At 47.9% G+C, this 83,789-nt stretch carries 83 protein-coding genes; 52 read left to right on the top strand and 31 right to left on the bottom strand.

The genetic code is table 11. The annotated features are described in order from the left end of the window. Window positions 1-116 precede the first annotated feature (116 nt). From PG418_RS12135 to PG418_RS12125, 3 genes are all read right to left on the bottom strand, one after another. The gene (locus tag PG418_RS12135; RefSeq protein WP_118324635.1) at window positions 117-500 is read right to left on the bottom strand and encodes a YdcP family protein; all 384 of its coding nucleotides are present in this window, start codon (window positions 498-500) and stop codon (window positions 117-119) included. A 15-nt stretch (window positions 501-515) separates the two neighbouring features. Beyond that, window positions 516-839, bottom strand: a complete 324-nt coding sequence (locus PG418_RS12130; RefSeq protein ID WP_006857831.1) for a YdcP family protein — start codon at window positions 837-839, stop codon at window positions 516-518. Between the two features lie 178 nt (window positions 840-1,017). After that, on the bottom strand, window positions 1,018-4,071 hold the full coding sequence (locus tag PG418_RS12125) for a VaFE repeat-containing surface-anchored protein (RefSeq protein ID WP_498837454.1): 3,054 nt from the start codon (window positions 4,069-4,071) through the stop codon (window positions 1,018-1,020). 929 nt (window positions 4,072-5,000) lie between these two features. Between PG418_RS12125 and PG418_RS12120 the strand changes: the two genes are divergently transcribed. The 38 genes from PG418_RS12120 (at window position 5,001) to PG418_RS11935 (ending at window position 45,336) form a co-directional block, all read left to right on the top strand. Next, entirely contained in the window at window positions 5,001-5,204 is a 204-nt protein-coding gene (locus PG418_RS12120) for a hypothetical protein (protein ID WP_223385014.1), read from the top strand. Beyond that, entirely contained in the window at window positions 5,201-6,130 is a 930-nt protein-coding gene (locus PG418_RS12115) for a DUF6017 domain-containing protein (protein ID WP_002304312.1), read from the top strand. The genes PG418_RS12120 and PG418_RS12115 overlap by 4 nt, the downstream gene beginning before the upstream one ends. A gap of 6 nt (window positions 6,131-6,136) precedes the next feature. Continuing rightward, window positions 6,137-6,964, top strand: a complete 828-nt coding sequence (locus PG418_RS12110) for a ParA family protein (protein ID WP_002304313.1) — start codon at window positions 6,137-6,139, stop codon at window positions 6,962-6,964. Beyond that, entirely contained in the window at window positions 6,921-7,847 is a 927-nt protein-coding gene (locus tag PG418_RS12105) for a ParB/RepB/Spo0J family partition protein (RefSeq protein ID WP_002304314.1), read from the top strand. Before PG418_RS12110 ends, PG418_RS12105 begins: the two co-directional genes overlap by 44 nt. Window positions 7,848-7,855: 8 nt before the next feature. Continuing rightward, window positions 7,856-8,383 carry a hypothetical protein gene (locus tag PG418_RS12100; RefSeq protein WP_002304315.1) on the top strand — a complete coding sequence of 176 codons (528 nt, stop codon included), beginning with the start codon at window positions 7,856-7,858 and terminating at the stop codon, window positions 8,381-8,383. Between the two features lie 54 nt (window positions 8,384-8,437). Beyond that, window positions 8,438-9,079, top strand: a complete 642-nt coding sequence (locus tag PG418_RS12095; protein WP_002588969.1) for a DUF3846 domain-containing protein — start codon at window positions 8,438-8,440, stop codon at window positions 9,077-9,079. Between the two features lie 10 nt (window positions 9,080-9,089). Beyond that, window positions 9,090-9,401, top strand: coding sequence for a DUF5720 family protein (locus PG418_RS12090; protein ID WP_002304317.1), 312 nt, complete (start codon window positions 9,090-9,092; stop codon window positions 9,399-9,401). A gap of 36 nt (window positions 9,402-9,437) precedes the next feature. After that, complete coding sequence (locus tag PG418_RS12085) at window positions 9,438-9,920, top strand: PcfB family protein (protein ID WP_002304320.1); 483 nt, start codon at window positions 9,438-9,440, stop codon at window positions 9,918-9,920. Beyond that, window positions 9,920-11,671 carry a VirD4-like conjugal transfer protein, CD1115 family gene (locus tag PG418_RS12080; protein WP_002588968.1) on the top strand — a complete coding sequence of 584 codons (1,752 nt, stop codon included), beginning with the start codon at window positions 9,920-9,922 and terminating at the stop codon, window positions 11,669-11,671. Before PG418_RS12085 ends, PG418_RS12080 begins: the two co-directional genes overlap by 1 nt. Window positions 11,672-11,683: 12 nt before the next feature. Next, window positions 11,684-12,004, top strand: coding sequence for a hypothetical protein (locus PG418_RS12075; protein ID WP_002304332.1), 321 nt, complete (start codon window positions 11,684-11,686; stop codon window positions 12,002-12,004). Window positions 12,005-12,009: 5 nt separating this feature from the next. Then, entirely contained in the window at window positions 12,010-12,402 is a 393-nt protein-coding gene (locus PG418_RS12070) for a helix-turn-helix domain-containing protein (RefSeq protein WP_002304334.1), read from the top strand. An 83-nt stretch (window positions 12,403-12,485) separates the two neighbouring features. After that, entirely contained in the window at window positions 12,486-12,626 is a 141-nt protein-coding gene (locus PG418_RS12065; RefSeq protein ID WP_002578913.1) for a Maff2 family mobile element protein, read from the top strand. A 139-nt stretch (window positions 12,627-12,765) separates the two neighbouring features. Next, complete coding sequence (locus PG418_RS12060; RefSeq protein ID WP_002591345.1) at window positions 12,766-13,140, top strand: hypothetical protein; 375 nt, start codon at window positions 12,766-12,768, stop codon at window positions 13,138-13,140. A gap of 686 nt (window positions 13,141-13,826) precedes the next feature. Then, window positions 13,827-15,989 carry a HelD family protein gene (locus PG418_RS12055; protein ID WP_117500820.1) on the top strand — a complete coding sequence of 721 codons (2,163 nt, stop codon included), beginning with the start codon at window positions 13,827-13,829 and terminating at the stop codon, window positions 15,987-15,989. Between the two features lie 206 nt (window positions 15,990-16,195). After that, window positions 16,196-16,615, top strand: a complete 420-nt coding sequence (locus PG418_RS12050; protein ID WP_498837453.1) for a winged helix-turn-helix domain-containing protein — start codon at window positions 16,196-16,198, stop codon at window positions 16,613-16,615. A gap of 417 nt (window positions 16,616-17,032) precedes the next feature. Continuing rightward, complete coding sequence (locus tag PG418_RS12045; protein ID WP_002569238.1) at window positions 17,033-17,431, top strand: plasmid mobilization protein; 399 nt, start codon at window positions 17,033-17,035, stop codon at window positions 17,429-17,431. Then, window positions 17,403-19,025 (top strand): relaxase/mobilization nuclease domain-containing protein, encoded by a 1,623-nt coding sequence (locus tag PG418_RS12040; protein WP_498837452.1) that lies wholly within the window; start codon window positions 17,403-17,405, stop codon window positions 19,023-19,025. The genes PG418_RS12045 and PG418_RS12040 overlap by 29 nt, the downstream gene beginning before the upstream one ends. A gap of 184 nt (window positions 19,026-19,209) precedes the next feature. After that, window positions 19,210-19,422, top strand: coding sequence for a hypothetical protein (locus tag PG418_RS12035; RefSeq protein WP_005927784.1), 213 nt, complete (start codon window positions 19,210-19,212; stop codon window positions 19,420-19,422). After that, the gene (locus PG418_RS12030) at window positions 19,412-20,167 is read left to right on the top strand and encodes a phage replisome organizer N-terminal domain-containing protein (RefSeq protein ID WP_498837451.1); all 756 of its coding nucleotides are present in this window, start codon (window positions 19,412-19,414) and stop codon (window positions 20,165-20,167) included. Before PG418_RS12035 ends, PG418_RS12030 begins: the two co-directional genes overlap by 11 nt. After that, window positions 20,164-21,021 carry an ATP-binding protein gene (locus PG418_RS12025; protein WP_498837450.1) on the top strand — a complete coding sequence of 286 codons (858 nt, stop codon included), beginning with the start codon at window positions 20,164-20,166 and terminating at the stop codon, window positions 21,019-21,021. Before PG418_RS12030 ends, PG418_RS12025 begins: the two co-directional genes overlap by 4 nt. After that, window positions 21,018-21,206, top strand: a complete 189-nt coding sequence (locus PG418_RS12020) for a transposon-encoded TnpW family protein (protein ID WP_002569233.1) — start codon at window positions 21,018-21,020, stop codon at window positions 21,204-21,206. The genes PG418_RS12025 and PG418_RS12020 overlap by 4 nt, the downstream gene beginning before the upstream one ends. Window positions 21,207-21,317: 111 nt before the next feature. Continuing rightward, window positions 21,318-22,928: a recombinase family protein gene (locus tag PG418_RS12015; RefSeq protein WP_455828449.1), complete on the top strand. Its 1,611-nt coding sequence runs from the start codon at window positions 21,318-21,320 to the stop codon at window positions 22,926-22,928. A gap of 21 nt (window positions 22,929-22,949) precedes the next feature. Next, window positions 22,950-23,111 carry a Maff2 family mobile element protein gene (locus PG418_RS12010; protein WP_498837449.1) on the top strand — a complete coding sequence of 54 codons (162 nt, stop codon included), beginning with the start codon at window positions 22,950-22,952 and terminating at the stop codon, window positions 23,109-23,111. Between the two features lie 25 nt (window positions 23,112-23,136). Next, complete coding sequence (locus PG418_RS12005; protein ID WP_002304374.1) at window positions 23,137-24,003, top strand: VirB6/TrbL-like conjugal transfer protein, CD1112 family; 867 nt, start codon at window positions 23,137-23,139, stop codon at window positions 24,001-24,003. A gap of 17 nt (window positions 24,004-24,020) precedes the next feature. Further along, window positions 24,021-24,455 (top strand): PrgI family protein, encoded by a 435-nt coding sequence (locus tag PG418_RS12000; RefSeq protein ID WP_002304375.1) that lies wholly within the window; start codon window positions 24,021-24,023, stop codon window positions 24,453-24,455. Then, window positions 24,415-26,802: a VirB4-like conjugal transfer ATPase, CD1110 family gene (locus PG418_RS11995; protein ID WP_002588967.1), complete on the top strand. Its 2,388-nt coding sequence runs from the start codon at window positions 24,415-24,417 to the stop codon at window positions 26,800-26,802. Before PG418_RS12000 ends, PG418_RS11995 begins: the two co-directional genes overlap by 41 nt. Before the next feature lie 3 nt (window positions 26,803-26,805). Continuing rightward, complete coding sequence (locus PG418_RS11990) at window positions 26,806-28,542, top strand: C40 family peptidase (RefSeq protein ID WP_002304377.1); 1,737 nt, start codon at window positions 26,806-26,808, stop codon at window positions 28,540-28,542. A 14-nt stretch (window positions 28,543-28,556) separates the two neighbouring features. Continuing rightward, window positions 28,557-28,814, top strand: a complete 258-nt coding sequence (locus tag PG418_RS11985; RefSeq protein WP_002304378.1) for a DUF4315 family protein — start codon at window positions 28,557-28,559, stop codon at window positions 28,812-28,814. After that, window positions 28,804-29,487, top strand: coding sequence for a DUF4366 domain-containing protein (locus PG418_RS11980; RefSeq protein ID WP_002578950.1), 684 nt, complete (start codon window positions 28,804-28,806; stop codon window positions 29,485-29,487). Before PG418_RS11985 ends, PG418_RS11980 begins: the two co-directional genes overlap by 11 nt. Before the next feature lie 151 nt (window positions 29,488-29,638). Continuing rightward, on the top strand, window positions 29,639-30,871 hold the full coding sequence (locus PG418_RS11975; RefSeq protein WP_002304383.1) for an ATP-binding protein: 1,233 nt from the start codon (window positions 29,639-29,641) through the stop codon (window positions 30,869-30,871). Between the two features lie 177 nt (window positions 30,872-31,048). After that, on the top strand, window positions 31,049-33,124 hold the full coding sequence (locus PG418_RS11970; protein ID WP_002578949.1) for a DNA topoisomerase 3: 2,076 nt from the start codon (window positions 31,049-31,051) through the stop codon (window positions 33,122-33,124). After that, window positions 33,121-33,966, top strand: a complete 846-nt coding sequence (locus tag PG418_RS11965) for an LPD16 domain-containing protein (protein ID WP_002304387.1) — start codon at window positions 33,121-33,123, stop codon at window positions 33,964-33,966. The genes PG418_RS11970 and PG418_RS11965 overlap by 4 nt, the downstream gene beginning before the upstream one ends. 13 nt (window positions 33,967-33,979) lie before the next feature. Beyond that, window positions 33,980-34,576, top strand: coding sequence for a YodL domain-containing protein (locus PG418_RS11960; RefSeq protein ID WP_002304389.1), 597 nt, complete (start codon window positions 33,980-33,982; stop codon window positions 34,574-34,576). Then, window positions 34,573-34,779 (top strand): transposon-transfer assisting family protein, encoded by a 207-nt coding sequence (locus PG418_RS11955; protein WP_002578948.1) that lies wholly within the window; start codon window positions 34,573-34,575, stop codon window positions 34,777-34,779. Before PG418_RS11960 ends, PG418_RS11955 begins: the two co-directional genes overlap by 4 nt. 18 nt (window positions 34,780-34,797) lie before the next feature. Then, the gene (locus tag PG418_RS11950) at window positions 34,798-43,128 is read left to right on the top strand and encodes a helicase-like domain-containing protein (protein ID WP_498837448.1); all 8,331 of its coding nucleotides are present in this window, start codon (window positions 34,798-34,800) and stop codon (window positions 43,126-43,128) included. Further along, window positions 43,128-43,460 (top strand): plasmid mobilization protein, encoded by a 333-nt coding sequence (locus PG418_RS11945; RefSeq protein WP_002578947.1) that lies wholly within the window; start codon window positions 43,128-43,130, stop codon window positions 43,458-43,460. The genes PG418_RS11950 and PG418_RS11945 overlap by 1 nt, the downstream gene beginning before the upstream one ends. 116 nt (window positions 43,461-43,576) lie before the next feature. Further along, complete coding sequence (locus tag PG418_RS11940) at window positions 43,577-43,861, top strand: hypothetical protein (protein WP_002578946.1); 285 nt, start codon at window positions 43,577-43,579, stop codon at window positions 43,859-43,861. 62 nt (window positions 43,862-43,923) lie between these two features. After that, window positions 43,924-45,336, top strand: a complete 1,413-nt coding sequence (locus PG418_RS11935; protein ID WP_002578945.1) for a relaxase/mobilization nuclease domain-containing protein — start codon at window positions 43,924-43,926, stop codon at window positions 45,334-45,336. Between the two features lie 301 nt (window positions 45,337-45,637). Here the strand turns inward: PG418_RS11935 and PG418_RS11930 are convergent, their stop codons facing one another. From PG418_RS11930 to PG418_RS11920, 3 genes are all read right to left on the bottom strand, one after another. Beyond that, window positions 45,638-45,901 (bottom strand): topoisomerase DNA-binding C4 zinc finger domain-containing protein, encoded by a 264-nt coding sequence (locus tag PG418_RS11930; RefSeq protein WP_118219135.1) that lies wholly within the window; start codon window positions 45,899-45,901, stop codon window positions 45,638-45,640. Window positions 45,902-46,046: 145 nt separating this feature from the next. Continuing rightward, window positions 46,047-46,784: a 23S rRNA (adenine(2058)-N(6))-methyltransferase Erm(B) gene (erm(B), locus tag PG418_RS11925; protein WP_118219131.1), complete on the bottom strand. Its 738-nt coding sequence runs from the start codon at window positions 46,782-46,784 to the stop codon at window positions 46,047-46,049. Between the two features lie 18 nt (window positions 46,785-46,802). Then, a complete protein-coding gene (locus PG418_RS11920) occupies window positions 46,803-47,435 on the bottom strand; it encodes an N-terminal phage integrase SAM-like domain-containing protein (RefSeq protein WP_235844072.1) in 633 nt (210 codons plus the stop codon). Between the two features lie 381 nt (window positions 47,436-47,816). Between PG418_RS11920 and PG418_RS11915 the strand changes: the two genes are divergently transcribed. Next, window positions 47,817-48,194, top strand: coding sequence for a helix-turn-helix domain-containing protein (locus PG418_RS11915; RefSeq protein ID WP_002578940.1), 378 nt, complete (start codon window positions 47,817-47,819; stop codon window positions 48,192-48,194). Window positions 48,195-48,356: 162 nt separating this feature from the next. On the opposite strand, the gene PG418_RS11910 is transcribed toward PG418_RS11915, so the two are convergent. Beyond that, window positions 48,357-48,911, bottom strand: a complete 555-nt coding sequence (locus PG418_RS11910; protein ID WP_002304410.1) for an ImmA/IrrE family metallo-endopeptidase — start codon at window positions 48,909-48,911, stop codon at window positions 48,357-48,359. Between the two features lie 51 nt (window positions 48,912-48,962). After that, the gene (locus PG418_RS11905; protein ID WP_002304411.1) at window positions 48,963-49,412 is read right to left on the bottom strand and encodes a helix-turn-helix domain-containing protein; all 450 of its coding nucleotides are present in this window, start codon (window positions 49,410-49,412) and stop codon (window positions 48,963-48,965) included. Between the two features lie 286 nt (window positions 49,413-49,698). On the opposite strand from PG418_RS11905, the gene PG418_RS11900 reads away from it, so the two are divergent. From PG418_RS11900 to PG418_RS11870, 7 genes are all read left to right on the top strand, one after another. Next, the gene (locus PG418_RS11900) at window positions 49,699-50,262 is read left to right on the top strand and encodes a hypothetical protein (protein ID WP_002304412.1); all 564 of its coding nucleotides are present in this window, start codon (window positions 49,699-49,701) and stop codon (window positions 50,260-50,262) included. Window positions 50,263-50,524: 262 nt separating this feature from the next. Further along, the gene (locus PG418_RS11895; protein ID WP_002304413.1) at window positions 50,525-50,830 is read left to right on the top strand and encodes a helix-turn-helix transcriptional regulator; all 306 of its coding nucleotides are present in this window, start codon (window positions 50,525-50,527) and stop codon (window positions 50,828-50,830) included. A 514-nt stretch (window positions 50,831-51,344) separates the two neighbouring features. Next, window positions 51,345-51,752 (top strand): type II toxin-antitoxin system PemK/MazF family toxin, encoded by a 408-nt coding sequence (locus PG418_RS11890; protein WP_002578938.1) that lies wholly within the window; start codon window positions 51,345-51,347, stop codon window positions 51,750-51,752. Window positions 51,753-51,758: 6 nt separating this feature from the next. Next, a complete protein-coding gene (locus PG418_RS11885; RefSeq protein WP_002304418.1) occupies window positions 51,759-51,995 on the top strand; it encodes a helix-turn-helix domain-containing protein in 237 nt (78 codons plus the stop codon). Between the two features lie 117 nt (window positions 51,996-52,112). Next, window positions 52,113-52,736, top strand: coding sequence for a helix-turn-helix domain-containing protein (locus tag PG418_RS11880; protein WP_002304420.1), 624 nt, complete (start codon window positions 52,113-52,115; stop codon window positions 52,734-52,736). A 4-nt stretch (window positions 52,737-52,740) separates the two neighbouring features. After that, window positions 52,741-54,114: a site-specific integrase gene (locus PG418_RS11875; protein ID WP_002304423.1), complete on the top strand. Its 1,374-nt coding sequence runs from the start codon at window positions 52,741-52,743 to the stop codon at window positions 54,112-54,114. Window positions 54,115-54,199: 85 nt separating this feature from the next. Then, window positions 54,200-54,505, top strand: coding sequence for a hypothetical protein (locus PG418_RS11870; RefSeq protein ID WP_002304425.1), 306 nt, complete (start codon window positions 54,200-54,202; stop codon window positions 54,503-54,505). 628 nt (window positions 54,506-55,133) lie between these two features. Here PG418_RS11870 and PG418_RS11865 read toward each other — a convergent pair. From PG418_RS11865 to PG418_RS11850, 4 genes are all read right to left on the bottom strand, one after another. Beyond that, window positions 55,134-56,528, bottom strand: a complete 1,395-nt coding sequence (locus PG418_RS11865) for a site-specific integrase (RefSeq protein ID WP_187115995.1) — start codon at window positions 56,526-56,528, stop codon at window positions 55,134-55,136. A 20-nt stretch (window positions 56,529-56,548) separates the two neighbouring features. Then, complete coding sequence (locus PG418_RS11860) at window positions 56,549-56,755, bottom strand: helix-turn-helix domain-containing protein (protein WP_005541444.1); 207 nt, start codon at window positions 56,753-56,755, stop codon at window positions 56,549-56,551. 510 nt (window positions 56,756-57,265) lie between these two features. Beyond that, complete coding sequence (locus tag PG418_RS11855) at window positions 57,266-57,508, bottom strand: helix-turn-helix domain-containing protein (RefSeq protein ID WP_498837447.1); 243 nt, start codon at window positions 57,506-57,508, stop codon at window positions 57,266-57,268. Then, on the bottom strand, window positions 57,501-58,049 hold the full coding sequence (locus PG418_RS11850) for a sigma-70 family RNA polymerase sigma factor (protein ID WP_498837446.1): 549 nt from the start codon (window positions 58,047-58,049) through the stop codon (window positions 57,501-57,503). The genes PG418_RS11855 and PG418_RS11850 overlap by 8 nt, the downstream gene beginning before the upstream one ends. A gap of 399 nt (window positions 58,050-58,448) precedes the next feature. On the opposite strand from PG418_RS11850, the gene PG418_RS11845 reads away from it, so the two are divergent. Then, entirely contained in the window at window positions 58,449-58,745 is a 297-nt protein-coding gene (locus PG418_RS11845) for a helix-turn-helix transcriptional regulator (protein ID WP_498837445.1), read from the top strand. Between the two features lie 61 nt (window positions 58,746-58,806). Here the strand turns inward: PG418_RS11845 and PG418_RS11840 are convergent, their stop codons facing one another. From PG418_RS11840 to PG418_RS11815, 6 genes are read right to left on the bottom strand one after another with little or no spacing between them, the layout of a single operon-like run. After that, window positions 58,807-59,178 (bottom strand): metal-dependent transcriptional regulator, encoded by a 372-nt coding sequence (locus PG418_RS11840; RefSeq protein ID WP_296037107.1) that lies wholly within the window; start codon window positions 59,176-59,178, stop codon window positions 58,807-58,809. Between the two features lie 11 nt (window positions 59,179-59,189). Continuing rightward, window positions 59,190-60,926: an ABC transporter ATP-binding protein gene (locus tag PG418_RS11835; RefSeq protein ID WP_498837444.1), complete on the bottom strand. Its 1,737-nt coding sequence runs from the start codon at window positions 60,924-60,926 to the stop codon at window positions 59,190-59,192. A gap of 14 nt (window positions 60,927-60,940) precedes the next feature. Next, a complete protein-coding gene (locus tag PG418_RS11830) occupies window positions 60,941-62,686 on the bottom strand; it encodes an ABC transporter ATP-binding protein (protein ID WP_498837443.1) in 1,746 nt (581 codons plus the stop codon). Then, window positions 62,683-64,155 (bottom strand): ABC transporter ATP-binding protein, encoded by a 1,473-nt coding sequence (locus PG418_RS11825; protein WP_498837442.1) that lies wholly within the window; start codon window positions 64,153-64,155, stop codon window positions 62,683-62,685. The genes PG418_RS11830 and PG418_RS11825 overlap by 4 nt, the downstream gene beginning before the upstream one ends. Before the next feature lie 12 nt (window positions 64,156-64,167). Next, a complete protein-coding gene (locus PG418_RS11820; RefSeq protein WP_244139670.1) occupies window positions 64,168-64,911 on the bottom strand; it encodes an energy-coupling factor transporter transmembrane component T in 744 nt (247 codons plus the stop codon). Then, window positions 64,908-65,492 (bottom strand): MptD family putative ECF transporter S component, encoded by a 585-nt coding sequence (locus tag PG418_RS11815; protein WP_040462692.1) that lies wholly within the window; start codon window positions 65,490-65,492, stop codon window positions 64,908-64,910. Before PG418_RS11815 ends, PG418_RS11820 begins: the two co-directional genes overlap by 4 nt. A gap of 205 nt (window positions 65,493-65,697) precedes the next feature. Here PG418_RS11815 and PG418_RS11810 point away from each other — a divergent pair, with 205 nt between their 5' ends. The 4 genes from PG418_RS11810 (at window position 65,698) to PG418_RS11795 (ending at window position 68,996) form a co-directional block, all read left to right on the top strand. Beyond that, the gene (locus tag PG418_RS11810) at window positions 65,698-66,690 is read left to right on the top strand and encodes an AraC family transcriptional regulator (RefSeq protein WP_412305054.1); all 993 of its coding nucleotides are present in this window, start codon (window positions 65,698-65,700) and stop codon (window positions 66,688-66,690) included. A gap of 268 nt (window positions 66,691-66,958) precedes the next feature. Beyond that, window positions 66,959-67,288, top strand: a complete 330-nt coding sequence (locus PG418_RS11805; protein WP_071143469.1) for a MobC family plasmid mobilization relaxosome protein — start codon at window positions 66,959-66,961, stop codon at window positions 67,286-67,288. Further along, a complete protein-coding gene (locus PG418_RS11800; protein ID WP_498837441.1) occupies window positions 67,249-68,592 on the top strand; it encodes a relaxase/mobilization nuclease domain-containing protein in 1,344 nt (447 codons plus the stop codon). The genes PG418_RS11805 and PG418_RS11800 overlap by 40 nt, the downstream gene beginning before the upstream one ends. A gap of 71 nt (window positions 68,593-68,663) precedes the next feature. Beyond that, window positions 68,664-68,996, top strand: coding sequence for a DUF6050 family protein (locus PG418_RS11795; RefSeq protein ID WP_498837440.1), 333 nt, complete (start codon window positions 68,664-68,666; stop codon window positions 68,994-68,996). A gap of 454 nt (window positions 68,997-69,450) precedes the next feature. Here the strand turns inward: PG418_RS11795 and PG418_RS11790 are convergent, their stop codons facing one another. Both PG418_RS11790 and PG418_RS11785 read right to left on the bottom strand, forming a co-directional pair. After that, on the bottom strand, window positions 69,451-69,648 hold the full coding sequence (locus PG418_RS11790) for a hypothetical protein (RefSeq protein WP_117513596.1): 198 nt from the start codon (window positions 69,646-69,648) through the stop codon (window positions 69,451-69,453). Further along, on the bottom strand, window positions 69,645-71,471 hold the full coding sequence (locus tag PG418_RS11785; RefSeq protein WP_498837439.1) for an antirestriction protein ArdA: 1,827 nt from the start codon (window positions 71,469-71,471) through the stop codon (window positions 69,645-69,647). Before PG418_RS11785 ends, PG418_RS11790 begins: the two co-directional genes overlap by 4 nt. Before the next feature lie 340 nt (window positions 71,472-71,811). Between PG418_RS11785 and PG418_RS11780 the strand changes: the two genes are divergently transcribed. Next, window positions 71,812-73,038 carry an IS110 family RNA-guided transposase gene (locus PG418_RS11780; protein ID WP_186970776.1) on the top strand — a complete coding sequence of 409 codons (1,227 nt, stop codon included), beginning with the start codon at window positions 71,812-71,814 and terminating at the stop codon, window positions 73,036-73,038. A 155-nt stretch (window positions 73,039-73,193) separates the two neighbouring features. Here PG418_RS11780 and PG418_RS11775 read toward each other — a convergent pair whose 3' ends face one another. The 11 genes from PG418_RS11775 to PG418_RS11725 are packed head-to-tail and all read right to left on the bottom strand — an operon-like array spanning window position 73,194 to window position 83,785. Beyond that, the gene (locus tag PG418_RS11775; protein WP_117513595.1) at window positions 73,194-73,430 is read right to left on the bottom strand and encodes a hypothetical protein; all 237 of its coding nucleotides are present in this window, start codon (window positions 73,428-73,430) and stop codon (window positions 73,194-73,196) included. Continuing rightward, window positions 73,417-75,516 (bottom strand): type IA DNA topoisomerase, encoded by a 2,100-nt coding sequence (locus PG418_RS11770; protein WP_498837438.1) that lies wholly within the window; start codon window positions 75,514-75,516, stop codon window positions 73,417-73,419. The genes PG418_RS11775 and PG418_RS11770 overlap by 14 nt, the downstream gene beginning before the upstream one ends. Next, a complete protein-coding gene (locus tag PG418_RS11765) occupies window positions 75,509-76,585 on the bottom strand; it encodes a CD1107 family mobile element protein (RefSeq protein ID WP_498837437.1) in 1,077 nt (358 codons plus the stop codon). The genes PG418_RS11770 and PG418_RS11765 overlap by 8 nt, the downstream gene beginning before the upstream one ends. Then, entirely contained in the window at window positions 76,575-76,847 is a 273-nt protein-coding gene (locus PG418_RS11760) for a DUF4315 family protein (RefSeq protein WP_498837436.1), read from the bottom strand. The genes PG418_RS11765 and PG418_RS11760 overlap by 11 nt, the downstream gene beginning before the upstream one ends. Window positions 76,848-76,873: 26 nt before the next feature. Further along, window positions 76,874-78,853, bottom strand: coding sequence for a C40 family peptidase (locus PG418_RS11755; RefSeq protein WP_498837435.1), 1,980 nt, complete (start codon window positions 78,851-78,853; stop codon window positions 76,874-76,876). Beyond that, a complete protein-coding gene (locus tag PG418_RS11750) occupies window positions 78,850-79,872 on the bottom strand; it encodes a DNA cytosine methyltransferase (RefSeq protein ID WP_498837434.1) in 1,023 nt (340 codons plus the stop codon). The genes PG418_RS11755 and PG418_RS11750 overlap by 4 nt, the downstream gene beginning before the upstream one ends. Beyond that, entirely contained in the window at window positions 79,865-80,038 is a 174-nt protein-coding gene (locus PG418_RS11745; RefSeq protein WP_199488081.1) for a hypothetical protein, read from the bottom strand. Before PG418_RS11745 ends, PG418_RS11750 begins: the two co-directional genes overlap by 8 nt. After that, the gene (locus PG418_RS11740) at window positions 80,031-82,460 is read right to left on the bottom strand and encodes a VirB4-like conjugal transfer ATPase, CD1110 family (protein WP_498837433.1); all 2,430 of its coding nucleotides are present in this window, start codon (window positions 82,458-82,460) and stop codon (window positions 80,031-80,033) included. Before PG418_RS11740 ends, PG418_RS11745 begins: the two co-directional genes overlap by 8 nt. Continuing rightward, window positions 82,378-82,812 carry a PrgI family protein gene (locus PG418_RS11735; RefSeq protein WP_307252910.1) on the bottom strand — a complete coding sequence of 145 codons (435 nt, stop codon included), beginning with the start codon at window positions 82,810-82,812 and terminating at the stop codon, window positions 82,378-82,380. The genes PG418_RS11740 and PG418_RS11735 overlap by 83 nt, the downstream gene beginning before the upstream one ends. Window positions 82,813-82,826: 14 nt before the next feature. After that, complete coding sequence (locus tag PG418_RS11730; protein ID WP_021739912.1) at window positions 82,827-83,696, bottom strand: VirB6/TrbL-like conjugal transfer protein, CD1112 family; 870 nt, start codon at window positions 83,694-83,696, stop codon at window positions 82,827-82,829. A 20-nt stretch (window positions 83,697-83,716) separates the two neighbouring features. Next, a complete protein-coding gene (locus PG418_RS11725) occupies window positions 83,717-83,785 on the bottom strand; it encodes a Maff2 family mobile element protein (protein WP_498837455.1) in 69 nt (22 codons plus the stop codon). Window positions 83,786-83,789 lie beyond the last annotated feature (4 nt).

Genomic DNA, 83,789 nt, shown 5'->3' with positions numbered 1-83,789 from the left:
ACACGACCAAAATCCTATATTCATAATACATACCTCCGCTTCAAACTCCGATTTGATTTTTTTATATTATATCAACCCCATTTGAACAATACAATGAAAATCCATTAGTTACAAACTTATTTCTTCGGCGGTTGCTGTGAAACATTGTTCTGTGGATTTCCGGCATGAGTGCCTTTGTTCTTCGGAACAATGTCATCTGCCTTTACATACCAGTCCACATCTGCACCACGGTAATTTGCATTGGCTACCGTATCTGCAACAGGATTGATAAGTTCCACTTCGGCGTTGTAGTCATAGTCTTTTAACGGCACAGTCGCCGGAACGGATACCTGTATCATGCGTCCCTGTGTGTTGCATTTCAAATCGTAAGTACGTTCCTTGATTTCCTCACTGACCGTTCCATCTTCATTCTGTACATGAACCTCACGGCGTAATGCGGAGAACTTCAACACTCCGAAAGTCTTTTCTTTATCAATGACGATTCCATTTGCTAATCTCATAATCTGAATACCCCCTTATTTACTTTCTGCTGGTAACATATCGTCTGCAAGTAAGATGTAATTGACAAATCCACGTTCCCCGATTTTATAACCATCGGTAGTAATACGTGGATTGATAAGTTTTACTTTCTGCTCCGGCAAGAAATGTTTTTCGCCAGCTTTGGCAGGAAGTGTCACAACTACATCATCTGCTCTCTGTACATCGGAATACAGGTTGTAGCTCCTGTTAATGACAGCCATACGCCCATTGATTCTCTGCTGTTCCGTAGTGTTTTCTCCGGCAAACTCCAAGTTTCCGAATGTCTTTTCCATGTTTGGTACGACAAATCTTAATTCCATAAATAATTGACCTCTTTTCTTTCTGTTTTAGTTTCTTTCCTGCTGTACGTTGTGGGGAGCTACACTCCCCACGCCCCTAGTGGACTTCACGCTCCCGTAAACCAAGTGCTTCACGGGAGCATGAAGTTGCAAAAAGGGTGGCGACCTTGAACGTTCCACCAACCGCTACGTTACTGCCTTACGATTTTTTTCTACGGCGTTTGAAGTAAAGCATACCGCCAAGCCCTACGCAGGAAAGACCGAGCATGGCAAGATAAGCATAGATATTGGTATTGTCGCCTGTTTTTGGACTGTCACTTGTCTTAGTAACCGTAGATGGTGTATCCGGCGTGTCGGTATCCTTTGGTGTGTCTGGGACTTCCGGCACTTCCTTGATTGTCACGGTCTGTCCATCGTCTGTGATGTCCTTATGTTCCGTCACTTTCTTTGGTTCGTCTGGATTGGTCATATCGTATAATTCCTCAAATGTAACAAGGTTTTTACCACCAAGTGAAGAACCATCAAAGGTAAACGCAATCTCAACCGTCATTTTTTCACTGTCGGCTGTGAACTCATAATCATTGGATACTTTCTTTCCATCAATCAGAAGTTCTGCATTTTCCTCTTTTAACATCTGCCAGCCGGAAAGTTTGTATTTTGTTCCAACTTCCAGACCATCTAATGTGACTTTATCCACAATCGTTACATCTTTTCCAGCTTCGATTTCTTTCTTGCCGTTCTTGTCCGTAGCGGTCGTATGGATTTTGATGATACGTTCCGTGATAAGAACGGTCTGTCCATCATCGTTGATGTCTTTATGTTCGGCAACCTTGACAGGCTCTTTCGGATTGCTCATATCGTACAATTCCTCAAATGTAACAAGGTTCTGACCGCCAAGAGCTGAACCATCAAAACTGTAAGTAATCTCAACCGTCATTTTTTCGCTGTCAGCAGTGAATGTGTAATCACTGTCTACACGTTTCCCGTCAATCAGAAGTTCGGCGTTTTCTTCTTTTAACATCTGCCAGCCGGAAAGTTTATATTTTCTGCCTGTTTCCAATCCATCAAGTGTGACTTCGTCCACGATCTTGATGTCTTTTCCGGCAACAATCATTTTTTCGCCTGTTTTCTCATCGGTAGCTGTGGTATGGATTGTGATTTCTTTTTCGTATTCATCGGTCAGTGTCCCTAAATCTACGGTCACTTTATTTCTGGATACGACTACCTCAAAAGCTGGAATCAGCTTAAATCTGGCGTTGGAATCACACTTTAATTCCTCAATCACATAGGTATCATAGAGTAATGCACCTTTGCTGTCGTCTGGTTCAGATGTCCCAAACCATACACCGTCCTCACTGGATTTTCCGGCATTAGTATTGACCTTATGGGAAACCCAGCTTGAAGCAGTGGAGAACTGACCGTTGTTGTCAGTAACTACAATATGGGATTCTCCCGTTGTCTTGCTTGTAATTCTGAATGGAACACCTGCAAGACGTTTGTGTGTACCTGCACCGATTTTTACACCCTCAATATCGCCACGTTTAATCTGGTTGTAGACAGAGTGAGATTTGTCGGTCAAGTCCACGATTTTTCCATCTTCCGTGATAGAAAAGTCGATTGCTTTTGCACCGTCTGTCAAGTAGCCCTCTGGTGCTTTGCTTTCTTCTAATCTGTAATTTCCGTAAGGGAGCAGGTCAGCAGAAGTAGAAGCAATTCCGTCAATGCCTGTCTGAATCTTCTTTACGGTTTCATTCTTGCTGTATAATTTTCCCACAACCAGTACAGGACTGTCATTTAAAGAAATGATATTGAACTCTGTGTACTGTAAGGTCGCACTTCCCTGTGCTTTGGTATCCTTTGTTTCAAGGTCACGTTTCTGGATTTTCACACCGCCACGGATAACCTTATCGGATACGGAATACTGGTTGCTTCCAGAAAGTACGGCAAGTTCGCCATCTTCGGAAATCTGTGTAAGGTATGTCCCCTTAATCTGTTCGGAACTTCCGTCAGTCTGCATATATGCACCATCTAATAAGTAGCCGTTTGGTGCTTTTGTTTCTGCGACAGTGAGTGTACCAAGTGGCAGTACATTCTTACCGTCCTGTGTATAGAAGCTGTCGCCGGATACTTTGTAGCTGTCGGCAAGTCTGGATACATAATGGATAATTCCGTCACTGTCTTTTTCGGCAACGGTTTTGGTTGTCCATGTACGGGTAGCCTTTGCAGGAAGATTATCTGCATTGTAGTATCCGTCATAATAGCTCCATGTGAACTCTGCACCCTCTAAAGAAGCAGTTCCCTGTGGAGTAGATTTTCCTGTTTCCATGTCAATTTTGAATAAATCAATCAAAGTCTCTGTGACCTTTGGAGTGTCAGCAACAGTTAATGTCGCTGTTTTTCCAACTTCCACATTTAAGGAATGAACAGTAGAATCCAGCTTGTAACCTTTTGGTGCGGAAAGTTCTTTGATGTAAACTGTTCCGGCTTTTACCTCAACTTCTTTGGTATCGCCGTTTCCATCGGCAGTAAGTGTGGCAAGCTGGCTGTTACAGCCCTTATCAGAATAGACACCAAATGTCGCACCCTCAAAGGAATAGTTGGCGTTGCCATCTGTGACCGTGGGATTGGAAGAAGTCTTTTTAACCTTTGCATTTCCCACATTTAACTTCGCCCAAAACTGTCCGATGTCCTGTCCTTCGCCAGTATAAATGTAACCGCCACATTCATAGCGTCCTTTGTTTGCTTTCACAAATGCTTTCGCACCAGCATACACTTCATTCTGTACTGCCTGTGAGATTTCATTATAGGAAGCTCTGACGTTGTCGCACTGCCAGCCGAGTTGTTCACTCAATCTCTGCCAGACAACACACTGTTCCAGCAAATACTTCTGGTTGTTATTCAGTCCTGTATGAGTAGCGGTATATTGCTTGACGTACTCTAATGAAAGAGCAACGTCCGCAATCTGATCACTACTCATACGGGAGCTTGCGTCAGAACGTGTTTTATATCCATTCTTGAAATTGGTGTTGATGTCCACGCAGTAGGCAGTTTCGCCCTCAACTTTCATGTGTCCCTCATTGAATGTAGATTTGATAGAACCATCATTCATAACGTGTTCAATGTAGCCGACACGTTCTGCTGATTCTGTCCAGTATTGATTGCCGGAAGCATGAACCGCCGTCACTGGTAATGCCGTGAGAATGGTTGCAAAAGCAAGCGTTCCTGTCAGCAATCGCTTTACTAGCTTATTCATATTTTCTCTTTCTCCTTTCGATTTTGGGTATGAAAAAAGACGCTCATTTCTGAACGTCCTTTAACTTAATTAAATTCAACCTAACGGGTATCTTGTTTCCATGTGATAAATGATTTTAAATACGATTGTAACAAATTATCAGTAATTCCCGAAAGAGTGGTTGGTTTGCTAACAGCCTGCTAACACTCTAAAGGATATAATTGAATATTAGAGTTTATTAACAGAGTCGTTGTGCAAGCCCCCTTTCTGCTTTTTTGGGCATTAAACGTCCCTTACAGGATAATCGAACTACTGCATACTAACCGCCACAGGGAACTCCTAAGCGTGGGGTCGGAGGTTCAAATCCTCTTATGGACGCCAGTGAACAACGCCGAAAGCCTTTGTTTTCAAGGGTTTTCGGCTTTTCTTATATAAAAAGCTACGAAAAAGCTCTTTCACTGTATGAGATAAAATTCTACTCCAAAATTTGATTTTTGACAACCCCTCCAGAATCGAACGGTTGTTATAAGACAAAATCGCCAGCTAATTTTTAGCAGAAAACGGGCTGTTCTTGCTAATGAAAATGCCCTTCCTGCTAATCAGCCCCAAAATCGTGCCAAAAATCCAGCTAATCAAAAAAGGCGGATGTTTTGAATACCATGCAGTTATAGCAGATAAAATTAAATATCGTTATGTACATAGAGCGTCTATTTGCCCCGCATTGGGGATGGATAGGCGCTCTTTTTTTATGCCCAAACCCATGGGCAAATACAAGAGATTGGAGGTGTTTTATTTGAGCAAGCCTGTTTATACCGCAGACAAGCCGAGCGACTGTCATTACTGCTACTTCTGGACGAATGGCAGAAAGGGCTGCCGTCTGGGTAGAAATAATTGCTACTACTTAATCTCTTTGCCGCCGAAACCCAAGTCGGAATGTGATGGCTGTCCCTATGGGCGAGATCACCCGTGCATTGGTTGGTGTACGAAGAAGGTTATGCGTGAAGTGGGGCTTCGTTGATATGGATGTGTATGAACAGGAATACCGCTTCTACTATTTTGCCCGATGTCCTTACGAAAAGACGGATACGACTTTCCGCAGCATTCCGCTGACAACAGAAAGTTTTCCGCAGAAAGAAGGTGGTGAAGCCGTGTGAGTTTTGATTATTTTTACGGTCAGCAATCCGATCTATTCACATTCTATCGAGTTCCGAAGGTGTTGTTCACGAACGAGAGGTTCTGGAATATTTCTGCCGATGCCAAGATGCTGTATGGCATTTTGCTTGACCGCATGAGCCTGTCTGCCAAGAATGGTTGGATAGATAAAAACGGTAGAGTGTATATCATTTTTACAATCGACGAAGCGAAGATGGCTCTGAACTGTGCTGAACAAAAGGCTATCAAGCTGCTCAGTGAACTTGAGAAGAAAGCAGGATTGATTGAACGTAAGCGCCAGGGTTTGGGAAAGCCCAACCTGATCTATGTGAAGAACTTTATCTCTGCTGTGGATTCACAACTCTTGAATTGTGAAAATCACAATTCTGGAACAATGGAAATCACAACTCAAGAACTTCCGAAATCACAATGTAATAATACTGATATTAAAAATACTGAATTTAGTGATACTGATTCTATCTTTCCTTCCGGAAATGGTGGAATGATGGACGAGAATGACCGGTATCAAGAATACTTTGATTATTTCTCGGATCAGCTCAGTATGGATTTGTTGAAGAAGGATTACCCTTACGATTCCGAAATGCTGGATAACATTCTGGAGTTGATCGTTGAAACAGTTTGCACGAAGCGACCGTTGATTCGCATTGGTGCAGAGGAGCGTCCGGCAGAAATTGTCCGCAGTCGGTTTATGAAACTGAATGCCGAACACATTCGATATGTTATGGACTGCTTCAAGGAGAACACCACAAAGATTAGAAATATCCGTCAGTATATGCTGACTACGATATACAATGCGCCGACGACAATAGACACCTACTACGATGCTCTTGTTCGGCACGATATGTCACACGGATATTTGGAAGGAGGATTTAAGAAATTGAAAATGAAGCGAGAGGAAGGAGAGTGACGATAAATGTCGAAAAAAGCAACCATCATTGCGGTGGTCAATCAGAAAGGAGGCACTGGAAAGACCACCACCACCGAGAATCTGGGCGTTGGCTTGGCTCTTGAAGGAAAAAAGGTGCTTCTGGTAGACACCGATCCCCAGGCTTCCCTGACGGTCAGTTTGGGCAATCCCTGCCCGGATGATCTGTCTCCGACACTTTCCGATCTGATGGGAAAGATTATGATGGAAAACCCTATTACTCCCGATGAAGGGATTCTTCATCATCCGGAGGGCGTTGATTTGGTGCCGTCCAACATCGAACTCTCAGGTATGGAGGTAGCACTGGTCAATGCCATGAGCCGGGAAACCATTCTCCGGCAATACCTGGATACAGTCAAACAGAATTATGATTACATTCTTCTTGACTGTATGCCGTCTTTGGGTATGCTGACCGTCAATGCGTTGGCAGCTGCCGACAATGTGCTGATACCGGTTCAGGCAGCATACCTTCCTGCAAAGGGTCTGGAACAGCTGCTTGGAACCATCAACAAGGTCAAGAGGCAAATCAACCCGAAACTGAGGATTGAAGGGATTCTTCTGACGATGGTGGACAGCCGCACCAACTACTCCAAAGACATCAGCAATCTGATTCGGGAGAGCTACGGCGGAAAGCTGAAGGTTTACAAGACCGACATTCCCCGCTCTGTCCGTGCAGAGGAAATCAGCGCAGAGGGAACCAGTATCTTCAAGCATGATCCCAAAGGCAAAGTTGCCGAAGCCTATAAAATTCTGACGAAGGAGGTGTTAAACAATGCAGAAAAAAGGCGCAAACATCAGCTTGAAGGGGTACGATGATATTTTCTCCACCGATCAATCCAGAGCTGAAGCCCAGCAGGAGCGTGTGCAGGAAATTCCGCTTTCTGAGCTACACCCCTTTGAGGGACACCCCTTCCGTGTGGTTGATGATGAAGAAATGATGAAAACGGCAGAGAGCGTCCGAGATTTCGGAGTTCTCACTCCTGCGATTGTCCGTCCTGACCCCGACGGTGGTTATGAAATCGTTTCTGGTCACAGGCGGCACCGGGCATCGGAGCTTGCGGGTAAGGAAACCATGCCTGCGATTGTTCGTGACCTGGACGATGATGCAGCCATTATTTTGATGGTTGATGCGAATTTGCAGAGGGAGAGTATCCTGCCGAGTGAAAGAGCATTTGCTTATAAGATGAAGCTGGATGCGATTAAACATCAAGGTCAACGCACCGATTTAACTTCATCCCAAGTTGGGATGAAGTTGCAGGCAATGGATATAGTCGGTCAGGAGGCAGGAGAAAGCAGAAATCAGGTACACCGTTATATCCGTCTGACCGAACTGATTCCGGAACTGCTGGATATGGTAGATACGGGTCAGATCAAATTCAATCCTGCGGTGGAGCTTTCCTATCTGGCAAGTGAAGAACAGAAGGATTTTCTTTCTGCAATGGATTATGCTCAAGCAGCTCCTTCCCTTTCGCAAGCACAGCGAATTAAAAAGCTCGCACAGGAGGGCGAGTGTACGCTGGATGCGATGTGCGAGATTATGAATGAAATCAAGAAGGGAGAGCTGGACAGAGTAACCTTCAAAACGGATTCGTTGCGAAAATACTTCCCGAAGTCCTATACCAACAAGCAGATGGAGGATAAAATCATTCAGCTTTTGGAGCAATGGCAGAAAAAAAGAGAAAAATCAATGGAAAGGTAAGGTAAAAAATGTTTACACCCAAAAACATTCAGGGCGCTTTGGAAGAACTCTACGACCTTTGCGATCCTGATTATATGGTAGATATGCTCGTAAACTACAGTGAGGAGTTCGATGATATTTCTCCTGCGCTTCTGGCAAAGTCGTTTCAGAAAAATGCCGAGATGATTAGCGAGTATCGAGTATTGTCCTCTGCTGGTGAGGGTATCGACTATCAGGGAAAGGTACTTCTGAACAGCAGAGCCGTGCGGCTTCTGTCCTATGTAGAAGATATGAGCGGCGATGAAAAAGTTCGCACGATTCAGAGCAAGGAGCTGTGGTTAGCAGAAGATATGACATTCTATGTGGTGTCCTGTATGTCTACGATCACGATGGACAAGGAAGAAGCCATTTGTCTTAACGAACACCGCAGCGTGGTTACTACGGTGGAATGCGAGGACGATATTTTCTTCGACATGGGTTCCCTGATTTGCGAACTGGACGATATTTGCTTGTTCGAGCTTTTAGCCGATGTGGATGCGACTATTTATGAACTGTAACAGGTTCATGGATGGTCGCTTTTCTTATTTCCAAAGAAACGGAGGTATCGAAACTTGAAAGAATACGATGTGAAGATCACCGAAACCTTGGAGAAAACGGTTACGGTGCAAGCAGAATCTCACGATGCGGCAGAGGAACAGGTTAGAGCCGCTTATTACAATTCGGAGTACATTCTGGACTCCGAAAACTTTACCGGTGTTGCGTTCGGCACGACCGAGGAACGGGAGGTTCAGAAAGAACAGGCAGATACCATGAATGTGTTGCTGGTAAAGCCGTTCATGTATCCGCAGGCTGTGCAGATCGGCTGTGAGCTGGAGGATTTGCAGAAAGCCGTAGGTGGCGATATTGAGGCAACTTATCCGTTCAATGAGCCGGTTGCACTGGTGATGCACGACGAAGGTAAACTCGTAGGCAAAGAACTGAACCGTGCGCTGCGTGATGATGACGGCGATATTTATGACATTATCGCCGGTGATTTTCTGGTTGTGGGATTGGGCGAGGATGATTTTTGTTCTCTGTCCCCGGAACTGATGAAGCAGTTTGAGGAACACTTTCATCAGCCTGAGACTTTTGTACGCATGGGGCGCAGCATTATGGCGCTTCCCCTGCCGGATGACATGGTGAAGAAAGAAGATGCACCTGTCAAAGCTGATTCGGTTCCCCACAAAAGTAACCCTGACCGAGATGTTCTGTAAGGAGGTTCTTATGCAAAGAAATTCGACGATTGGAGAGCTGATGGAGCGAAAGCGGATTCAGGATGGTGCCAAGGAGTACCAGGGACATACCTATATGGACTTGGCACGATTTGATGACGCCACCAAGCACATGATTATTTTCGATGTGCTGACCGATGAATCGCCTGTCGGTTGGAAAGGCGAAAGAAATCGCCTGTATTTGAGCGATGTGGGTTATCAGAAGGCTCTGGATAACCAGAAAGCTGGCAATATCAAGATTATCAGCCATGCCGCAGTTGCCAAGGGCAATCTGTATTACGACCACAGAGATATGGCACGATAATCTGTTCACTCTACTGCTTGCAGGAGGTGATGAATCATGCAGGAAGAAGTTGAAAACAGAACAGTAAACCTGGCGATCAGCACAACCAAGCTGACGGGGCGCACTATCATTGCCGGTATCCGCAAGTATTTGCAGCACCGGGAAAAAGTGAAGATGAAAAAGGCACGAGACCCTGCCGTTCATGGAAAGCAATCCGTGAAACAGCTTTTGGGACAGAATCAGGGTGCTACGAATGTTGAGATCGACAAAGAGAGTATCCGTGATTTTGAAAAGCTCGCCAAGAAGTATGGCGTGGACTTTGCCGTAAGAAAAGATAAGTCCGTTGATCCTCCCCGGTTTCTTGTTTTTGTCCGTTCTAAAGATGCAGATGCTTTGGATGCAATCTGCAAGGAACATCAGGCAAGGGCATTAACCAAGAATGAAAAGCCGAGCGTTCTGGCGCAGCTGAAGAAGTTCAAGGAAATTGTCGCAGCGATTCCGAAGAAGGTTCGAGAGAAGAAACAGGAGCGTGATCTGTGATGGATAAGAGAAAAATGAAAAAGCTCCTGATTCTGAATTTACCGTATTTTCTGGTAGGGTTGTTCGCTACGAATTTAGGAGAAGCATGGAGATTGGCTGAGGGGGCAGATTCATCTGCGAAAATCCTCAGCTTTTTTCATGCCCTTCCGATAGCCCTGAACAATCCGTTTCCCAGCTTTCACCCGTTGGATTTGCTGATTGGTATTCTCTGCGGCGCAGGACTTCGGCTGGCTGTCTATCTAAAAGGCAAAAACGCAAAGAAGTACCGACACAATGTTGAGTACGGTTCTGCTCGTTGGGGAACGGCAAAAGATATTGAGCCGTTTATTGCACCAAAGTTCGAGGACAATGTGATCCTGACGAAAACGGAGCGGCTGATGATGAGCAATCGCCCGAAGAATCCTGCCAATGCCCGAAATAAGAATGTTCTGATTATCGGCGGTTCGGGTTCCGGTAAAACTCGCTTTTGGTTGAAGCCAAACCTTCTCCAGATGCACAGTTCCTATGTGGTCACTGACCCGAAAGGCAGCATCGTGATTGAGTGCGGCAACGCCCTTTTGAAGCATGGCTACACCATCAAGATTTTCAACACCATCAACTTTCAGAAGTCGATGCACTATAACCCATTTGCCTATATCCATTCAGAAAAAGACATTCTGAAACTGGTGACAACGCTGATTGCCAACACAAAGGGTGATGGAAAAGCCGGTGATGAGTTCTGGACGAAGGCGGAAACGCTGCTCTACTGTGCCTTGATCGGATATATCCACTATGAAGCTCCGGTTGAGGAACAGAATTTCTCCACCCTGATTGAGTTCCTGAACGCAATGGAGGTGCGGGAAGATGATGAGGAGTTCCAGAACCCGGTGGATCTGATGTTTGAAGCCCTGGAAAAGAAAAAGCCGAATCACTTTGCAGTCCGTCAGTATAAAAAATACAAGCTGGCTGCCGGCAAGACCGCTAAGTCGATTTTGATTTCCTGCGGCGCTCGTCTGGCTCCTTTTGATATTCAGGAGGTCAGAGATGTGACTGCCTATGACGAGTTGCAGTTGGATACTCTCGGAGATAAGAAAACGGCGCTCTTTCTGATTATGTCAGATACGGATGCGACGTTTAATTTTTTGATCTCCATGATTTACACACAGCTGTTCAACTTGTTGTGCGAGAAAGCAGATGATGTGTACGGCGGCAGACTGCCGGTTCATGTGCGCTGCTTGATTGATGAGATGGCAAACATCGGTCAGATTCCCAATCTGGAAAAACTGGTAGCGACAATCCGAAGCCGTGAAATATCGGCTTGCCTTGTTCTCCAGGCACAATCACAGCTGAAAGCCATTTATAAAGACAATGCCGATACCATCATCGGCAACATGGATTCCCGAATTTTCCTGGGTGGTTCTGAGCCAACCACGCTCAAAGAACTGAATCAGGCATTGGGAAAAGAAACTATCGACACCTACAACACCTCCAACACCAGAGGTAACAGCCCGTCTTACGGCTTGAATTATCAGAAGTTAGGCAAAGACCTTGCGAGCGTAGATGAGCTTGCGGTTCTGGATGGCAGCAAGTGTATTTTGCAGTTGCGTGGTGTCAGACCGTTTCTTTCTGACAAGTACGATCTGACGCAGCACCCCAATTATAAGTACACATCAGACTTTGATAAGAGAAATGAGTTCAACATTGAGCAGTTTCTGAGTCGAAGGTTGAAGCTCAAGGCAGGTGATGAGTTTGTGGTAGTCGATGCGGATTAAGGAGGTTTCTGTTTGGAAAATCTGAAAACGGTATCTGCCCTGGTTAAGAACATCTTGGAACACGACCACAAGGCAAGAAATACCGACAATCATTTGTACCTGATGGTACTGGAACACTATTCCGGTCTGCGTGGCATCGACATTCATGCCATGACGGTTCCTGTGTTTTTGAAGGAACTGGATAGACGCAGCTTTCCGGGGTTTGAAACTGTCCGCAGAAGCAGACAGAAAGTGCAGGCAACCTACCCTGACCTTGCTCCCAGTGAAGCCGTAGGCAAGCGCAGAGCAAAAAATGAGGTTGTATATCGAGAATTTGCAGAAAGCGAGGTGTAAAAAAAATGACTTGGTGGATCACGGATACCTCTATTGGGCAGCGATTGAAGTTCGTTAGACGATTTCGCCGCCTTACCCAGAAAGAGCTTGGACTCCTGATGGGGTATTCCGAGAAAACAGCGGATGTCCGTATTGCTCAGTATGAGAAAAACGCTCGAACCCCTAATGCAGAAACCACAGCGAAACTCGCAGAGGTTCTGAAGGTTTCACCTGTCGTTTTTTCACCGACAATCTGTGCTTCTCGTGAAGATTTGTTGCAGTCAATGTATTGGCTGTTTCTTATGAAAGGTGGTGGTGATATATATGATTGTGAAACTGAATATGCAAGAAGCAGAATGGAACAGAAACTTGGCGTGATAACCGTCGAGGAGTTCCTTGAAAAGATTCTCGTAAACTAAGCCTTCCGTCCGGTTTTGATGCCGGTAGTACGGAGGGCTTTTTCTATTCTCAAAACAATTTCAAATTTTAGGAGGAAAATATTATGGCATTTTTCAATAGCGCAGTAACCGTTCTTCAGACTCTCGTTATCGCTCTGGGCGCAGGTCTTGGCATCTGGGGTGCAATCAATCTGCTTGAGGGCTACGGCAACGATAACCCCGGCGCAAATGCTCATGTGCCATAAAGTAACACACTGATAAATGCAGACAGCCAACCTCTATTCCGTATAAAATGGCATATATGGCATTTCAAATATGTGGTTCAGAAGTAGAAGAAAACTGAAAACAGTATTCCACAATTTGAAAGGATAGAGGTAATTGAGCATGGAAAAAACAGTATATATCACAGAGGAAGAACGGGAAAAGTGTCGCAAAGTGATTGATGTGTTTGAGGAACTGTACGAAATAGAGGACGAAGATATTTTGTTGGTTGATGTTGGTAGGTATGGCTTTGTTAAACTGCAATGCTATACAGCGTCACATGGCTTTGAGGAGCTTGACACCTATACAGACAGTAACAGCTTATTTGAGGGGCTTTGGGAGGAATGGCTTAGTCTAAATGTATTTTTGCTTGCGAGAGAAATGCAGTTAGCTGATGTTCTTTATGATGATTTATTCAACAATCTTCCAAAGGAAAAACAGTCAGAGCTTACCGGGAGAAAAGACTACTTTGCAAAAAAGGCGGGTATCACTCTGTAAAATGAATTTTGCAGAAAGGAAACGCTCTATGTAGTGGATAAAAAAAGATTAGAATGGCTCTGTATATAATAACATACAGGGCTTTTCTTTTCCGAACCAACGACCAAAAGACAAACATTGTGGAAATGTGCATAACAGGCTATGGAATCATGGATAACTCTATTCACAGCACATGGAAAAGCTAAAGTGCAGCTTTCCCACGTCCTGCAAACAGAGTTACCCACAATTCCATGATACAGTCAGTTATACACATTACGCACAATGCCGACTACTACGGAATCCAACTCATTTTTTCACAGAACAAGATTTGCTTTTACAGAAAGAGATTATAGGTTGGAATGGAGATACGGGAGCCTGCATAGAGCACAGTGGAAAAGTTGAAGAAACTGATTGAGGAAGAATTTGTCGGGCTTGTGTTTCTGTCTGCTGAAGATATGGAGTAATAGCAAATTGGGACATAGCGGTATAACTGCTTTGTCCCAATTTGTTTATTGCTTAAATTACACGTCCGTATTAGAATTGATATGCTTGCAGAAATCAAATATCTAACATACTTCTTCCCACTATAATAATACCATACAAATTTTATAAATACAAGACTGTTTATATAAGCTGACACATGCTAAACTAGCCTAGCAATGTTTCAGTAAAACTTTCTTTCATTTTTCAAGGAGGTCATAATCATTATGGGGAATAATCAGACAGAAAAAGCGTTTGAAGAAAAAAGATTAGCACAAACAATCTCTTTAGCCGAGGAACAATTAAAGCAGGCAAAAGAAGCGGCAGACAAAAAGAAATCAGAAATTATCGAAGCCAAAAAAGATGTGCGTGAAAATACAGAACACGGCATTACATCACTGTACACATCAGACGGTTTCGAGGCACTTGTTGAATTAAGCCAATATATCAATCCTGTTACAGACAAAATTATAGATTATGAAGAAGAAGAACATAAAATACTTCTGTTAGAAAAGATGATAAAATCGCCCTATTTTGCCCGAATTGATTTTAAATTTGATGATGAGGACGAATTTGAAAAAATATACATTGGACGTTCTTCTCTACGAAAAAACAGCTATCAAGAGATGTATGTTTATGATTGGAGATCGCCGATTGCCAGTGTTTTCTATCGTTTTATGACAGGCGAAGCGTTTTATGACGCTCCATGTGGACGAGTAACAGGTGAACTCAATTTGAAACGCCAATATGAAATAAAAAACGGAATACTGGAATATTTTTTTGATTCAGATGTTCAGATTGTTGATGAATTTTTAAGGCAATTACTGTCACAAAACACTACTGCTAAAATGAAAGCTATTGTTGAAACAATTCAGCATGAACAGGACGTGGTTATTAGAGATATGGAAAATGACCTGCTAATGGTACAGGGTGTAGCGGGAAGTGGAAAAACCTCTATTGCTCTCCACCGGGCTGCTTATCTTATGTATCAAGGTTTACAAACAAAGCTGTCCGCAAATAACATTATGATTATTTCCCCAAATTCTATATTTGAGCAATATATTTCAAATGTATTGCCCGAATTGGGAGAAGATAATGTTATTTCTTCCGTGTTTGAAGATATACTTAGTGAGTTATTAAATGGCAGGAAAATTCAGTCAAGAAATGATTTTTTAGAAAACTTGATTGTCAATTCAAAATACAAGGAAATTTCAAGAAATAGTATAGAATTTAAAACGTCAAGTTTTTTTAGGGAAATTTTAGACCAATTTCTCATTGATATACCCCGCCAGTGGATAGAATTTGAAGATGTTTATTATGAGGGAAAATGCGTTGTAAGCGGGCAAATTCTAAAAGACAAGATATTAGGAAGACCAGAAACACCATTAGGCATAAAATTAGAACAATTAGAAGATTATATTTTAGAACAAATATTTGGAACAGGAAAAGGGCGGGGGCATAAAGAAGAAAAAAATCTAATCAAGCAGGAAATACAGAAATTTATAAAAATTGACATTGTTGAATTATATAAAATATTATTTAGCAATGAAGCCTATTTTTATAGCCTGCTGCAAAATAGCAATCCGTCACAAAACATAAAAAATATTTGGAAATATACTAAGGAAAATTTGGAAGCAGACAGCTTGTATTATGATGACGCAATAGCAATCGCTTATTTGTATTTAAAAATATACGGAACAAATAAATATAAAAATATTAAGCAGGTAGTCATTGATGAAGCACAGGACTACTACCCTCTCCAATATGAAATATTTAATTTGCTTTTTTCTAATGCCAAATTTACTATTTTAGGAGATATGAAACAGACTCTTGCCAAAAAAGAAGATATTTCTTTCTACGAACAAATTCAAAAAATATTGAACAAGAAAAAATCTTCTCTTATTATGTTGGATAAAAGTTTCCGTTGTACGAATGAAATTTTAAATTTTAGTTTAAAGTTCATTGAACAAAGTTCACAGATAAAAAGTTTTAATCGGAATGGCGATAGCCCAAAAGTATATATTGCTGATAATTCCGAAATCTTCATTGATGAAATTGTTAAGGAAATAAAATTATGCCAAGAGAAAGGGTTTCAGTCGATATGCTTAATTTGTAAAACCGAAAAAAATTCAACCTATCTATTTAATAAAATTAAACACAAACTTGATATTCAATTAATTAAAAATGGGAGCGTATCAGATTTACAAGGCGTGTTTATCTTACCAGTATATATGTCAAAGGGATTAGAATTTGATACTGTCTTAATTTGTGATGCAGATAGCCAAAACTACCATGATGAAGATGATAAAAACCTCTTATATGTTGCCTGCACAAGAGCGCTTCACAAACTTAGCTTATTTTGTGAAAATGAGGTTAGCCCGCTGATATAGATAAATTTACAATATATTGAATTGCCTAAATGCCAAACGCAGCGTAAGTGCATATGAACAAAATGATAATAATTAGACAGACCATCTTTCTCTTTTAATGGCATTAAATTGACATTACGCTCTCTATCATATATATTTGTTGCTTACTGTCAAAAACACGACAGAAAAATATAGTTTAAATTCAACGGATAAAAGAGGTAATGAACATGGGGAAATTACTACTGCTGACACTTAACGAACAAGAGGAAACAGCGATTGACAAAATCATATCGGCAATATCTGATTATATACAGATTGAACCCATGCAGATCACAACCGCTTCCGTGTTATCTTTTCCGGGACTGGAAATAAAGCAGAACCAACGCCGGGTATTTCAAGACGGGGAGGAAATAAGCCTTACCCGCCTTGAATACAGTACCCTTGTATATCTTGCTTCCAACCCCGGCATTGTCCTCACACGGACACAAATATTTGAAGCCGTTTGGAACATGGAAAGTGAAAGCTGCCAGTCAAGCGTTGCAAATGTGATTTACAACCTGCGGAAAAAAATAGAGCCGGACAGCCGCAAGCCCATTTACATAAAAACCGTTTTAGGTATGGGCTACAAGTTTGCTTCCGGGGAATGACAACAGAATAACCGCCGCCCGTTACAGCGGCATACCATGACAGGAAATCAGAAAAGGTTTCCTGTTTTTTTGCGCCAAAAACCGCGCTGATTTTCCAGCTTTGTCGAAAAGTTTTATCAAAAAGTTTTTCAAAACTTTGCCATATTTGCATTTCTCTGCGTAGTAAGGAGTAAAGGGGGAGTTTCGCCGTTTTCTTAGAGCAAGATTCTACCGCAGTACCAAAATTCGCTTTTCACTCATTTTGCCCCTGCGGGAATCTTGTTGGGGAGTGCCTTCCCCAAACCCTGCTTATGCGGCTTGCGCCGCTTAAAAATCCCTCAAAATAATTTTTCGAATTTTTCAAAAACAGTTCCGCTTTACACCCCGTTTTTCTCCTATTAGTGAGAGGACACCACGCACAGAAAGGAGGTTTTTACCATGCGAAAACGATATAACACGCCCCACCGCAGCCGGGTAGTCAAGACACGCATGACCGAGGAAGAATACGCCGAGTTTGCGGAAAGGCTTTCTGCTTACAACATGAGCCAAGCCGAGTTTATCCGGCAAGCCATAACCGGGGCAGCCATACGCCCCATCATAACCGTTTCCCCCGTCAACGACGAGCTGCTTGCCGCTGTTGGGAAGCTGACCGCCGAATACGGCAGGATCGGCGGCAACTTAAACCAGATAGCCCGGACGCTGAACGAGTGGCACAGCCCCTACCCGCAGCTTGCCGGGGAGGTACGGGCGGCGGTTTCCGACCTTGCTGCCCTAAAGTTTGAAGTCTTGCAGAAAGTGGGTGACGCTGTTGGCAACATTCAAACATATCAGCTCTAAAAATGCCGACTATGGCGCAGCGGAAGCCTATCTCACATTTGAGCATGACGAGTTTACCATGAAGCCCACCCTTGATGAAAACGGGCGGCTGATACCGAGGGAGGATTACCGCATTTCTTCCCTCAACTGCGGGGGCGAGGATTTCGCTGTTGCCTGTATGCGGGCTAATCTCCGCTATGAAAAAAACCAAAAACGGGAAGATGTGAAAAGCCACCACTATATCATCAGCTTTGACCCACGGGACGGGACAGACAACGGCTTGACCGTAGACCGGGCGCAGGAGCTGGGCGAGCAGTTCTGCAAAAAGCATTTCCCTGGACACCAAGCATTAGTCTGCACCCACCCGGACGGGCATAACCACAGCGGCAATATCCATGTGCATATCGTCATCAACTCCCTGCGGATTTATGAAGTCACGCTTCTGCCCTACATGGACAGACCAGCCGACACAAGGGCGGGCTGCAAGCACCGCTGCACCAACGCCGCTATGGAATATTTCAAGAGTGAAGTCATGGAGATGTGCCACCGGGAGGGGCTTTACCAAATCGACCTCTTGAACGGCAGCAAGGAACGGATAACGGAACGGGAATACTGGGCGGCAAAGAAAGGGCAGCTTGCCCTTGATAAAGAGAACGCCGCCAGAGAAGCCGCCGGACAGCCGACCAAGCCCACCAAGTTTGAAACGGACAAGGCGAAGCTGCGCCGGACGATACGGCAGGCACTTTCCCAAGCTGGTAGCTTTGACGAGTTTTCTTCCCTTTTGCTGCGGGAGGGTGTGACCGTCAAGGAGAGCCGGGGGCGGCTTTCCTACCTCACGCCGGACAGGACAAAGCCTATCACAGCCCGGAAGCTGGGGGACGATTTTGACAAGGCTGCTGTCCTTGCCCTGCTCACGCAGAACGCCTACAGAGCTGCCGAACAGACCACAGCCATACCAAAATACCCCCACCCCCAAAAGGGACGCTTGCAGGAGGAGAAAGCCGCAAAAACCACCCCGGCAGACAACACCTTACAGCGCATGGTTGACCGGGAAGCAAAGCGAGCCGAGGGCAAGGGCGTAGGCTATGACCGCTGGGCGGCAAAGCACAATCTAAAGCAAATGGCGGCTACCGTTACCGCCTACCAGCAGTACGGCTTTTCTTCCCCGGAGGAAATGGACGAAGCTTGTTCTGCCGCCTATACCGCCATGCGGGAAAGCCTTACGGAGCTGAAGCAGGTGGAAAAGACGCTGGACGGGAAAAAGGAGCTGCAACGGCAGGTGCTTGCCTATTCCAAGACCCGCCCTGTCCGGGACGGGCTGAAACAGCAGAAAAACGCCAAAGCAAAAGCAGCCTACCGACAGAAGCACGAAAGCGACTTTATCATAGCAGACGCAGCCGCTCGCTATTTCAGGGAGAACGGCATTTCTAAGCTGCCGGGCTATAAAACCCTGCAAGCAGAGATTGAAAGCCTTATCAAAGAGAAAAACAGCGGCTACAACGATTACCGGGCAAAACGGGAGGAATACCGCCGCTTACAGACTGTCAAGGGCAATATCGACCAGATTTTACGCCGGGAACGCAAGCCCGTGAAAAGGCAGGAACAGGAGCGATAAAAACCGCCCCAAAATGTACCCGAACCCATACAGAACAAGGGGGCTGCCCCGTACCCTATCCGCAATACCAAAGGATTTTTTAACGGGCTTACAGGGCAGAAAAACCCCGAAAATGATACCGAGATGATACAGAATTACCGCCGATACCGCCACACCAGCGGAAACGGCAGAAAGGAGCGCACCCATGCCAAGAATGAGCAAGAAACGGCGGCTGGAATGGTCTTTTTTCCTGCGGCAAGTAAAAGTCGGAAATACCACCTGCGACCGTATCACATACAACGACCTCTGCCGGGGCTGTACCCATAGCTGCAAGCAGAGCTTCCGGGCGGTTATCATACTCTGCCCCCGCTACTACTCCAAACGCCGGAAAAAGGAGGACAGGGACAATGGCAGATAACCGCAAGTATTACTACCTCAAGCTGAAAGAGAACTTTTTTGACAGCGACTCCATTGTGCTGCTGGAAGATATGAAAGACGGAATTTTATATTCCAATATCCTCTTGAAGCTGTACTTAAAATCGCTGAAAAACGGCGGGAAGTTGCAGCTTGACGAGCATATCCCCTACACAGCACAGATGATAGCGACACTGACCCGCCACCAGATAGGGACGGTTGAGAGGGCTTTAGAGATTTTCCGGCAGTTGGGGCTTGTGGAGCAGCTTGACAGCGGGGCTTTCTATATGACCGACATTGAACTGATGATAGGACAGTCCTCTACCGAAGCCGAAAGGAAACGGGCTGCAAGGTTGGAAAACAAGGCACTTTTACCGTCCCGGACAAAAGGCGGACATTTGTCCGACATTCGTCCACCAGAGATAGAGATAGAGATAGAGTTAGAGAAAGAGATAAAGATAGAAAAAGAGAGAGAGGGAGAAACGGGACACCCCGCCCCCGCCGCTTATGGCAGATACAACAATGTGATACTGACCGATACAGAGCTTTCCGGGCTGAAAACAGAGCTGCCCGACAAGTGGGAGTATTATATTGACCGGCTTTCCTGCCATATCGCTTCCACCGGGAAGCAGTACCACAGCCATGCAGCCACCATTTACAAGTGGGCGCAGGAGGACGCTGCCAAAGGCAAGGCTGCCCCAAAACAGGGCATACCCGATTATTCATGCAAGGAGGGCGAGAGCTTATGAGAAACGGGATTGAAGCTATGATTACGGACATTACAGCCACTACCGCCGAAGCGGAGGACTACACAGGCGAGGACGGGCTTTTATACTGCGGCAAGTGCCATACGCCCAAAGAAGCCTATTTTTCAAAAGAAACCGCCCAATGGTTAGGGCATGACCGACACCCGACAGAGTGCGACTGCCAGCGGGCAGCCCGTGAAAAACGGGAAGCCGCTGAAAGCCGACAGAAGCACCTTGAAACAGTGGAGGACTTGAAACGCCGGGGCTTTACCGACCCTGCTATGCGGAACTGGACATTTGAGCATGACAACGGCAGAAACCCGCAGACCGCAACCGCCCGTTTTTATGTGGAGAGCTGGGAAACCATGCAGGCTGAAAATATCGGCTACCTGTTTTGGGGAGGCGTGGGGACGGGAAAAAGCTACCTTGCCGCCTGTATCGCCAACGCCCTTATGGAGCAGGAAGTCCCGGTGTGCATGACAAACTTTGCAACGATACTCAATGACCTTGCCGCCAGCTTTGAGGGCAGGAACGAATATATTTCCCGCCTTTGCAGCTACCCCCTGCTGATACTTGATGATTTCGGTATGGAGCGAGGGACGGAATACGGGCTGGAACAGGTTTACAGCGTGATTGACAGCCGTTACCGAAGCGGCAAGCCGCTGATCGCCACGACCAACCTCACGCTGGAGGAATTGCAGCACCCGCAGGACACGCCCCACGCCCGTATCTATGACAGGCTGACTTCCATGTGCGCCCCCGTCCGCTTCACGGGCAGCAACTTCCGAAAGGAAACCGCACAGGAAAAGCTGGAACGCTTAAAGCAACTGATGAAGCAGCGAAAGGAGAGCCTATGACAGAAACCAAACAGACAAGCACCACCAAAACAGACCGCCGCCCGGACTGTGTAACGGAAATCCGCATGGGCAACTCCGTCCTTACCGTTTCCGGCTTCTTCAAGCAGGGTGCAACCGACACCGCAGCCGACAAGATGATGAAAGTGCTGGAAGCGGAAGCTGCTACACAAAAAACGGCGATTTGACCGACCATAAAGAAGCAGATTTGACGCTTTTGCCGCTATACAGACAGCCGCCCCATGTGGTACAATTAAGATACGGAATAGTGGGGCTGGCTGTCGGAAACGGAGGATTTTATGTTAAGACAGACCAACCAACAACCAATTACCGCCCTTTACCCAAGACTTTCCCATGAGGACGAGCTGCAAGGCGAGAGCAATTCCATTTCCAATCAGAAGCGTATCCTTGAAACCTATGCAAAGCAGAACGGCTTTTCCAATCTGCGCTGGTACACGGACGACGGTTATTCTGGTGCGAACTTTCAAAGACCCGGTTTTCAAGCCATGCTTGCGGACATTGAAGCCGGAAAAGTCGGGACAGTTATCGTAAAAGATATGTCGAGGTTAGGGCGAAACTACCTGCAAGTGGGAATGTACACGGAAATGATTTTCCCACAGAAAGGTGTCCGCTTCATCGCTATCAATGACGGAGTGGACAGCGCACAGGGCGACAATGACTTTGCCCCGCTGCGGAATATCTTTAACGAATGGCTGGTGAAAGATACGAGCAAGAAAATCAAAGCAGTAAAACGCTCAAAAGGCATGAGTGGCAAGCCCATCACAAGCAAGCCTGTGTATGGCTACCTCATGGACGAGGACGAAAATTTCATTATTGACGAGGAAGCCGCACCCGTAGTCAAGCAGATATACAACCTCTGCCTTGCCGGGAACGGTCCGACCAAGATAGCCCGTATGCTCACAGAGCAGCAAATCCCCACGCCGGGGACGCTGGAATACCGCAGGACGGGCAGCACCCGCCGCTACCACCCCGGCTATGAGTGCAAGTGGGCGACCAATACCGTAGTGCATATCCTTGAAAACCGGGAATACACAGGCTGTCTGGTAAATTTCAAGACAGAAAAACTTTCTTACAAAGTCAAGCACAGTGTAGAAAATCCCCCGGAAAAGCAAGTGATTTTCGAGAACCACCACGAGCCTATCATAGACACCCAAACATGGGAACGAGTGCAGGAGCTTCGCAAACAGCGCAAACGCCCCAACCGCTATGATGAAGTGGGTTTGTTCTCCGGCATACTGTTCTGTGCGGACTGCGGCAGCGTGATGTATCAGCAGCGATACCAGACGGACAAGCGCAAGCAGGACTGTTATATCTGCGGCAACTACAAGAAACGCACCCATGACTGTACGGCGCACTTTATCCGCACCGACCTCTTGACCGCTGGTGTACTCTCCAATCTGCGGAAAGTGACCAGCTATGCGGCAAAGCATGAAGCCCGGTTTATGAAGCTCTTGATTGAGCAGAACGAGGACGGGGGCAAACGCAGGAACGCCGCCAAGAAAAAGGAACTGGAAGCCTCCGAGAAACGCATAGCCGAGTTATCCGCTATCTTCAAGCGGCTGTATGAGGACAGCGTGACCGGGCGCATATCAGACGAGCGTTTCACAGAGCTGTCGGCAGACTATGAAGCAGAGCAACGGGAGCTGAAAGAAAGAGCCGCTGCTATTCAAGCGGAGCTTTCCAAAGCACAGGAAGCCACCGTGAACGCAGAAAAGTTTATGAATGTTGTCCGGCGGCATACCAGCTTTGAAGAACTTACCCCTACTCTGCTGCGGGAGTTTGTAGAGAAAATCGTTGTGCATGAGTGCAGCTATGACGAGAACAAGACTCGCAGACAGGACATTGAGATTTATTATTCTTTTGTTGGCAAGGTGGACTTGCCCGAATAACCGCCCGACCTATCCGACACAATGCGCAAGTGCCGGATAGGAACGGCAAAATTTTTTACACTTCTATTACTTCTTTATCACACATCAGTAAAGTCCCAGGGCATGAAGCAGCTCATGGCTGGCGGCGGTGTTGCCCTCATCGGCACCACCCTTGTACCTCTGCTCTCCGGACTGTTCGGTTAATCACAAAACAAGGAGGTAATCGCCTTTGGACAGCATACTCCAACAGATCACAGACTGGCTGAAAGAAATGCTCGTTTCAGCTATTATGGGAAATCTGTCGGGGATGTTTGAGTCCGTCAACAACCAGGTTGGCGAGATAGCAACCTCCGTTGGCATGACCCCGGCGAATTTTTCGCCGGGTGTCTTTGCCATGGTACGAAACATCTCCGAGTCAGTGATTATCCCAATCGCAGGCTTGATTCTGACCTTCATTGCCTGTTATGAGCTAATTCAGATGATTATTGACCACAACAATCTGGCAAATTTTGAAACCTGGATCTTCTTCAAATGGGTGTTCAAGACTTTTGTTGCGGTCATGTTAATCACAAACACATTCAATATCACGATGGCTGTGTTTGATGTGACACAGCACGTTATAAACGCAAGCGCCGGTATCATATCCGGAAATACTGCCATAGATGCTTCGGCATTGGAAACAATGGAAGAAACGCTGATGGCAATGGATTTGGGTCCTTTGCTCGGCTTGTTCCTGCAATCCTTTATCGTGCAGGTCACGATGTCCGCTTTGGCAATCATCATCTTTGTGATCGTCTACGGTCGAATGATTGAAATTTATCTGATGGTCAGCCTTGCCCCGATTCCGCTTTCCACTTTTGGAAACAGAGAACAGAGCAATATCGGACAGAATTATCTGCGTTCGCTGTTTGCAATCGGATTCCAGGGATTCCTGATTATGATCTGCGTGGGCATTTATGCGGTGCTGATTCAGTCTATCGCATTCAGTGATGACATCATCGGTTCTATCTGGGGTGTTATGGGCTACACCGTCCTTTTGTGCTTCACCCTGTTTAAGACTGGTTCGCTTGCGAAGGGTGTATTCAGCGCTCACTAAGGGAAGGAGGAAATTGTTTGGCAGCGTATATTCCCGTACCTCGTGACCTGACGAGGGTAAAAACAAAAGTGTTCTTCAATCTGACGAAACGGCAGTTACTTTGCTTTGGTGCGGCGGCGCTCATCGGAGTGCCGATTTTCTTTCTGGTCAAAGCAACCGGAAATGTGAGCCTTGCAGCACTGTCCATGATGATCGTCATGTTACCGTTGTTCTTTCTGGCAATGTATGAAAAGGATAGTCAGCCGTTGGAAGTGGTTGTAGAACACTTCATTCAGACCAAATTCGTTCGTCCCAAGGTTCGCCCTTATCAGACGGACAACTATTATGACGCTTTGATGCGTCAGTACAAACTGGAAAAGGAGGTTGAACGAATTGTTTTTCAAAAAGAAGCCACAGGCAAGAAACATCAAAATGCCTGCAAATCTGAATCGGAAGCAGCAGCGAGAAATTAAAGCTGTTGTGGAACGGGCAAAGAAGGACAACGGTATTCCGCAGACTGCACAGCAGTCCATTCCCTTTCAGAGAATGTTCCCGGATGGCATCTGCCGTGTCACTGACAGTTATTACACCAAGACCATTCAGTTTCAGGACATCAACTATCAGCTGGCACAGCAGGAAGATAAGACTGCCATCTTCGATGAGTGGTGCAGTTTCCTGAATTTCTTTGACAGCTCCATTCACTTTGAGCTTTCCTTTATGAACCTGAGTACCGATGCTGAAAGCTTTGAAAAGAGTATCCGTATCCCGTTCAAGAAGGACAGCTTCAATCCCGTCCGTGCCGAGTATAGCCAGATGCTGAAAAAGCAGTTGGCGCAGGGCAACAACGGCTTGACCAAAACCAAGTACCTGACATTCGGCATTGAAGCCGAATCCATGCGGCAGGCAAAGCCGAGACTCAACCATATCGAAAACGATCTGCTCAATAACTTTCGGCGTTTGGGTGTCATTGCCACTACCATGAACGGCAAAGAGCGGCTGCATCTGATGCACTCTATGTTCCACATGGGTGATAATGATAAGTTCTTCTTCGATTGGAAGTATCTTGTGGAATCCGGGCTGTCCGTAAAGGACTTCATTGCTCCGACGGCGTTTGCCTTTAAGACCAACCGCACCTTCCAGATGGGCAGTATCTTCGGTTCGATGTCTTATCTGGCAATTACGGCATCAGACCTGTCTGATCGTATGCTGGCGGATTTTCTGGATATGGAATCCACGCAGATCGTGACCATGCACATCCAGTCGGTTGACCAGACTGCGGCGATTAAGACCATCAAGAGAATCATCACCGAGCTTGACCGTTCCAAAATCGAGGAACAGAAAAAGGCTGTGCGTTCTGGCTATGACATGGACATTATCCCATCTGACCTTGCTACCTATGGTAAAGATGCGAAGTCACTTCTGAAAGAATTGCAGAGCCAGAATGAGCGAATGTTCATGGTGACATTTCTGGTGCTGAACACCGGGCGCACCGAGCAGGAACTGGAGAACAATGTGTTCCAGGCACAGAGCATCGCCCAGAAGCATAACTGCAATCTGCGTCGTTTGGATTTTCAGCAGGAATCCGGACTGATGAGCAGCCTGCCTTTGGCACAAAACCTGATTGAGATTCGTCGTGGCCTGACTACCAGTTCCACGGCTATTTTTGTGCCTTTCACCACGCAGGAGCTGTTCCAGAATGGTGGAGAAACGCTCTATTACGGGCTGAATGCTCTGTCGAACAACCTTATCATGGTGGACAGAAAGAAGCTCAAGAACCCCAACGGACTGATTCTGGGTACTCCCGGTTCCGGTAAATCCTTTTCCGCAAAGCGTGAAATCACCAATGCGTTCCTGGTTACGGATGACGATATTATCATCTGCGACCCCGAAGCGGAATATGCGGCTCTGGTTCACAAGTTCAATGGTCAGGTGGTAAAAATCAGCTCCTCCAGTACCAACTATATCAACCCTATGGACATCAACCTGAACTACTCTGAGGATGACAACCCGGTAGCACTGAAAGCTGATTTTATCCTGTCCCTCTGTGAGTTGATTATGGGCAGTAAGGATGGCTTGCAGCCTATCGAAAAGACGGTTATCGACCGTTGTGTGCATCAGATTTACCAGAGATATTTCGACAATCCTGCCCCTGAGAATATGCCGATCCTTGAGGATTTGTATGATGCCCTTCTGAAACAGGACGAAAAGGAAGCCCACCATGTAGCGACCGCCTTGGAAATCTATGTTAAGGGTTCTCTGAAACTGTTTAACAACAGAACCAATGTGGATATTCAGAATCGTCTGGTGTGCTTCGACATTAAGGAGCTGGGCAATCAGCTGAAAAAAATCGGTATGCTGATCGTTCAGGATCAGGTCTGGGGGCGTGTAACTGCCAACCGTTCTGCCGGTAAATCGACCAGATATTATATTGACGAGTTCCATCTGCTTCTGAAGGAAGAACAGACGGCAACCTATTCCGTAGAAATCTGGAAGCGATTCCGTAAATGGGGCGGCTTGCCGACCGGTATTACTCAGAATGTCAAAGACCTGCTTCGTTCCCCGGAGATTGCCAACATCCTCGAAAACTCTGATTTCATCTATATGCTGAATCAGGCAAGCGATGACCGAAGTATTCTGGCACAGCGGTTGAACATTTCGCCGCATCAGCTGTCCTATGTAACCAACTCCGGTGAGGGCGAAGGACTTCTGTTCTATGGCAATGTGATTCTGCCGTTCATTGACCGATTCCCGACAGATCTGGAACTGTATCGCATTATGACCACGAAGTTAAACGAGGTGGCACAGGAAAAGGAGGCGTAATGTATGGCGAAAAGACCTACACGACTCCGTTTTACCGAAGATGACCTTGCAGATTCTCATGTGAAGAAAGCTGCCGACCGTGCAGATAAGGCGGTTGATAGGGCTGAAAAAGCGGCAGACAAATTGGCTTCTAAAAAGGCAAAGCCGAAGCTAAAGCTGGAAACAGATGCAGCCGGTTCCCGTAAAGCAAAGCTCCGTTTTGAAAAAGCGGAGTTTACGGAAATCGAGCGCCCATCTGTGGCAAAGCACATGGCAAGCCGTGGTGCCGCAGTCACGCTCACATCCAAAGCACATCGGGCGGTGTCAGAATATGAGGATGATAATATCGGCGTTCAGGCTGTGCAGGAAACGACCAAGGCTGTTGAATCCACTGTCTATACCGTCGATCATGCCGTTTACAGTCACAAGCTGAAAGCCTACGACAAGGCGGAAAAGCTGGTTGAGAAGTCAGATAAAGCAAATGTAAATGCCCTGTATGAGAAGTTCAAAAAGGACAACCCCGATGCCGGTTCCAATCCCTTTTCCCGTTGGCAACAGAAAAGGGCAATCAAGAAAGAATATGCTGCCGCCAAAGCCGGTAAGAATACCGCTTCGACAACGGCTTCTGCATCTAAGGGTGCAGGCAAGGCAACGGGCAAAGCAGCTCAGGGAGCCAAGAACATCACAGAAAGAGTAACGGAGTTCTGCACCACACACTCTAAAACGATTCTGTTTGTTTTGATTGCCGGACTGCTTTTTATGATACTCTCAGGGATGTTCTCGTCTTGTTCGGCTATGTTCCAAGGCGGCACACAGATCATTCTGGGAACTTCTTTTACTGCAAAAGAGGAAGATATTATTGGTGCGGACAATGATTACAAGGCTTTGGAAGCTGCGCTCCGCAATAAAATCAATAATATCGAGCGTACTCATAGCGGATATGACGAGTACCGGTATGACCTTGATGAAATCAACCACAATCCTTATGAGCTGGCGGCGTATTTGACGGTGAAGTTTGAGGATTACACCAGAGATGAGGTGCAGGCTACCCTGCAATGGCTATTTGAGCAACAATATGAGCTGACCCTGACGGAAGTAGTAGAGATTCGTACACGAACAACATCTTCTACTGATCCCGAAACGGGAGAGACAACAACAGAGGAAGAAGATTACGAATATTATATTCTGAATGTGAAGCTCAGAAATAAGGGCTTGAACAGTGTGATTTCAAATTCCGGCTTGTCGGAAGATGATATGGAGCGATATAGAATTTTGCTTCAGACAAGGGGCAACAGACCGGATATTTTCGGAAATGACATTTACGCCACCCCTGGCGGCGAGTACACCGATTATGATATTCCGGGCGAAGCGCTGACAGACACAAGATTTGCCAATATGATTCGGGAAGCTGAAAAATATCTGGGATACCCGTATGTGTGGGGCGGCAGCAGCCCGTCTACCTCCTTTGACTGCTCCGGATTTGTTTCCTATGTAATCAATCACTGCGGAAACGGTTGGAGTGTTGGTCGTTTGACCGCAAACGGTTTGATGGGCGTATGCGACATTATCCCGAAAAGCTCTGCCAAACCGGGAGATTTGATTTTCTTCCAAGGCACTTATGATACCTCCGGTGCATCACACGTTGGTATCTATGTTGGCAATGGTATGATGATCCACTGCGGAAACCCCATTTCCTACGCTTCTATCGAATCGAATTACTGGCAACAGCATTTTTACTGCTTCGGCAGAATCAGAAACTAAAGGAGGGATGGCGATTGAGTGCCAAGTTAGACAGAATAGGTGCAGACCTTGAAAAAGCCCGTAAGAAACGGGCAGAATGGGATGCTAAGGTGAAAGACCTGGAACGCAGATACCGTGAGGAGGAAAATTCCGAAATCCATGAGATGGTTCATGCTGCGAACCTGAATCCCGAACAGCTTTCCGAGCTGCTCCGTATGTTTGCTGCGGATATGGCTCCGAAGCCTGATACGATCAATACTATGAATGAGGAGGAAACGCAGAATGAGATTTAAGAAAATTGGAGCCGCATTGCTGGCGTGTGCAATGTGTTTTGGCGTGTTTTCTACAACGGCATTTGCCTATGTAGATGAAAGCGTAGCGACTGAAGAACCTGCGGTCGAAGAAAAAGTTCCCGAAACAGAGCCGGAGGAGCCGATGCTACCGCTTACTCCCGACGGCAATCTGACTTTGGTTGATGACGCTGGCTCGCCTACGAAAAGCGGAAAGCAGTTCATTACCGCTGTAACCAAAAACGGAAACTACTTCTATATCATCATTGACCGTGATGATAAGGGCGAGGAAACCGTGCATTTTCTGAATCAGGTGGATGAAGCCGACCTGCTCAAGCTGATGGACGAGGAAGAAGTTGCAGAGTTCACCAAGCCGGTTGAGGAAACAAAGCCGGAAGTAGTTGAAACAGTTCCTGAAATTACAGAACCGACACCGGAGGAAAAGCCGAAATCCACAAATATGCTCCCGGCGATTCTTACTCTGATTGTGCTTGCCTGTGGTGGTGGATTCTTCGTATTTAAGAAAGTCCAGGAAAAGAAGAAGGCACAGGAAGCGGCAAAGCCTGACCCAGATGCTGATTATGTGGACGATGACGAGGACTATGGGTACGATCCGGAGTTTGAGGACGACGATGAAGATAGCTCCGTCGATGAAGATGATAATGAACCTGTGTAAACAGGATAGGCTTGATGCCTGGGGCAGCCTTCGGGTTGCCTTTACATAGTTTCCGCTTTCAAAAAATAAAAAAATTTGCGTTTTTGAAAGTGACATCTTGCATATACTATTAGCAGACAGTATAATAAGTACAGCGAAGCGGTTTCGAGAAATGAAAAAACTTCAATTTTTGAAAGCGGGTGACTATATGAAAACAATCACGAGAGCAAAATATCTCGATAGAATCATTGAACTGAATGGTACTCCTGACATCAAGATCATCACGGGCATTCGTCGATCTGGTAAGTCCAAATTGATGCAGGCGTATATTGCGTATCTGAAAAGCAATTTTGAAAACATCAATATTATCTTCATCGACTTCATGGATTTGGCGTATGAAGAAATCAAGGAATACCATGCCTTACACGCCTATGTGGAAGAACATTATCAGGAAGGAAAAACGAACTACCTGTTTGTAGACGAGGTTCAGATGTGTCCCAAGTTTGAGTTGGCAATCAATAGCCTGTACTCTAAGGGAAAATACGACATCTATGTAACAGGCTCTAATGCTTTCCTGTTGAGTGCAGATCTGGCAACTCTGTTTACCGGACGCTATATTGAAATTCATGTGTTTCCTTTCAGCTTCCAGGAATATTGCCAGTATTATGATGATATTAGTGACAAAGATAAGCTCTTTGATGAGTACGCTATCAAGGGCGGTTTAGCAGGTTCCTATGCTTATAGAACCGAAAAAGACAGAACAAACTATATCAAAGAGGTCTACGAAACGATTGTTACAAGGGATTTGGTACAGAAATATACTCTCCCGGACACTTTGGTTTTACAACGTCTGAGCGAGTTCCTTATGGATAATATCAGCAACCTGACTTCTCCGAATAAGGTCAGTCAGCTACTGACAGCAAATGAGACTCCAACCAATCATGTAACCGTCGGCAAGTACATTAAGTATTTGTGCAATGCTTTTGTATTTTATGATATTAAGAGATATGACATCCGAGGTAAGAAATACCTTGAAAGCTCTGAAAAGTTCTATTTGTGTGACAGCGGTATTCGATATGCAATACTGGGAAGCAGAAATATAGACTATGGCAGAGTATATGAAAACGTTGTTTGTATCGAGCTTCTTCGCCGTGGATATGATGTCTATGTCGGCAAGCTCTATCAAAAGGAAATCGACTTTGTTGCTCAGAGAGGTAGCGAAAAGATTTATATTCAGGTCAGCGACAACATTTCCGGGCAGGAAACATTTGAGAGAGAATGCTCTCCTCTGCTTCAGATTCGAGACGCTTATCCGAAAATGATTATTGCCAGAACCAAACATCCCCAATATAGCTATGAAGGAATCGAAATTCACGATATAGCCGATTGGTTGCTACAAGAATAAGCAAGGTGAAATATCTCCGTCATTCTCTTTTGAAATGATGGAGATATTTTTATTATGACGGAGATTGTAGAACAGAAAATTGTATCAGGTTGCAAAAATCCTTTCCGAACTTTTTACATAGCAGTCATGCACTACGGTGTGTGGCTGCTTATTTTTTTGTGAAAGGAGCAGATGCAAATGAAATTAGTTTTGGCTGAAAAGCCTTCGGTTGCACAGAGTATTGCCAAAGTGTTAGGTGCTGCCAAGCGTGAGGATGGCTACTTAGAGGGAAACGGATATGTGGTCAGCTGGTGTGTAGGGCATTTGGTGGAGCTGGCACAGCCGGAAGTCTATGATGCGAAGTACAGCAAATGGGCTTATGCAGACCTTCCTATCTTCCCGATGGACTGGCAGTATGAGGTTTCTGCCGGTACGAAAAAACAGTTTGGGATTCTGAAAAAGCTCATGGCCAGAGAAGATGTTGCGAGTCTTGTGTGTGCAACAGATGCCGGTCGTGAGGGCGAGCTGATCTTTCGGTTGGTGTACCACAAAGCCGGGTGCAGAAAGCCGTTTGAGCGGCTTTGGATTTCCTCGATGGAAGATGTAGCAATCAAGGAGGGCTTTGAAAATCTCAGGTCTGGAACGGAATATGATGCTTTGTATGAAGCAGCACTGTGTCGAGAACGAGCCGACTGGATTGTTGGTATTAACGCTACTCGACTTTTTTCGACCCTTTACGGGCAGACCCTGAATGTTGGTCGTGTTATGACCCCTACCCTTGCTATGGCTGTTATGCGAGAAGCTGCCATTTCCGCATTCAAGCCTGAACTGTTCTACACAGTTCAGATTGGATTGGATGGTTTTACGGCTGCAAGCGAACGCTTCAAAACCAAGGCAGCAGCCGAAGCTGTCAAACAAAGCTGTTCGGTGGCAATCGTTCAGAAAGCTGAATGTAAGGAGAAAACAGAAAAGCCGCCTGCGCTCTATGACCTGACCAGTTTACAGAGAGAAGCCAACCGTGTGCTTGGCTACACGGCACAGCAGACCTTGGACTACACGCAGAACCTCTATGAAAAGAAACTGGTCACTTATCCCCGTACCGACAGCAGGTTTCTGACGGAAGATATGGCACATAGCCTGACCGACCTCGTAAAGCTGGCTTTCCACACATTCCCCGTGGAGGATGTGGATAACATACCAGTTCATGCAGAGCAGGTTGTGAATAACAAAAAGGTCACAGATCACCATGCCATCATTCCGACCAGAGAATTGCAGAAATGCAATCTGAGCGAACTTCCCAAGGGTGAACTTGCAATTTTGCAACTGATCTCGAATCGGTTGTGCGTAGCTGTTGGCGATCCGCACCGATACGCAGAGACAGTTATTGAGCTGGACTGTGGCGGTACCGTGTTTTCCACCAAAGGCAAAACTGTTGTGCAGGATGGATGGAAAGCTCTGGTTCAGAAAAATGATTCGACAAAATCCGACGAAAACGTGCAGACACTCCCTTCTGTTTCCGTTGGTGACGAAATGACCGTCAGCGGCACGGAAATCAAGGAAGGGAAAACATCTCCCCCTAAACACTTTACCGAGGATACTCTGCTTTCTGCTATGGAAACTGCCGGTGCGGACGAAATGCCTGATGAGGTGGAGCGCAAAGGTTTGGGAACGCCTGCGACCCGTGCCGGTATCATTGAGAAGCTGGTTCGCATCGGTTTTCTGGAGCGTAAGGGTGATAAGAAAACCAAACACCTGATTCCGACCCACAAGGGTACGGCTCTGGTAACAGTCATGCCGGAACAGATTCAGTCCCCATCCATGACGGCGGATTGGGAAGAAAAATTGTTGCTCATTGAGAAAGGCGAATATGCCAGCGAGGACTTTATGGACGAGATCAAAGATGTGATTGCCGGTCTGATTCAGAACTATGAAGTAATCCGTGATTCCGAGGTTATGATGTCGAAAGAAGCCAATTCTATCGGCAAATGCCCGCTCTGCGGCAGTGCTGTAGAGGACAAAGCCAAGGCATTTTTCTGTTCCAACAGAGCTTGCAAATTTGCCCTCTGGAAAAACAATCGCTACTTTGCGAGCATCGGCAAGAGCATGACTTCTGCCACGGCGCAGAAATTGCTTGGTTCCGGCAAGGTAAAGCTCAAGAATTGCAAGTCCGAAAGAACGGGCAACACCTTTGATGCCACCGTCTTTATGGAGGTATCAGATGATGGCAAAACGAAGTTCAGTATGGAATTTGAAAATGGAGGAAAGCGCAAATGACAAATGAGTACAACCCGGATGGTAAGGAAATCCGATTTATCGACAGCCATTATAAGGATTTGTTTCATATCCCCGATGGCAGCTGTGTGCAGATTCACTACCCGGATGAAATGGTTGTGAAGCCCTGCACCTTCATTGACGAGTATCATACGCAGATCGGATACAATGTGTTTCATATCTGCCAGTTTGCAGAAATTATGGAGCGCAACGGCGCAAGCTATATGCCGGAGCCTGAGATTATGGGCGATGAAGCCGCATGGAAGGTCGGAAAGGATAGAATCCTTGCGGTGCAGACCTGCGAAGATGGTTACGACTACACCCTGTTGGATGAAAACTACAACGAGATTGATGGCGGTCAGGTTGATAACCCTGAACTGTCCATGCTCGAAGTCCGCCGGGATATTCTGGAATCCTTCGGGCTGGAGCGCCGGGAACTGCGGGCAATGTTCTATGAGGATGTCATGGAGCAGGCTTTTGAAGTCGGCAGACAGGCGGTGGTGGTCAATGACCCTATCGCTGAGCTTGCTTTTAAGCTCGACCGTTTTGCAGAGAACTTCGACCCCTATGAATATATGGATCAGGTCGATGATGTGCAGGCGCATATCCAAGAAATCAAGGCAGATCTTGCCGCTGGTAATACGGCTCCGTATCGTGAGTTCCTGAATACAGCCATTGAAGAAGCCCGTGAGGAAACTGCGGTTGAGGTTGCCAAAGTGCTGAAAAGTCAGCTGGATAAGCTCGACTCTCCGAAGCGTGAGTCGGTCATGGAAAAACTGGCACAGGCTGCAGAAAAAGCTGCGCCTGCCAGTCCCTCTCCCAAACGCAAAGAGCCTGAACGATAAGGAGGACACGGATATGAAAAACGAAAAATGGGATGATGTTCACGGAAATACCACCCCGGATGACAGAATGGTTGCTTTTCTGGAAAGCCCCACGGATTCCTATGCGATTCTTCAGCTGCGGGAAGATGTAGACGATAATATCCCGCTCATGTTTGCAAATTACAGCTACCTTCAGAAGAAAGAAATGGAGCCTGAGATTGACCGTTACGAGGTGGTCTATCATGGCTCCATTTCTATGTCCGAGGATGTGAATCGGCAGCTGGAAGATTTGTATGTAAAGTTCAATATTGACCACCCGGATGATTTCCGTGGTCACAGTATGTCGGTCAGCGACATCGTAGCCTTAAAGGTAGTCGGTGAGGTATCCTTTCACTATGTAGATTCTGTTGGGTTTCAGAAGCTGGAAAACTTTATGAAGTCCGAAAACTACCTGAAAAACGCAGAGATGGCAATGGAAGATGATTATGGGATGATTGACGGTATCATCAATAACGGAAAAGCGTCCGGATTAGAGGAACGTCCTTCGGTGTTGGAGCAGTTAAAGGAAAAGCCCGTGCCGGATGTTTCCCATAAGCCGCCCAAGAGCCACCCGGAAAGGGAGATTGAATGATGGATTTCACACAGGATGAGCGGAACATGATGATGCTTTACAGCCCTGGCACAAGGTCAGGGCTGTGTGAAGCACTGACACTGATGAAGGAACAGCTTTCGGAGGACGAGTCAGAGCTTTTTGCTTTGGCAGACTCGGTTCTCCGTAAAGTTTCAGCCATGGACGATGCCGCCTTTGAGAAGCTGAACCTTTATCCGGATTGATAGGATTGGAGGGATACAATGAACGCAAAAGAGCGATTTTATTCCGGATTAGCAAAAGAAACGATTGGGAAAATCACCTCGAACACAGATAACTGGACTTCGTTTTTGAGAACGATGTCCCGCAACTATGAGTTCACCTATCCGGAACAGGTGATGATTTATGCTCAGCGCCCCAATGCGACCTTTTGCAAGCCCTATGAGGACTGGAACGCTGAAAATTACCGCAGATATGTAAAGCGTGGCTCTACCGGCATTGCTCTGTTTGTGATGAACAGGGATAAACCGTATCTGCGCTATGTGTTTGATGTGGCGGATACCGGCGTTCGCCGTTCTTCCCCGGAACTGAAACCGTGGGAGGTGACGCCTGAAAACCGCTCCTATGTCATGGAAGCGATGGAGCGTACCTTCGGTGTTGCCGCTGACGGGGTACTGGAAGCACAGCTTGAAGATATTGCATCCGCACTGGCGGCTGAGTATTGGGACGATTACAAAAAGCAGTTCCTCGACATCGTTGCCAACAGCTTCCTTGAGGAGTATGATGAACTCAACATCGAAGTAGCTTTCAAAAATGCGGTGGCAAACAGCGTATCCTATACGATGTATTGCCGGTTCGTGGAAAGTCCCGACAACTACTTCGAGCATGAGGATTTCCAGAAGGTGTTTGATTTTAACACCAGACAGACGGTAAATGCCCTTGGTACTGCGGTGAATGCCATCAGCACAAGGATGTTTCAGGAAATCGAAAAAGCGATTGGAGAACATGAGCAGATTAAAGCTACCGAAAGGAGTACAGATTATGAGCGAGATGACTTACAGACAGGCCGGAGATTATCAGATTCCGAACCTTCAGTTGGAGAACGAGGGAGAGAAACCTCTGGGCAAGTACGGCAGGATGCGTCGAGCATTTTTGGAACAGAACAATCCGATGCTCCTGAACGACATGATTCTGACGGAGAGCCTGTTCCCGCACCTGTGGGAGATCGAGGAAACAGCGAAAGCCAGAGTGGAGTTTCTGATGGAGCAGTACCTGAAGGACAGCCCCGCACCGGACAAGGAAACGCAGCAGATGGCGTGGGTGCAGCACATGAACAGCCTGAAAGCACAGGCGGAGGAAGTCGTGATGACGGAGCTTATCAACAGCTGAGTCTGAACCTTTTCCTCTCCGAAAATGAACAAATCAGTTTTATCGACCGAGCAGAGAGCTTTACGCCCTCTGCTTTTTCTTTTGCCCAGGAAGAAATCGACCACTTCCTTCTGCTTGGTAGCAATACCGATGAAGCCCGAAAAGTCGTAGCGCTGGAATATATGAAGCAGAAGCCGTTGGAAGAAATCGTTCAGACCTTAAAGCAGGTCTATCACGGCGGCTATGGTCTGAAAGAAGATAGCGGGAATATCTGTGCGTGGTATGCCGAGGACGGTATCCACCTTGCCAAAGGTTCCTCTGCCATTGACAGCCCCAGAGCGCAGATCGTTTCTTGGGAAACGGTTGCCGAGCGCATTGGAGAACTGCTTGAAAATGGTCGGTTCGCAACTAATGTGGAACTGGTAGAAGCATCCGGATATGAGCGTCAGAAGTTGGCAGAATCCCTGTGGCATCTTTATCACGATTTGAGTGAAGAAGCCCGTTCCAGCAACTATCTGGCAATTCTTCATCAGGAACCGTTTCGTGGTTTCCCTGACGAAACCGCAGACTTGGCTGAAAAGTTGGATGACCCTCGTTTCCACGCAACCTTGGTACAGCAGTATTCGGAATTTAGAAAAACCCTTGCGGAAAATCCCGATCTGCTTCGTTTTCACTATCACAAGCTGAATCTCATTCAGAAACAGCTGTATGAGTTGAATATGCCTTTGCGTGAGTATCAGACCGATATGATGCAGATGCCCCTTGTCCGCCAGTTCATTACGGATGATGAAGTCAATGCAGACTTGACCCGTGGAAGCGGCTTTTCCGGTGGTAAAGCCCGTATTTATAACTACTGGCAGGAGAATCATTCTGCCAAGGAAAAGATGGACTTCCTGAAGCATGAATACGGAACCGGTGGTCATTCCCATGCCTGCTCTGGTGCAACGCACAGCGGTCAGGATCACGATGCCAAGGGTGTTGCTTACACCAAGAGCGGTTGCGATAAATTGCAGATGTCCTGGGCGCAGGTGGTGCAGAGAATCGACGGTCTGATACGAAAGGGACGCTACCTCAGCCCGGAGGAAGAAGCGGAACGACAGGCTATCGAAGAAGCTAAAACTGATCCGTTGGAAGATGTTTATGACCGTTTCGCAGTGATTGATACCGAGGATGGCGAGTATGCGATCTGGGATAATCAGACCGATGACTACTATGTAGACCCGGAAGGCGTTACGGAATACTTCACGGACGAATGGCTTGCCAATGACTATTTGGAGGAAGTTCGTCAGTCCGTAGCTGCGATGGAGTCGGTTCAGCCAGAAGCGCCTGTGGCAGAGCCTGCCGAAGTTGTGGAAGCATCTGCTTCCGAGGAACCGAAATGGAATTATCAGGTCGGTGACACGGTATATCTGGACGATACAGCTTTCCGTGTGGAGCAGATCACGGACAGAGAAGTTCAGCTGCGTGACCCTACGCTTGCTTATCCCATCTTCCGTGCCGAGAATCGTGAGAATTTCGAGCGTATGCTCTCTCAGGACGAAAGAAACCATGCGGTAAGGGTTGATGCCCAAACCGAAGAAAAGCCCGTTACAGAGGATTTTCTGGGCAAAACCGAACCGAGGGACTACACCCCTGAGTATCAGCTGTTAGACCGTCTGCGTATGGACTGCGAATACTTCCTTGGTGCAGGACAGCACAGCGAAAAGCATCTGTGGGCAGGCAACCGCCATGCACAGATTGCCAAGATGCGTGAGCTGTATGAAATGATTCCCGACAAACCAGAATGGCTGACACCTGAGATGATTAACAGCTACGAGGAGCGCATGGCTCCCCGCTATCTGGTTGCCGCCTACCATCACTTTGAAAACGGCTTCGATGATAAACTGGACTACTACACTCTGGAAGAAGCGGAAAAAGCTGCCCAGGGCTATGTGGACGGAACCATGGAGGATGACGGATTCAAGTACGATGGTGCTGCCGTTTACGATCAGCAGGAGCATAAGTGCATCCGTATCTATGGGGACTACCCTGACGAAAAGGCACACGCACAGGTCAGAGCCAGTGCGGAACCCGAACAGCAGGAACCGGAACACTTCATCGATCATTTTTATGTTGCCGAGGACATTCAGAAGCGGGGTGCGCTGGACATCAAGGAATACAGTTCCTTTGATGATGCCCTGCGAGCCTACTATGCACTTCCTGACACGCAGAGAAAAGCCCTGGGTGCAATGAATACCAGAGATCTGCCGGGTAGTCTGGACTTCGTACAGTGCGTAGATGGAAAGGACACCATCATTCAGGATTATGCCCAGGTGGACGGATGGCAGAATGCCGAAGTCATGGACATTATCGCTCAGCTTGAGCAGTCCATCACCACCAGAGAAATCCCACCTGTTCCTGCGGTGAACTTCCACATCACGGATGACAACATCGGTGAAGGTGGACCGAAGCAGAAATTCGCAAGAAACATCGCAGCCATTGAAACTCTGTTCAAACTGGAAAGCGAGAACAGGAACGCCACTACCGAAGAACAGGAGATTTTGTCGAATTATGTCGGTTGGGGCGGTCTGGCAGATGCCTTTGACCCGGACAAGGGAAATTGGGCGAAGGAGTATCAGACACTGAAAAACCTGCTTTCCGAAGATGAATATGCTGCGGCAAGAGCTTCCACCCTGAACGCACATTACACCAGCCCTACGGTCATTCGCTCCATCTACGATGCGGTCGGACAGATGGGCTTTGAAACAGGAAATATTCTGGAGCCTGCTATGGGTATCGGCAACTTCTTTGGTATGCTCCCTCCTGAAATGCAGAGCAGCCGTTTGTATGGTGTGGAACTGGATTCCATCACCGGCAGAATTGCTCAGAAGCTCTATCCCAACGCAGAAATCAAAGTAGCCGGTTTTGAAATGACAGACCGCCGAGACTTTTACGATCTGGCTGTGGGTAATGTCCCTTTCGGCAACTACAAAGTGTCCGACAAGCCGTATGACAAGCTGGGATTCTCCATTCACAACTATTTCTTTGCCAAGGCTTTGGATCAGGTTCGTCCCGGTGGTGTGGTCGCTTTTGTGACAAGCCGTTACACCATGGATTCCAAGAACTCTGACGCAAGGCGATATATGGCGCAGAGGGCGGAACTGCTTGGTGCAATCCGTCTGCCAAACGATGCCTTTAAGAAAAACGCAGGCACGGAAGTCGTGTCCGACATCCTGTTCCTGCAAAAGCGTGACCATCCGATTGACATTGTACCGGAATGGGTAAACCTTGACCGCACCGAAGAAGGACACACCATGAACAGCTACTTTGTCGCTCATCCTGAAATGGTTCTGGGCGATACGGTGGAAGAAAGTACCGCCTACGGCATGGACATTACAGTGCGTCCCATTGAGGGCATGGAACTGTCCGAACTTCTGAAAGAAGCAGTTTCCCACATCCAAGGAACCTATCAGGCTGTGGAGCTTCCCGAAGCTGACAAGGGTAAGGAAATCGAAACCATTCCTGCAACCCCGGATGTAAAGAATTTCTCTTATACCGTGGTGGATGGCAATGTGTACTTCCGTGAAAACTCCCTGATGCGCCGTGTAGACCTGAATGAGAAAGCAAAAGACCGTGTGATGGGCATGGTGGAACTTCGTGGTATCGTCAACGAGCTGATCGAATATCAGCTTGAGGATTACCCGGATGAAATGATTACTCAGAAACAGGCAGAACTGAATGATGCCTACGATGCGTTTGCCGCAAAGAACGGGCTTATCAATAATCGAGCCAATGGTCAGGCATTTGCTGACGATTCCTCCTACTATCTCCTGTGTTCTCTGGAAAATGTGGATGAGGACGGCAATCTGAAAAGCAAGGCGGATATGTTCACCAAGCGAACCATCAAGCCGGAACGCAGAGTGACGAGCGTGGATACGCCGTCCGAAGCTCTGGCAATCTCTATCGGTGAGCGTGGCAAGGTGGATTTGCCGTTTATGGCACAGCTGCTTGGAACACCTGGAGAATACGATGCGATTCAGGCAGAGCTTCGAGGGGTGATCTTCAAAGACCCGATGGCTCCCGATGCTGTGGAAGTTGGATGGCAGACTGCCGATGATTACCTTTCCGGTGATGTAAGAAGCAAGCTGCGTGTCGCACAGATGGCGGCAGACAGGGATTCTTCCTTCCACATCAATGTGGAAGCCTTGCAGAAAGCACAGCCGAAGGACTTGGATGCGTCCGAGATTGATGTGCGTTTGGGTGCAACATGGATTGATGCCGATTATATTCAGCAGTTCATGGAGGAAACCTTTGAAACGCCGTATTACTTGCGCCGTTCCATTGAGGTCAAGTTCTCCGAGCTGACCGCAGAGTGGCGCATCAACGGTAAGAGTTCTCCCAACTACAACGATGTGGCGGCGTATGTCACCTACGGTACAGAGCGAGCCAACGCATATCGGATTCTGGAGGAAACGCTGAATCTGAAGGATATTCGTATCTATGATACGATTGAAGATGCAGATGGTAAGCAGAAGCGTGTCCTCAATAAAAAAGAAACTACCCTGGCACAGCAGAAACAGCAGGCAATCAAGGATGCGTTCCGAGATTGGATTTGGAGAGATCCGCACAGACGAGAAACCCTTTCCACCAAGTACAACGAACTTTTTAACTCCACCAGACCTCGTGAGTATGATGGCTCTCATATCCGTTTCGGCGGCATGAACCCGGATATTACCCTCCGTGAACACCAGAGAAATGCTATCGCTCATGTGCTATATGGTGGAAATACGCTGCTTGCACACGAAGTTGGTGCGGGCAAGACCTTCGAGATGGCTGCATCGGCTATGGAGAGTAAACGGCTTGGATTGAGCCAGAAATCCCTGTTCGTTGTGCCGAATCACTTGACCTTACAGTGGGCAAACGAGTTCCTGCACCTCTATCCGAGTGCCAAGCTCCTTGTTGCCACCAAGAAGGATTTTGAAACAGCAAACCGTAAGAAGTTCTGCGCTCGTATCGCAACGGGTGACTATGATGCAGTCATCATCGGTCACAGCCAGTTTGAAAAAATCCCGCTTTCTGCCGAACGACAGGAACGGCAGCTGCGGGAGCAGATTGATGAGATCGAGGGTGCGATTGCGGAGCTGAAATGGCAGCGTGGCGAAAACTTCACGATCAAGCAGATGGAGAAAACACGAAAATCATTGGAAGCCAGACTGGACAAGCTCCTTGCCGCTGACAAGAAAGATGATGTCATTACCTTTGAGCAGTTGGGTGTAGACCGGCTGTTTGTGGACGAAAGCCATGCGTTCAAGAATTTGTTCCTCTACACAAAAATGCGAAATGTGGCAGGTCTGTCCACCTCCGAAGCCCAGAAATCTTCGGATATGTTTATGAAGTGCCGCTATATGGATGAGCTGACCGGCGGGCGTGGTGTGATCTTTGCAACCGGTACTCCAGTAAGTAACTCGATGACCGAGCTTTATACGGTCATGCGCTATCTCCAGTACAGTACGCTCCAGCAAAAGAACCTGACCCATTTTGATTCCTGGGCATCGACCTTCGGAGAAACAACAACTGCGATTGAGCTTGCACCGGAGGGAACCGGCTATCGTGCCAGAACCCGATTTGCGAAGTTCTTCAACCTGCCTGAACTGATGAATATGTTCAAGGAGGTTGCCGACATCAAGACCTCTGACCAGTTGCATCTCCCTGTTCCCGAAGCAAAGTTTGAAACGGTTGTGGTTCAGCCCTCTGAGTACCAGAAGGATATGGTGGCTTCCCTTTCAGAGAGAGCAGCAGATGTTCATGCCGGTATTGTAGACCCGTCCGTCGATAATATGCTCAAGATTACCAGCGACGGACGAAAATTGGGACTGGATCAGCGGCTAATGAACACCCTGTTACCCGATGACCCTGACAGCAAGCTCAATGCCTGCGTGGGAAATATCCTGCGTATCTGGCAGGACGGTCAGGCTGACAAATTGACCCAGTTGGTGTTCTGCGACCTTAGCACACCGAAAAATGATGGAACCTTCAATGTCTATGATGATGTCAAAACCAAGCTGATTGCAAACGGTGTGCCTGCGGAAGAAGTTGCCTTTATCCATGATGCAGATACCGAGGCAAAGAAAAAAGACCTCTTTGCCAAGGTTCGTACCGGGCAGGTGCGAGTGCTTCTTGGCAGTACGCAAAAGATGGGTGCAGGAACCAACGTCCAGGACAAATTGGTGGCAGTTCACCACTTGGATGTGGGTTGGCGTCCGTCTGATATGACCCAGAGAAACGGTCGTATCATCCGTCAGGGCAACCGGAACAAAGAGGTTCAGGTGTATCAGTATGTGACCGAGGGAACCTTCGATGCCTACCTGTATCAGACCTTGGAAAACAAGCAGAAGTTTATTTCTCAGATTATGACCTCCAAATCACCGGTTCGCTCCTGTGACGATGTGGATGAGCAGGCGCTGTCCTATGCGGAGATCAAGGCGCTGTGTGCCGGCAATCCGCTTATCAAGGAAAAGATGGACTTGGACATTGATGTGGCAAGGCTGAAGGTGCTGAAAGCTGACCACCAGAGCCAGCAGTACCGTATGGAAGATAAGCTTCTGAAATACTTCCCGGCTGAGATTGAAAAGCAGACAGGCTATATTCATGGCTTTGAAGCTGATATTAAAACCGTGGAAGCACACCCGCAGATTGCCGATGGCTTTTGCGGCATGGAAATCATGGGCAAAGCCTACACCGAAAAGGCAGATGCCGGTGAAATCCTCCTTGCGGCTTGTAAGGACACGAAAAGTGCCGATCCGGTTCCTCTTGGCAGTTACCGTGGCTTTCAGATGGAGCTTTCGTTTGACAGTTTCCGGAACGAGTTCGATGTGACCCTGAAGGGCGCTGTGAGCCACAGAGTAGCCCTTGGAACGGACGCACGAGGAAATATCACCCGACTGGACAATGCCCTTGCAGGCATCCTTGAGCGCTTAGAACGAGCCAATGAGCAGTTGAATAATCTCTACAATCAGCAGGAAGCAGCCAAGGCGGAGGTTGGAAAACCGTTCCCGCAGGAAGCAGAGCTGACAGCCAAAAGTCAGCGACTGGCAGAACTGGATGCAGCCCTGAATATGGAGGACTCTGTGGAAAATCGTGACGAAAGAAGCGAGTCAGAGCGTCCTTCTGTGTTGGCTGATCTGAAATCCAAAGCGGAGCATATCCCGCCTGCAAAATACTCTGAAACCCGTGAGGAGGTGTTGTAATGGCAAAGCGAGATCAGGATGTTCATTTCCTTGCATCCAAGGAGGAGGTCGAGCGAATCCATGAGAAGATGGACGAGCTTGGCATCCGCAGCATGGGAGCCTATCTGCGGAAAATGGCTCTGGATGGTTACTGTATCAGACTGGATTTGCAGGATGTGAAAGCCCTGGTTTCGCTCCTGCGAATCTGCTCCAACAACCTGAACCAGTACGCAAAGCGAGCGAACGAAACAGGCAGCATCTATCGTGCTGACATTGAGGATTTGCAAAAACGGCTGGAGGAGATCTGGACGGACATGAGAGAAGTTCTTGTTCGCCTGTCCTCAATCCAGTAATCCGACAACTTGTTGGGAAGTCGCAGTTTCGGCTGCGGCTTTTACATAAGGGTTGACATCATTGCGTTATGGCAGATACCCTTGTACAATATAATTAAAAGAAAGGGGTTGAGCCTATGAAGCTGGTATTGAAGATATTGGCACTGCCGGTGCTGTTCGTTGTAAAAGTGATTTGCATTCTTGGAAATCTGCTTACAAATGTTGTGTCCTATGTAATTGGTTTATTGCTCTTGGTCATTGGCGGATCTGCGATTTACTGCATTGTAAAGGCTTTGTGGCAGTCCCTGCTTATTCTTGTGGTTCTTGGAATTGCGACAATAGCAGCGGTGTTCTTGCTCGTCTGGGCTGTTATGAAAGTCGAGAATATTGGAGAAAGTCTGGGAGCATTTATCAGGTCATAAGATAATATCAGAGAAAAGTCACCGACCGGTGGCTTTTTCTTTTTGGGAAGGAAGTGATGGGAATGGCAGCGACAAGATTGATTGCACTCCATGTGAATAAGGGAAAGACGGTCGCTCAATGTTTGGCAGACAGAACCGACTACTCACAAAATGCCGCAAAAACCAATGATGGCGAATTTATCAGTTCCTATGAGTGTGATCCAAAGACAGCAGATGAGGAATTTCTGCTTTCCAAACGGCAGTATCAGCATATTACCGGCAGACAGCAGAAGAACAATATCATCGCATACCAGATACGCCAGTCCTTTAAGCCGGGAGAAATCACCCCGGAAGAAGCGAACCAAGTCGGCTATGAAACAGCGATGCGATGGACAAAGGGAAAACACGCTTTCATCGTTGCGACCCACATCGACAAATCCCACATTCACAATCATATCATTTATAATTCGACCTCGCTGGATGCCACACGGAAATTCAAAAACTTCTTTCTTTCCGGTCTGGCGGTGCAAAGACTCAGTGATATGGTTTGCCTGGAACACGGGCTGTCCATTATTACACCGAAGCCGTATCGGGAGCGCCAGAAAAGAACTGTTTATCCCAAGAAGCGTACCCAGCGTGACGAATTATGTGATGCGATTGATGCGGTGCTGAAGCAGAAACCAAAGAGCTTTGATGGCTTTGTTCAGGCTCTGGCTGACATGGGATTTGAGTTCAAGGATGGAAAGCAGCCTGCGTTCAAGGGCGAGAATCAGAAGCGTTTCATTCGGCTGCGTTCCCTGGGCGAAGGATATAGCAAAGAGGAAATTCAAGCGGTTATCTCCGGCAAGAACCTGCACAAATCAAAAGGCGGCTCTGCCAAGGCTCCTGCCCCGAAGCAGTTCCAGATGCTGATTGATATTCAGGCAAAGATGGCCGAGGGCAAGACGGTCGGTTATGAAAAGTGGGCGAAGAAGTTCAACCGAAAAGAAGCTGCCCGAACGGTAATCCTACTGAAAGAAAAAGGCTTGGGCAACTACGACGATCTGACTGCTCATATTGAAAATCTGTCTGCCCGGTTCGATGCGCTTTCTGATTCTATCAAGGTCGCAGAGAAACGTATGGTTGAGGTTCAGGCGTTGCAGCAGCACATCAAAAATTATCGCAACACAAGGCAAATTTATATCGAGTACCGCAAGTCTGGATATAGCAAAAAATTCTTTGAAGAACACCGTCAGGAAATCACAATTCATAAAGCGGCGAAGCAAGCCTTTGATGAATTGCAGATTACAAAGCTCCCGTCCATGCAATCATTGTATGAGGAGTTTCATCAGCTGGCAGTCCAGAAAAAGCAGGACTACGCTGAGTACCGTCAGATCAGAAAAGAGAAAGAAGAACTGCTGATTGCCAAACGGACGGTTGAAACGATTTTGAATATCGACAGGCAGAAAGAGCAGGAAAAAGAGAAAGAGAAAGAGGAAAAGAAGAACTTCCGTTAAAGCAAAAAGCCACGGTCTGCACTCCCCAAAGGGTGCGGATCGTGGCTGCTTTTTTGCTTTTCGATTTCGGTGCTTTCAACCATGGGCAAATTTTTATTCTACTGTTCTTTGAGAAACGATTGAAAATCGTGTAGCCATCATCGGCAGATGATGTTCAAAGGGGATTGGGGATGCTTCCCCAACAAGCAAATTTGCGAAGATTGCACCGAAGGGAAAATCGAGAAAATGAGTGAACCTGTACAGGTTTACACTGCTTGCCAATTTGTGAGATTATGAATTTAGTATCGAGAATAGGGTACACCTAAATTTTGCAATGCTGCAACCCTATCATCGTTGCATGGATGAGTTGAGTATCTTTCGTTTTGATTCCTTTTACCAGGGTTTCTTTTCCCTCTAGTAATTCTTTTACATTTGTTTTGGTGAGTTTTTTCTTTCTAAAATGTTCAGCTAAAGTGAAGGTACATTCAGGATAATTTGAACAACCATAAAACGATTTTTTTAATACAATATTGTTGCCACACTTAGGACATTTTCCTACAAGGGGTCCCGAGCGCTTAGTGGGAATTTGTACCCCTTATCGATACAAATTCCCCGTAGGCGCTAGGGACCTCTTTAGCTCCTTGGAAGCTGTCAGTAGTATACCTAATAATTTATCTACATTCCCTTTAGTAACGTGTAACTTTCCAAATTTACAAAAGCGACTCATAGAATTATTTCCTCCCGTTAAATGATAGATAACTATTAAAAATAGACAATACTTGCTCATAAGTAACGGTACTTAAATTGTTTACTTTGGCGTGTTTCATTGCTTGATGAAACTGATTTTTAGTAAACAGTTGACGATATTCTCGATTGACCCATTTTGAAACAAAGTACGTATATAGCTTCCAATATTTATCTGGAACATCTGTGGTATGGCGGGTAAGTTTTATTAAGACACTGTTTACTTTTGGTTTAGGATGAAAGCATTCCGCTGGCAGCTTAAGCAATTGCTGAATCGAGACTTGAGTGTGCAAGAGCAACCCTAGTGTTCGGTGAATATCCAAGGTACGCTTGTAGAATCCTTCTTCAACAATCAGATAGATGTCAGACGCATGGCTTTCAAAAACCACTTTTTTAATAATTTGTGTGCTTAAATGGTAAGGAATACTCCCAACAATTTTATACCTCTGTTTGTTAGGGAATTGAAACTGTAGAATATCTTGGTGAATTAAAGTGACACGAGTATTCAGTTTTAATTTTTCTGACGATAAGTTGAATAGATGACTGTCTAATTCAATAGACGTTACCTGTTTACTTATTTTAGCCAGTTTCGTCGTTAAATGCCCTTTACCTGTTCCAATTTCGTAAACGGTATCGGTTTCTTTTAAATTCAATTGTTTTATTATTTGGTTGAGTACTTTTTCACTCGTTAAAAAGTTTTGAGAATATTTTATATTTTTGTTCATGTAATCACTCCTTCTTAATTACAAATTTTTAGCATCTACTAATATACCAATATTGCAGGAATCAAGATTAGAATACAAGTATTGGCATAATTTTTCCTGTTCAGCACGACTCAAAACTCTCATTTCCTTCGTTTGACGTTTTATCTGTATAGATCGTGCGTCACAAGAAATGGCTTTCCCGTTTCGGGTGGCAAATTGTAAGACATTTCGAATTAGAGATAAAATATCTGAAACAGTTTTAGAGGAAAGTCCATTCTCCTTTAATCCACCAGAAACAAGGAAAAAATTACACTGCGTTTCAATAAACTCGTGTGTTATATCACGCAATTGTTTGCTTCCGAACACAGGAAGTATATACGAGCTGAGAAGATTCCTATATTTGTTGCTTGTAGATTCCTTCACTTTAGGACATATAGCTTGAAACCATTCCATAGCAACCTGTTCAAATTGATCTGAGCTAATTTCTGGATCGACAGTGACAGAATTACTCGTGCACGAACTTTGACTGATAAGTTTTGCCTTGACTTCTCGATATGACTTTGCATAAACATAACCGTAATTGGCTTTGCCTGTAGAAGATCGGGACTTAATGTATCTTCCTTCCCATCTGCCGTCTTTCCTTTTGTAAATATTTTCTCCTTTTCGTGCCATAAGGTACACCTCCTTCAATATGACTATAATTCTGACGGCAAATTGTGACTTTGGAACTTTCTAAGATGGATTTTTGTGCAAAACCTCGTGTTTTATGTCCCTAACATATTGACAAACAGTGCGACAATTTGTAAAATAAAGATATAAACTAAAAAAACAGAGAAGAATGCGATTCGTGGAGTAATGTACTCTACGAATTTTTTATTTTAAAGAACCTCAAGATAGCTCATATTGTCGTCTTGGGGTTCTTTTCATTCTATCATTTAATGCAATCTGCCTATAAAATTTTATCATATTGCATTTATAAATGCAACTTGCACCCGATGTTGGTTGTTGAGATTTTTGGTACATTTTATAATGTATAGCAGAATCATACACAGCATGGAGGTGATTGAAACGCAACCGGAAATTGATTACGTTAAGATTGGTCAGCGCATTAGAGCTGCCCGACTGGAAAAGGGTTATAGTCAGGCTGATTTGGGTGCGTTGGTTGGTTGCTCGAACAATCATATGAGCCATGTTGAAGTTGGACAGACGAAAGTTTCTTTGGCAATGCTTCTAAAACTGGCATTCGTCTTGGAAAAGAACTTTGACTATTTTTTACTGGATACCCCATATGCAAAATGCGACAGCATCATTGATAATGAGATTGCTGCAAAACTGAAAAAGTGTAATGTAACAACATTGATAACCGTAGGAAAGTTGATTGATGTCTTGATTGACCAGCAAGAGATGATAAAAAAAGCGGAGCTTGATTGATATAATGAAAAAGAAGCCCATTGACGGTACAGAGTGAACTGCTATGGGGTTCTTTTTTGCAGCACAATATACTGATTCTTTAAGAAGCAAAAAGTCCACCAGTCATGATGCACTACGCATCGTACTGGTGGACTTTTTCTGTAAAGATATAAAAATAGATATTCATATATCGCCATAACCAATGTCGTTATCGTAGGCATGAAGATCTTCTTTCAGGAAATCTGCTTTACGAATATACATCGAATTTACCAGCTCTCCTTTTTCGTGGAGCAGGCTGAATTTGTAGTCTAATAATGCTGCCGGTACATAGAGCATTTTAGCCGTTTCAAAAAATGTGTGTTCCGAAAGGCATTCCAGGACTTTCCCATCTTCTAACAGAAGCTCCGCCGCAAAGAAGTTTGCTTCATTTTCTTCGATTGATCTATCATCAAAAACTTCCATTTCTTGAAAGCCGTGCATCATAGCGATTTTTGTATGCAGGACAGCGTGTCCTAATTCATGTGCGACTAATATACGCTCCAGGATACCGTTCACATTGTGATCTATCACGATATTCTTTTGTCTGGACTGGTAATAGAAGAAGCCCTTCAATTTCTTCTGTAAATCGTAATAGTGGATTTTGATACCTAACAGCTGACATAGCTCGTAAGGGTCTCTGGTGTGATATTTTCGCACAAGCTTATCGACAGTTTCAATGATATGCTCTGCCGTTTTCATTTGCTTCACCTCCGAATCGCACACAGAAAACATATTCTGTGCTTGAGGATTTTACTCTTTATCTTTATGCTTTCTGTATTTCTTCGGAGTGTACTTTTCCCGTGCTGTTTTCTTAGAGTCCATATAAACTGACATAATCGCCTGGAAGAATACATCTTTTGCGTCCTCGTCCAATTCTCCACCGGCAAACAGAGAATTTACACGACCCAACACTTCCTGAGCTTCTTTTGCTCCTTTTGAACCGAAGTTTTCCTTTGCCTCTAAAATAAACATATCCTGATCTATATGGCTCTGGCTATCCGTTTCAGATTCGTCCAAAAGATAGGACACAGAGATATGCAGTGCTTCAGCAAGTTTTCTGATGTTGCTTTTTCTGGGGAGTGTTCCGAGCTGCTCATAGGTGTAAAGGGATCTTTCGGAAATGCCGGTCATCTGGGCAAGCTCCGTTTGAGATAGGTTCATAGCCAAACGAGCTTCTTTAATTTTTTCTCCAAATGTCATGGTAGTATCCTTCCTTTCAAAAAATATTTATTCGTAACTTCCGATTATTTGTTGACAAACTTCTGGAAAATGCTATAATAAGAATCATAACAGAAGTTTTAATTCCACTTAATTATATATCGGAACTTTTATAAAGTCAAGAACTTCCGATTTCACTTCTGTTATTTTAATCAAATATCGGAAGTTATAGTCATTCTTGTCCCATGGTATTTGTTTCCCTTTAGCCAAGTGACAGGAGTTAGAAAGGAATTCTTATTTTATGGATTAGGCTGAAAGGAGATTCTGAATGAGCAGATATAATACACAGGTATTAAGCAGTATTCGAATGCTTTGCCGGATGCAGAACATTGACGAGAAGGTTCTGTATGAAAGAGCAAAGCTGATTTTATCCATATATCGAGAGGTGTGCTGGTCTACCATTGATCGTGCGAATGATGTATGTGATACCCTTATTTGTACTTACGGTGACAGCTTAGATGGTGCATTGATTTATCTGGAGAACTTTGCTCCGGATGAAGCGAGAGAACGATTTGAAGAACGCATTCGCAGCTTATTTGAGACAAAGTGGATCATTGAACTGGTAGATATGGCTATGTTGAAAATCAGAGAATATCCAGATAAAGGCGCTCTGTACTGTGAGATTATCTCAAAGGCATATCTCAACCGCTTCAAGTACAGGGAATCAGAAATGCTGGAGGTTTTGAATATGGAACGCAGCACCTACTATGACCGAAAGAAAGAAGCGATACTGTTATTTGGTCTGTCACTTTGGGGAACAGCCATTCCTAAATTGAAAGATTTCCTGGAAAGTGCCCGGGAGGAAGAAGCATTGTGTTATTGTGAATGCTAAGACAGGATTTTAGTCCGACTAAAATCCGATGAAAATACGACGGTTCCCCTACTGAAAGTCCGACTTGTCCAGTGTTAAAATGGCTATGCTGGGAGATAGCGGCATAAAATTGAATAGAGAGAGTTACGCCTCGTGCCTGTAATGGGTACGGGGCTTTTTTTATACCTGCCTATTTTCCCCCATAATTAACACAAAGGCATGAACGAGAGCTTGGAGTAATTTACTCCGGCTCTTTTTTTATGCCTGCAAGGAGGACAGGCAGATGGCAAAGGGTATTGAGAATCGGGCACGATCTCCTCCCGCTGTTTTTGATTTTGCAACTTCACAAATTCAAAAACACGGAGGAACGAAAATGTATTACGACTTGGTTGAAAGCGGAAAAAGAATTAAAGCCTTGAGAAAGGAACATGGGCTTACACAGGAACAGCTTGCGGAGCAGTTAGGTGTTGCCGCAAACACCATTGCACGAATTGAAACCGGCAACAGAGGTATCTCTATTGATTTGGCAATCGAACTGGTTGTGCGCTTTGAGACAACCCTTGATTACATATTTTTAGGTCGTGAATAACCTCAAAACTATACCTACGAGGCAATAAAAACTTGCATGAGGAACAGGTACAATTTAGATACAGCCAAAGAAAATCGGCTGCTTGATCCTTGAAAACTGAATACACAGTCATCGAATACGTTCCTGTTGCCGGTGCGAGAGCATCAGCCACATCAGCGGTACGCCGAGACGTATCGGATAGAGAAACAGAACGACTTTCTTCTATAAATTAAGCGCTTGTCTCTCTCCCGATGCCAGCGATCAATACTGGCTTGTAAATATTGGGTTGCTCCCAATACGGCCATGAAAGCAACAGGATTAAAGATACTTCTCTACGGAGCTGGCGGAGAACCCGGCAGAGGTTAGATTCCTATGGAACTGATTCGCAATCAGTCGTTCGGTGATTCCCTGAGGGCGTAAGCCCTCTTTCCCAGGGGTGCGTGGCAAATATGGGACACATAGACTTTTGGACTGACTGCCTGATTCCTTTCTGGCAGTCAGTTATTACATAGCCAACGAAAGGAGGTCATGGCACATGATGAAAGAAAATTGGGTATATTGCCGTGGTGATATTTATTGCGCCAAGCTGGACCCGGTAGTTGGGTCGGAACAAGGCGGCATCCGTCCGGTTATCGTCATTCAGAACGATACCGGTAATAAACACGCTCCCACATTGATTGTGGCAACGGTCACCACCAGAATCCATAAGAAAGCGAATATGCCGACGCACTTTGTTATTTACGACAATCCTGCATTCAAAGAAGCGTCCGTTGTTCAGCTGGAACAGATTCGTACCATTGATAAAAGCAGGATTGATAATTACTTAGGTAAGGTAACGCCCCGTGAAATGGTAGCGATTGAGAAAGCCTTATCTGTCAGCCTGGCAATGGAACAGCTGAAAAAGCGTTCCCCAAAACATAAAGCAAAGAGAGCGAAGGAGTGAACATAAATGTTTGAAGAAAGAATCGCTGCCATGAATCAGCGCACCGAAGAAGCGATGGCTGCTAACGCAGTTCAGTTTGATAAGAGAACCTATACGGTTGATGAGATTCAGGATATTCTGGGCATCAGCAGAACCAGCGCATACAACCTTGTGAAAAAGAAAGTTTTCCATAGCGTCCGCATCGGTGGCAGTATCAGAATCTCCAAAAAGAGTTTTGATGAGTGGTTGGATCATCAAATGTAAGATTTGTCAAGGGCGTCGTACAACCCGGCGACAAACTTCAAAACATATTGAGAGTTCGATAAAATGTAGCCATGACAAGAAACACATGGCTACATTTTTTACATAGGAGGTTGTACGATGGCGGAAATGAGAAAACGCACGAGTATGTCTGTTCTGGAAATGGGCAGGATGCTCGGTCTTGGTAAAACGGAGTCATACTGGCTCATTAAGAAGAATTACTTCAAAACCATTCTTGTCGGCAACACCATGAGGGTGATGATCGACAGCTTTGAAGAATGGTATGCCAATCAGTTCAAATACCAGAAGGTCGATGGAACCCCTCCCGGCGAGGAATTGAAGAAAACTACATATTCAATGGAGGAGCTTGGACAGCGCCTTGGGCTGAAAGAAGCGACTGCTTACGAACTGGTTGCCAAAGGGCATTTTGATGTGGTCGATGTCCTGGGCAAGCGCAGAGTGACAAAGGAGAGCTTTGAAAGATGGTATGCTTCTCAAACCGATTACCGCACGGTAGAGGATCAGGAACTGGATGCAGATATTATGGCATCCACCTACGGTCTGCCGGAAATGGCAAGAATGCTTGGGGTACATCGTCAGACCATTTACTATATCGTTGCCAATGAAGATTTTGAGCTTATCAAGGTTGGCAGGTATAAGCGAGCTACCAAAGAGAGCTTTGAAAAATGGTATCACAATCAGACCCGCTACCAGTTAGCGGAAGATAGACAGGAAAGGAGCTGATTACATGGCATCTATCGTTAAGAGAAAAAAGAAGTATTCTGTGGTTTATACATACACCGATGAGAACGGCAACAAGCGTCAGAAGTGGGAAACCTTTGAAACGAATGCCGAAGCAAAGAAAAGGAAGTTGCAGGTTGAATATGAGCAGGAGTCCGGAACCTTTATTCCCCCTTCTGCTAAAACCGTCAATGATCTTTTGGATGAGTATATGTCAATCTATGGTGTGAACACCTGGGCGATGTCTACCTATGAAAGCAGAAAGAGCCTGATTGCAAACTATATTCGTCCCCTCATCGGTGATATGAAGCTGGAGGATGTCACGCCGAGAATCATGGACAAGTATTACCGAGATTTGCTTTCTGTCAAAGCGGTTTCTTCTAAGTATGTAAAAGCCCGTACAGAATATCTGACTCCGCATACTGTCCGAGAGGTTCACAAGACATTGCGAAATGCTTTCAATCAAGCGGTCAAGTGGGAATTGATGACCAGAAACCCTGTGGAGCACGCTACGCTGCCGAAAGAAGAACACAAGACCAGGGATATCTGGACAGCAGAAGTGCTCCAGAAGGCTCTGGAAGCCTGTGACGATGATATTCTTCGTCTGGCTATTAACCTTGCCTTCTCCTGTTCCCTGCGAATGGGCGAGCTTCTGGGGCTTACCTGGGACTGTATTGACATTTCCCCCACCAGTATTGAACTTGGTCAGGCAAGCATCTTCGTTGAAAAGGAGTTGCAGAGAGTAAATCGTGAAGCGATGGCAGATCTGGACGGTAAGGACATCATGTTCAAGTTCCCACCGACCTTCGCCAGTACGCATACCGCATTGGTTCTCAAAACTCCTAAGACCAAAACAAGTGTCCGCAAGGTGTTCTTACCGAAAACCGTAGCGGAAATGTTGGTACAGCGAAAGGCTGACATCGAAGAACTGAAAGACCTTTTCGGTGACGAGTTCGTAGACTTCAATCTGGTTTTCTGTTCTTCCAATGGCAAGCCGATTGAGGGGCAGGTTATCAACCGTGCTTTCAATAAGCTGATTGAGGAGAAGGGACTGCCGAAAGTGGTTTTCCATAGTCTCCGACATTCCAGTATCACTTACAAGCTGAAGCTGAACGGCGGCGATATGAAATCCGTTCAAGGCGATTCCGGTCATGCACAGGTCAAGATGGTAGCGGATGTTTACTCCCATATCATCGACGATGACCGCAGACTGAACGCTGAAAGAATGGAAGCTGCGTTCTACTCAGGCAGACAGGCAACGCCTGAGCCGGTTCAACCAGCCGCAACGGAAAGCTCCGCTGATGATAAAGAACTTCTTCTGAAGCTTCTGCAAAATCCGGAAATGGCAGCACTCCTGAAGTCGCTGGCAAAAACATTATAGTAACTGCAAGGGCAGATCCTTTTACATAGCTACAATAGCTGTAAAAGGGTCTGCCCTTATTTTTTTGTTATGGAGGTCAACGAGTATGGATAGAATCTTTATGGACGAGTATTACGAGCATCTGAGAGCTGACAATATCGAGGCATTTTCCAAGGAAAGGAACGACGAATATGTTGGCAGAGCTGAGGAATACAAAGCAGCAAAGTCGGCATTGCTTGAAGGATTGGGACTTGAGCATTTGTTTGACCATAGCCATGAACTGACTCCGAAAGAGAAAGAAATATGGATGCTGTTCGATAGGGTTGATGTAGCAGAGCTTCTTGCAAGGGATGCTTTTGCCAAGGGTGCTTATATGCTCGGCGCTGAGGATAGAGAGATTATGCTGAAATAAAAAAAGACCTGCTTCGGCGGGTCTAAATTACATAGAATCATTGAGTCTGAAAAACCTTTGAAATTCTTAATAATTCTGGTTGAAAAATTCATTTTGAAATGATATATAAAACAGACTGAAATCTGTGTCTAAGGACACCCGCACCCTCACACGAGAATGAATAGGATTTCCTATCATTTCGCATCACGAGAAGTTACATAGTGACATTTACTTGCACTTGCAACGTCCACCAAAAATCGAAAGACTTGCTAATTTCGAGCCAATCGGACGGTGTAAAATCCCTCTGAATTAGCTATCACAGCGTAGTATCAGATGGGATTTGAAATGCTGAAAAACCTTGTATTTCCAAGCATTTTTAAGCATTAGATGCCACTTCCCGATGTCGTATCGGGTCTACTCCTAAGCGTGGGGTCGGAGGTTCAAATCCTCTCTGGGACGCCAGAAAGCACCGCTGCAAGCCTTTTTTCAGGGTTTGCAGCGTTTTTTTGTTCCTCCTTCTCCCGGCAATTTTGCTTCTGTTACCGAGAGATTTTTATACGCCGCATGATGTATATTTGCTAATTGGACTCGAACGCTTTTCAGAAATTTGCTAAGAAAATTCTACGTTTTGCTAATTCGATTTTTCGGATCACTTTGCCGGGGCTTGCGCCGCTATCAGGGCTGCGAGCGCACTCGCCAGCTCCGGCGACTTCTGAAGCTGCTCCACAAGGCTTTCAAGGTCCAGGGTCGCAGGCTCCGATTTTGCCGGTTCCTCCGGCGGACGGACATTGCGAAGATCAGGCTTGGCATAGAAGGCAGTCTCGAATTTCTGAGCATTGACCTTTCTATCCTCGTCCAGAATGTGAGCATAGATACTGGTTATCATGTCGATCTCGGCATGGCCCGTATCGCCCTGGGTGGCTTTCAGATCGCCGTGGTTGAGTTTCAATTTGTAGGTGGTACTGGAATGACGGAGAGAATGAAAGACCACCTTTGGCAGCCCTGCGTCCTCACGGAGCTTTGCAAATTCTTTGAGGATGATACGATCCTCGCAGGGCCGTCCATTGGGAAGTGCCACCACCAGATCGAAGTCCTGATACTCGTCGCCCAGGAAGCCTTTCAGCTCGTCCTGTGACTTCTTCCATTCCCGCAGGATGTAGGCCAGCGTTTTCGGCAGCCATACCTTACGGATGCTGGAATCAGTTTTCGGCTTTTTCAGAATAATTCTTGTGCTGGTGTTCGGCATGAGCGGAGTGAAGATGTAGTAGATATCCTTCTCACCCAGCGTTTCAATCGCCCGTTTGGAAGCCCTCGTCAGCTCCTTGTCGATGTAGACATAGGCGTTATCCGCCGCAATATCTTCATCGGAGATATGGACGTTCTCCCAGGTCAGACCCAGGATTTCACCCATACGCAGAGAGCATGCAAAGGAAAGGTTCATTGCTACATAGAGCTTGCTGTCCGTGCATTTGTCCAGGGCAAGACGAATCATATCCGCTGTCCAGATATCCCGTTTCGCATACTCCGTTTTCGGGAGGATCACATTGTCAAAGGGATTTCTTGCAATGATTTCCCATCGTACCGCCTGCTTAAACGCACACCGCAGGAGCTTGATGATCTTTTCAATGGTCTTGTCGCTGACATAGGTGGTAACGGCCTTTCGGGTCTTGGTAGACACCGACTTGGTTTTCTGTAAGGTTTGGATATAACCGTCAACCGCACGGGGAGTAACCGCCTGTACCTCCATATCACCGATGATCGGATTGATATAGTTCGCAATCAGTGCCGTTTGGCCGTCATACATAGACACGCCCCATTTCTTTTCTCCGTAAAGAGATACGAAGTCATAAAGGAACTCGGTGATCGTCTGATTGCTTGGTGGGAGAAAAGTTCCCGTGTGCTGCTGATTTTCGATTTCCGCCTTGCGCTTTAAGGCCTCTTTGTGGGTATGCCAGGTTTCCCACTTCTGTTTGGTTTCTCCGTTTTCGTCCACATAGTTGTAAACAACGGAATAGTTTTTCTTTCGCTTGATTATAGATGCCATATCGTTCTTCCTTTCTTGGATCACAGGTCGAGGGAGTCAAGCCACTCGTCAAATGACCGCTTGGAAATGCGTATGGCGTTACCAATTCGCACGATTTTGAAGTGCCCTTCTTTTACAAGGATATATGCGGAAGTTCTTCCAATGCCCAGGATTTGAGCAATATCGTCAACCGTATATGTCCTTCTTTCAGGGGTTTCTTTCTTCGTGCCGTTCCATGTTTGAGACATGAGAACCCCCTTTCAGTTATGAAAAGAAACAGCACGAATATGTGTGGGTAATATAACTTCCACCATTATTTTACCGTGCTGTTCCGTGTTTGTCTGCTGCTAATTGAAAAGTTTACGATCTATCCATAAACTTTCAAAAAAGAAAAGTAGGCTTACGGACGGCTGCTGGCACAGCTCCACGGGAGTCTAACCCCGGCCCATGCTGATGGGTGCGGCGCACAATGCTTTGTGGGCGTTCAATGCGCGAGTATCATTATCCTGCCTGCATATCATCGCCCACAGGCTGCCACACCTGTTTTACGGCCCGTTTTTGTCGCTCTCCTGTTTAGCAGGGGTCCCGTCCTGCGGACTTGCAACAGGGTCATGGCGCACCGGCCGACCGGCTCCACACAGACAGATCGTATCCGTCTGCCTTATGCTGCGCCGGAGGTCTCCCGCCGGGCTTTCTTTGTCAAGGAGCTATAACGGGACGCCGCGTGGAAAGGGGAACACGCAGCGCCCGGTCCTGGATCAGCTCAGGTCAAAATCCAGAATGGAAATAATCAGCTTTGCTTCCAGCCGACCGCGCAGATCTTCGTCCACCTGGGTACGGGGATAGCCGTCAGGGCCATAGCTCGTCCGTGTAGACAGCGCGGCAATGTAGCCGGAGTAATGCCGGACTACCCGGTTCACCGCTTCGGGGTCGCCTCCGACAGCGGCGGCGATCACCGGGTAAGGGATCAGCGATGCCCGCGTGCACGCAGATTTAGTCATCCGCTTCACCTCCCATCAGCTCTGTCAGCAGCCGATAGGCTTTATGCCTGCGGGTATTGACCGTCCGGCGGGGCATGTTTATGTACCTGGCGATCTGTGCGTCGGTCATCCGCAGGAACCAGTGCATCATAAAGATTTCCCGGTCCTCCTGGGACAGCCCCAGAAGCGCCTCGGCCAGCCCGTCGTCCTCGATCAGGATCACGGCCCCTCCCACAGGGAAGGTCGTGTATTCCCACGGGTAGCGGTCATATACCGCAAGCTGGGCCATTTCTGCCTCGGACAGTTCTTCCAAAGATGTGAAACGCTTCTGGTGCCGGCTGATCTGGCGATAGCCGTTGCACGCCTCGCATTTCAGCACCTTCTTGCAGTAGCTGTCAAAGGCGTACTGCTTGTGCTCGTAGTGGCGGTCAGGTTTCAAGTTCTCACCTCCCTTCGTGCCGGGAGGCAGTTCTTTTCTTCCCCTTTCGCTCACTACTCGTTCACGAGTGGTCTGGCTTGGCCGGTTTTCGGGATCTATCTGAAAAAATTTTTTGCCGCTCATAATTGGCTCCTTTCGTTTCGTTCGGGGTGACAGGCCAGAACGAAACGGGGCGGGGAGCGGCAGCCCACGCCCAGGCGCTCAAAGAAACGGGTTTTGTGAGATATGAGCCACAGTATATAAAAAGCGAGCCATAACTCACTTTCATGAGCATGGCTCGCTGCTGCGTTATTGGAATATTTTTCGTAGTGGCATGGGCGTCCGCCGTACAAACGGTAAACCCCGCCTTATTTTGACCTCCTTTGTGTTGGCGCTCTCATCCATATCCCCCTTTACTCCGAAATATGAGTTATAACTCACTTTGCATGAGCTGTATGGTTATTTATATGAGCGGAAGCACACCCTACAATGATGTAGAGGTGATGTGTAGTGAACAATCCGCTGGATCTATTTGCATGGAAGGTGCGGTCAGAACGGAAGCGCCAGCATCTGACGCAGAAGCAGTTAGCTGAACGCCTCGGTATGAACCCCCGCACGATCATAGATTTGGAGACCTGCCAGAGTAATCCGAAATTTGAAACGGTGGTCCTTGTCGCCAAAGAACTGAATATCAGCGTGGACGCCGCTATCTTCCCGGAAATGGTAAATCAGACAGTCTCGAAAACAGTCGTGGACTTCTTTGCCGGGAAAAGCGAAGCAGAGATCGAAAAATTTATCGCGCTCTGCAAACAGGCGGAAGCCTTCCAGAAAGACGAGTAACGCGGTCGGGTTCGATGTGCCCGGCCGCGTTACTGTTTCACCCGTTTGCTATGCGGGCAGTTTATTCTTCTTTTGTTTTGTAAGCATTTTTCAGATGCTCGAAGGACTCCTGGCTGATGACATGCTCCATCCGGCAGGCGTCCTTTTCCGCCGCTACAGGGTCTACTCCAGCCTCGATCAGCCGGTCGGTAAAGAAGAGGTGCTTTTCGTAGATTTGCTCCGCCACTTCCCGGCCCACGTCGGTCAGGTGCAGGAAATAGTCGCTGTCCATTGTCAGGAAGCCCCCGTCCCGCAGGGTCGCCACCGCATGGCACACACTGGGCTTTGACACCTCCATGTGCCGGGCCACATCTACGGAGCGCACCATACTGCGTTTCTTTTGGAGAACAAGGATGGTTTCCAGGTAGTCCTCCCCGGACGCATGAAGTTTCATCTGAACCTCCTTTACTGAGCCAGCTTCCAGCCGATGGCCTCCTGTCTGGCCGATACAAAATCGGCATACAGGCCCTTTTGCTGGATCAGCTCCGCATGAGTGCCGCGCTGGACGATATGAGCGTTGTCCAGTACAAGGATCTGATCGGCGTTGCGGACGGTTTTCAGACGGTGGGCAATCATGATGATGGTCTTGTCATGGGTCAATGCCTCGATAGCCCGCTGCAATTCATCCTCATTCTCCGGGTCAATGCTGCTTGTTGCCTCGTCCAAAATGATGATAGGTGCGTCCTTCAGCATGGCGCGGGCGATGGAAATCCGCTGTTTCTCGCCGCCGGACAAAGTACCGCCTCCCTCGCCAATCACGGTGTCATAGCCATCCGGCAGGGCAGAAATAAAGTCATGGCAGCAAGCCTTTTTCGCCGCTTCAACCACTTGTTCATGGGTGGCGTCCGGGCAGCCAAACTTGATATTGTTCTCAATCGTATCTGCAAAGAGGTATACGCTCTGGAACACCATCGAGATATTCTTCATCAGGCTGTCCAGCTTGAAATCTCGTACATCCGTACCGCCTATAGTAATCTTCCCGGCATTCACATCCCAAAAGCGGGCAATCAGATTGCACATAGTTGTTTTGCCAGCGCCAGAGGGGCCGACTATCGCCGTTGTTGTCTTTTCCGGGATGGTAAAGCTGACTTGATCCAGTATTTTGCGGTCTGCGTAAGAAAAATCCACCTTGTCAAACACGATCTCACTGGACTCCGGCGTAATGTCAACGCCTTTTTCATCCATTACCGGCGTGTCATCAATGGAGTTTGCCGTATCCATCGAGGCCGCCAACATTTGCAGCAAAGAGGCCATATTCCCGGCGTTCTCCAAATCGTTGAACACCATGAAAGAAGCAATTACCAAAATCAGGCCATAGGCCAGCGGCAGGGAGCCGTCCAGCCAGAACCAGACCGAGGCCAAAAGCAGCAGGACGCTGAACACCCGGACAACGGCCTGTTTGATGGCGTCATAGGGAACACTGGCCTTTGTCAGTTTCAGGTTGTCCCGGCAGCTCGCCTTAATTGCACTGCCAATAGACTGCGTGCTGTCCCGTTCCAGTCCAAATGCTTTAACAATCCCCATGCCCTGAATGTACTCCAACACGGACTCTACAAGGGACTCCTGTGTGTGCTGGCGTACCCCGCTGAGCGCGGCAGATTTGCGAAGCGCCAGTTCCGCCGCCGCAAGGTAAATCAGGACACCGGCAGCGGCCACAAGACCGATCCGCCAGTCAAATACCAACAGGACGATGACGAGGGCAACCGAGTTGAAAAAACCGCCCAGCACTGACACCAGAACACGAGCTGCTGAGTTCTCTACATCACCCAAAGTTGTTGTGACAATGGCGGTAATATTCCCGATACTATTCTTGTTGAAGTAGCCCATCGGGATGTAGCGCAGCCGATCTCCGATGTGGATACGCTTTTCCGCCACCATGCAATAGCCGGTTTCCGTCTGCTCCATCGTGGAAAAATAGGTCGTGATGATACGCCCAATGAGGGAAACGGCCATAATTCCCAGCGAAATGCAGATAAACTTTCCGTCCCGGTTGTCAGATACTAACGCGCCGATCACTACAAAGAGGGCGGCAAACTGCATGGCTGAAAACAGCCCGGACAGGAATGAGAATAACAGGGATTTTTTTAGAAGCCCCTTTTTGCTGCCTGCAAAAGCAAAGATTTTTTTCAATGTTCCATACATCTGACAACACCCCCTTACATCTGGTCTTTCGCGCCGATGTGCGCCTGCCACATATCCCGGTAGAGGGGGCAGGTTTCCAGCAGCTTCTCATGCGTACCCTGTGCGTGGATGGTTCCATCCTTCACCACAACGATGTTATCTGCGCCAACAATGGTAGACAGCCGGTGTGCGATCACAATCAGGGTCTTGCCGACAGTTAAAGTGGAAATGGCTTTCTGCACCAGCGCCTCATTCTCTGGGTCGATATAGGCAGTTGCCTCGTCCAAAATGACAACCGGCGCATTTTTCAGCATGGAGCGGGCGATGGCAATCCGCTGGCGTTCACCGCCGGAAAGATGGGAACCGGCACTGCCGACAACCGTATCATAGCCATTATCCAGCTTGCGGATAAAGGCGTCGCAGCCGCTTTGTTTGGCTGCCTGCTCCACCTCTGCGTCCGTGGCACTGGGTCTTCCCATGCGGATATTCTCCCGGATACTGCGGTTAAACAGGTAGTTGTCCTGAGATACATAGGAAATCTGGTCTGCAATTTCAGACAGCGGCATATCCTTCAGCTCATGGCCGCCTAGGGTAATGCTGCCGGATGTAACATCCCAATACCCGGCAATCAGCTTCGCCACCGTAGACTTGCCGGAGCCGGACGGCCCTACAAGGGCGGTCATAGTTCCGGGGTGGATGGCGAGATTCACATCATGCAAAACCTCTGTTGTCCCGTCATAGGAAAAAGACACAGACCTAAGAGAAATGCCGGTGTCTGCCAGCTTGACCGGCGTATCCTTATGGTTCAGTTCTTCAGCGTTCAAAAGCTGGCTGATTTCTTCCACATTTGTCCCCAATACGGCCAAATCGTCCGTAAAGGTAAAGGCCGCGATAATCGGCCCAACAAGGCCCAGCGAGAAAATTACGATAGACAGGAAAGTGGAAAGTTCCAGGCTACCGGAGAGCCAGAACGCGAAGCCGCAGGGTAGCACACAGATCAACACCGAGGGCAAAATGGCGTTGTAGGCGCTCATGGTTTTCTGGTTTTCTCTCATCCAGTCCACATAGTAGTTGGCATTGTAGTTTACTGCGTCAGAATATTTTTTGTAGGAACCGGCGGATTGACTAAATGCTTTGACTACCTCAATCCCACCAATGTACTCTACAATGGCGTTTGCCATCTGCTTTCCCGCTTTAACCGCGCCCTCCCACTTAACGGGATAGTTCTTCATGCCAGCAGACATAACAGCAAGGCCCACCACCAGCGTGACAAGGGACAGGAGAGCCATGCGCCAGTCCATGACGAATAGATACACGACAATTACCAAAGGCACCAGCACATTTGCAGTCATTTCCGGGATCAGGTGTGCGAAGGTTGGCTCCATCCCTTCTACCCGGTCAACAATCGTCGTTTTATACTGGCCGGACGGAGTATCTAAAATCGTCCCCATCGGGACGCGAGCCAGCTTTGCGGTGATATTCTCCCGCAGATCACGCAGCGTGTAATAGGTCGCTGTGTGAGAAATTGTTGTGGAAAGATTTGAGAATATGACTTTTCCCAAATAACCGCAAAGCGCAATAACACAAGCTGCTGTATAGTGCGAAAAATTCTGATCCCCGGACAACATCAGCGTAACAATATGAGCTACACAGAAATAAGGCACCATCTGGCAGGCTACGCCTAATACCGCAAGGGCAATGCTGCCGATGAATTTCCCGTGATAGGGTTTGCCCCATCCCCATAAGATGCCTATGGGTGACTCCTTCTTTTCCTCCTTCATTTTACAGATACCCCCTTTATGAAATAGTTTCTGATTTTTTCAAGACCCGCCTCATCCATTTTGAATTGGTCAATGATGGAACCGTTCTCAAAATGGACAATATCCGTACAACAGTCTAATATCAACTCAAGATCATGAGTAATGACATACACGGTAATACCCGTGTCCCTGACTTGTCGCAGGACATTTGCAACCTCTTTCATGTGTTTATAATCAAGGCCGCTGGTCGGTTCATCAAAAAATAAGATAGAGCGTTTAGAAGCGATTGCCGAGGCAATCGCTACCCGCTGTTTTTGGCCGCCGGAAAGGGACATGGGATGCCTGTCCTTAAAAGCCAGCAAATCTAACCGGTTCAGGATTTCCTCTGCCCGCTCCTGGTTTTCTTCCTCCATACTAATCAGCACTTCATCAAGAACCGACTCGGTAAAAAGCTGATGATTTACCTCCTGCATGACCATATAGCAGGTACTCAGCCGGTCTTTCGGACGGTATTTTCTTCCGTTCCAGACAATCTCCCCACAGCGCTTCTCCAAGCCGCAGAAACAGCGAGAGAATGTGGATTTACCGGCACCGTTATTCCCAATAATCCCAACAATTCGGTTTGTGGGAATTTCACAATCCATGATATGTAAGGTTTCCGGTTCATTTTTATAGGCAAAGCGGAAATTATGGAGCGCAAGGGCAGTCTTTTCCTGCTGCGGTAGAACCGGAGGCAGGAGACGCTCTAAAGCAAATGTGCGCAGTCCCATATTAGATCGCTGCTGCTCCGTGAGCTGCTCAAATTCTGCCGCAGAATAATCACGGCTCACCTGCCCCTCTGCCAGGTAAATAAACCGATCCGCCAGACCACGGAGATAATAAAGCCGGTGTTCCGATACAATAATTGTTTTCCCCTGCGACTTCCAGAACGCAAGAATCTTTCTCAAATCAAGGATGGACGCTGCATCCAAATTGGACGAGGGTTCGTCCATAACGAGAACATCCGGTTCCATAATGGATACTCCGGCACAGGCAATTTTTTGTTTCTCTCCACCGGATAAGTGAAAGATATTACGATCCATCAGCTTCTCCAGCCGGAAATCCCGAACCGTTTTTGCAAACCGTTCTCGGATGTCTTTTTCTGGCTGTCCAAGATTTTCGCAGCCAAATGTAATTTCACTGGTTGTATCCACATTGAAAAACTGGGACCGGGGGTTTTGAAACACACTGCCTACAACTGCGGCTGTATCGTAAAGAGGCTGCTCGGAAACCTTTTCCCCATTTACCCATACTTCTCCCGCCATCTGTCCCTCATAATAATGAGGGATCAACCCGTTAATCAGGCGGGTAATCGTGGTCTTTCCACACCCGCTTTCACCGCAGAGGACAACAAACTGACCATCTTCTATATTTAGATCAATATCCCGGACGCCCCCGGTATTTTCGTTTTCTTCTCCATAGGAAAATGAAATATGGTCAATCTTTATCATAAGCTCACCCCCTTAAAAAGCAAAATACTGTCCCATCAAAAACAGCGCAAAACATAAAGCACAGAGCAGAACAGCAATCATGTCCTGAATATGAAAACCAATCTGACATACGTTGGTCCGTTTGACCGGAGCGCCAAGCCCCCGCGTCAGTGCAGCGGCGGAAAGTTCATCCCCAATTTTTACAACGGACACCATCAGCGGTACAAGACGGTATTCCACCATTAAAAATGGGTTTTTCCCACCAAATCGTATGCCTCTCATTTTCATTGCGTCCCGGATTGCCTGGTATTCTTCGCTGATTGTGGGGAAGAAACGAAAAATAACAGACATAGGAATTATAATTTTTTCTGTCAGGTGCATACGTTCCATAGAACCGATAAACTCACTGACTGAGGTTGAAGAAAGCAGATAGGCCCCCGTCATAATGCCTGGGGCAAACCGCGTCATAATGGATGTAATTGCCAAAACCACAAAGGACAACAGACCACTTAATGTCGTCAGAGCTATGCGTTCCAATACAAAACAGGCAAGATATAAAAACAGATACTTGCCTGCCGTTTTGAAGCGGCGTTCCGACAGGATCAGCACAAAGGGGATCAGGCTTAACACAGGTTTTATAAAATTCATAATCCCTTCGTTGCTGGTGCTGAACATCAATGTAGTAACCGTCAGCAGCAAAATCAACTTCGTGCGCGGATCAAGCCGAATCCCTCTGCGATTGTCCGTTGTGGCAGAGAAGGATACCCCCTCCATCATGCAATTCCCGCTTTCGCAAAGTGTTTTTTCAGGAGTGCTTTTCCAAGCAGACCGCCCAAAATGGCAAAGACAAAAATCCCGGCAACCACAAGGATAATGCTCCACATCGGCATGACCGCCATTACCCGATCGGCGTATTCCTCACCGAAACTGGCGGCAAAGCTGGCCCAGGAGTCTTCGACCATAAAATACATGGGGATGTATGTACCGACCATCCACAGACTGAATACTGCATAACCAAGAATACTTTTCTTTGCACTTTTATAATCGCCGGATTTCAAAATCAGGTCTCCAAGCAAGCCGAAAATCAGCCCCATAGGCACACCCCAGAAACCCATGCCGGTAAGCCCCATCAGCAGGCCGCTCAAAACGCCCATGATTGTAACCATGCCGAATTTCTTAACCCTGGTGAGGAACAGCATGAAAGGGATGCCGGTAATCAGCGACCACAGACTTCCGAGGACAGGAAGAAAGATCGGAACAAACCCAATGGGAATAGCAACACAGCACCCGATGACAAAGTAAAGAACCGTGAACAGACCGAGGTTAATCAGGTCTTTTGTTTGTAACTTGTTATTCATAACGAATACCTCCATTCATTTGCTGGTTAGCATTTACTAACCTCTCTATAAGATACCATAGTACGACACAGTTCTCTACAACCAATCGTCTTTTTAGCTCCAAACAGCAACGAGTTTTAAGGTTGACCGGCTGGGTTCCTGCTTTTATAATAGAATTACCAATTCAAGCAGACCCGCCAAAAAACCGAATAGTAGGAGTTATGAAATGAAGATAGATGAAATCATTAAGAAAAGCATTGAAGTCCCCGGTATATCCATAAAACGCAGTGAATATAGCGCCGAGCTCATCTTAAAAGAGAAAGATGGAAAAGGCGCTATGACCTTTTTCCCATTGTTTCCCGGACTCACCTTAGCCTATATTTTTATAAATTCACCCACATGGGCAGCTCCGGACTTTCGTGATAATGGCTCCATAGAAACAGGCCCGCTGCTCTTAAATTACTGCGTAACCGGGCGGTGTGAGCTCATTCTGAATAACGGAAACTTTGTGTATGTGAAAGACGGTGAAATATCTCTGACAGAACGCTTTGCCAGACAGCAATATGTTTATCCCCGCCGAATTTATGAAGGTATGGAGTTTTTTATTGATATGGATGCCGCAGCAGAGCAAAGTACCTGGATACAAACGGAATTTGATATTGATTTCCACAAAATCAGAGAGCTTTACTGCCCGGCTGGAAGCACTTATATCTCGGCCATTTCTCCCGAAATAGAAGAAATACTAAAAAAACTGTGGTCCTTGTTGGATATCTCTGTGCCGCTTTCCATTATGCAAATGAAAATCTATACCCTGGCGCTTTTTTCGCTGCTCCAGAATCTGAAAGAAATACCGCCTTCTCAAGCCTGTACATTCTTCACAGAAACACAGGTAGATATTGCAAAGCGTGTGGAAAAAATCATCACTTCTGATCTGCGCCAGCACCATCCTGCGTGGGAACTGGCTGCACAGTTTTCCATCAGTGAAACCAGCCTGAAAAACTATTTCCGGGGAGTTTTTGGACAGAACATCTCCGTGTATCTGCGTGAAACCCGTATGAAAAAAGCCGCAGAATTACTTTCTACCACAAAGCTGTCTGTAGCAGAGGCAGCGGAGCAGGTTGGATATATAAACCAGAGCAAATTTGCTTCGGTATTCAAAAAGCAATTTGGTCTGTCCCCACTGGAATACAGACGAGCGAAAACTTTAGAGAAAAGTTGAAATACTACGGAACAAGAAAAAGCCACGGCAGAACACTCCATAACAGAGGTTCAGTCGTGGTTTTTTTGTTTTTCTTTATGGATACAGCCATTTTCCCACCTTCAAATTGTAGTATTAGTAGAGGGAGAAATAGAAGGTAGGGTTTCGATAGCAAGCACAGCAAGCGAGTACCCGCTTGCAAATTTTGAGATTTTCAGGTCCCTTGCCCGAAAATTCAAAATTGCTTGTTGGGATAGTCCCAAACCCTTATAAAGAACGGAGGCGGCGCATGGCAAACCGAAAGCGGAATATCCAAATGAAATTCTATGTTACGGAGGATGAAAAACGGCTCATAGACGAAAAAATGAGTCAGTTACCCACACGCAGATATGGCGCCTACCTCCGTAAGATGGCGATTGACGGGTATATCATCTATACGGACACCGCAGATATCAAGGCATTTACCAAAGAGCTTTCCGCCATCGGGCGGAACATCAACCAGATCGCCAAGCGGATCAACGCCGGAGGTCCTGCGTATCAGGCCGACATGGACGAGATACGGGAAAGGCTGGACGAGATATGGCAGTTACAAAGACACATCCTATCAAGTCAACGCTGAAAGCAGCCATTGACTATATCTGCAACCCGGAAAAGACGGACGGAAAGCTGCTTGTTTCTTCCTATGGCTGTGCCGCCGAAACTGCGGATATCGAATTTGCCTGGACCCGCCGCCATGCCATCGACAAGGGAACGAACCTGGGCCGCCATCTGATCCAAGCCTTTCAGCCTGGGGAGGTCACGCCGGAACAGGCCCATGAGATCGGCATGGAGCTCGCAAAAGAAATCCTGGGCGGCAAGTATGAGTTTGTCCTTACCACCCACATAGACAAAGATCATGTTCATAACCACCTGATTTTCAATGCGGTCAGCTTTGCGGATCACAAGCATTATCATTCCAACAAGCGGAGTTATCACTATATCCGCCGTACCTCCGACCGGCTTTGCAAGGAACACGGTCTGTCTGTCATCATCCCAGGACAGGACAAGGGCAAGAGCTATATTGAACATCAGGCTACGCAGAACGGCACCAGCTATAAGGCAAAGCTGAAAGCGGCCATCGACCGGCTCCTGCCAGCCTGTTCCAACCTGGAAGAACTGCTTTGCCGCCTGCAGAGGGAAGGTTATGAGATCAAGCGCGGCAAGTATATCTCCGCCAGAGCGCCGGATCAGGAACGATTCACCCGTCTGAAAACCCTGGGTGCAGACTACACCGAAGAAGCCCTTGCTGCCCGGATCGCCGGACGCGCCAGACCTTCCCGCCAGCCGAAACAGCAGGACGGAAAGATCAGCCTGCTCATTGATATTCAGAACAACATCAAGGCGCAACAGAGTGCAGGCTTCACCCATTGGGCGAAACTGAACAATCTGAAACAGGCCGCCAAGACCATGAATTTCCTGACCGAACACGGGATAAGCAGTTATGGAGAACTGGAAAGCAAACTGACCGCAGTATCCGCACGCAGGGATACCTCTCATGCAGAGATCAAGCGGATAGAAAGCAGAAGTGCCGAACTTACCCTTGTGATGAAGCACGCCGGAACTTACCGTCAGCTAAAGCCTCTTTATGACAGATACCGTAAATCGAATGATAAAGAAAAGTTCCTGCGGGGGCATGAGAGCGAGATCATCCTTTTTGAAGCGGCCGCCAGAGAATTAAAACGGCTGGGGACTGTGCCGCTGCCGACAACGGAAAGCATGAAAACGGAGCTTGCCAATCTTAACGCAGAAAAGGAACGGCTCCTTGCTGAATATAAAGCCGCAAGAGCCGAAGCCCAGAAATACGAGACCGTTAAGCAAAATGTGGATGCGCTGCTGACCGTTGCAAAGGAACAGGAACAACAGCGGCGGCATGAACTGGAATAAATTTCTTTGAGAGACGCTGGGCGCAGCTCCCGGCATCCTGTATAATGGAACTGCGGAAGGAGGTTTTACCGATGACAAGAAGCGAAGCAATCAAAGCATTTTTCTTCAAAAGCGTATTGCCCGTGACCATGGCACTGATCCTGTATTGTATCTTCAAATCCGCCTGCGTGAAGAACGGAGAGCTTGACTATGTATGGCTCGGGATACTCTGCGGGCTGCCGTTTGGTCTCCATCGGATGTGCCTCTGGATCGTGCCGGGCGGCGACACCCTGGGCGGAGGGGTTGCCCTGTTCGCGTTGAACTTCATTATCGGCGGCGTGATTGGTGGTTTCGTCCTGGCATGGCGGCTGATCGTGGCGGTGTGGTATGTGCCGCTGACGGTGTACCGGCTGATCGTTGGATGATTTTTTGCGTCATGGAAATATGGAAAACTGCCGCTCGTGCCGTTGGAAAAGGCATTCACAACCTGATGGAAAAAGACAAGCCTTTTCCCACAAGTCTGCAAACAGCTTTCCCACAGCCTCACAATCCTGGCAGTTTACACACATTCCCACAACGCCTACTGCGGCGGCTATCCATCCTTTCCTATCCAATCCTAATGAGAAAATACTATGGAAATTCCTTTTCAACGGAGGTACAATTTGTACCCCTGTTCAAACAACAGAACCGTGTTAAAGTAATTTGATGATAGAAAAAAGAAAAAGCGGGAGTACAGCCAATCGGATGAACCGAAAAGCTGTACTCCCGTTTTGTGTATCAGAAAGTGTTTGAAATCGAGCCATTTTCTCTATGTGCCAGCAAGCAGACCGACACATGAGAAATCATAAAGGCTCCCTTTGAAAATACGGACACAGGGAATTATTCTGCGGTTTTTCCACCCTTATCTTCACAGATTTTAGATCGTTTGGAATTGTAATACGGACAAGCGACCAGACACGCCCGGAAACTCTGCTTGCAGCCATGAACACATTTTTTACAGATATGGTTATACTGCCGCCTGCCGTTCTCGCCCAGGAAGAACGCCCATTCCAGCCGCCACTTCTTGCTTCGGCTCATAGGCAGTCCTGCTCCGGCACATCACGACCGGGCTTCTTGCCCTCCTGGGGCTTATGCTCGGCACATTCCCGTTTGGCGTCCTCCAACCGCTCATGGATGGAAGACTTCTCTGGCGTTGCCCGCTCTGCATACTCCTGGGCTTTTTCCAATTCTTCGCCGCGTCTGCCGTTGTTGATAACGCCGTCGATCATGCCGTAGTCATCCTCCAGCGTCATTTCAGCGGTGCGGAGAGGATTGTCCTTTTCCGGCTGTTCCGCTGCCACGGCAAAGGCCCGTGTGCCGTTTCCCATGATAAGATATTTTCTATCATCGGAAATATGGTGGACACCGTAACCGGCCGCCTCCATCTGTTCCCGGCTCATAGCCGTCACCTGAAAGCTGCCCCTGGGTGTCTGCACACGCTCGCCGGTCTCAAAACGGTCTGGCAGATAAGCGAGGTCTTGCTTCTCTGCTGGGACAGGAAGAACAACGATATTGCCATTGATCTGCATAAATTGTTCCGGCGTTTTGAACTGTTCCGTGTATTTCTGGATCAGTTCCGGGGACAGGGATGCAAAATCGTCCTCACCAAGTCCAACCACCAGGAAAGTCCCTGCTACGATATCATAAATTTCTCCATTTTCATCCCGCAGCCCACGGTTCAAATCAAGCCCTATGAGCTTTCCTTCATCATTGCAAACCAGCGCCACCGGGTCAGAATAGGGATAAGTTGCGCCAATGTCTCCGCCGACCTCCGCCTGCAGGGAATGAAGATCGGGGTCGATCTCCTTCACATAGGGTTTCTTCATAGGTTCCACTACAAGCACAGTCATCTTTTCCGAGGCAGCCCTTTCCGCAGCGGACAGCATTTCATCCGCATGGGACTTCTCCGGGTCCTCCAAAGCTGCCTTGACCTCCGCCGGGTCAAAATCAAGAAATTCCTCATAGCCCGTGGCGTCCTTGAATTTTTCGATCTCCGAGGGAAGATAGTCCTCCTGCGTCTGCCCCAGCGCCGCCAGCTTTTCATCCAGTGCGGAAATGCGTCCGGCCATCAGGCTTTCGTAAATTTCTTCCTTTGCGGCGTGCGCCTCTGGGTGCTCCGCCGCATACTGCGGGTCGTTCTGACGGAAAAACTCATCCATGTCAAAGGCGATATCCATAGCCCACTCGGATTTTTCTTCTTCGGGAAGATCGTCCTGAAAGGTCATCACCCGGTACTCGTCGGGGATACTGCCGCGCTCACCGTCGTAATACTCATGGAAACTGTCACCCGTATCACGCACATAGCCCTGATCCGTGAAGGTGCCGTTTTCCTCCAACGCAACGTCCCGGCCGTAGGCCTCATAGTCGATGTAATTCTGCAAATGCTCTGGCACCTGCATAACGTCCAGTTCTTCGATGTAATAGCGGCCCAGATCGTCATAGTCATGGATATCGGGGTAAACCTCATAGCAATCCAGATTCTCGGTGAGGTTGATGATCTCCTGCAGGCTGCCGCAATGGTCGCCCATTTCCATACCGGCCTGAAACTGTGCGTATTCGCTTTCGCTCATTTCATCCAGCTTCGATGCCAGATAATTCAGCTCGTCCAGATTTTCATATTCACCCAGCTTACTGTAAAGACCGTCCACATAGCAGTCATAGTCCGTGATGAACCATTCCTCATAGGGATTGCCGAAGTCATCCTTCTGGCCGATCCCGATACGCTTAAACACTTCTTTCAATTCCTCGGCGGTGGTGGGAAACTTCACCCACTCGCCCACAAGCTCGCCCTCATTGTACTTCCCAAGATTGGTGATAAAGGCGGCAAATGGATAATCCTTGTCGTGATCGTAATATGGCATATCAGCACCTCCTCGTATAATAAGTTAAAAGTAAATAGTTTCAGGTATCAGCAGGCTTTGAGGTGCCCGTGATACAATAGCTGTAGGACAGCAGGGTCAAGTTCTTGGACCTCCAGTTGAGCCGCAAGGCTGCTTCATTGTAAGTCCGTTCCCCTGAGCCGGAAGTTAGCTGCAAACTCATTGGCTGTTTGCCAGAACGCAGGCCGCCCTTTCAGCAGTGAGGGCTATCGCATTGGCCGGTTCTGGAATGATTCTGATACGCGAGGTTGCGGATGCTCCGGTTATCATGGGTATCTCAAAGCCTGCTGGCCTGAAATCTCCATGTGGGGAGGTGAAAATTATGAATCCATTATTCGTTGGCATTGATGTGAGCAGCAGGAATAATGTTGCCTATTTAATGAAGCCGGACGGCAGCAAGCACTCCAGCTTCTCCGTGCAAAACAACCTTGGCGGTGCTAAAATACTCTCAGAGAGAATCGTGTCGGCACTGGAATCTGTTCCGCTCAGCGATTTGGTAATTGGTCTGGAAGCTACCTCTATCTACGGGGACAGTCTTGTCTATGCACTCCGTGAGGATGGCAGCTTAGGCCGATTTCAGAGGAAAATCCATGTTCTGAACCCAAAGCAGGTTCGAAAGTTCAAGGAAGCCTATCCTGACCTGCCAAAGAACGATTGGGTGGATGCCTTTGTGATTGCCGACCATCTCCGTTTCGGCAGAATTGCCAAGGAGGTCTATATGGACGACTATCGCTACCAGGCGCTCAGAACGCTTACCCGATCCAGATTTGACATTATTCAGAACCTGACCAGAGAAAAACAGCGGTTTGCCAACTATCTGTTCCTCAAATGCTCCGGTATCGCGCAAGCTAAGGATATTCAGAATACCAGCGCCACTACCATCGCGCTCATGGAACGATTTGAAACAGTGGACGACTTGGCTAACGCTGATCTGGATGAACTGACTGCTTTTATTGCCGAAACAGGACGAGGTAGATTTGCTGATCCAGATGCTGCTGCTAAAGCAGTGCAGGCTGCGGCCAGAGGATCTTACCGGCTGCCTAAGACGGTGAACGACACTGTAAATCAAGCTATGGCCGTTTCTATCGCTTCTATGCGGGCATTGAAGGAGCAGGTCAAGGTGCTGGACAAAGCCATTGAGCAGCAGTTTGAGATCATCCCGAATACATTGACCTCCATCCCTGGCATTGGCAAAGTCTACTCCGCCGGTATCATCGCTGAAATTGGCGATATCCATCGGTTTGATTCTCAAGCCTCGGTTGCTAAATTTGCCGGTCTTGTCTGGCACAGAAATCAGTCCGGTGATTTTGAAGCCGAACATTCTCAGATGATCAAATCTGGCAACCGCTACCTCCGCTACTACCTGCTGGAAGCCGCCAACTCCGTGAGAAGATGCGACTCCGAGTTCCGGCGCTACTATGACCTCAAATTCAAAGAGGTCAACAAGTACCAGCACAAACGCGCACTCGCCTTAACTGCCAGAAAACTGGTCCGGTTGGTCTTTCGACTGCTGAAGGATAACCGCCTGTATATTCCGCCGGAGGACTGAGCGTACCGCCTGCCGCTCTGATGAACAGGCCCTGTTTCAAAATTGGAAGAGGCAGGGCTTGGGTAGGTGTTGCCTTTTTACGGCCGGTACGGTGTAGTTGCACTGTTTTTCTTCAAATTTTTTTGCATCATCTACTTGACTTCGTACCATTGGACTTACAGTTCCGGCGCAGATTTTTCCTTATGGGGCTGCGCCTTGTTTTTCTCCGCACATTCCTTCTTGCCCTGTTCCAGCCATTCCCGGATGGAGGGCTTTTTCTCCGGCTCCGCAGGGCGTTCATGGTTCCACTCGTCGCTCTGCACCGCCGCCAGTAGCTCCCGGTCCTCCGGGGAGAGGGCAGCCACCGCCGCCCTCACTTCGGGTAAATGTTCCAAAGTCTTATTTTCTGCCATTGACACCTTCCTTTCTTTTCGGAAATTCCAGTTTGAAGTTGATGTATTTGCCACCCGTGTCATCCAGGATCACCGCAGCGTCATAAGCAGCCTGTTTCTTTTCAGACCACATTCCCTTGACATTGGTACGTCCCTTTTTCAGAAGGTCCGTTGCCATTTTCTTTGTCAGCTCCTTCTTGCGGCTCGTCCAGAAGCGGTCATTTTTCCAGAGAACGAAACCGCAGGACCGATCCGAACACGCAAAGTTCTTCTTTCCTTCATAGACCGGCTGGCCGCAGCGGAGGCAGGTGCCGATCACTTCCTTCTCCGGGGCAAACAGCTTTTTGCCATCCTCGGAAATGCAGGAATAGGTGGACACGATCTCCTGGACCATCGTGCGGATACCGTCCATGAAGGTATCCGGGTCAGCGCCGCCCTTTGCGATCTCCGTCAATTTTTGTTCCCATTCCGCCGTCAGCATGGGAGAGGTCAGCGGCTCCGGCAAGACCGTGACAAGGTTGATACCGGCTTTTGTGGGGATCAGGCTCTTGCCCTTGCGCTCCACAAATCCGGCTGCTACCAGCTTTTCGATGATAGCCGCCCTGGTCGCAGGCATGCCAAGACCTTTTCGCTCCGCCTCATCGGGAATATCATCCTTGCCTGCGTTCTCCATAGCGGACAGGAGGGTATCTTCGGAGTAGGGCTTCGGCGGCTGGGTAAAATGCTCGGTGACGGAAACCTCCGCACCGTCAAAAGTCTGCCCTTCGGTGAAGTCCGGGAGCGTATCGCCGTCCCCATCCGCAGGCTTTTCCTTCAAGAAGGCACGGAAAATGCGGTTGATTTCCCGCCAGCCTTCAGAGATGACGCGCTTGCCCTTTGCGGTGAAGGAATGTCCACCGCAGTCAAAGGCAGCCGTGACCGCCTCATACACATACGGCTCCGCCGACGCACACAGCAGCTTGCAGCAGACCAGCAGAAACAAATTACGCTCTCCCAGAGGCAGAGCCTTGATATCCGTTTTTTCAATCTCCATCGTGGGGATAATGGCGTGGTGGTCGGATACATCTTTGTCGGAGATCATGGCCTCCACCAGCGGGAAGAAGTTTGTGCAGCCATCAAAGGGCGGCAGCTTTGCCGCCAGATGGATCACGCAGGACGCCGTTTCCGCCATGTCAGAGGTCAGATACCGGCTGTCCGTGCGGGGATAGGTCAGCAGCTTCTTTTCGTAGAGGCTCTGGGCGTAGTCTAAGGTTTGCTTCGCCGTATATCCAAACAGGCGGTTTGCCTCCCGCTGCAAGGTGGTAAGGTCATAGAGCTTCGGCGGCTGTTCTTTCTTCTGTTCCTTCTTGACAGAGGTACAGGTGACGGCCGCACCCTTGCACATGGCCGCTGCCTGTTCCGCCGCTGCCGAATCGGTGAATTTCTCCGACACTGCTTCGACTCCATCCAGCGTCAGGCGCAGCAAATGATATTTTTCCTTGTGAAACAGCGTGATCTTTGCGTCACGCTCCGCCAGCATTGCCAGCGTGGGTGTTTGCACACGGCCTACATTCAGGGTGCGGTGATAGAGGACGGAGAAAAGGCGCGTGGCATTGATTCCCACCAGCCAATCCGCTTTCTGGCGGCACAGGGCTGATTGATACAATGCTTCATAATCGGCGCCGGGGCGCAGATCAGAAAAGCCCTCCCTGATAGCGCTGTCCTCCATCGAAGAAATCCAGAGACGGAGGACCGGCTTGCGGCAGCCGGCCATTTCATACACCAGACGGAAGATCAGCTCACCTTCACGCCCGGCATCACAGGCATTGACGATGGTATCCACATCGGGGCGGTCCATCAGGACGCGGAGATTTTCAAAAGCGTCCTCCTTGCCTGGTGCCAGCACATAGCGGAACGGCTCCGGCAGAATGGGAAGATCATCATAGCGCCATTTCTTGAAACGCTCGTCATAGCCGCCCGCATCCATTGGGGATACCAGGTGCCCTACACACCAGGACACAAGAAGGCCGTTGCCCTCATAAAAGCCATCGGCCTTGGATGAAGCACCCAGGGCCGATGCGATAGATTTTGCCACACTCGGTTTTTCTGCAATAATCAGTTTACTCATTCTTTTCCTCCGTTTCCTCGTCCTCGGTCAGATATTCTTCTTCATCCTCCAGGTCGAAATCATCCAGATCAGCGGGAACTTTCTTGCCCTGCTTCGGTTTCAGTACCAGGAAATAGACCGCTGCGCCACCTCCAGCCGCAAGGATCAGCAGCACCGCCGCGATCGCACCGGCATTGCTTTTCTTTTCAGGCTCCGGATTCTCTGGTTCGGTGGGCTCCGCAGCTTTCTGTTCTGTACCAACACATTCACTAAGGTTTTTTACGCAGACCGGGCAAGCGGTATTGACCGCTCCGGCCTGGCACTTTTCCGTACAGGTGCAGACAATAGGTGTTTCCGCCTTTTCTCCATCCTCCGTAAGCGCTATGAGATCGGCTTCATCCACCTGGTTCAGAAAATGCACGGTTTCCTCGCCCTCGTCATCACGGTCGATAATGAGATAGAACACATTGCCGTTCTTCGTTTCCACTGTAATAAACTGCTTGCCGCTGGCGGTCGGGCTGCCAATATCGTCAATCAGCGAAAGGTTCCCGTCCGGCGTCAGGGCGGCACCGCCATTCAAACCACCGCCCAGCATCCCCAGCAGATTTTCCAGTGTTTCCGCATCCAGAGAGAAAGAACCTCCCCCGGAGCCAGCCTCGCTGTCACTTACCGTCATGTAGCTGGAATAGACATAGCCGACCTTTTCCGGCAGGATGACCTTCATCCAGTCGCCGTCCGTGCCGATCACCTTCACGGTCGTTCCGTTGGGAAGCTGAGTGAAGGCGGTATAATCCATTCCAGCGCCCGTGCGGACATTCAGATTGCCGCCGCCCGTGGTGACGGTGCCGGTCTGCCCGGAGTCATTTTCGCCGGAACTGAACTGGATACCATCCTCGGTGACGGATACCGTGACCTGGCTGCCTGCCAGAGCGGAAAGCAGATCAGAAACATCCCCGACCGTTTCCTGTTCGGTCACGGATTCCGTGCTTTCCTCGCCGCCGCTGGCAAAGGCAGTGATAGAAAAAGCGGCAGTGCTGAGCACCACCGCCAAAAGAGCCGATACCATTTTTGTCATAAAGTTATGCTTCATCTTCGTATCCCTCCGTTTCCTCATTCTCGGTGCCATCCTCCGGCATCATACCTTCCGGCAGGGAGATCATACCGCTGGCATAGGCTTTCAGGAAAGCGGTCAACTCTTTGTTGTCCATCTTCACGGCTTTCACCATGCGGACGATTTCCAGATTTTCTTCCTCTGCAAGCTGGGCCTCCAGCGCACGAAGGCGTTTCTGCTGCTCCGCGATCTTTTCTTTGGTTTTCGCAATGTCATTGCGGATCTTCTGTGTTGTTGCCATAAATCAAATTACCTCCATATCGTTTTTTAGTTGTAGGGCGGTCGCCCGAAAGCGTAAAAGTGGGATTGCCAGTAGCTTGTGTTGATATCTGCATACTGAATGGGGTCGCCGCAATGCAGCATTTTTCCGCCGCCCACATAGATACCCACATGGGAAACGCCCGGTGTATCGTAAGTGCCGACGAAAAAGATCAAGTCGCCGGGTCTTGCGTTGGCAGAGGATACCGGGGTGGAAATGTCGTAGAGTCCCTGGGCTCCCAGCCTGCCCGTATTGCAGACGCCGCTTTGCGTCAGCACCCAGGACACGAAGCCGGAGCAATCAAAAGAAGTGTTTGGATTGCTGCCGCCCCAGACATAGGGATAGCCAATGTACTTCTCCGCCTCGGTAATGAGCGCCGCAAAGGTTTCATCTTCCATTGCGGAAGGTGGGATATCATAGGTGGTGGGCGGTTTGGTGTACTTGTCTACATAGCCGGAGCCTGGGAATAAATCTTCCCGGTTCCCCAGCGTTGCCATATAGACCGCATACAGGGAAAGTGTTTCCTCGTCCATGATGTAGACCGGCACATGGGAAAGGTCAAAGTTTTCCAGCTTTACCTTGCAGATATAGTAATTGTACGGCACTTCCACATCATAGTCGTTTCCCTCACTGTCTGTCCGTGTCTCCGTCCGATAGCGCACCTCCACTTCCACGGTCTGCGTCAGGATGTACTGCTTTTCAAAGAGCATTTGCAGTTCCTCCTGAACCTCATCGATCGTGAACACCCCTTCATGGAACGCCGTGAGAATGGAGATCAGCACATAAGGGTCATGCTCGATCTCGTCCAGGTCAAAACGGTATTCGTCATATCCGGGGTGCAGAGCCTCATAGTGGTCCAGCTCATATTGAAGTTCCTGTTCCAGTTCGCAGTAGGCCGCCTCTGCAGCCAGCATATCCGTGTCCTCGGAGAGATAAGAGGAAGTAAATACACCGCCCACACCGGAGCCCGCCATCATGGAACAGGAAGATACCCCGCCAAACAGCAGAGCAACACAGGCGCCAATGCCGATCACCAACAGAACCGCCCGGCTATGATGCTTGATGTAGAGAAAGGTTTCCTTGAATGCGTCCTTTGCTTTCTGTGCCGCACTTTTTGCCGTGGCTGCGGTATTTTTTGCGGTTTTCTCTGCCTGTCGCAGCTCCTTTGCATAGTTCCGCTTGATCCGCTGTTTCTGCAGAAAGCGGGATACCGGGTTAGAAGCTGCCAATGCAGGATCATCATGCAGTGCCTTTTGATAAAGGTATTCGGCGTTTGCCTTGACCGAAGCCTGCTCTGCCTTCGCTGCGTCACGCCAGGGCTTTGTGCGGTGATGGTGGACGGCTGCACGGACTTTGCCTTTTCCGTAGGCAAGCCCGCGTTCCGTCAGCACTTCGCCCTTGTGTCCAGCCTCAACACCCACATTTTCCTGTTCCACCTCATGCACCTTCGCATGGGCGGCGTGGGCGATCTCATGGACCGGTCGGGAAAGTGGATTGTGCCGCAGGCGTCCGTTGGGGCATTTCTCCACTTCTTCAAAGTGAAGCTGCGTCTTGCCTTTTCCGGCTGTCTCGTCAAAAACACGCTCGGTACGGAGGATTTTCTTTGTGGGGATAGCGGCCTTTGCTGCGTCCAGCCGATCCGCCGCACGGTCGGAACGGTCAATGTATTTCCCAAGTGCGGGATCGGCACGTTCTTCCTCGGTGAATTGCAGACGGGAAGACGGGTGCCGCCTTGCGGCAGAACCATCCCGCACTGCCTGGGTATCAGCCTTTTCCGCTTTTCGTGCGGCTTTCCTCTCATGGCGTTCCGCCGCACGCAGGGCAAGGTCAGCCGCAGCGCCAGCGGATTCTTCCGAAGAAGCGGACAGCTCCGTTTCCGGTTCACGGCTGCTGATATGTTTCATCTCGCCTGTGACAAGGTTTTCCGATACCGCACCGTCACGGGTCATTTTCTGCGTGATCTTATCGGTCGCTTTCAGTTCCCTCATAGGCAGTCACCTTCCTTTCCATAAGGGCAAAAGTCGCCGCAGGTGCCATTCTCGATCATGGCGATATAGCGGAAAATGGGATAGGCCTGGGGCGGGCAGACCGCATTTCCCAAAGTTTTCAGCCGCAGCGCCCGGTCATCCATGCGCTCGGTCATGCGGGGGATTCCTTCCGGTTCGGCGGCCCAGAGGATACGTCCGTCCATCCTTTCGGGAAACCCATGAGCCATTCCACCCAATCCGGGTTCAGCGCCGCCGTTTCGGACACCGGCTGTTCCTGGGAGATGATCTGCGCCGACAGGTTCCCGTCCTTCTTCGCCGGATCGAAGGCCGACGGCTTCAAGGTCGAGCGGAAACCGTCCGACGCCACCGGGGTCAGATAGAATACCGCCGCCGACAGGCTGAGGCTCCAGATCGCCCCGTTTCGGTTCCTCTTGCGGAATATCCCATTGTCCGACAGGAACACATCCAGGCTTGCCGCGTCCCTGGCGGTGTTGTTGTCGGAGGCAAGGGGTGTGGGAAACATCAGCCGCGACGATAAAAGTTCGCTGGCGCTCATGCCATGCGCCGACGCCGCAAGCCGGAAATACGAATGGGAGAACAGCGTATCCCGCTTTTGCCAGGTCAAAGATCGTTTTGTCGAGCCCCATATTGATGAAGCCAGCAACATTTTCCCCAAGCACCCAACGGGGCCGCAGCTCGGTAATAACGCGGCACATTTCCGGCCACAGGTAGCGTTCATCCGCAAATCCCTTCCGTTTTCCGGCGGTGGAGAAGGGCTGACAGGGAAAGCCGCCGGAGATAACGGTAACTGTTTCAAGTCCTGTTTTTTCAAAAAACGCCTCCTTCGTGAAAGTAGTAATATCCCGGAACCTGGGAACATCCGGCCATCGTGAGGAGAGGACAGAGTGCGGAAAATCCGCCCACTCACACTGGCAGACGGTTTCAAACCCGGCAGCCTCTGCCGCCAGGTCCAGACCGCCAATGCCGGAAAACAGGCTCACATGGGTCAGTTTATTCATGGTTCTTCGGCGCACGGAACGGTTCGATCTCACTTTCCAGCTCCGCAAGGACCGCCTCCATATCCGCCGTGACCGCCTTGCTTCTGGCAATCAGCCGATTCATCACATCAAAGAAGGTTTCTCCCTCCTGTTTTTCTTCCGTATGCAAATAGCGGGGATCATTCATGTTCGTTTTCTCCTTTCCCGGTTTCACCAAGTTTTGTCGTCATAATGCTGTAAAGTTCATTGTCCTTCGGGAAGTCATCCACAAAAGGCAGGATCACATTGCCGAAGAAGATCAGCCCCTCGCCGGGGCCTGCGTTGCTGATATGTGCCGCCTGTTGGTTGGAGATATTCAGGCGCTCGCAGAGGATTTTCCTGTCTCCGCTGGCCTGGTTCAGAAGGTACACAAAATCGCTGTTTTCAAAGATGTTCTCGATCTCCGAGGAGGAAAGCAGGTCCTTGATGTTCTGCGTAATTCCCGTGGGGATACCGCCCCATTTGCGAAAGCGTTTCCAAATCTCCACGCTCCAGGAACCAACCTCGCCCCGCAGCAGAAGGTGGAACTCGTCCACGAAATACCAGGTGGATTTGCCCTGATCCCGGTTTTGGGAAACACGGTTCCATACCTGGTCCTGGATCACCAGCATACCCAGGCTTTTGAGCTGCTTTCCCAGCTCCTTGATATCAAAGCAGACAATGCGGTTGTTGATATCCACGTTGGTACGGTGGTTAAATACATTCAGGCTGCCATGCACATACAGTTCCAGTGCCGCCGCGATCCGCTGTGCCTCCGGCTCCGGCTGCCGTTTGATCTCGTCATACAAATCTTCCAGCAGCGGCATATTCTCCGGGCGGGGGTCTGCAATATAGGGGCGGTACACGATCCGCACAGCACGGTCAATGACCGTTTTCTCCACCGGCTCCAGACCGTTCCGTCCGCCTGCCGCCAGTTCGCAGAATGACAGGATAAAGTCGGATTTCAGCGCCAGCGGGTTATCGTCCTCGCTATAATTGAGGTTGATATCCATAGGATTCACATACTGCGTGCTGGTAGGTGAGATTTTGATGACCTGTCCTTCCAGACGGTTCACCAACGGAAAATATTCAGCCTCCGGGTCGCAGATCAGGATATCGTCCTTTGTATTCAGGAACACACCCACGATGGAACGCTTTGCGGAAAAACTCTTGCCGCTGCCGGGCGTACCTAAGATCATGCCGTTGGGCGTTTTCAGCTTTTTGCGGTCAGCAAGGATCATATTGCCGGAAGTGGCATTGAGCCCGTAGTAGAGGGCTTCGCCGCCGTGGAAAATCTCCTGTGTGGTGAAGGGAACGAACACCGCCACCGCCGAAGTGGTAAGCCCGCGCTGTATCTTAATGCGGTTGACACCCAGGGGCAGAGCCGACACGAAGCCGTCCTCCTGCTGAAAGTCCAGCCGCACCAGGGAGCAGTTATATTTCTGTGCCACGCTTGCCGCACGGAGAAGGTCATTCTCCAGCTTTTGCTTGCTGTCTGTAAAATTCACCACCAGGAAGGTCATCAGGAACATTCGCTCATTTCTGCTTTGCAGGTCACGGAGGATGTTCTTTGCCTCGCCTGCGTAGGTGGCAAGATCGGTGGGGATGATATCCATATCGAAACCTTCCCGCACCGCCTTTTTCTGCGCGTCGATCTTCATACTGTCAATGTCAGTGATCTTCCGCTTGACCGTTTTGATCGCCTCGTTCTGATCCATGCTGCGGATATGGAGGCTGACAAGCAGCCCGCTGTCCGTATCCAGCAGTTCGGTGAGCATACGGTCATCCATTTCCGGTGCGCTGATCTGCAGAAAGGACACGGCACAGAATTTATCCGCCATCGTGAACTTCCGTGCTTCACCGAAGCGGAAGGAAGAAGGTGCGATAAAATCCTGGACCGACAGGCCGGAAGGGGCAAGCCAGCTCCATTCAAAGGCAAAACGTTCCCCGTCCGGGTGCAGGATGCCGTGGAGCATTTCCAGCCACTCCTTGCCGCCAAGCTCTTTTGCCAGAGCACCCATGACCTTGAAATGGTTGAGGGCATCCATGACGATTCGGGAAAATCGTGCCCGTGCGGTTTTGCTGTCCCGTGCCTCGATGGTGAGGGTCAGGTACTTTGTTTTGATAAGACCGTTGTTGCCCCGTTCAAGCTGCTTGCGGAGCATCTGCGTGTAAAGCTCACGGATATGGTCGAAGTGATCTCCCTGCGCTGCGATCTCGATACGCTTCACAAAATCCTCCCGGTTCATGCGGCGGCTCACAAGGGAGAGCTGCATCCCGATAGAAGCATCATGGGCGTTATACATATCGCAGAGGGCTTCAAAAATCGCCGTCTGGTCGTCGGGCTTTGCAAGCTGATAATTCACATCCTCGAACTCGATACACTTCGACCAGGTGTGGTCGTCCAATTTGCACAGACCGTCCGGGTACATCTGTCGGAAAGGTAAAGTATCCTGCGCGGAATGTACCTTGCCGTCGCCTCTGGCAGTTTCCAGGATACGGCTGATCTCACGCTTTTCTGCGGCGGTGAGCTTTACCGCTGGTTTTGCCGCCTGCCGTGCCTGCGGCTCTGGCTTTCGCTTTCTGAACAATGGCTTTCACCTCCTTTTCCGCCTGGGTCTGCCGCTCCAGGGCTGCGTAGAAATTGTTTGTCTGATAAGGCCGCTCCTTCGTCCGCAGGAACATACAGCGGATGACCTGTCCGGCCACCACCTCCAGGGGTTGGCCGTGTCGCTCATACATGGCGAGCAGAAAGAACGGGAGCATGACGATAATCATGCAGAACGCGGCGGCGCTGTTGCTGGCCGTGCGTCTGAGCAAAAAGAAAAGCGGTACTCCGATGAGTGCCGCCGCTCCGAAACATATAAGCTGCCGTTTGGTAAGCCCAAACAGCACTTTGGATTTTACTTTCGTCAAATCCTTTGGAATGGTTACATACGCCAATTTATCAAGCCTCCTTAATGCGCTCCGAACAGGCTCTTAGAGAGGCTGCCGGTCTTGAACAGGGCGAAGCACAGCAGGACCGTGTAGCCCATGCAGGCCCATATCGCGCCTGAAATATTTCCGTCCGTGGCGATACTCTGTACCAAAACAGAGTAGATTCCCACGCACACCATGATTAGAAATGCCTGGAACGCCAATGCAAACAGGGATTTCAAGTAGTTCTGTCCTGTATGGCTCCAATCCCGGTTTGTCATAGTGGCAAGCGGAATTGGTCCAACGGAAGTTGTCAAATACACCTCGATCATGCGGCCGTAGATGACAAGCATGATACAGATGGAAAGGGCATTCATGGTAAGCCCCACGAAAAGGGACTGGAACCACAGCCCGAACAGTTCTCCCGTGCCCAGGGCTTCAAGCTGCGCCTCCATATCCGTGATGACGCTGCTGATATCAATGGAGGTATTCCCGATGATGACGCCTGCGCTGCTGTTTACAACGCTTTGCCCCACATCGAAGATACCCATGACGATGTTCCATGTGTTCGTCACAATGAGAACGGCACAGAAGGTTTTGAAAATCCACTTGAAGAACATCCAGGTATCTACATCATGCAGATTGTTTTTCTCTGTCACAAGCTGGATCAGCTCATAACACATTACGAATGTCAGGATAACCCCGGCGATTGGAACGATCACCGTTTCAGAGAGGTTTCGGATCATAGAAAAGACGCCGCTGTTCCATGCCAGCGGCGTCTGTCCCACTTCACCGGCGATCTCGCCTACTTTGGTATTGACCGTATCGAACATGCCCGACAGGTTTCCCGTGATCCCCTCGATGAGCAGCCCTCGGAGCCATTCATCGAGTTTGTCGAGTATGCCGCCCATAAGCGATCACCGCCGGACGATCAACCGAACAGGCCGGAGAGCAGAGGTACAAGGGTGATGCCGATGAGGGCGACACCGCCGCCGGCCATCAAC

The organism is Bariatricus sp. TF06-38A, assembly GCF_027690675.1.
In the GTDB taxonomy this organism is placed as follows: domain Bacteria; phylum Bacillota; class Clostridia; order Lachnospirales; family Lachnospiraceae; genus Allocoprococcus; species Allocoprococcus comes.
This window is presented reverse-complemented; position numbering and strand designations above follow the sequence as displayed.

Excerpts from the sequence above, each read along its gene's own strand:
- PG418_RS11860 (WP_005541444.1), bottom strand. The coding sequence starts at position 56,755 with ATGTCTCAAACATGGAACGGCACGAAGAAAGAAACCCCTGAAAGAAGG.
- PG418_RS11765 (WP_498837437.1), bottom strand. The coding sequence starts at position 76,585 with ATGAAGCATAACTTTATGACAAAAATGGTATCGGCTCTTTTGGCGGTG.
- PG418_RS11835 (WP_498837444.1), bottom strand. The coding sequence starts at position 60,926 with ATGTATGGAACATTGAAAAAAATCTTTGCTTTTGCAGGCAGCAAAAAG.
- PG418_RS12065 (WP_002578913.1), top strand. The coding sequence starts at position 12,486 with ATGGCATTTTTCAATAGCGCAGTAACCGTTCTTCAGACTCTCGTTATC.
- PG418_RS11970 (WP_002578949.1), top strand. The coding sequence starts at position 31,049 with ATGAAATTAGTTTTGGCTGAAAAGCCTTCGGTTGCACAGAGTATTGCC.
- PG418_RS11960 (WP_002304389.1), top strand. The coding sequence starts at position 33,980 with ATGAAAAACGAAAAATGGGATGATGTTCACGGAAATACCACCCCGGAT.
- PG418_RS12080 (WP_002588968.1), top strand. The coding sequence starts at position 9,920 with ATGGATAAGAGAAAAATGAAAAAGCTCCTGATTCTGAATTTACCGTAT.
- PG418_RS11875 (WP_002304423.1), top strand. The coding sequence starts at position 52,741 with ATGGCATCTATCGTTAAGAGAAAAAAGAAGTATTCTGTGGTTTATACA.
- PG418_RS12025 (WP_498837450.1), top strand. The coding sequence starts at position 20,164 with ATGAGAAACGGGATTGAAGCTATGATTACGGACATTACAGCCACTACC.
- PG418_RS11885 (WP_002304418.1), top strand. The coding sequence starts at position 51,759 with ATGTTTGAAGAAAGAATCGCTGCCATGAATCAGCGCACCGAAGAAGCG.
- PG418_RS11825 (WP_498837442.1), bottom strand. The coding sequence starts at position 64,155 with ATGATAAAGATTGACCATATTTCATTTTCCTATGGAGAAGAAAACGAA.
- PG418_RS12070 (WP_002304334.1), top strand. The coding sequence starts at position 12,010 with ATGACTTGGTGGATCACGGATACCTCTATTGGGCAGCGATTGAAGTTC.
- PG418_RS11750 (WP_498837434.1), bottom strand. The coding sequence starts at position 79,872 with ATGAATAAACTGACCCATGTGAGCCTGTTTTCCGGCATTGGCGGTCTG.
- PG418_RS12100 (WP_002304315.1), top strand. The coding sequence starts at position 7,856 with ATGTTTACACCCAAAAACATTCAGGGCGCTTTGGAAGAACTCTACGAC.
- PG418_RS12105 (WP_002304314.1), top strand. The coding sequence starts at position 6,921 with ATGCAGAAAAAAGGCGCAAACATCAGCTTGAAGGGGTACGATGATATT.
- PG418_RS12135 (WP_118324635.1), bottom strand. The coding sequence starts at position 500 with ATGAGATTAGCAAATGGAATCGTCATTGATAAAGAAAAGACTTTCGGA.
- PG418_RS11790 (WP_117513596.1), bottom strand. The coding sequence starts at position 69,648 with ATGAGCCGAAGCAAGAAGTGGCGGCTGGAATGGGCGTTCTTCCTGGGC.
- PG418_RS11785 (WP_498837439.1), bottom strand. The coding sequence starts at position 71,471 with ATGCCATATTACGATCACGACAAGGATTATCCATTTGCCGCCTTTATC.
- PG418_RS12090 (WP_002304317.1), top strand. The coding sequence starts at position 9,090 with ATGCAAAGAAATTCGACGATTGGAGAGCTGATGGAGCGAAAGCGGATT.
- PG418_RS11830 (WP_498837443.1), bottom strand. The coding sequence starts at position 62,686 with ATGAAGGAGGAAAAGAAGGAGTCACCCATAGGCATCTTATGGGGATGG.
- PG418_RS12060 (WP_002591345.1), top strand. The coding sequence starts at position 12,766 with ATGGAAAAAACAGTATATATCACAGAGGAAGAACGGGAAAAGTGTCGC.
- PG418_RS11805 (WP_071143469.1), top strand. The coding sequence starts at position 66,959 with ATGGCAAACCGAAAGCGGAATATCCAAATGAAATTCTATGTTACGGAG.
- PG418_RS12130 (WP_006857831.1), bottom strand. The coding sequence starts at position 839 with ATGGAATTAAGATTTGTCGTACCAAACATGGAAAAGACATTCGGAAAC.
- PG418_RS11880 (WP_002304420.1), top strand. The coding sequence starts at position 52,113 with ATGGCGGAAATGAGAAAACGCACGAGTATGTCTGTTCTGGAAATGGGC.
- PG418_RS11810 (WP_412305054.1), top strand. The coding sequence starts at position 65,698 with ATGAAGATAGATGAAATCATTAAGAAAAGCATTGAAGTCCCCGGTATA.
- PG418_RS11775 (WP_117513595.1), bottom strand. The coding sequence starts at position 73,430 with ATGGCAGAAAATAAGACTTTGGAACATTTACCCGAAGTGAGGGCGGCG.
- PG418_RS11965 (WP_002304387.1), top strand. The coding sequence starts at position 33,121 with ATGACAAATGAGTACAACCCGGATGGTAAGGAAATCCGATTTATCGAC.
- PG418_RS11975 (WP_002304383.1), top strand. The coding sequence starts at position 29,639 with ATGAAAAAACTTCAATTTTTGAAAGCGGGTGACTATATGAAAACAATC.
- PG418_RS11815 (WP_040462692.1), bottom strand. The coding sequence starts at position 65,492 with ATGAATAACAAGTTACAAACAAAAGACCTGATTAACCTCGGTCTGTTC.
- PG418_RS11755 (WP_498837435.1), bottom strand. The coding sequence starts at position 78,853 with ATGAGGGAACTGAAAGCGACCGATAAGATCACGCAGAAAATGACCCGT.
- PG418_RS11955 (WP_002578948.1), top strand. The coding sequence starts at position 34,573 with ATGATGGATTTCACACAGGATGAGCGGAACATGATGATGCTTTACAGC.
- PG418_RS11905 (WP_002304411.1), bottom strand. The coding sequence starts at position 49,412 with ATGACATTTGGAGAAAAAATTAAAGAAGCTCGTTTGGCTATGAACCTA.
- PG418_RS12045 (WP_002569238.1), top strand. The coding sequence starts at position 17,033 with ATGCGAAAACGATATAACACGCCCCACCGCAGCCGGGTAGTCAAGACA.
- PG418_RS11900 (WP_002304412.1), top strand. The coding sequence starts at position 49,699 with ATGAGCAGATATAATACACAGGTATTAAGCAGTATTCGAATGCTTTGC.
- PG418_RS11935 (WP_002578945.1), top strand. The coding sequence starts at position 43,924 with ATGGCAGCGACAAGATTGATTGCACTCCATGTGAATAAGGGAAAGACG.
- PG418_RS11760 (WP_498837436.1), bottom strand. The coding sequence starts at position 76,847 with ATGGCAACAACACAGAAGATCCGCAATGACATTGCGAAAACCAAAGAA.
- PG418_RS11820 (WP_244139670.1), bottom strand. The coding sequence starts at position 64,911 with ATGATGGAGGGGGTATCCTTCTCTGCCACAACGGACAATCGCAGAGGG.
- PG418_RS11855 (WP_498837447.1), bottom strand. The coding sequence starts at position 57,508 with ATGACTAAATCTGCGTGCACGCGGGCATCGCTGATCCCTTACCCGGTG.
- PG418_RS12020 (WP_002569233.1), top strand. The coding sequence starts at position 21,018 with ATGACAGAAACCAAACAGACAAGCACCACCAAAACAGACCGCCGCCCG.
- PG418_RS11865 (WP_187115995.1), bottom strand. The coding sequence starts at position 56,528 with ATGGCATCTATAATCAAGCGAAAGAAAAACTATTCCGTTGTTTACAAC.
- PG418_RS11745 (WP_199488081.1), bottom strand. The coding sequence starts at position 80,038 with ATGAATGATCCCCGCTATTTGCATACGGAAGAAAAACAGGAGGGAGAA.
- PG418_RS11850 (WP_498837446.1), bottom strand. The coding sequence starts at position 58,049 with ATGAGCGGCAAAAAATTTTTTCAGATAGATCCCGAAAACCGGCCAAGC.
- PG418_RS11950 (WP_498837448.1), top strand. The coding sequence starts at position 34,798 with ATGAACGCAAAAGAGCGATTTTATTCCGGATTAGCAAAAGAAACGATT.
- PG418_RS11800 (WP_498837441.1), top strand. The coding sequence starts at position 67,249 with ATGGCAGTTACAAAGACACATCCTATCAAGTCAACGCTGAAAGCAGCC.
- PG418_RS12015 (WP_455828449.1), top strand. The coding sequence starts at position 21,318 with ATGTTAAGACAGACCAACCAACAACCAATTACCGCCCTTTACCCAAGA.
- PG418_RS11890 (WP_002578938.1), top strand. The coding sequence starts at position 51,345 with ATGATGAAAGAAAATTGGGTATATTGCCGTGGTGATATTTATTGCGCC.
- PG418_RS12035 (WP_005927784.1), top strand. The coding sequence starts at position 19,210 with ATGCCAAGAATGAGCAAGAAACGGCGGCTGGAATGGTCTTTTTTCCTG.
- PG418_RS11870 (WP_002304425.1), top strand. The coding sequence starts at position 54,200 with ATGGATAGAATCTTTATGGACGAGTATTACGAGCATCTGAGAGCTGAC.
- PG418_RS11995 (WP_002588967.1), top strand. The coding sequence starts at position 24,415 with ATGCCTGCAAATCTGAATCGGAAGCAGCAGCGAGAAATTAAAGCTGTT.
- PG418_RS12125 (WP_498837454.1), bottom strand. The coding sequence starts at position 4,071 with ATGAATAAGCTAGTAAAGCGATTGCTGACAGGAACGCTTGCTTTTGCA.
- PG418_RS12010 (WP_498837449.1), top strand. The coding sequence starts at position 22,950 with ATGCGCAAGTGCCGGATAGGAACGGCAAAATTTTTTACACTTCTATTA.
- PG418_RS11980 (WP_002578950.1), top strand. The coding sequence starts at position 28,804 with ATGAGATTTAAGAAAATTGGAGCCGCATTGCTGGCGTGTGCAATGTGT.
- PG418_RS11945 (WP_002578947.1), top strand. The coding sequence starts at position 43,128 with ATGGCAAAGCGAGATCAGGATGTTCATTTCCTTGCATCCAAGGAGGAG.
- PG418_RS11895 (WP_002304413.1), top strand. The coding sequence starts at position 50,525 with ATGGCAAAGGGTATTGAGAATCGGGCACGATCTCCTCCCGCTGTTTTT.
- PG418_RS12120 (WP_223385014.1), top strand. The coding sequence starts at position 5,001 with ATGGGCGAGATCACCCGTGCATTGGTTGGTGTACGAAGAAGGTTATGC.
- PG418_RS11770 (WP_498837438.1), bottom strand. The coding sequence starts at position 75,516 with ATGAGTAAACTGATTATTGCAGAAAAACCGAGTGTGGCAAAATCTATC.
- PG418_RS11730 (WP_021739912.1), bottom strand. The coding sequence starts at position 83,696 with ATGGGCGGCATACTCGACAAACTCGATGAATGGCTCCGAGGGCTGCTC.
- PG418_RS11920 (WP_235844072.1), bottom strand. The coding sequence starts at position 47,435 with ATGGCACGAAAAGGAGAAAATATTTACAAAAGGAAAGACGGCAGATGG.
- PG418_RS12030 (WP_498837451.1), top strand. The coding sequence starts at position 19,412 with ATGGCAGATAACCGCAAGTATTACTACCTCAAGCTGAAAGAGAACTTT.
- PG418_RS12055 (WP_117500820.1), top strand. The coding sequence starts at position 13,827 with ATGGGGAATAATCAGACAGAAAAAGCGTTTGAAGAAAAAAGATTAGCA.
- PG418_RS11940 (WP_002578946.1), top strand. The coding sequence starts at position 43,577 with ATGAAGCTGGTATTGAAGATATTGGCACTGCCGGTGCTGTTCGTTGTA.
- PG418_RS11840 (WP_296037107.1), bottom strand. The coding sequence starts at position 59,178 with ATGAAACTTCATGCGTCCGGGGAGGACTACCTGGAAACCATCCTTGTT.
- PG418_RS11780 (WP_186970776.1), top strand. The coding sequence starts at position 71,812 with ATGAATCCATTATTCGTTGGCATTGATGTGAGCAGCAGGAATAATGTT.
- PG418_RS12110 (WP_002304313.1), top strand. The coding sequence starts at position 6,137 with ATGTCGAAAAAAGCAACCATCATTGCGGTGGTCAATCAGAAAGGAGGC.
- PG418_RS11910 (WP_002304410.1), bottom strand. The coding sequence starts at position 48,911 with ATGAAAACGGCAGAGCATATCATTGAAACTGTCGATAAGCTTGTGCGA.
- PG418_RS12050 (WP_498837453.1), top strand. The coding sequence starts at position 16,196 with ATGGGGAAATTACTACTGCTGACACTTAACGAACAAGAGGAAACAGCG.
- PG418_RS11795 (WP_498837440.1), top strand. The coding sequence starts at position 68,664 with ATGACAAGAAGCGAAGCAATCAAAGCATTTTTCTTCAAAAGCGTATTG.
- PG418_RS11990 (WP_002304377.1), top strand. The coding sequence starts at position 26,806 with ATGGCGAAAAGACCTACACGACTCCGTTTTACCGAAGATGACCTTGCA.
- PG418_RS11915 (WP_002578940.1), top strand. The coding sequence starts at position 47,817 with ATGGAGGTGATTGAAACGCAACCGGAAATTGATTACGTTAAGATTGGT.
- PG418_RS12085 (WP_002304320.1), top strand. The coding sequence starts at position 9,438 with ATGCAGGAAGAAGTTGAAAACAGAACAGTAAACCTGGCGATCAGCACA.